We start from the raw sequence: 96,868 nt of genomic DNA, 5'->3' as shown, positions 1-96,868 counted from the left end.
CTTTCGGGCGCGCCATTCCGCTTTCACCACCTGAAACATTCGCTAAGAGTTTGAACGGCAGGGATAAATCCGCCGTTCCAAGTCCATTGTTCCGCGTGTAGTGCAGCGGTCGGAAAACACGAGTTTCAGCGCCGTTCGGCGGTCCTCAAACTTATCGGAAGCCAATAGATTCTCAGGGGTTTCCGACAGATTCGAGTGCCATTCTAAGTGTATGCTCGAAACTATTCGCGCGCGAGTTTCCGTACCTTGTCTTCGTATGCTGCGATCACCGTCGGTACGTTTGACGCGAGAATACGACCTGAGCGACCTGGCGCTCCGTTTTCACCAGCTCGGCACCGAGCGCCTTCAAACGGTATCCGCCGAAAAACTGATCCTTCTTTTCATGCGTGGCACTGGCCCGCTCAACGAACCGCCGCGACCTTTCAGGCAACGTCCCTACACCGCAGAGAGGCTGAGGATCATGTTCCGCAAGCCGTGCATGACAGCGCGAAGGTGTGCAGCAGAGGGCGCTATCGACGGTCTGCAGCTGCCCAACGCACTCGAATACGGCCTGCCGACCACGATCCGTAGCGCGATGATGCGATCCCGTTCGATGCCCGACGACCCTGAATGAGTATGGGATGAAATAAGGGATTCACACACCGGCGCAGCTCTGCCAGAATCCACCCATCGCCGTGTTGAAGCCTGTCCGATGGTTGCCAGTCTCTGGCCGCCAAACGCACCTTTTTTTGCCGGAGAACACCCGTGCTGAACCGCCGTGCCTTGTTCGGCTTGCCGCTCGCCGCCCTGCCAGCACCCGCCTTGTCCGCTGGCAACGAAGCGCGGGAGCGGCCCATCGACGAGGATCGCTATCGTCGCCTCAGCCCGGGCGTGGCCGCCGGACTGTCAGAGCGCTTCATCCAACTCGCGCAGAACCGTTTGGAGGAGATGAAGGAAGGCGGCAGCTATCTCGACTGGCATGGTGTGGTTTCGGCTGCGTTCATCGCCGAGGGCCACGCGCGCCAGCTCTTCGAGATCGCCCGCATCCGCGCGCGCGACACTCTGAAGGACGAGCCGCAATCATGACCGAGGATGAAATTCTCGCGGACTACGCGGCCCTTCGGACGCTCGTCACCAACGTAATCGGGTTCCACGAGCTGGCCGAGAACGACTATCCGAACAACAGCCTCGATCAGCTCAAGGCCAACGCCTACGTCTATGCCGACGGTCACGTTCTGGCTCGGCGCGTGTTCAGCCTCTCTCAACGTCTCGACGAGTGGGGGGAGTATCGCGATATCGCGGATGCCTTGCGTCCGCTGCGTTCCCTTTGCGCGGAAATCTTCGGAGCCAATGCTTGGGTGGACGATGAAGCGGCCCCCGAGGTGGAGCGCTTGATGTGCCACGCCCAAGCCTACTCCAAAGGGGTTGAACTGGCCGTCCGGATCATGCGCGTCCATGACGATCTGAAAGGGAAGGCGTAGACCATGCCGGACCGACCGATGGTGGCTCGACGCGCCATGCTCGCGGGCGCGCTGGCGATGATGACCACACCTGCGCTGCCTGCTCCCTATCACCCGTTGCCGGATGGGCTGACCGTCGCGTTTTTCAGGGAGGCCGCGAGAAAGCTACGGGCAAACGCTCGCGCTTACGAGTTGGGCAAGCGAATCGTCCTGCAAGGCGCCGACCGCTCGTCCTACTACCGTGATCTGAACTATGCCTTTGCAGGCATCTTCGACCGGATGGGCGATTGCCGCGAGCCGTTCGATCTCCTCGAAAAGGAGCTGTACGCGGCCGAGCGCGCGCTCATGAAAAGATACGACTACAGGCCGTGAGTGACGTCATGCCAACGATGGACCGCCGTATTTTTCTGGCTGCTATCGTCGCGGTCGCCGCGATGCCAGCCAGTGCTTCGCCGCCTGCCTTGCAGCCCGTACGCTATCCGCTCGTGCCAGCTTTGCCGCCTTTGGAATTCGACCAACTGACACGGCTGCTCAAGGGCTTCGTGAAATGGAGCGGCGTGGCTAACCATCCCGGTCTGTCGGAGGAACTGAGCGTCCTCTACCAGCACATGGCGGGGCGGCGCTACTGCACGATGTCATGGCCACACTCGGATGCTCCGGAGCGTCTGGCAGCCTTGACTCGCGAATGGCCGAGACTGAAACCCAACATCGATCTGGTCATTGCCGCACGCATTGAGGGCAGAACCGACTGGCCGTGGGACTACTCGCGTGTCCGTTTCGACGGTGATCCGCCCTTGTCCTGAGCTTCCGTTCAAAGCGGCAGTTTCATCCAATTGAGGCGCAGCAGCTCACCCCTTGGTGCAGAGGTGAAGCACAAGCTGTCGCGAACGCTCCACCGGCCAGGCGCGCCGCACCGTCGCAGCACCTTCGCCCGCCCGCGACCCTACCGAATGATCCGCTGCCGCCAGATGCCGAGGACGACGTTCACGGTCGCGATGGCGAGCAGGACCCACATGGTGCCCGCCGTGCCCGCGGTGATCCCTTCCAGCCGGGCCGGGTCGAAGCGGCCGGCCAGGGCCTCGGCGCTGCGGCGGGCCTCGTCCTGGATGGGGGCGAGGGCATGCAGGCCGCCGGCGAAGACGAGGATGCCCGTGGCGGCCTTGATCCAGGCCCAGCGGGCGTTCCTGAAGGCGGGAACGATGGCGATGGACACGAGGCCGGGAACGAGCGTCAGGAAGAAGGACGGGAAGAACACCCAATCGGCGATCAGGCCCATCGCGCCGCGGATCAGGGCATAGCCCGCCAGCGAACTCGTCGGCGGCACGAGGCCTTCCAGAATGAGCAGGCATGCGAGGGAGCCCATGAAGCCGATCGCGCCCATCGTGTGCAGGAATTTGAGCAGCCGCTGCAAGTCGGTCCGGGGAGTGTCACGCTCGATCGGCGAAGGCTAGCACAGGTCCGGCTTGCGGGTCATCGCGGCGGCCGGCGCCCGGCCATTCTGTCGCAGGTTCGCCACCCACCTGCGGGCAGGACCCAGGCGGCGCTTTCTTAACCCGGGGCCAGCATGGTGCGGTCTTCTTGCACGGGAGACTGCACATGACCTGGATGGCCGGACTTCGAAGCCTCGCGACCTTTTGCGCCCTGGCCGCCGGGCTGGTGCAGGCGAGCGCCCAGGCGCCGGTGTCGGGAACGGTCGGCACGGGCATCCGCTACGACTACCTGGAGACCTGGAGCGTCGAGCAGCTCAACCGGATCCTGACGACGGACACGCCGCAGTTCGCGGGGGTTCCGGTCACCTACACCCCGGCCAAGACCGCCGTTCGGCTCTACCGGGTGACCTATCCGTCCGTGGTGCCCGAGCGGGGCAACAAGCCGACGGTGGCCACGGGCCTCGTCGCCGTACCGGACGGCGCCTCCGGCCCGCTTCCGCTGGTTTCGTACCAGCACGGCACCGTCTACGGAAAGCAGCAGGTTCCCTCGTTTCCGGAGCAGTCGCCCGAAACCCAGCTGATGATCGCCCAGTTCGCGGGCCAGGGCTATGCGCTGGTCGGCGCGGACTATTTCGGCCTCGGGGCCTCGGCGGAGCCCGAGGGCTACATGGTGAAGGCGAGCCACCAGCAGGCCACCGCGGACATGCTCGCCGCCGGGCGCAGCGTGCTCGACGCCCTGAAGGTGCCGGCCCGGGAGGTCTTTCTGGCCGGGTGGTCGCAGGGCGGCTTCGTGACCCTGGCGATGCTGGAGCGCCTGGAGAGCACCGGCGTGGAGGTGAAGGCCGCCGCCACGGCGAGCGCGCCCGTCGACATCTTCGTCGCGCTGAACGGCTTTCTGAATTTTCCGCGCAAGATCGACGCGTCCTGGACCGGCACGCTGTTCATCCTGTCGGGCTTCTCGTTCGAGAACTATTACGGCGTGCCCGACCTCGCGCGGTCGCTGATCGCGGACGGCTCCTACGAGATCGCCCGCAAGGCCTACGAGCGCCAGCCCGTCGATCCGGCCGAGGTGCCGACCGACCTCCACAAGCTCCTGAAGCCGGAGTATTTCGACCCGCAGTTCTTCGCCACCTCGACCTACGGGCGGCTCGTGGCCGCGACGCAGGCCTACCGGTGGGTCGTCCGCACGCCGGTGCGCACCTTCTACGGCGAGACGGACGAGGCCATCACCACCGGTCTCGGCCAGCTCACGGCCACCTACCAGCGCGCCATGGGCAACGACAAGGTCGAGGCCGTGTCCACCGGTCCCACCACGCACCGCGGCACCTTCGCCACCGCCGTTCCGCAGTGGAAGCAGTGGTTCGATTCGCTGCGCACGCCCTGACGCCTGGACGCCGCGACAGGCATCCGTCGAGGCCAGTCGGCCGGCACGCCTGAACCGGCGCGCGACGGCTGTCGTAGACAGGGGTAGAAACCGGGGCGGGCGCCGCCGTCCCGAGGCCCCTGGAGGACAGCGCCCATGCCGGTCACGACCTATCTGATCCTCTACGTCATCACGCTCCTGTCCATGCTGCCGCTGGACGTGGCCTGGCTCAGCACCGCCGGCCCGACGATCTACAAGCAGCAGATCGGGCCGCTTCTCCTCGACAAGCCGGCGATGGGGCCCGCGGCGGCGTTCTACCTGCTCTACGGCGGCGGCGTGGTCTTCTTCGCGGTCGCGCCCGCGCTGCGCGACGGCAGCTGGAGCACCGCGCTGCTGTATGGCGCGGTCTTCGGCTTCATGGCCTACGCCACCTACGACCTCAGCAACCTGGCGACGCTGCGCGGCTACACCACCACCATCGCACTCGTCGACCTCGCCTGGGGCACGGTGCTGACCGGCGTGTCAGCCACCGTGGCCTACGCGGTCGCGCGCTACTTCCGCATCGCCTGAGCGGTGGCCGGTCGCAGGCCTTCGCGCTCAGCCACCCCCGCGCTCAGCCGCCCTCCAGCGTCACGGCGAGGCTCCAGCTCCCGGCGGCATCGGCCGGAGCGGTGGCGAGCAGCTGGCGTGCTCCGGGATTGGGTGCGTCGAACTCCGAGCGCGGCGCGCTGATGTCCGGCGCGCCGAGCACGACCGGCGCGCCCTCGAAGCGGACGCGCAGCACCTGGCCGTCCTGGCGCAGGACGGCGGTTCGGTCCTCGAGCGTGATCGCCGCCCTCGTCGTCAAGGCCCAGCGGATCGCCGCGCCGGGCCTCGCGCCGCTGATCTCGTCGCGCAGGCGCACGGCGCGGCCGTCGATCCGCACCGCGCGGGAGGCCCGCTGCACCTGCCCGGGCAGGAACACCGGCGTGAGGTCGATGACGGCCCCGTCCTCGCCGCGCGCGTCCAGGCTCGCCATGCCGGCCGCGTTGTGGAGGCTGCCGCCGATCGTCAGCGTGTTGTGGGCCGCGCTGCCCAGGCGGAACACCTGCCAGCGCGGCGAGGTCTGCTTCATCGACCACAGGTCGATGCCGCGGCTTTCCAGGCTGTTGTAGTCCTGCATGCCGAGGTCCACGGCCCAGCGAATGCCGTCCAGGTCGAGCACGAAGGACCCGGCATCCATATGGCCGTGATTGTGGTTGGCGCCGCCGCCCTTGATGGCGAAGTAGAGCGCCTTGGGATCGTTCCAGGCCGAGCGCCAGATCGCCACCGGCTGCGGTCCCTGGCCGAAGAAGTGGCGCGCCGGTTCGCCGGCTTCCGCCTCGCCCGGCCACCACAGAGCGGCAAGCGGCGCGAAGCGTTCGCCCAGCCCCTGGTTCTGCCGGATCATGGCCCGCTTGGCGGCGATGAGGGTGGGCACGTTCAGCGCGCGCGCCAGGTAGAACAAGGGAGTGGCCAGTTCCTGCCCCTCCCCTCCATCGGCGAAATTGAAGCTCCGGCCGGTGGGTCCGATGGCGTGGGCGTAGAAGGCGGCGCTGCGCGCCAGGCCCGGCGCGCCCATCAGGCCCCAGTCGGTCGCCAGCGCGGAGCGCAGGGCGGCAACCAGCAGCGTCTCGTAGCTCGTCCCGTAGACCCAGTAGGACGGCCCCTCCGGGTAGACCCCGTCCGGCTTGTAGGCCGCCAGCGCCGTGAACGCCTCGGCCTTGCCGGCCGCGAGGACCGCGGCGGCGAGTTCGGGCTCCTCGTCCCCGACCGCCAGCGCACCGAGCACCATGCCGCCGATGCACACCTGGCCCCAGTTGTTCTTCATCCTGAAGGTGGGGTGGCCGTTGCGCACCTGGGCGATCCCCTTGTCGACGATGGCCCGGCGCACGAGCGCGCGCTCGTCGGTGGGGATCTCGCGCCTCAGCCAGTCGTATCCGATGGCCATTCCGGTGGTCATCTCGGCCACGTCGAGGAAATGGGCCGGGTTCCAGTCCGCGAACCCGGCCACCTGCAGCATCTCGCGGCGGGCCCGTTCCAGATAAACCTGGTCTCCGGTGAGGCGGCGCGCGAAGCTCCACAGCAGGACGCGCCGGATGAACTCGCGCGACACGCCGAGCAGGCGACGTCCCTCGAGCTTGCGCTCCAGCGGCGGCAACGCGAGGTCCTTGCGGGCGCGCTCCAGCAGTCGCGTGACCAGCAGGGCGAGGTCCGGGTCCGCTGCCCGCCGGATCTCGAGCTGCCGCCAGTCCGCGGCGGTGACGAGCAGGCGGGGGTCGGGCGGCAGCGCGAGAGGCTGGGCTCGGGCCGCGGCGGGTGCGATGGCGCTCGCCGCCAGGCCGGACAGCACGGTCCGGCGATGCAATGGAAAGCCGCGCGCAGGCTCTTCGGTCATGGTCGCATCCTGGTGTTCGACGGGCGGGCTCCGCGCTCCTCAGCCGGCCGCCCGCGTGCGGTTCCACCACCGCCGCGCCACGGTGCCCAGGAGCGCCAGCCCGAAGCCCCCCATGACAAGCCCGAACAGGGTCGAAATCACGACCAAGGGTAGAGAGGTGACGCCGCCGCCCACCAGGAGCCCCTTGGTCGGGTTCGCAGGATCGTAGGCGACCTCCACGGGGCCGCCGACGCGCAGCGCACGCCAGGCGGCCTGACCGAGGCCGCCCTGTTTCACGATCGTCCGGCCGTCATGCGTGGTGAACCTGTATTTGACCAGGTAGTCGGTGCTGCCGTCGGGGCTGGCGTCGCGAATCCTGTCGAGCGCGACGACCTGCGCCGTCACTCGTTCGCCCGCAGCGAGCAAGGTCGTGTCGCGATGATAGGCCCCTACGCCGCCGACCGCGAAGACGAGGCCGCCGCAGGCGAAAAGTACGCCGAAGATGACCGCGATGCGATTGTCATCGCGGTCCACGGCGGCATCGGGACATGTCTGGCTCACACGGCGCACCTGTTCTTTCTCCAAGCGGAAGCGTTACCGCTAAAACATTCAAGAATCGCAAAAGTGAGGAGCGAAATCACGTCTTCCGCACGGGCGGATGCGGAACGGAATTCACATTTGTCTGTGCCTGCGTCAGGATCCTGTCAGCTTTGATGGGAGGCCGACCGATGCCCGACGCCCCTGCGCTCCGACCCACGCCGGCCCGCCGATGACGCCGGAGGACATCGTGAAGGCCGTGATTGCGCTGCGCGCCGAGAGCGCCGGTGTCATCGAACTCCAGAACCTGATGGAGAAGGCCGACGATTTCGGCATCGACACCGTCGGCCGCGTCATCAACGAAGCCCGGTTCCACGCCGCGTCGCTGGCCTTGGCGCAGCGCGTCTGGAAACTGTCCCACGCCGCCGAAGGACATTGCCCCTACGAAGACTGAGCCGCATGCGGGAAGCCGACCCGCCATCCGCCCGGCCAGTTCAATGCACATGCATGGACCTTGACGATCCATGCAACTGCATTCATAGTGCATGCAAATGCATGCACCCGGGCGCCAAAAGGCCGCCGTCAGGAGACGACCATGTCGCAACCCCTCACGCTGGTGTCGTTCGACCTCTGCCCTTACGTGCAGCGCGCGGCCATCGTTCTCGCCGAGAAAGGCGTGCCGTTCAAGCGGGTCGACGTGGACCTCGCCGACAAGCCAGACTGGTTCCGGGCCATCTCCCCGCTGGGCAAGGTGCCGCTGCTGAAGGTCGGCGGTGAAGTGCTCTTCGAGAGCGCCGTCATCGTCGAATATCTGGAGGAGACCGAAGGCCCTGCCCTCCACCCGGCCGACCCGCTCGCCAAGGCGAAGCATCGCGCCTGGATGTAGTTTGGGTCCTCGATCCTCGCCGACATCTGGATCGTCGAGACCACCAAGGATCCCGCCACCCTCGCCGCCAGGATCGCGCTCCTGCGGGACAAGTTCACGCGCATCGAGGCCGAACTCGGAGACGGGCCGTACTTCGCCGGTGCCAGCTTCAGCATCGTCGATGCCGTGTTCGCGCCGGCCTTCCGGTACTTCGACGTCTTCGACACGATCCGCGACCTCGGCGTGTTCCGCGACCTGCCCAAGGTCCGGGCCTGGCGCGCGGCGCTGGCGAGCCGCCCGTCCGTGCGCGAGGCGGTCGTGCCGGACTATGGCGACCGGCTCCTGCGGTTTCTCGAGCGCCACGACGGGGCCTTGCTGAAGCGCGCGGCCTGAACCGGCCCAGGCGCTCCTCAGCGATGCTGGAGCAGCCGGCCTCGATCCGCGTCGAGCGTCGTCTGCGCGCCGATCACCACGGAGCGGGCATCCGCGCCGTGCCCGATGGGAAGCCCGCCGAGGATGGGCACGTCGAAGCGGGCGAGGTGATCGCGCAACAGCCAGAGTGCGTCGATCGGCCCGTTGGCCGGCGTTCCGTCGATGCGCCCGACGGCGACACCGGCCACGCCGTCGAAATGCCCGCCGCGCACCAGCATGGTGAGACAGCGATCGAAGTGCCCAATGGCGAGGCCCACGGATTCGATGAGCAGCACGGCACCGCGCAGCGACGGCAGGGCCCATCCGGCGGCGGTCGCCAGCATGTCGAGGTTCCCGCCGAGCAACGGCCCCCTCGCGCTTCCGGACGTCGTCAGGTCGGCGCTCGCGACGTCGGGAGAGGCCTCGATCGCGACGGGGGCATCGCTCATCAGCGCATGGCGCAGCGACTGCTCCGAGACGGTGCTCCAGGCCCCGTCCCCATGGCTGGAAAAGGCGCCGTGCACGCCGGCCGCGCCGATCGTCCGCCATGCCTCGAGCAGCAGGATGGTGATGTCGCTGAAGCCGACGATGGGCTTGGGATCCCGCTTCATCGCCTCGACCGGCAGGCGATCGGCGATGCGGTAGGAGCCCTTGCCGCCCCGCGTGGCGAAGACGGCCCGCACCGCCGGGTCGAGGAGCGCCCGCGCGAGGTCGTCCAGTCGATCGCCGTCGGTCCCCGCGAGATAGCCGTGCTTGTCGAACGCATGCGGTGCGACCTCGACCCGAAGACCCCAGGATTCCAGGGCTTCCACGCCGCGGGCGACGCCCGCCGGATCCGGCCGGCTGGCCGGCGAGACGAAGCGGACGAGATCTCCGGCCTTCAGGAAGGGCATCAGGTGCGGTCCAGCATCTTCCGCGTCAAAGGATCGGCTTCCCCGCCAAAAAATGCGTCCAGGGCGGCGTCGAGCAGTGCCATGGTGGCCTCGTCCTCAGCCGCCGCGCGGAACAGGGTCAGGCATGACCTGAACTTCATGTCGTCCGGCTCGCCGAAAATCTCGCGGACCGGCCTGCCGCGATGGGCGAGCAGCATTTCGACATGGCGCCTCAGCCGTGCGCCGAGCACAAGATCGGCGAGGTAGCGCCGGGCCTCGTCGAGATCCGCGATGGCGTAGGACCGCGCCATCGGCGAGTGACCCAGGCCGGCGATCTGCGGAAACACGAACCACATCCAGTGCGTGCGCTTATGGCCGGCACTCAGCTCGGCCTCTACCTGCGCGAGCACGGCGTCCTGAGCGACAACGAAGCAGGCGAGAGCGGGTGGCGACATGGGCGGCCTTCAGTGCAGCGGGCCCGACGGCGAGATCCAGTCGACGGAGAACGAGAGGAGCATGTCGAAGAGAGGCGTCTTGCGGATGAACCGACCCGCGTCGAAGCGCTTCACACCGGCCCGGCGATCGTCCAGCTCCAGGATCCCCAGGCACAGGGCGGGATAAAGCACGCGGGAAAAGAAGGCCCTCTCGGCCTCGTCGGGACGCTGGCCCGGATAGGGCGCGAAGGGAAGCGTGCACAGCGGGGTCAGGACCTGCGTGTCCTGCCAATGCGTGGCGGCGAGGCCCAGGCTCCACAGCGCGACGCCGACATGGTCCTGGGGCCACGGGGCGAACGGCACGCCGTCGAACGTTTCCTGGGGGACTTTCCAGAACGAGGCCTCGGTGAGGGCGGCAAGCAGGGCGCCTGCCCGGCCTTCGTCCAGGAGCCTGGCCCCCGCCTTCGTCGCCACGAGCATGGGCCCGCGCCGGACGAGCAGGCCGGCCTTCATCGCCGTCACCCTGGCCCGGTGAAGAGGGCGAACCTCCCGCTCGTCGATGTACTTGGCGATCCTGCGGTACCCTTCGTTCGAAAAGTCGGGCCAGTCCGTCGAATCGAACGTCGCACTCGCGTCGGCGCGGTTGAGGAAGCCTTTCGGCGTCAGCTTGAGGCCGCCCTTGGCGATGGCGCGTTCCACGAGGAATCGCGCGGCCCGGACCATCGGAACGTCGAGCGCGAGCGCGACGGGAACGTGGCGATACACCGTGAGCCCGCTCGGAGCGGACGGTCCGGATCCGACCAGCAGGCCGATGCTTTCATTCGACAGGAGCTGCCAGAAGGGAGCACCGACGAGGGACGTCGCAGACATTCGAAGCCGTCATCGAGAGCTGACCACGGGCCGCACCATCGCGATCGGCGCGCCGCCCTCGGCGACCACTATGGGCCGGCCGATGCCGTTCCCGCAAATCGCGGTTGGCCGGGCCGCCGCTCAGCGGTTCGCGAGCCAGGCCTCGAAACCCGCGGCCGGGAGGGGGCGGGACATGTAGTAGCCCTGCCCCTCGTCGCAGTTCCAGCTGCGCAGCAGGTCGTAGGCCTCGCTCGTCTCGATGCCCTCGGCAACGACCCGGAATCCCAGCGCATGCGCCATGTCGGTGATGCCGCGAACCAAGAGCCTGCACCGCTCCTCGGTCAGGAGCGGCCGAACGAAGCACTGGTCGATCTTGATCACCTGGGCGGGGAGGCGGGTGAGATAAGTGAGGTTGCTGTAGCCCGTGCCGAAGTCGTCGATGGCGATCTCGATGCCCATGGCCGCGATGTCGGCCAGCGCCTTCTCCACCTGGGCCTCGTGGCTGGCGAAGGCCGTCTCGGTGAACTCGAGCTCGATGTCGGCGGCCGCCACGCCGTGCCGCGACAGCGCCGCGTCGAGGGTTTCCACAAAGCCGGGATGCCGCAGCCGGACCGGCGAGACGTTGAGCGCGGTGCGAAGCCGCAGGCCCGCCTCGCGCCAGGCCGCGACCTGCCTCAGCCCCCGGTCGATGGCCCAGTCCGTCACGTCGTCGATGAGCGCGGTCGCCTCGGCGAGCGGGATGAATTCTCCGGGGGAGACGGCACCGAACTGCGGGTGGGTCCAGCGGATCAGCGCCTCGGCCCCGTCGCACGAGCCCGACGCGAGGCCGATGCGCGGCTGGTAATGGAGGTCGAGCCCCCTGTTCTCGGCAACCGCGACACGCAGGTCGGTCAGGAGGCGGAAGGCACGCTGGTGCGCCTCGTCGGCGGCACGGGAGTAGCGCGCCCAGCCCTCCGGCCGCGCCCGGCTTTCCTGCGCTGCCACCAGCACGGCACGAAGCGCATCGGCGGCGGGACGGTCCTCGGCGGACGGCTCGAGCACGCCGACGCCGGCCCGGGTCGCGATCGGCAGGTCGCGACAGACGATCGGCGCGGCGAAGGCCTTGGCGATCGACGCGGCCAGGATCTCGTCCGCGGCGGCCGAGCCGTCGCCGGCGAAGCAGAAGCTCAGCACGCTCACGTGCCACATCGGCCTGTGGCTGCCCACGACCGAGCGCAGCCGCTCCAACCCGGCGCGCACGAACTCGTCGGCATAGGCCTGGCCCAGCGCACGCAGCATCTCGTTGAAGTGCTTCGCCTCGGCCAGGGTCACCAGGAACAGCGACCGCTGTTTCATCACCAGCGCGCCGTCGGCGAAGTAGCTTTCCCGGTTGGGCAGGAGCGAGACGTGGTCGATCCATTTGACGCTGCGGCATGCCAACAGGTGGTCCGCCGCGATCCCGCACAGATCGTCCAGCGCGCCGCCGGCCGGCGGCACCGTGCCCGCGCCCAGGCGAACGAAGCCGAGATCGCGGCCCTGCGGATCGGTGAGGAGAGCGGAGGGACGGGCGCCGTCGGGCGCCCCCGCCACCACCTCCACCGTGGTCCCGAGCAGGGCGGTGCCCACGCGCGAAAGCCGCGCCAGCGTGGCCTGCGCCGGGGCGACGGCACCCGCCTCCACGCTGACGGGCTCGGCGACGACCCTGTCCGGCCACCCCTGCGGCTTCGCTTTCTGCTGCGGCTGCGACACGACGTCGTGCATCTCCGAAGGAACCTCAACCGTAGGTTAGGCTTGAAGTCGTAACGATGGGCTAAGGCCCAGGCCGACCTGCTGGAGTGGACCCTGTGACGACGTCGATCCCCCGCCGCGACCTGCTGCGAGCTGCTGCCGCCTTCGGCACCCTGCCCCTGCTGGCCGGCTGCGGCAGCGTGGCGGCCTTCAATGCCGTGATCCCCGCCGATGCGCCGGCGGGGCCGGTGACCACGGACGTCGCGTACGGCCCGGATCCGAGGCAAAAGCTGGACATCTACGCCGCCGGAACGGCCGGCCGGAGCCCGACGGCCGTGTTCGTCTATGGCGGGTCCTGGGACAATGGCGACCGCCAGTCCTACAGTTTCGTGGGCCGCGCGCTGGCCGCCCGGGGCATCACGACGCTCGTTCCCGACTATCGCCTGGTGCCCCAGGTGCGCTATCCGGACTTCATCGTCGACGTTGCCTCGGCCCTGCGCTGGGCCGAGGAGAATGCCGCAGCACACGGCGGCGACCCGCGGCAAATCGTCCTGATCGGACATTCGGCGGGGGCCTACAACGCCGTCATGGTGGCCCTGGCGCCCGAGATCCGCGCGGCGGCGGGCTATCGGATGCGCGGCCTGCGCGGCGTCGTGGGCCTGGCCGGCCCCTACGACTTCCTGCCGCTGGACACGGGCGTGACGAAGGCCGCCTTCGGACAATGGCCGAAGCTCGCCGAGACGCAGCCGGTGAACCGCTCGGCGGCAGGCTCACCACCGATGTTCCTGGCCACCGGGGACGCGGACACCACCGTCTATCCCCGCAACACGACCGCCCTCGTCGCCCATCTGCGGCGCGCCGGCAGGCCCGTGGTGGAGAAGATCTATCCCGGGATCGGACATGCCGGGATCCTGACGTCGTTCGCCAAGCCCTTCCGGGACCGTGCCCCCGTCCTCGACGACGTGGTCGCCTTCGTGAAGGCGCCCTCGGTCGCCTAGAGCGCAACGGGGTCGGCGCGTCCCCGATCGACGAGGCGTCCGGAACGACGGCGAAATCCAGGGGTTGGGCGACATGAACTCTCCCGCATCCTGGATGACCCACATCGGAACCTGGCTGGCCAGGCCCACCGCGTTCGTCGTGCTCGGCATCTACGTCGCCGCGTGGGGCGTATTCTCTCATGAGAGCCTGTTCGACTGGCACGCCGTGGCGACGATCGCGACCTGGGCCATGACGCTGTTCATCCAGCGGGCCGAGCACCGCGACACGCAGGCGATCCACGCCAAGCTCGACGAGATCCTGCGCAGCCGGGGCGAGATGAACTCGGATCTCAGCCACGTGGACGAGAAAGAGCCCGAGGACATCGAGAAACTCCGCCACCAGGCGGATCAGTGAGGACGTCCATGGTGCCTGCCCGGATCGCCGCAGCCCTTCTCGCCGCGAACCTGTCCGTCCTGCCCATCGCCGGAGCCGCCACCGCCATGACCGCCTCCACCTTCGACGGTTCGCGCCGCGTCGTCATCATCGCCGCCGAAACGTCCGACGACGAGCGGGTCCGCGAGCAGCGCGCCGCATTGCTGAAACACACGGCGGCCCTGGACGAGCGCGACATGGTGGTCTTCGTGGCCCTTCGCGACGGCGAGGTCGAGCCAATCCACGGTCCGGCTCCGGCCGACATTGGTGACTTCTTGAGCCGCAACCCGCCCGCGAAGGCCGGAGGCTTCGAGGTCCTGCTGGTCGGCAAGGATGGAGGAGTGAAGCTCCGGTCCGACCGCCCGGTGCGCGCCGAAGACCTGTTCGCGCTGATCGACACGATGCCGATGCGCCGCCAGGAGATGACGCGCTAGCCGTCCTCGGCGGCGTCGCCCTGCGACCTTCGCGAGCGGCCAGGCCCATGCTAGGCTGCAGGGGCAGCCAGCCACGCCGTGAGAGGGCACGCCCTTGCGCTCCCTGACAGTCTCGATCAGCCTCGCCACCCTGGCCGCCTCGGCGCTGGTGGCGCTGGCCTGCGGGGTGTCCCTCGATCCGACGCCGTGGACGCTGGACCACCGCGAGTATTCCGACCGCAACGGTCTGCCCGTCCTCAGCCCCGGCAACGACACGCGGATCAACATGCAGCTGCTGATGCTGGCCCGGAAGGACAGCAAGGCGCGTGTTCCCAAGGACGTCGAACCGGAGAGCGAAGGTCCGCTGTTCTCGATCCGGACCTTCGAGGCCGCCTACGAGGACGAGACGGCCGACCGGCCCTGGTCGTCCGCCGACGACGGCACGCGCTGCCAGACCCAGAAGAGCGGCGAGGCAGCCTTCGTGGACGCCGTGAAGGCCGCCACGGGTCTCGCCGAGGCCGAGCGTTCCGCCCTGGTCGAAGCGCGGGCGAAGATCCTGCCGGCCTGCGACAAGGGCGTGCCCAGCATCGCCGCGGCACTGCGCACGCAGCTCGCCCAGCCGTCGGAGGCCGCGCTCGCCTTCGTGAGCTACCTGGCCGGCGCGGAGGCCTTCTATCTCGGAGCCTTCGACGACGCGGCCACGGCCTTCGCCGGGCTGGGAAGCGCCGCCGACCCATGGCTGCGCGAGACGGCCCGCTACATGGCCGGGCGGACGCTGCTGAACAAGGCCCAGGCGGGCGCCTTCGACACCTTCGACATGGTCGGCCAGCCCAAGGTGAGCGACCCGGCGCAACTCGCCCGCGCCGAAGTGGCGTTGAACGACTATCTCACCGCCTATCCCGACGGCCGCTACGCCGCCTCGGCGCGCGGCCTGGTGCGGCGCCTCCACTGGCTGGCTGGCGACACCGCGCGCCTGGCCACCGACTACCAGATGCTGATCGTGGCGGACCCGAGCTGGCGCGGCGGCCTCTCCGCCATCGACGTCACGCACGAAATCGATGCCAAGCTGCTGGCTGGCGTGGACGTGAAGGATCCGACGCCGCTCCTCGGCAGCCCGACCCTGCTGGCCATCCACGCCCTGCGGCGCATGCGCGCCCCGGCGGACGACAAGTCCGATTTCCCGGCATCGGCCCTCGACGCCCAGGCCTCCGCCTTCGCCGGCCAGCCGGCCCTGTTCTCCTTCCTGAAGGCGGCCCGCGCCTACTACGTCGACAAGGACCCCAAGACCGCGCTCGCCTTCCTGGGCCCCCGGACATCGGATCCGGCCCTGCCCTCGGCGGTGGCCTTCAGCCGCGAGGTGCTGCGGGGGCAGGCGCTCCTGGCGGCCGGTCCCACGGAGGCGACCGCCGCCCACTGGCGCGCCTTGCTGCCCGGCGCCACCGAGCCCTGGCAGAAGGAGGCGGTCGAACTCGGCCTCGCGGTCACCTGGGAGCGCCTGGGCACGATCGACAAGGTCTTCCTGCCGGAGACGCGGATCGACTCGCCGCGCATCCGCGCGATCCTGCTGCGGCAGATCGCCGGCCCCATTCTCCTGCGCATGGCGATGGCCGACCCGAAGTCGTCGGCCGACGAGCAGGACCTCGCCCGCGACGTCCTGCTCTACAAGGAGGCGACGCGTGGCCAGTACGCCAACTTCCTGCGCGACTACGACCCGGACGTCCTCTCGCGGGACGGCATGACCCGCGGCAAGGCCTATCTGTGGGACGGCAAGGGCGAAACCTATGTTTGCCCTGACCTGAAGGCCGTCGTCGCCGGCCTCGCCGCCAATCCGCGCTCGCCGTCGGCCCGCCTCTGCCTCGCCGACTTCGTGCGCGTGGCGGGTTTCGACGGGCGCGAGGACGACAAGCCCCCGGCCAACGAGCTGGGCGGCGGCAAGCCCATCTTCCCGGGCGAGCCTTATTCCCGGCTCGAGGTGTACAAGTCGCTGATCGCCGACAGGGCGACGCCGCCGCGCGAACAGGCCTATGCCCTGTTCCGCGCCATCAACTGCTACGCGCCGACCAGCATCAACCATTGCGGCGGGCCCGGCGTCCCGAAGAGCCAGCGCGAAGCCTGGTACAGGACGCTCAAGACGAAACACGGGTCGACGCCTTGGGCCAAGGAACTCAAGTACTACTGGTGAGCCTCTGGCTGGGCCTGCTCGCCGCCCTCCCCCAGCCTGCGCGCGCGGGAGTGGTGCGGGCCCAGGACCACGACGCCTTCTGGCTGTGGGCGGGCGTGAAGCCGCATCCCGCCGTCGCCACGGCGCGCACGCTCTATCTGCTGCAGGGCGAGATCGGCCCCGGCCCTGACGGAACGACCGTCGTGAAGCCGCACGGAGCCGGCCAGCCGGGCCCGCACGCGCAGACCCTCTGGCTGGTCTACCGCGTCCGCTCGCTCGATTTCTCGCCGGAGGTGATGCAGTCGATCGCGCGGCGGCTCGCGCGCTGGAAGGACCAGCCGGGTCCGCTGGCCGGGATCCAGCTCGATTTCGACGCAGGCACGAAGGGTCTCGCGGGCTACGCGACGTTCCTGCGCGGCTTCCGCGCCACCTTGCCTGCCGACTATCGGCTCGGCGTGACGGGGCTCATGGACTGGGCCTCCCAGGGCCGCCCCGAAGACCTCGAGGCTTTGGCGGGGACCGTCGACGAGATCGTCTTCCAGACCTATCGCGGCCGCTTCACCATCCCCGACATCGATGCCTATCTGCGCCGAATCGGGCGACTGACCATCCCCTTCAAGCTGGGGATCGCCGAGGGGGCATGGTGGTCACCTCCCGCGGACCTCGCCTCCAATCCCCAGTTTCGCGGCTACGTGGTCTTCCTCCAGAACGGGTCACGATAGCGAACGAGGCAACTCTGAATGGCACGAAGCGTGCAGGCACTCTGCACCACTGGAGAGCTTGGACCGTGCCGGACAGATCGCCGACCCAACACGACATCGACGGCACGGCGCGGCGGGCCCGGAGCGGGGCATCCGGCGCACGCTGTGGCAGTGGACGCGGCACGCGCCGCCTGTATCTTCGGCGGACCAAGAGCGCCCCTGCATGCTGAACGGCCGGCTCACGCTGCGGAAGGATCGTCGCCATCGGGGCGGCCTCACCGTCCGCTGGGCGTCGTCCAGCCCTGAGCTTGGCCATGGGCGAGGTCCGGCCGGCCTGTCCCCCACCCGACACACACAGCGGAAAGACTATCGATGAAGCTCAAGTCGCATTGGTGGTGGGACCTCTCGTCGCGTGACTTCACCACCCTCGACATGGAGAAGGTCGTCGCCGTCCTCCCCGTGGGGGCCGTGGAGCAGCATGGCCCGCACCTGCCGGTGAAGGTCGATGCCGCGGCCAATGCGGGGATCGTGGAGCGCGCCGTCGGCCTGATGCCCGACGATCTCCCCGTGCTCGTGCTGCCGATGATGCCGGTCGGCAAGTCCAACGAACACAACGCCTATCCCGGCACGCTGAGCCTCTCCCATGAGACTCTCTTCAGGCTCTGGTACGACATCGGCGAGAGCGTCGCGCGGACCGGCTGCCGCAAGCTGATCGTGTTCAATGCCCACGGCGGCCAGCCGCAGGTCATCGACATCCTGTGCCGCGAGCTGAGGGTTCGCCACCGGCTCTTTGCCGTGAACGCGATGTGGTTCGGGATCACCAAGCTCGACGACCTGTTCAGCCACGAGGAGCTCGTGCACGGCATCCACGCCGGCGAGGTCGAGACGAGCGTCATGCTGCATCTGCACGGCGATCTGGTGGACATGTCCCAGGCCGCCGACTTCCGGCCCTTGTCCATGACCATCGAGAAGGAGGGTGGCCTGCTGTCGCCGGAAGGGCGTGTCGGTTTCGGCTGGCAGGCTCAGGACCTGGAGCCCTCGGGCGCCAGCGGCAATGCCGCCGCGGCCGATGCCGAGCGCGGCGCCGTGATCGTCGACCGGGCCGCCCGCGCGCTGGTGCAGCTGTGCACCGAGGTCGCCGCCTATCCGCTGTCGCGCGTCACGCAGCGCACGATCTATTCGGATGGCTGAGCCGCGCGGCCTCCTGCCCGTATCGGGACCCCACGACGCGCCCCTGGTGCTCGCCGACGGCGTGCGCCTGGCGGGCGACCTGTACCGCCCGGACGCACCGGGCCGGTTCCCGGTGCTGCTGATGCGCCAGCCCTATGGCCGGCGGATCGCCTCGACCGTCGTGCTGGCCCATCCCTCATGGTACGCCGCCCACGGCTACATCGTGCTCGTGCAGGACGTGCGCGGGCGCGGCGACAGCGGCGGCACGTTCCGCATCCTGAGCGACGACGTCGACGATGGCGCCGCCAGCCTCGCCTTCGCCGCGGACCTTCCCGGCTCGACGGGCCAGGTGGCGACCTACGGCTTCAGCTACCAGGCCATGACGCAGCTGATGGCTCTCGCCGGCGCCCTGCGCGCGGGCACCAAGCGCCCCGACGCCATGGCGCCGGCGATGGGCGCCTGGTCCGTTCGCGACGACTGGGCCTTCGAGGGCGAGGCGTTTCGCCTGGCGGGCGGCACCGGCTGGGCGGGCCAGATGGGCGCCGAACAGGCGCGCCTGGCCGGGGACCGTCTCGCCCACCACGCGCTCGCGGGCGTGGCCCGCGGGACGCCGTGGACCGAAGAGCAACCCGCCCTGCCCCAGGCCCTGGCCGAACACGGCCGCTACGCTCCCCACTATGAAAAATGGCGGGAGGACGATCGTGGTGCCATGGAGCGCTCGTCGCCCGCCGCCGCATTGGCCGGGCGGGTACCAGCCATTCCCGGGCTGTTCGTCGGCGGCTGGGCCGACTTCATGCTGACGGGAACGCTCGCCATGCACGCGGCGTTCGGCGCGGCCTCGCCGGCCGGGCACCGGATGACCATCGGCCCCTGGGGTCACATCCCCTGGAACGGCGCTCCGGGCGTCCTGTCGTTCGGCCCCCGGGCCAGCACGGGCATCGACACCGAGTCGATCCGGTTCTTCGACCACCACCTCAAGGACCGGGACGCGACCGACCCGCCGGTCCGGCTCTTCGACGTGGGTCTCGGCGAGTTCGTGTCCTACGAGGCCTGGCCCTCGCCCGAGCCGACGGCGTTCCACCTGTCGTCTCGTGGACTTGCCGGCACGACGATCACCGACGGCATGCTGGCTCCCGGCCCGGGCGAAGGCCCTGCCGACGCCGTGGTGCACGATCCCTGGCGCCCCGCGCCGGCGGTCGGCGGCCATCTCGGCACCCCGGGCGGGTTCGCCGACCGGTCCGCCGTCGACGAGCGCACCGACGTCGCGGTCTACACCTCCGCGCCGCTGCCCCGCGACACGCTGCTGGCGGGCCCCGTCTGCGCCGCGCTGCACGTAGGCTGCGACCGCCCGAGCCACGATCTCCACTGCGCACTGTCTTTCCTGCCGCCCCGGCAGGACCGGGCGATCACGCTCACCACCGGAGCGCTTCACCTGAGGGATGCCGGAACGGACGGCGCCCGCGTGGTGCCGATGCGGGCCGTCTGCGCGACCCTGCGCGCCGGCACGCGCCTGCGCCTGTCCGTGCAGGCGGCCGCCTTTCCCGCCTTCCCCGTGAACCCGGGCACGGGCGAGCCGCCGCCGCTGGCGCATCCTGCCCGCGCGCTGGTCACCACCCTCCACATCCGGCACGACGCGAGACACCCCTCGCGCCTCCTGCTTCCCATCGCCGCGTGAGTTGCCGATGACCACACCCCAGACCCCCCATCTCGTCCTCGACGCCCTGACCGCGGTCTACGGCGAGACCCGCGCCGTCGACGCCATCACGCTGGAAGTGGCGCGCGGCGAACTCGTCGCGCTGCTGGGCCCGTCGGGCTGCGGCAAGACCACGACCCTGCGGATGGTGGCCGGCTTCGTCGAGCCGGCCGCGGGGCGTGTCTTCGTGGGCGACGAGGAGGTCACCCGCCTGCCGGCGCACCGGCGCAACATGGGCGTGGTGTTCCAGTCCTATGCTCTCTTTCCGCATCTCACGGTGCTGGAGAACGTCGCCTTCGGATTGCGCATGCGCGACGTCGGGACGGCCGAGCGCCGGCGACGGGCAGGCGAGGCGCTGGAACTCGTCGCGCTCGCTCACCTTCGCGACCGCTATCCCTCCCAGCTCTCGGGCGGTCAGCAGCAGCGGGTCGCGCTGGCGCGCGCGCTGGTGATCGAGCCGCGCGTGCTGCTGCTCGACGAGCCTCTGTCCAATCTCGACGCGCATCTCCGCGCCGAGATGCGCGGCGAGATCCGCCGCCTGCAGCAACGCCTGTCGATCACCACGCTGTTCGTGACGCACGATCAGGAGGAGGCGCTCGCCATGTCCGACCGCGTCGCAGTCATGGACCACGGCCGGCTCGTGGAGATCGGACGGCCCGTGGAGCTCTGCGACGCTCCGCGCGAGCCGTTCACCGCCTCCTTCCTGGGCGCCCGCACCGTCGTCGAAGGGCGCAGCGAGGCGGGCGTGTTCACCGCGCCCGGCCTCACCTGCCAGGGCGCGCCGGCGGGTGCCAGCGCCATCGTGCTGCGGGCGGCGCGGCTGCGCCTTGCCCCGGACGGCCGCGGACCGCTGGCGGTCACGGGCGTGCTCTCCGCCTGCGCCTTCCTCGGCGACACCTACGAGATCGACGTCACCACCGCCGCCGGGCGGGTGCGTGTCCTCGCGCCGTCCGACGCGCCGCCGCCACCGGTCGGCTCCGCTTGCGCCATCGAGGCCCTGCCCGGCGGCTACAGCTTCATCGCCTGAGCAATCCCACCCAAACATCCGACAAGGAGACGACCCATGACGACACTCGACAGGCGCCGCTTCGGCAAGCTCATCCTCGGCGCCGGGCTTGCGGCGCCCTACGGCTTCTCCCGCACCGCCGTGGCCCAGCCCAAGCCCGGCGACGAACTCGTCGTCGGCATCTGGGGCGGCGCGCAGGAGCGCATCGTCAAGCAGTATGTCGAGAAGCCCCTGGTGGAGAAGTTCGGCTGCAAGGTGTCCTACGTGCTGGGCGGGACGCCCGAGCGCCGGTCGCGCGCCTATGCCGAGCGCGGCCGCCCGAGCTTCGACGTGCTGTACCTCAACATCTTCGAGAGCCGGCAGGCCGTGAAGGACGGCGTCACCCAGGCGCCCACCGACGCCGTGCCGCAGTTCGCCAATCTCTTCGACGTGGCCAAGCTCGGCGGCTACGGGGTGGCGCTGAACCCCTGCACGATCGTCTACGACAAGCGCAAGGCGTCCAAGCCGATCACCTCCTGGAAGGACATGTGGAACCCGGAATGGAAGGGCCGCATCGCCTGGCCGTCCTACCCCGGCGCGGAAGGCACGGCAGGTCTCCTGATGGCCGCCAAGATCTTCGGCGGCAGCGAGAAGGCGATCGACGTCGGCTTCGAGAAGATCAAGGAGCTCAAGCCCTTCGCGGCCATCCAGGGGAGCCAGGACCAGCTCTTCCAAATGTTCGACCAGGGCGTCGCCGACCTCTCGATCGAGTTCGGCAGCTTCACGCGCAAGTACGCAGAGACGCGCAACCCCAACATCGAGATCGCCAACCCCGTCGAGGGCCAGGCGGTGGCGATGAACGTCGCCTGCATCACGGTCGGCACCAAGAACCAGAAGCTCGCCGAGGAGTGGATCAACCTGCATCTCAGCGAGCCCTGCATGCTCGCCTACGCCAACGAGATCTACTACTCGCCGACGGTCAAGAACCTGAACATCCCCGATGCGCTGAAGAGCAAGCTCGTGCTGGGCAGCGACGTGGACAAGCTCGTCGACTTCGACTGGGACCTGGTGATCAAGAACCAGCCGGCCTGGACGAACCGCTTCAACCGCGAGATCGCGGGGTGAGCACCTCGCAATCCTCCCTGCCGGCGGCGCTCGCCGCCGGCAAGACCACCTCCGCGCCGGGAGACCTGCGCCGGCTCGCCGGACCGCTCCTCGCCCTGCCGGTGACGGCCTGGCTGCTGCTCGCCTTCGCGGCGCCGTTCGTGACGGTGCTGCTGCTGTCGCTGCACGAGGTCTCCGACCCGTTCGGGGACCTGCTGCAACCGCCATCGCTGGAGCAGTTCAGGACGCTGTTCCAGGACACATTCTACCTGCGCGTCGTGGGCGAGACACTGGCCCTGGCCGCCGGCGTCACGCTGCTGTCGGCGCTGCTCGGCTATCCGCTGGCGCTGTGGCTGGCCAGGTTGCCGGTGCGCTGGCGCCCGCTGGCCTTCGCCGTCATCCTCATTCCGCTGCTCACCAACGTGGTGGTGCGCTCGCTTGGCATCGTGCTGCTGCTGGCGCCCGACGGACTGATCAACCAGGTCCTCGGGCTCGTCGGCCTGCCGCCCTTCAAGGGCATGCTCTACACCCATGGCGCCGTGGCGATCGCGCTGGCGCAGGTCTTCATGCCGTTCATGGTGCTGGCGCTCTACGACGTCCTGCAGGGCACCTCGCCCCGCGTCCACGAAGCGGCCCAGAGCCTCGGCGCCTCGCGCATGACGCGGGTGCTGCTCGTCGACGTGCCGCTGTCCCTGCCGGGCCTGCGCGCCGGTATCGTCATCGTCTTCCTGTTGGCCTCGACCGCCTATGTCTCGGCGACCCTGCTGGGCGGCAAGAAGGTCTTCACCGTCGGCATGCTCGTCTGGCAGGAGGCCCTGCAGAACCTCAACGCGCCGCTCGCCTCCGCCCTGGCTCTGGTGATGACCGCGACGAGCACGCTCTTCGCCGTGATCGTGTTCCTGGTCGTGCGCCGGTTCATGCCGTGGAAAGCGGGACGCCCCGCAGCGGCCATCGCCCTGCCCCGGATCGTCCTGCGCGTCCTCGATGTCGTCGGCCCGATCCTCGGCAAGCTCCTGTTCTGCGGAGCGCTGCTGCTCCTGCTGCTGCCACTCGCCCTCGTCTGCATCCAGAGCTTCAACGACGTTCCTCAGGCCACGGTCGCCGGCTTTCGCGGCTTCACGCTGAAATGGTACGCGGCGGTCCTGTTCGGCGGGGCCTACTGGGGGTCCTTCGTCGTCTCGGTGCAGCTCGCCGTCGTCTCCGCCGCCGTCACCATCGCGCTGGCGATGCCGGCCGCCTTCGCCCTCTCGCGCTACCGATTCCCCGGCCTGACCGGACTGTCAGCCTTCTGGATGCTGCCGCTGTCGCTGCCCCACGTGGCCATCGGCGTCGGCATGCTGCGCCTGCTGCAGGCCTACACGGCGCTGCCGCCCTTCATGGGTCTGGTGGCCGTGCACGTGGTGCTCAGCCTGCCCTTCGCCATCTCGCTGCTGCAGGCCTCCGTGGAGCAGCTCGACAAGGCGCAGGAGGAGGCCGCGGCGAGCCTGGGGGCCAACGGCCTGCGCCGCTTCCTGCTCGTGATCCTGCCGGGGCTCGCACCGGGCCTCGCGGCGACCGGGATCATGAGCTTCCTCCTGTCCTTCGGCGAGGTCACGGTCACGAGCTTCCTCACCACCGCCCGCATGACGACCCTCCCGGTGCGCATCTACGCGGAATCGACCTTCAGCCTCGAGCCGACCGTGCACGCCGTCTCGGCCCTGCTGATCGTCGCCACCGTGCTGATCCTGCTGCTGCTGAACAAGCTGGTGCGCCTGGACCGTCTTTACGCAAGGTAGCGTCGCTGGGTCCGGCGCCTCTCGGCACCTCCAGCCGGCTCACGCCTCTCCACGTCCTGGCCGGGCTTGGCCCGGCAATCCACGAATTCCGCACGGCCCCGGCAAAGTCGTGGATGCCCGGGCCAAGCCCGGGCAGGACGACCGAAAGGTGGGCGCCTACTCGACGAGTCGGCTGCGGTGGAGTGCGAGAGCTCCATAGATGGGAATGCGAACGCCTCAGCCCAGGATCTCTTGCAGCGCCTCGACGAGGCGGTCGCACTGCTCGTCCGTCCCGATCGTGATGCGCAGGTGGTCCGCGATGCGCGGCTTGTTCCAGTGGCGGACGAGGATCGCCCGGCTGCGCAGCTCGCGCGCCAGGTCCGCCCCGGCACGGCCCGGGTGGCGGGCGAAGACGAAGTTGGCGGCCGACGGCACGACGTCGAAGCCCAGCCCCTGCAGCGCCGCCGTCAGCCGCTCGCGGCTGGCGATGACCTGCGCGCGCTTCTGCGCGAACCACGCGTCGTCCTGCCACGAGGCCAGGGCGCCGGCGATCGCCAGGGAGTCGAGCGGATAGGAGTTGAAGCTGTCCTTCACGCGCTCCAGCCCGTCGATCAGCGCCCGCTGCCCCACCGCGAAGCCGACGCGCAGCCCGGCAAGGCCGCGCGACTTCGACAAGGTCTGGACGACCAGGAGGTTTTCGTAGCGCGGCACGAGCGCGATGGCGCTCTCGGCGCCGAAATCGACATAGGCCTCGTCGATGACGACCACCTGGTCGGGATGATCGGCCACCAGCCGTTCGATCTCCGCGAGCGGAAGGGCCCTGCCGGTGGGCGCGTTGGGGTTCGGCACGATGATCGCGCCGCACGGCTGCCGGTAATCCTCGATGCGGACGCCGAAGCCCTCGTCGAGCGCGACAGGCCGCGGCTCGATCCCGAACAGGAGGCAATAGCTCGGGTAGAAGCTGTAGGTGATGTCGGGAAAGAGCAGCGGCCCGTCGTGCTTGAGCAGCGCCTGGAAGGCGTGGGCGAGCACCTCGTCCGAGCCGTTGCCGACGAAGACCATGTCCGGCGCGAGCCCGTGGGTCGCGGCGATGGCCTCGCGCAGCGCCGAGGCGGTGGGATCGGGATAAAGCCGCAGCCGGTCGTCCGTGGCCGCCCTGATGGCGGCGATCGCCTTGGGCGAAGGGCCGTAGGGGCTCTCGTTGGTGTTGAGCTTGATCAGGTTCGCCATTTTCGGCTGCTCCCCCGCGACATAGGGGTGCAGCGTGTGAACGAGCGGGTTCCAGAAGCGGCTCATGGGACGGTCCGGGCACGAGAAAAGTCGACGAGGGCGGCACTAGCACAGGCGGCCCCGTCATGGGTAGGCGGCTCATCCGCCCATGACGCGCAGCAGCACCGGCGTCAGGAAGGCCGTCATGACGCCGTTGAGGGCCATGGCCAGGGCCGCGAAGGTGCCCGCCAGCGGATGCACCTGGAGCGCTCGCGCGGTTCCGATGCCGTGGGCGGCGAGACCGACGGCGAAGCCCCTCGCCCGCCAGTCGCGCAGGCGCAGGGCGTTCATCAGCGGCGTCACGAGCACGGCTCCGGTGATGCCGGTGGCGATGACCACCACTGCGGTCAGCTCGGGCAGGCCGCCGGCCTCCCGCGAGACGCCCATGGCGATGGCCGCCGTGACCGACTTCGGTGCCACGGAGCGCACCAGCACCTCGCTGCCGCCGCACAGAACCGCGATGCCGATGGCACTCGCCACACCCGTGGCCGAACCGACGACCAGCGCGCCGACCAGGGCCCGCAGGTCGCGCCGGATGGCCGCACGGTTGCGGATGATGGGAATGGCGAGAGCCACGGTCGCCGGGCCGAGCAACACGTGCACGAACTGGGCGCCGGAGAAATAGGTGGGATAGCTCGTGCCCGTGGCGAACAGCACGATGCAGACCGTGGCGACCGCCATCAGCACGGGATTGGCGAGGGGATGGCGCCCGGTCGCGGCGGCGATGGCGTCGGCGCCGAGATAGGCGGCCAGGGTGAGCCCGAGCCAGAACAGCGGCGAGGTGGCGAGGTAGACCCACAGATCCTGGACGGCCGGCGAGGTCATGGCTCGCTCCCGTCGGGCCCGGCGGGCCGGGCCAGCCACTGGAACGTCAGGGCCGTCGCGACCAGGGTGATGGCCGTCGACAGCACCAGCACGCCGGCGATCGGCCACCACTCGCGGGCGAGCAGGCCCAGATGCTGGAGAACGCCGACGCCGGCCGGCACGAAGAGCAGGGACAGGTGCTTGAGCAACGCCTCGGCGGTGTCCTCCACGAAGCCGAAGACCGCCGGCCACGCGGCACACAGCGCGACGAGCGCGGTCAGCCCCACCACCGGCCCCGGCACGGGCACGGCCAGCAGCCGCACCGTCGCCTCGCCGAGAAACTGAAGCGCGATCAGGAGCAACAGCGGTCGAAGCATGCCGGACCTCCGCCAGGACGAACAAGCGCCACGGCGCGTCAGGCGCCTCCGAAACGTTCGGTCCGGATGACCGACGCGGACACGCCGAGCTCCAGCAGCGGCTGCGTCACGCCTTCCACGAACCGGTTGGATCCGCAAACGAAAACAGTGCGCGGCGGCATGGAAAGGCGGCCGAGGGCGACCGACAGCAAGGCTGCGTCGAGACGGCCCGCCTGGCCGTACGGATGCGAGACAGCCTCCCGCGACACGGCCACGGACAGAAACACGCCGTCATGCCGCTCCGCCATCGCGGTGAGCTCGGCCAGGAACGGCACGTCCACGAGGTGGCGAGCCCCCACGCAGACGGCCACGGGAACCCTCGCGCCCGCCGCGGCGCGGTGCCGCAGCATGGCGACCAGCGGGACGAGCCCCGAACCTCCTCCCACCAGCAGCAGAGGCCCGCCGTCGGCGGCCGACCAGACGAAGTGCCCGCCGACCGGCCCGCGAATTTCGATCCGGTCCCCGACGGCGGCGCCCTCGTGGAGGTAGGACGACACTTCGCCCTCGGGCAGGAGCTCCACGGCGATCTCGTAGGTGGCGGGGCGCTCCGGCGGGGAGCACAACGAATAGCTTCGCACGGCCGTGTAGCCGTCCGGCGCGGTCAGGCGCAGGTCGACGTGCTGCCCGGCCCGCGACGGCCGCCACAGGTCCGGCTCCAGCACCAGGCGGCGAATGCGCGGCGTCTCGACCGCGATGTCGCGGAGGGTGGCCCCCTGCCAGGCCGTGCGCGACGGCGCGGACACGTCAATCGTCCGAGTAGCGCTCTTCCTGCCAGGGATCGCCCCGCATGTGATAGCCGTGGGTTTCCCAGAACCCCGGCTCGTCCTTCTGCGTGAACTGCAGGGCCTTCAGCCATTTGGCCGACTTCCAGAAATACAGGTGCGGCACGAGCAGCCGCGCGGGGCCGCCATGATCCGGCGTGATCGGCCGGCCCTCGTAGAGCGTGGCGACCATGGCCTTGCCGCCGCCGAGGTCGGCGAAGGGAACATTGGTCGCGTAGTCGTCGAAGGAGTGGGCGAGAACGAACGGCGTCGGCGCCTCGATGCCGGCCGCGGCCAGCACGTCGTCGACCAGCACGCCGGTCCAGGGCGTGTCGAACTTGGACCACGTGGTCACGCAGTGGATGTCGCGCGTCCAGGAGGTCTGGGGCAGCCGGCCGAACTCTTCCCAGGTCCACGAGGCCACCGGCCGCGGCCCGACCTTGAGGGTGAACCGCCATGAGGCGAGGTCGACCTTCGGCGTCGGTCCGGCGGACAGGACGGGGAAGTCGGCCGTCAGCGACTGGCCTGGCGGAAGCCGCGTGGCGTTGTCACGGCCGGATCGACGTCCGACGAAGCCTCGGGTGTCCATGGGGGAGCCCTTTCCTGGCGATCCGGCGGATCCGGACACGCTGTCCCCGTCAGTCTGCACCGGATCGACGGCGTTACAAGCTCAAGCGGAGGCGGCCAGCGCGGGCTGGCGGGGCAAGCGCACCGCAGCGCCACCGGAGAGCTCGGCCATGAGGGCTTGCAGATCGAGGAGGGGCAGGACCTCGCCCCCTCCCGCGCCGATCTCGACGAGGGCATTCATCGACGGCGCGGTGGCGACGTGCCCGACGGCGCGCCGGTCGTGTGGCTGCATCGCCCTCGCCGCCTCGATGCCGTGGAGGACGTCCACGGCGAAGCCGACCGTTCCGGCCTCGCCCGACACCAGGAGCACCCGGGAATGGGCGCCACTGCCCGCACGGGCACCGAGCGCTCGGTCGAGCGCCAGCAGCGGAATGGGCTTGCCGCGATGGTCGAAGAGGCCGATCAGGTGCGGCCTGACGTCGGCGATGGCCGTCACCACCTCCGGATAGGCGATGACTTCCTGAAGTTGCAGGAGCGGCACGGCGGCCCGGGCCCCGGCCGTGAAGACGACGACCTGGTTGCGCGCCACCTGCGCCGCGGCGGCCGCGCCGCTCGCGAGGGGACCGATGCCGCTGAGACGGGCATAGGTATCGACGGACTCGAGATCGCGCAGGCCCTCGGCGCTCAGGACCAGGTGCTGGGTGCCGTGCTTGTCGACGGTCACCCCCTCGAAGCAGGACGGGTCGGCCACGGCCAGCGCCGGCATCGGCAGCACGTCATCGGCAGCCTGGGCCACCATGTCGTGGACGGCGTCGATGCGCAGGCCCACGCGACCGTCGTTTCGACAGCGCAGGATCAGGATCGGGCTTTCGCCCGCGGGCTCCAATGCGCCGAGCCCGAGCAGGCGCAGCGGATCCACGGCGGGGATGCTGCGACCATGGTGGTCGAACACCCCGTGGCACAGTCTGGAGGTCAGCGGCGAAGGCCGGAGCTCGGCGCGCGCCACCGTGGCATCGACCTCCGTCGCCTGCAGCGCGAAGTGGAACGGGCCGGTGCGGAAGAAGAGGCGGGTCACCCGCCGGTCGAAGCTGCGGCCGGTCGTGCGCGTCTCGGCCTCGGCGACCATCGGCAGGCCCGGGATGGCGGCGATGCGGGCCGCGTCGAGCAGCCAGACCGGCTGCGCTTCCCAGGTGAAGGAGTGAGTGTGCAGGGTCGTGCCGACGGGCACGTGGGCCTCCACCGGCGTCAACCGATGCCGGTCGATGGTGGCAATGCCGTTCACGCCGTCCGCGAGGAGGCCGACCAGACGGCCATACTGGCGCAGGATGACGACCACCTCGTCGTGGACGTGGTCCGACCCGAGCCCCAGCGCGGCGCGCAGGTCCAGCACCGGGATGATGACGCCGCGAACGTCGACCGCGCCGACGAGGCCGGCAATGGCCGACGGGACGGCCAGCGTCCGGGCCGGGCGGCGGATCACCTCGCGCACGGCGTCGACCGAGACGGCCAGCATGCAGGGACCCACCCTGAACAGGCCGACGGTCATCGCCGTGACGGCCGGATCGGGACCGGATGGCGCACCCATGCTGCCCGTCATCGGCCGTCGCTCAGCCGGTCTTCGTGCGGCGGGCGGTCAGGTCGTCGATCAGGGCGACGACGCTGCTGGCGACGTCCTTCTGAGCCGTCGTCGACAGCGCGATGCCACGGATCGATTCCGCCGTCTTGCGCACGCTGGACACGATGTGCTCGAAGGCCAGCTTGGCCTCCTGGGAGCGGGTGGTCCCCTGCCCCACGCGAGACGCGCTCTCCTCGATGAGCTTGGCGATGCCGCGCGCCGCCTCGGAACTGCTTTCGGCGAGCTTGCGCACCTCGCCGGCCACGACGGAGAAGCCGACGCCGTGCTCGCCCGCCCGCGCCGCCTCGATCGCCGCATTGAAGGCGAGCAGGTTGGTCTGGCTCGAGATCTCGCCGATCACCTTCACGATGTCGGCGATCTCGTTCGACGACTTCTGGATGAGCTCGATGGCTTCGATGGAGTTGCGCAGCGACTCGTAGCCGAGTTCGGCGTTGGCCTGGGTCTCTGTGGCGAGATCGGTGGCCGAGCCGGCATTGCGGCTGATCTCGGTGATCGAGCCGAAGAGCTGCGAGACGGCGCTCTGCATCTCGTCCGACTTCACCTCGATGCGGTTCTGCAGTTGCACCTGCTCCGTGACGTCACTCGCGTACTTGATCACGCGGACGGCTTCGCCGGCCAGATTGAGGATCGGGCTGTAGGTCGCCTGCAGATGCACCTCGCGCCCGAACTTGCCGACGCGCCGGAAGCGGCCGGCCTTGAACTCGCCCTTGTTGAGGTCGAGCCAGAAGTCGCGGTACTCGAGCGACGTGATGTAGTCGGCATGGCACAGCATGCTGTGGTGCTGCCCGATGACCTCGCGACGCGTGTAGCCCATCACGCGCAGGAAATTCTCGTTCGCCGACAGGATCGTGCCGTCCAGGTCGAACTCGATCACCGCCTGGCCACGGTCCACGGCGTTGACGCGGCTCTCGAACTCGACGTTGCGCAGCTTGGCCGCCGTCACGTCCGAGGCGAACTTGACGATCTTGGACAGCCGTCCCGACGCGTCGTAGACCGGATTGTAGGTGGCCTGGATCCAGATCTCCCGGCCGTCGCGGCCGAAGCGCTTGAATTCGCCGGCCTCGTAGTCGCCGCGGCCCAGACGCTCCCAGAACGCGTGGTACTCGTGCGACTTGGCGAAGGCCGGATCGCAGAACGCGCTGTGATGGCGACCGACGACGTCGGCGCCGGCGTAGCCGAACAGGCGCAGGAAATTGTCGTTGGCACCGAGGACCCGCCCCTGCAGGTCGAACTCGATGACGGCCTGGGCGCGATCGATCGCCTTGACCTTGCCCTCGTATTCGCTCGTCATCGCCTTCACCGACGTGACGTCGGTCGCGAACTTGACGATCTTGCGCACCTGGCCGTCCGGATCGAAGATCGGATTGTAGTGCGCGTGCAGCCAGATTTCCTGGCCGGCCTTGGTGACGCGGCGATACTCGCCGCGGTCGAACTCGCCCCGGGCGAGCTTGCCCCAGAACACGCGATAGGCCGGCGACTGCGCCTCGGCGGGCGTGCACAGCAGGCTGTGATGCTGCCCCACGATTTCCGGAGCCGTGTAGCCCATCAGGCCCAGGAAGTTCGCGTTGGCGTGCAGGATCCGGCCGGCCAGATCGAATTCGACGATGGCCTGCGAGCGGTCGAGCGCGGCCGCCTGCGAGGCCTGCTCGGACGACGCCAGCTTGGCGGCGGTCACGTCGAGCGCGTACTTGACCACCCCCACGACCTTGCCGCCTTCGTCGAAGACGGGGTTGTAGGTCGCGCGGATCCAGATCTCGCGGCCGTCCTTGCCGATGCGCTTGAACTCGCCGTCGTGCGGCCGGCCCTCGGCGAGCGCGGCCCAGAAGGCCGCGTAGTCCTGGGAGGCCCCGTAGCTCTTGTCGCAAAACATCCGGTGATGCCTGCCGACGACGTCATCCCGTCCATACCCCGTGAGGGCAAGGAAGTTGTCGTTCACCTCCAGGATCGTGCCCCGGGGGTCGAAAGTGATGGTGGAGAAGGTGCGGTCGATGGCGTCGAGCCTGGCCTGGCGGGAAAACTCGGCGAGGGACGAAGACAATCCGTCTGATGCTGAAAATGTATTGCTGCTCATCGGCTCTCTCTCGCGGCGCATGCCACTCCAGGTCGCAGACACGAATGGCAGCACGATGAGAATGCGCGTCAAATCTTAACAGAGGTCTGCGCGTGGTCTGCACAACTGACACTTGCGACAGGAAATCTGCCGCGCGTTACAAAACAGCAATTCCACAGCAACGAATGTAAAAACAAGCATTTGCCGGCCATCCGGCTGGAACGAGGTGCGGCGTTCGAGCGACACCGTCTCGTGACTTGCGCCAGAGGTGAGGGCCGCACGAGTCCGGATCGTTAACGCGCGGTTCGTCCCGGCACAGAAAAAAGACCGGAAAGCGAAGCGCGTCTCCGGTCTTGCTCGTCGGACTCCTGATTTCGGGCGAAGTCCGTCAGATCGGCAGCCCCTTCAGCTTGGCCACGGCGATCATGACGCCGCGAATTTCGGCCAGGCCCTTGAGGCGGCCGATGGCCGAGTAGCCCGGGAAGCTGCCCTTGCCGATGTCGTCGAGCAACTCATGGCCATGGTCGGGCCGGAACGGCAGGCGCCAGTTCTCCTCGCCGGCCGCCTTGCGACGGGCCTGCTCGTTCAGGAGCGCCTCGACCACCGCCACCATGTCCGTGTCGCCGGTCAGGTGATCGGCCTCCATGAAGGACCCGTCCGGATCCTTCGCCACGTTGCGCAGGTGCACGAAATGGATGCGGCTGGCGAAATCCCGCGCGATGGCCGGCGGGTCGTTGGCGCGCCCGGCACCGAGCGAGCCCGTGCACAGCGTGATGCCGTTGGCCCGGCTGTCGACGGCCTTCATGACGAAGGCGAGGTCGTCCGCGTTGGAGACGATGCGCGGAAGCCCCATGAGGGACCGCGGCGGGTCGTCCGGATGGACCGCCATGCGGATCCCGACCTCTTCGGCCGTGGGGATGACCTCGCGCAGGAAGCGGGCGTAGTTCTGGCGCAGCGCATCGCGGTCGATGCCGGCGTAGCGTGCGAGTTGCTGGCGCAGGCCGGGAATGTCGTAGCGGTCGAAGGCACCGGGAAGCCCCGCCATGATCGTCGACAGCAGGCGACGGCGATCCTCTTCCGTCGATTGTTTGTACCAGGCCTCCGCCTTGGCCAGCACCGCCGGCTCCACCTCGTCCTTCGCGCCCGGGCGTTCCAGCATGAAGCAGTCGAAGGCCGCGTATTCATGGGCGTTGAAGCGAAGCGCCCGGCCGCCACCAGGCAGCACGTGGAAGAGCTCCGTGCGGGTCCAATCGACGACCGGCATGAAGTTGTAGCAGATCGTCTTGACGCCGCAGGCGGCGAGGTTGCGCATCGACTGGCGATAGTTGTCGAACAGCGCGGTGAGATCGCCCTCCCCGACCTTGATGCGCTCGTGGATCGGCAGGCTTTCCACCACGCTCCAGCGCAGCCCCAGGGACGGGTCGGCGCCGATCTGAGCCTTGCGCTTCTCGATCTCGTCGATCGACCACACCACACCGTACGGGATGTGGTGGAGCGCGGTCACGACGCCGCTCGCACCCGCCTGGCGGATGGCATGCAGCGGAACCACGTCGTCCGGGCCGAACCAGCGCCATGTCTGTTCCAAGGGTGTCTCCTCGATCCGTGTCTTCACGCAGGGCTGACGTGCGACACGATTGTTTGGGGTGCCGCGACCATCCCGTCAACAGGGTCCGGGGGTGCCCGGCAGCCTTGCGCCCGAGGGAGACCGGGCAGACCCACCGGACACCGGAAGGCTTGCGGCCGGCGGCCAGCGGGCTAGGGTCAGGCCCGCGCAGTCGGGCCCGGCGCGGGTCAGGCCATGCGACACGACGAAGGGAAGGCCCGCGATGCTCAGGTTCGGCTTCAGCACGATCGGTTGCCCCGACTACACCGTCGAGCAGGTGATCGATGCGGCCCGGAGCCTGGGTTACGCCGGCGTCGAGATCCGGTTCCTGCGCGGCACGGTCGATCTCGCCGGCCTCGAGGAGTTCTCGGCGGCCCGCATCGGCGAGACGCGCCGGCGCTTCGAGGATGCGGGGGTCGCCGTGGTGGCGATCAATACCGGCGTGCGCATGGTGTCGCTCGACGCGGCGCACCGCCAGGTCCAGCGCGATGCCGCCCGCAGGCAGATCGAGATGGCCGCGGCGCTCGGCGCGCCATACCTCCGGCTGTTCGGAGGGCCCATTCCCGCCGGCCAGGACCGGGAGCGCACGCTGGACGCGATCGCCGCGGGACTCGGTGAGATCGCGGACGAAAGCGCCCGCGGCGGCGTCACCAGCCTGATCGAGACGCATGACGACTTCTGCCGATCCGACAGCGTGCTGGATCTCTACCGGCGGGGCGCCAGCGAGCGGCTCGGCGTCCTGTGGGACACGCTGCACAGCTATCGGTGGGGAGAAAGCGCCGACGAAATGTTCGGTTGCCTGGGCCGCCGGATCAAGCTGGTGCACGTCAAGGACGCGGTCACCGCGACCCGCAGCGGTTTCGACTTCGCGCTGACGGGCGAAGGCACCGTCCCGATCGCCTCCTTCCTCGACGTCCTCGAGGCCGCCGGCTACGACGGCTTCGTCGATTTCGAGTGGGAGAAGGGCTGGCACCCCGAGATCCCCGGGCCTGAGATCGCGCTCCCGCACTTCGCCCGTTACGTCGCGAGCAAGGTTCGCGGGTCCTGAGCCCTGCACGAGGACAGGACGGCGGCCTCGCCCGGATTCACGAATTCTCGAAACGACTGGACTTAAGGTCGTCGCGGGACGATGAACCGGGGGACGGACGACCGCGATGCAACGCTTCAACTCCAGGATCGGCAGGCGAGCCTTGCTCGTGGGCAGCGCCGCGCTGGTCGCGGGCGGCCCGCCGGCCATGGCCGCGGCCGCGACCGGCGCCGTTCTCGTCCACGGCAAGCAGGATGGGCCGGCAGGCTCGCTGAGCAGCGTCGGCGCGAAGCTTTCCGCGGCGGGTCTCGCCGTGGAGGCGCCCACCATGCCGTGGGCCCGGGGCCGCTACCTGTCCGGAAACTGGGCGGAGGCCATGGGCCTGATCGCCGGAGCCGTGAAGAGCCTGCAGGGGCGGGGCGCGACCAGCGTGATCCTCGTGGGGCACAGCATGGGCTGCCCGGCCATCCTCTCCTTCGCCTCTCGCGCCTCCATGCCGTTGGCCGGGCTGGCTCTCACCGCGCCGGGGCACAACCCCACCTTCTTCTACGAATCGGGCCTGACGCGCGAGAGCGTCGACCGGGCCCGCGCCCTGGTGAAGGCCGGCAAGGGAGCCGAAGCCGGCACGTTCGCCGACAGCAACCAGGGCTCGACCTCGTCGGTCACCCTGTCTGCGGCCGACTACCTGTCGTTCCTCGACCCGATGGGACCGGCCGTGATGGGCCGGTACGTCGGCTCCATCAAGGTTCCGGTGCTCCTGGCCGTCGGCACCTCGGACGGCGGCGCGATGGGCTTTGCCAAGCAGTTCGGCCGGGCGCTGCTGAAGGGACCGAAGTCGCGCTACGTCGAGGTCGCCGCCGGCCACGGCGGGACGCCGGGACAGGCCGCCGACGCCATTGCCGAGTGGGCCAAATCCCTGTGAGCGGGGGTACCCTGCGGCAGCGTTGACGGGGCGTTTCGGAACGTGCCGTTTCGGGACACCTCACGGTCGGAATCGGCTCGTTCTTTCAACGCTCTAGGATCACGATCCTTTTCTGACATTTTGCTGACAGGACACGTCAGCAGTGTGCCCTTTTGTGACCGGTAGCGTCTCAACCATGGGGAGTGAATACCTCCGGTGAGCGGACCGGGTCACGCCCTTCCCGAACGTACCAGGTCTGATCTTCCCCAGATCCGACCCGGTGGCATCGGCAACAACAATGGCCCGAAGCGTTCGCGTGACCGATGGCGGTCGGGATCGCGAGCACGACCTTCGGGCAGGCGCGCTGACGTGTGCGACCAGTTCTGCGCAGCCCGACGGGGCAGGCAGGCGATTTCCGGCACCGGCTCCAAGGCGGGGAACCGCCTGGGCCGGTGTTTCATTTGGGGCCGGGCTTCAGCAGGGCGTTGCATCGCGCCCCAATACCGGCGACGCTCCAGGGCCGACCGTTCTCCGGAGCAGGACACGCCATGGCCTCGCCGCCCCCCGCCCACACCTCCACCGTTGCCCAGGCCTCCACCGTTGCCATCGTCGGGTCGGGCCTGATCGGCCGGGCCTGGGCCGCCATCTTCGCGCGGGCGGGATGGACAGTCAGGCTGTCCGATCCGCATGCCCCGACCCTGGAAGCCGCGCCTCGCCTGGTGCGAGACGAACTCCTCTCGCTGGCCCGCCACGGCCTCGCGGAAGAACCCGAGCAGGCCGCCGCACGGGTCTCGGCCGCCCCATCCCTGGCCGCAGCCCTGGACGGTGCAAATTTTGTTCAGGAAAACGGTCCGGAGACGATCGAGGCCAAACTGGCCATCTTCGCCGAGCTCGACAGGCTGGCGGCGCCCGACGCGATCCTCTCCTCGTCGACCTCGGCGATCGTGCCCTCCCGCTTCACCGAAGGGCTCGCCGGCCGGGCCCGCTGCCTGGTGTCGCATCCGGTCAATCCGCCCCATCTCGTGCCCATCGTCGAGCTGTGCGGGGCGCCCTGGACGGCCCCGGAGACGATGGAGCGCGCGCGTGCGGTGTTCGAGGCGATAGGCCAGGTCCCCATCACGGTGCGGCGCGAAGTCGACGGCTTCATTCTCAACAGGCTGCAGGGCGCCCTGCTGGCCGAGGCCTTCCGCCTGGTGGGCGAAGGCTACGTCTCGGCGCAGGACCTGGACCACACGATCAAGAACGGGCTGGGCTTGCGCTGGTCGTTCATGGGCCCGTTCGAGACGGTCGAGCTCAACGCGCCCGGCGGCTTCGCCGACTACTGCACCCGCTACACGGGCTTCTACAAGCGGCTCGCGGCGCAGTCCGCGGGGCCGGAGGCCTATGAGAGCCCCAACATCGACAAGGTGATGGCGGCGTGGCCGCATCCGGGCGATCGCGAGCGGATCGATCGCCTCACGGCCTGGCGCAACGAGCGCCTCGCCGCGCTGGCGGCCCACAAGAAGGCCCAGCGCGGCGACGGCTGAACGGGCTCAGGCGAGCTCGAAGCGGATCGGATGGGCGCCCTTCCACAGGCAGCCCTTGCCGAGCGGCACGAGGTTTTCGAGGCCTTCGGTGATCGTCAGGAAGTGGTTGCCGGCGAGCTGGCCGACCTTCGACGCGAAATGCACGCCGCCGTACGCGAGCAGGATCTCCGTCTCGCTGATGCCGCCCGGATAGAGAATGAACTGGCCCGGCGCCGGGAAGCTCGTGTGGTTCTCGTAGGTGACGCCGAAATCATAGTCGCCGAGCGGGATCCACACGCCCTCGCCGCTCCAGCGCACGTGCACGACCTGGCTTTCGAACGGCAGCCGCTCCAGGAAGGCCTTGCAGGTCTTCGGCGCGGCCTCTTCCTCGAGCTTGCCCATGAAGGTGTACGGGCCTGCGATGATGCGGATCTTCGTCATGTCGTCCTCTGTCGTCTGGAGCATGCTGGGAAAGGATGGAAGCCGGCCTCTCGCAGGAACCCTGCGATCGGCCGTGGATCTGGAGCGTCACCGCGGGACTTGGCCGATCTTGCAGGCTTCCGTCAACTGGACAAGGCAGTCGAACGGAGACACCTTGCCCGCAAGATACCGCAACGGAGGACCGCGCCATGACCCCTGAGGAAAAGATCGTCCAGCTCGGGCTCGCGCTGCCCCCCTCCCCGTCGCCGCTGGCGAACTACGTGCCCTACCGGCTCGTCGGCAACGTCCTGTACCTTTCGGGCCAGGGTCCGCGCCGGGCGGACGGTTCGATGAGCAAGGGCCGGCTCGGCCGCGACATGACCGTCGAGGTCGCCTACGAGGAAGCCAGGATCACCGGGCTCAACCTTCTGGCGGTGGCGAAATCGGCCCTCGGGGAGCTTTCGCGCATCGAGGCGGTGGTGAAGCTGCTCGGAATGGTCAACGCCGAACCGGACTTCGGCGACCATCCCAAGGTCATCAACGGCTGCTCGGACCTGTTCGTCGCGGTGCTCGGCGAAGCCGGCCGCCACGCCCGCTCGGCCGTGGGCATGGGGTCCCTGCCCAACGGCATCCCGGTCGAGATCGAGGCGATCATGCTGGTGAAGTGAGGGGATGGACGGCGCCTCAGCGGCGCCGCTCCGGCTTCAGGTCGATCAGGGGTGTGCCGTCGAGGCAATCGAGCCCCCGCACCAGGACCACGGAACCCTCGATGCCCACCAGCCGGGCGATCGAGGTCCCGATCGGATTGGGTCGCACCGGTGAGCGCAGCGAGAACGTCCCGCGCAGGAGGCCGTCCTTCTTGCGGCGCTGCACGAGGAGATCGCGCCGCGACCGGTGCAGCCAGTAGAACACCTCCAAGGTCTCGTGCGCGTCGAGACCCACGAGCGCCCGCTCCCACGGCGGCGCCAGCTCCAGCCGGCAGATCGGCCCGTCCGGATCCCCCTGCCGCGGACAGGCGCTGCGATCGGTCCACGGCGTCCGAATGCGTCCGATGAACACGAGCGCCGCATCGCCGGGCTCCGGAAGCCCTTCTGCGACGACCTCGCCCTCCCTGATCTCGTTCATGTCCGACATGCCGCCGCCTCCGCAGGTCGCAGCGTCGCTCCGCACGCGGAGCAGATCAAGGACGCACCGCATGGCACAGCGCAGGATGGGCCGATGACGACCACGCGTTCCGACGCAGGCCGCGCGATCCTGGCCGGCAGCATGGCCAGCGCCCTGGTGATGGTGGCGGGCACGATCCTGGGCACCGCACGGGTCCTGCTCGTCGCTCCGCGCCTCGGCGACACCGCCGCGACGCTCCTGGAACTGCCGGTGATCCTGGCCGCGGGATGGTTCGCCTGCGGCATCGCGGCGCGCCGACACGGCGTCGGTCCCGACACCGCGTCCCGCATCCTCATGGGCGCCGCCGCACTCGCCGTGCTCGTCGCTCTGGAGGCGCTTTTGGCCTTCGTCGTCGCGGGCACCTCGCCCGCGAGCTTTCTGGGCGGCTACCGCGAGACCGCCGCGCGCATCGGCCTTGCCGCGCAGGTGCTCTACGCGACGTTTCCCGTGCTGCAGGCGAAGCTCAGACCACCGCCTCGATGAGGAACGGACCGCGTCCGGCGAGGCCGCGGCGAAGAAGGTCGGCGAGGTCCTCCGCCGTCTCCGCCCGACCACCGTCGACGCCGAGGCCCTTGGCCACGCCGACGAAGTCGATGTCCGGCCGGTCGAGGCTCAGCATGCGGCCCGCCATCTCGCCGACATTGTTGATGCCGACGCCGCGCATCTCGTGCTGCAGGATCCCGTAGGCGCGGTTGGAGACGATGATCGTCACCACGTCGAGCGACTCGCGCGCCTGGGTCCACAGACCCTGGATCGTGTACATGGCGCTGCCGTCGGCCTGCACGGCCACCACCTTGCGGTCCGGGCAGGCGACCGCCGCCCCCACCGCCATGGGCACGCCGAGGCCGATCGCCCCGCCGGTGAGCTGGATGTAGTCGTGCGGCGGCGCGCCCACGGTCCCGGCGTGGATGGCCGCGCTCGCCGTGATCGCCTCGTCGCAGATGATCGCGTTCTCCGGCAACAGCGCCCCGACGACCTGGCCGATGACCTCGGCCGACAGTCGGCCGGAGGGCAGCCCCTGCGGCTTCTGGTCCGGCCCGACCACCGCGCCGCCCGGCCCGGCGCCGAGCGCCGAGGCGAGATCCGCAAGCGCGGCGGCGACGTCGTCCCCGGCGGTGGCCAGGGTCGCGACCTCGGCATCGTCGCGCAGGAGCTTCCCGCTCTTGCCGGGATAGGCGAAGAAGCCGACCGGCACCGTAGCACCCGCCAGCACGAGCAGGTCCGTGTCGCGCATCATCGCCATGCCCATGTCGATGGGATAGGGGATGCGCGGCAGCGTCACGCGGCCCTGGCCGCGCTGCATGCGCGGGTTGGAGCCCGGCGCCAGCACGCGCAGCCCCGCGATGGTCCCGAGCCTGCCGGCGGCCGCCAGCCCGACCTCCCGCAGCCCACCCTGGCTGACGAGCACGTCCACGCGCCCACCGCGCGCGAGCACCTTGCGGGCCGCCATGGCCACCGTTTCGATCGTCTGCGACGCGACCTTCAGCGGCGCGATCCGCGCCTGGCGCCCGCGCGCCGGCGGCTCGGTCACGTCCGTCCACGCCGCATCACCAGGCAGGATCAGCGTGGCCACGCCCGGCAAGGTCACCGCCGCGCGCCAGGCCTCGGCGGTCGCGGCCGCGACGTCGCCCGGTCCTTCGATCCGGCGGACGAAATGGGACATGGGCCGCGCCAGGCTCTCGATGTCGCTCGTCAGCGGCGCGTCGTTGGCGAGGTGCCAGGAGGCATGGTCGCCGACCACGTTGACGACGGGCGTCCTCGCGCGGCGCGCGTTGTGGAGATTGGCGAGGCCGTTGGCCAGGCCCGGCCCAAGGTGCAGCAGCGTGGCGGCGGGCTTGTCGGCCATGCGGGCATAGCCGTCGGCGGCACCGGTCACCACGCCCTCGAACAGTCCGAGCACGCACCGCATCTCGCGCTTGCGGTCGAGTGCCGCGACGAAATGCATCTCGGACGTACCGGGATTGGCGAAGCAGACGTCCACGCCGTGGTCGAGCAGCGTGTCGCAGAGGATATCGGCACCGTTCATGGCATTCTCCGGGAAGCGCGCGATGAAGGGGATCCTTCACGCTGCTGTCAATCGTCCTGGCGGGGCGGCGCGGCCGTGCACGCAGGACAGGCTTGCGTTAAGCTGCCCACCCGACAGTGGTCCAGGCTCGCCGGGCACGCCATCAAAATGCCCCGGGCGCAGAGGACGATCGCCGATCCCATGACACAGCTGTCCCCCCCGTCTTCCGTCGCCCTTGGTCCCGCCTTCGCCCATGTGGGCAACTGGATCTTCGACCTCGACAACACCCTCTATCCCTCGCACTCGCAGCTCTGGCCGCAGGTGGACGCGCGCATCACGCTGTTCCTGCAGGAGATGTTCGGGATCGACGGGCTGTCGGCGCGCGCGCTGCAGAAGTACTATTACCAGCGCTACGGCACGACGCTGAAGGGCCTGATGGACGAGCACGCCATCGACGCGCACGCCTTCCTCGATTTCGCCCACGAGATCGATCTCTCCTTGCTCGATCCCAATCCGCGCCTCGGTAAGGCCATCGAGGCCCTGCCCGGCCGCAAGCTCATCCTGACCAACGGATCGCGCCGCCATGCCGAGAACGTCGCCGGCAAGCTCGGCATCATCGGGCATTTCGAGGAGATCTTCGACATCGTGGCCGCCGACTTCGTGCCCAAGCCCGAGGCCCGCACCTACGATCGCTTCCTCGAGAAGCACGGCGTCGACCCGAAGGCCTCGGCCATGTTCGAAGACCTCGCCAAGAACCTCGTCGTCCCGTCGGCGCTCGGCATGAAGACCGTGCTGGTGCTGCCGCACGACCACGACCCGTTCCGGGAGGCGGACGAGCAGGCGGCGGTGCAGGCGCCCTACATCGACTTCTCCACGACCGACCTGGCCAGTTTCCTCGAGGCGATCATCCAGGCCAGGGCGACAGAGTGACGGCGACAGAGTGACGGCGACCGAATGATGCAGCCCCGGCGGCGGCGGGACACTGCTCCGCCCCGCGGGCGCTCGCCAAGGCGGGCGGCCTCGGCTAGGGTCCCGACCCCGGTGCCCTGCCGAGCCTCGCGATGACCGACCCTGCCGCTGCCTTCTCCCTGCACCCCCAGCTCGCCGCCGACACGATCCCCGTGGGCGACCTGCTGCTGTCCCGGGTGCTGCTGATGAACAACACCCGCTTTCCCTGGATCCTGCTGGTGCCACGCCGGCCAGCCATCCGCGAGACGATCGATCTCGCCGAGCCCGAGCAGGCGATCCTGTGGCGGGAGATCTCGGCCGCATCCGTCGTGATGCGCGATCTGTTCCGGGCCGAGAAGCTCAACGTCTGCGCCATCGGCAACATGGTGCCGCAGTTGCACGTCCACGTGGTCGCGCGCTTCGCAACCGACGAGGCCTGGCCGAAGCCGGTCTTCGGCTTCGCACCGGCCCTGCCCTATGCCGAGACGGCCGGCAGGGAACTCGCCCGGCGGATCGCAGCCGGCCTCGGCGGCTTGTAGGGAGACACGGCATGGTCCGGATCGTTCACGGCGAGCGCTCGACGACGCTCGGCTATTCCATCAACGGCCTGGACCGCCTGGCCGAGCACCGCGACGATGCCGCGCGCATGGCCGGGCTCAGGGCGTCGCCCCTGGCGCGGACCCTGGTGATCGCCGGGGACGTGCCCCTGCTTCACCGCAACGGCGAGGCGCTCGATCCCCTGTTCCGCCTCGACGAGGTGGAAGCCCAGGGCGTGATCCGCGAATCCGCCTTCCTTGGCCTCGACGAGGACGGGCCCGATGGCAGCGTTCCGATCTTCGCCTGCGTGCTCGACGCCCCGGCGGCGGATTCGGACCAGGGCGGCGACATCGTGCGCATCGACCTGCGGACGCTCGCGGTCCAGGGCATGCTGCCACCCGAGCGGCTCGGCTGGCTGGCCCAGGGCAAGAGCCTGCTCTTCTGGCACCAGCGCCACCGCTTCTGCTCCCATTGCGGCCAGCCGACCGCGGCCAAGGCGGAGGGATGGCGCCGCGAGTGCGCCGCCTGCGGTGCCCAGCACTTCCCGCGCACCGACCCGGTGGCGATCATGCTCGCCGTCCGCGGCGACCGCTGCGTGCTCGGCCGCCAGGCCCGGTTCGTGGCCAAGTCCTACTCGTGCCTCGCCGGCTTCATCGAGCCCGGTGAAACGATCGAGGACGCCGTGCGGCGGGAACTCTTCGAGGAAGCGGGAGTGGCCACGGGCAAGGTGCGCTACCTCGCCTCGCAGCCCTGGCCCTTCCCGGCCTCGCTGATGATCGGCTGCATCGCCGAGGCGACCGACGACAAGCTCACGGTCGACAACAACGAGCTGGAGGACGCCCGCTGGTTCTCGCGGGAGGAGGTTCGCCAGATGCTCGACCGCACCCACCCCAACGGCCTGATCTGCCCGCCCCCCATCGCCATCGCCAACGGCATCATGCGCGCCTGGGCCTTCGAGGGCGAGGAACCCTGAGCACGGCAGCGCCTGTTCAGACAGCTCACCTATCGCCGTCGCGACCACCCCTCACCCGTCCTGCCCGGGCTTGGCCCGGGCACCCACGACTTTGCCGGGGCCGTCCTGAAGTCGTGGATGGCCGGGCCAAGCCCGGCCAGGACGCGGAGAGGAAAGAAAAAGAACCGGGAAAATCCCTACTCCGCCGCCGCCTGGCTCTCGGCCCGGTACGGATGCGCCGGGTAGACGCCCAGCATGCGGACCTCCTTGGAGAAGAAGGCGAGCTCCTCGAGCGCCAGCTTCAACCCCCGGTCCTCGGGATGGCCGTCGACGTCCGCCAGGAACTGGGTCGCCGAGAACTCGCCGTCGACCATGTAGCTCTCGAGCTTGGTCATGTTGACGCCGTTCGTGGCGAAGCCGCCCATGGCCTTGTAGAGGGCCGCGGGAACGTTGCGGACGCGGAACAGGAACGTGGTCACGGTGGGCCCGTTGCCGGCCGGGGCCCACTTGGGCGTCTTCGACAGGACCACGAAGCGCGTGGTGTTGTGGGTCTCGTCCTCGACGTCCTGGGCGAGCGTGTCCAGGCCATAGATGTCGGCGGCGAGGCTGGTTGCCAGCGAGGCGCGGCTGGGGTCGTTCCAGTCACGGACTTCGCGGGCCGAGCCCGCCGTGTCGCCGGTGATGATCGGCTTCAGCCCGAGCTTGCGGATGATCTTGCGGCACTGCCCCAGCGCATGCACGTGGCTGTAGACCGACTTGATCGTCGCCAGCGAGGCGCCCTTGATGCACAGCAGCTGGAAGTGGATCGGCAGGAAGTACTCGCCGATGATGTGCAGGCCCGAGGCCGGCAGGAAATGATGGATGTCGGCCACGCGGCCCGCGATCGAGTTCTCGATCGGGATCATTCCGAGCCCGGCCGCCCCTTCGCGGATGGCGGCGAAGGCGTCCTCGAAGGTCGCGCAGGGCAGCGGCTCCCAGTCCGGGTAGACGTCGCGGCACGCGATGTGGGAGTTCGCGCCGGGCTCGCCCTGGTAGGCGATCACCTTCTTGGTCTGGGGCATCGCAGTCAGTGTCCTTTGGTGCGACCGGCCAGGATGGCCCGGGCCCGGTCGAGGTCATGCGGCGTGTCGACGCCCAGGGGGACGTCGTTGACGAGGGCCACGTCGATGCGCATGCCATCCTCCACCGCGCGCAGCTGCTCCAGGCGCTCGCGCCGTTCCAGAACGGAGGGCGGGAGCGACACGAAGCGGGTGAGTGCGCGACGGCGGTAGGCATACAGGCCGATGTGGTGATAGAGCGGCCCGGCACCGAACGGGGCGGTGGCGCGGGTGAAATAAAGGGCGCGGAGCTGGTTCGGCAGCGTCGGGGACCCGACGATCTTGACCACGTTGGGGTCCGTCTTTTCCTCCTCGCGCGTGATCTCGACGCCCAGCGTCGCGATGTCCACGGCGGGGTTGGAAAGGGGAAGGATCGAGGCCTGGATCGCGGCGGGATCGATGGTCGGCAGGTCGCCCTGCACGTTCACCAGCACGTCGTGCCGCCCCTCGGGATCGAAGGTCTCCAGCGCCTCGAAGATCCGGTCCGAACCGGACGGGTGGTCCGAGCGGGTCATCACGGCGATGCCGCCGACGGCCTCGATGGCGCGCACGATCCCCGGCTCGTCGGTCGCCACGACCACGGGGCCGAGGCCGGCCTCGACGGCACGGCGCCAGACGTGGACGATCATGGGCTCGCCGAGGATGTCGGCGAGCGGCTTGCCCGGGAGCCTGGTGGAGGCCATGCGGGCGGGAACGAGAACGACCGGATCGGACATGGACGACGGATCCTCGCGTGCGGATGGGGCAGCGTCACAAAGTATCAAGCGCGAGCGCGCTTATACGAGTTGCCAAAGGCGCGTCAAAGCGGGTAATCATCCGCCGCCCGGCGGTGTCGCCCGCGGGATCGTGCCCCTTTTGGGGTTGCGGACCCGCATTTTGGCCCACGAGACGCGACGCGGCAGGCACGGGGGTCGGAGAGACGCATGTTCGGGATGGATTCCTTCGAGTTCAACAAGATTGCCGGGGCAGTGCTCGGGAGCTGCCTGTTCCTGATGGGGCTCGGCATCGTCGCCGACGTGATCTTCGCTTCTCCGGCCAAGATCGTGGCCGGCTACGCGCTTCCCTCCGCCGAGGAGAAGCCGGCTGCCTCCGCGGCCCCCGCCGCGGCCGCCGAGCCGCTCCCGGTCCTGCTGGCCAAGGCCGACCCGGCGAAGGGCCAGGCCCAGGCCAAGGTCTGCACGTCCTGCCATGCCCTGGAAAAGGGCGGACCGAACAAGATCGGCCCCGGCCTTTGGGGCGTGATTGGCCACAAGGTCGGCAGCCACGAGGGCTTCAACTACTCGGCCGCCTTCAAGGAGCGCTCCGCCAAGGGCGAAACCTGGACGTTCGAGACCCTGAACAAGTTCATCGAGAACCCGAAGGGCTACATTTCGGGAACGGCCATGGGCTTCGCCGGCCTGAAGGAGGCCGACAAGCGGGCCGACCTGCTCGCCTATCTGCGCACGCTGTCGGACAGCCCCGCCGAGCTGCCGAAGCCCTGACGGGCGCACGATCCAGCGAACCGATTGCGAAGGCCGGGCCAAGTCCCGGCCTTTTGTTTTTCACGGCCTCGATCCGGCCGCGTGACAACTGGCGGGCAGGCGAAAAAGCGACATAATCCCCACCACACTGCGCGTCGCGTTGCCCCGGAGGAAGACCGAATGACCATGCGCCGCCTGATCCTCGTCGCCGGCCTCCTGTGCGCCTCGCTCGTCGCGGTGCACCGCCCCGCCGACGCCCAGTCGACCGACGGCTGGCGCAACGGGGTCTCGCTGATGGGGGAACCGAAATACAAGGACGGCTTCAAGCGCTTCGACTACGTCAATCCCGACGCGCCGAAGGGCGGCACCGCCCGCCTGGCCGCCCAGGGCGGCTTCGACAACTTCAACATGGCCGTGGCCGGCGTGAAGGGGCAGCTCCAGGGCGGCGTCGCCCTCGTCTACGAACAGCTGACACAGCAGGCCTTCGACGAGGTCTCCACCGCCTACGGTCTGCTCGCCGAGGCTCTGAAATACCCCGACGACTTCTCCTCGGTGACCTACAGGCTCAGGGCCGAGGCCCGTTGGCAGGACGGCAAGCCGGTGACGCCGGAGGACGTGATTTTCTCCTTCGACGCGTTCAAGGCGAACAGCCCGATGTACGCGTTCTACTACCAGCACGTCACGAAGGCGGAGAAGACCGGGGAGCACGAGGTCACGTTCACCTTCGACCAGCCCGGCAACCGCGAGCTCCCGCAGATCGTGGGCCAGCTGACGATCCTGCCGAAGCACTGGTGGGAGGGCACCACGCCCGACGGCAAGAAGCGCAACATCTCCCAGACCACGCTGGAGCCGCCGATGGGCTCCGGGCCCTACCGGCTGAAGAGCTTCGACGCCCAGCGCAACGCCGTCTACGAGCGGGTGAAGGACTATTGGGGCAAGGAGCTGCCGGTGCGGGTCGGCACCAACAATTTCGACGAGATCCGCTTCGAGTATTTCCGCGACTCCACCGTGCTGCTGGAGGCCTTCAAGGGCGACCAGTACGACTTCCGGGTGGAGAACAGCGCCAAGAATTGGGCCACGGGCTACGACTTCCCCGCCGCGAAGGACGGACGCGTCGTCCGCGAAGAGTTTTCCGAGCGCGCCACCGGCCGCATGCAGGCCTTCGCGTTCAATCTTCGCCGCGCCAAGTTCCAGGACCAGCGGGTCAGGCGCGCCTTCAACCTGGCCTTCGACTTCGAGGAGATGAACAAGCAGATCTTCTTCGGCCAGTACCAGCGCATCACGAGTTTCTTCGACGGCACGGAACTGGCCTCTTCGGCTCTGCCGCAGGGCCGCGAGAAGGACATCCTGGAGGGACTGCGCGGCAAGATCCCCGAGAGCGTCTTCACAACGCCCTACACGAACCCCGTGGGCGGCAACCCGAACGCCGTGCGCGACAACCTGCGCGAGGCCGACCGTCTCCTGAAGGAGGCCGGCTGGGAGATCCGGGGCAACAAGCGCGTCAACGCCAAGACCGGCGAGGCCATGACGGTCGAGTTCCTGGCCTACGACCCGACCTCGGAGCGCTACGTGCTGTTCTACAAGCCGTCGCTCGAACGCCTCGGCATCGGCGTGTCGCTGCGCGTCGTCGATCCCTCGCAGTACGAGAACCGGATGCGGGACTTCGACTTCGACATCACCACCGACCTGTGGGCGCAGTCCCTGTCGCCGGGCAACGAGCAGCGGGACTTCTGGGGATCGAAGGCCGCCGACCGGCCGGGCTCGCGCAACACGCTCGGCATCAAGGACCCGGCCATCGACGCCCTGATCGACCAGATCATCTTCGCCAAGAACCGCGAGGACCTCGTCGCGGCCACGCGCGCCCTCGACCGGGTGCTGCTGGCCCACGACTACGTCGTGCCGCAGTGGACCTACAACTTCACCCGCACGGCCCGCTGGAACCGCTTCGGACGGCCAGATCCCATGCCGAAATACGGCGCGCCCCTCTTCACCGAACTATGGTGGTGGGACGCCGAGAAGGCGAAGAAGACGGGAGCGGGCAAGTGAGCGGCGGACGGCCTGGCCTGCCGGTCGATCGCCGCACGCTGCTGCGCGCGGGCACCTTCATCGGTGCGGCCGCGGCGATGCCCACCATTCTGGCCCGCCATGCCGCCGCCGCCGACCCCGGCTGGTCGCATGGGCTCTCGACCTTCGGCGAGCTGAAATACCCGGCCGACGCCAAGCGGTTCGACTATGTCGACCCGGACGCCCCGAAGGCGGGCGCGGTCCTGCTGCAGATCTCTTCGACGACCGGCAACCAGGCCTTCGACACCTTCAACACGCTGAACATCTACGTCCTGAAAGGCGACGGCGCGGCGGGGATGGGCGCGACGTTCGACTCGCTGATGGCCCGCGCCCTCGACGAGCCGGACGCGCTCTACGGCCTGCTGGCCGAAGCGGTGAAGGCCGGCGCCGACGGCCTGTCGCACACCTGGCGGCTGCGGCCGGAGGCGCGGTTCCACGACGGCAGCCCCGTCACGGCCGACGACGTGGCCTTCTCGCTCATGCTGCTCAAGGAGAAGGGCCACCCCACCTACGCGCAGCTGCTGCGCCAGGTCGCGGGCGCGGAGGCACTCGACCCGCGGACGGTCACGGTGCGCTACGAGAAGGGCCGCTCGCGCGACCTGCCGCTCGCCGTCGCCTCGATGCCGGTGTTCTCGAAAGCCTACTACACGGCCAAGTCCTTCCAGGAGGCGACGCTGGAGCCCCCGCTGGGCTCCGGCCCCTACAAGGTGTCGCGCTTCGAGCAGGGCCGCTTCGTCGAGTTCGCCCGCGTGCCGGACTACTGGGGCCGCGCTCTCCCGGTCGCCGTGGGAACGAACAACTTCGAGCGCGTGCGCTACGAGTATTTCCGCGACCGGCAGGTGGCGCTCGAAGGCTTCAAGGCCGGCGTCATCACGTTCCGGGAGGAGTTCACGTCCCGCGACTGGGCCAATTCCTATGACTTCCCGGCCGTGAAGGATGGCCGGGTGAAGCGCGACACGATCCCGGACCAGACGCCGTCGGGCACCCAGGGATGGTACTTCAACACGCGCAGGGAACAGTTCTCCGACCGCCGGATCCGCGACGCGCTGGGCCTCCTGTTCGACTTCGAGTGGACCAACACGAACATCATGTTCGGCTCCTACGTGCGCACGGCCTCGTTCTTCGAGAACTCGGAGATGAAGGCCGTCGGCGCGCCGTCGCCGGAGGAGCTGAAGCTCCTTGAGCCCTTCCGCGGCAAGGTTCCTGACGAGGTGTTCGGCGAGCCGGTGCCTCCCCCGAAGGCCGATGGCAGCGGGCAGGACCGCGCCATGCTGCGCCGCGCCGACGCGCTGCTGCGCGAGGCGGGATGCAAGCGCGACGGCAACGTGCTGAGACTGCCTTCGGGCAAGCCGTTCGAGATCGAGTTCCTCGACTCCAACGGGGCGCTGCAGCCCCACACCGGCTCGCTGCTGAAGAACCTGAAGCTGGTCGGGATCGAGGCCCGCTACCGCATCGTCGATCCCGCGCAGTACCAGCGGCGCGTCGACTCCTACGACTTCGACATCATCACCCGCCGGACCAGCATGGGGTCCACGCCCGGCGAGGGGCTGAGGGTGATGTTCGGCTCCCAGTCGGCCAAGATCGACGGCTCCTCGAACATCGCGGGCATCCAGGACCCCGCCGTCGACGCGATGATCGAGGCCGCGCTCGCCGCCGACACCCGCACCGAGCTGACCGTGGCCTGCCGGGCGCTGGACCGGGTGCTGCGCGCGGGGCGCTACTGGATCCCCATGTGGTACAAGGCCGAGCACTGGCTGGCCTATTGGGACATGTTCGGTCGCCCGGCGACGAAGCCCCGCTACGACAGGGGCGCGCCGGGCACTTGGTGGTATGACGAGGCGAAGGCCAAGCGAATCGGAAAGGCTTGATGCTCTCCTATATTGCCCGGCGCGTGCTCCTGATGATCCCGACCCTGCTCGGGATCATGCTGATCTCCTTCATTATCGTGCAGTTCGCCCCGGGCGGTCCGGTCGAACGGGTGCTGGCCCAATTGCAGGGCAACGACACCTCCGCCACGTCCCGTATTTCCGGCGGCGGCGGCGATTTCGCCGGCGGGCAACAGGTGCAGCCGGGCGGCGGCGGAGCGGAGACGACCTCCAAATACCGCGGGGCCCAGGGTCTCGACCCCGCCTTCATCAAGCAGCTCGAGGCGCAGTTCGGGTTCGACAAGCCGCCGGCCGAACGCTTCGTGATGATGATGTGGAACTACATCCGCTTCGACTTCGGCAAGAGCTATTTCCGCGACACGTCGATCCTGCAGCTGATCAAGGAAAAGCTCTGGGTTTCGATTCCCCTCGGCCTGTCGATGACGTTCCTGTCCTACATGATCTCGATCCCGCTCGGGATCCGCAAGGCGATCAAGGACGGGTCGAGCTTCGACACCTGGACCTCCGCCATCGTCATCGTCGGCTATGCGATTCCGGGCTTCCTGTTCGCGATCCTGCTGATCGTGCTGTTCGGGCAGGGATCCTCGTTCTTCCCGTTCTTTCCGCTCAGGGGCCTCTATTCCGACAACCTGAGCCAGATGCCCTGGTACATGGTCCCCATCGACCTTCTGTACCACATCACCTTGCCGCTCCTGTCGATGATGCTGGGCGCCTTCGCCACGTCCACGCTGCTGACCAAGAACTCGTTCCTCGACGAGATCCGCAAGCAATATGTCCTCACCGCGCGCATGAAGGGCCTTACGGACCGGCAGGTGCTCTACGGTCACGTCTTTCGCAACGCGATGCTGATCGTGATCGCCGGCTTCCCGGGGGCCTTCATCCACGCGTTCTTCACGGGCTCGCTGCTCATCGAGACCGTCTTCTCGCTCGACGGCCTTGGGCTGCTCTCCTACGAGTCGATCGTCAACCGCGACTACGCCGTCGTGTTCGCCACACTCTACATCTTCTCGCTGCTCGGTCTCGTGGTGAACCTGGTCTCGGACCTCGCCTATACCTGGGTCGATCCGCGGATCGACTTCGAGACGCGGGAGGTCTGAGTGACGACCGTGCTCGAACGTTCCGCCGCCCCCGTCGCGCCCCGGCTCGCGCCGCCGCTGCCGCGCAAGGGCCTGTTCCGGCTCTCGCCGATCAACGAGCGCCGCCTCGCCAATTTTCGGGCCAACCGGCGCGGCCACTGGTCTTTCTGGATCTTCCTCGTCCTCTTCGTCCTGTGCCTGTGCGCGGAGTTCATCGCCAACGATCGCCCGATCGTCGTCCGCTACAAGGGAGAGACGCTCTTTCCCGTGTTCGTGAATTATCCCGAGGAGAAGTTCGGCGGCTTTCTCGCCCAGACCGACTACCGCGACCCGGTGATCGAGAAGGAGATCGCGGAGAATGGCTGGGCGATCTGGCCACCGATCCGCTTCGGCTCCAACACCATCAACCTGGACCTGCCGACGGCCGCCCCGTCTCCCCCGACATGGATGCTCAAGGACGAGGTCTGCAAGCCCATCGCGGAGCGCAAGGGCGTGACCGGCTGCCGCGGCCTGGAATGGAATTGGCTCGGGACCGACGACGGCGGCCGCGACGTGCTCGCCCGCATCATCTACGGCTTCCGCATCTCGGTGCTGTTCGGCCTGCTGCTGGCCGGCGTCTCCTCCGTGATCGGCATCCTGGCGGGCGCGGTGCAGGGCTATTTCGGCGGCAAGATCGACCTCTATTTCCAGCGCGTCATCGAGATCTGGTCGGCGATACCGTCGCTCTATCTCCTGATGATCCTGTCGAATTTCTTCCCGCCCTCGTTCTTCACCCTGCTCGGCATCCTGCTCCTGTTCTCGTGGGTGGCGCTGGTGCACGTGGTCCGGGCCGAGTTCCTGCGGGCCAGGAACTTCGACTATGTCAGGGCCGCGCGCGCGCTGGGTCTCACCGACAGCAAGATCATGGTCAAGCACGTGCTTCCCAACGCCATGGTCGCCACCATGACCTTCCTGCCGTTCATCCTGAACGGCTCGATCACGACCCTCACCTCGCTCGACTTCCTGGGCTTTGGGCTGCCGCCGGGCTCGCCGTCCCTGGGCGAGTTGCTCCTTCAGGGCAAGAGCAACGTCTCGGCTCCGTGGCTGGGTCTCACCGGCTTCACGGTCATCGCCGTGATGCTGTCGCTGCTCATCTTCATCGGCGAGGCCGTGCGCGACGCGTTCGACCCCCGCAAGACGTTCGCGTGAGAACGGGGTATTGTCCGTCCGCGGAGGATCGAAGCCATGAACAAGATTGTCCTTGAAGGCTACCCCGTCGATCGTCTGCCTGAAGACATTCAGCGACAGATCGTCGACGCCAACAGCGTACGGTTGATCGTTGAGACCAGCGTGGATCCCACACACCGGCTTCAAGCAAATTTGGAAGATATATTTGCAGCTCGTCAGCCACCTTACCTGAGCGCCGACGAAATCATGGAAGAAATTCACAAAGGCCGATATGAAAATTCATGATCACGAAGCCCTATTTTGATTCAAATGTTTTCATTGAATTGATGGAAGGCGCCGAATTTCTTTCCTTTCCGCTTCGGTCACTGATGGTCCGCTTGCGGCGGCGGGGAATACCGGTCGTCTCGAGCGAGTTGGTGCTGGCGGAGGTTCTGGTTCCAGCACGCGCGCGCGGCGGGCCGAGCCTGCACAGGAGCTACCTCGACCTCCTTGTCTTCAGCGGAGCGGTGGAGTTGCACCCTATTTCCCGTACACTCCTCTATTCTGTGGCGAACTATCGCGCGATAACGGGAGCCAAGGTGCCTGACGCCATTCACGTCGTGACAGCCGTCCAGTGTGGTTGTCCGGTCATTCTGACACGGGACGATCGCATGAAGCTGCCCGATGGCTTGACGCGCATTCGGTCTGACGATCCCGACATCGCGACGATTCTGGACGCCTATCTGCAATGACCTCCCCTCTCCTCTCCGTCCAGGATCTTTCGGTCGCCTTCCGCCAGGGCGGCAGGGAGACGCTCGCGGTCGATCATGTCTCCTTCGACGTCGCGCCGGGCGAGACCTTGGCGCTCGTCGGGGAATCGGGATCGGGCAAGTCGGTCAGCGCGCTGTCCGTGCTGAAACTGCTCAACTATCCGCCGGCATCTCACCCGTCGGGGCGTGTCCTGTTCAAGGGCCAGGACCTGCTGCAGGCCTCCGAGGACGATCTGCGCAAGGTCCGCGGGAACGCCATCACCATGGTGTTCCAGGAGCCGATGACGTCGCTGAACCCGCTGCATCCGATCGAGAAGCAGATCGGCGAGATCCTCGACCTGCACAAGGGACTGTCCGGCGAAGCGGCGCGCAAGCGCACCCTCGAACTCCTCACCCAGGTCGGCATCCGCGACCCCGAAGGTCGGCTCGGCGCCTATCCGCACGAGCTTTCGGGCGGCCAGCGCCAGCGCGTGATGATCGCCATGGCGCTCGCCAACGAGCCGGACCTGCTCATCGCGGACGAACCGACCACGGCCCTCGACGTCACCGTGCAGGCGCAGATCCTGAAGCTGCTCGCCGAACTCAAGACCCGGCGCGGCATGGCCATGCTGTTCATCACCCACGACCTCGGCATCGTGCGCAAGATCGCCGACCGGGTCTGCGTGATGACACAGGGCAAGATCGTCGAGCAGGGACCCGTCGAGGAGGTGTTCCAGCGGCCGCAGCATGCCTATACGCGCAAGCTGCTCGCCGCCGAGCCGAAAGGCCATCCCGAGCCGCCACGCGACGATGCCCCCGTCATCGTCAGCACGGAGGACCTCAAGGTCTGGTTCCCGATCCGCAAGGGCTTCCTCAAGAAGGTCGTCGGGCACGTGAAGGCCGTCGACGGGATCTCGCTCGCCATCCGCGAGGGAGAAACGGTCGGCGTGGTGGGTGAATCCGGCTCCGGCAAGACGACGCTGGGGCTCGCGATGCTGCGCCTGATCGGGTCGCAGGGTCCCATCGTCTATCTCGGCCGCCGGCTCGACGGTCTCGGCTCGGGCGAGATGCGCCCCTTGCGCCGGGACCTCCAGATCGTCTTCCAGGATCCGTACGGCTCGCTGTCGCCGCGCATGTCGATCGCCGACATCGTGGGCGAGGGTCTGACCGTCCAGGGCCGCGATCTCGGCGAGGAGGACCGGCGCGAGGTCGTGGCGCAGGCGCTGATCGACGTCGGTCTCGATCCGTCGGCCATGGACCGCTACCCGCACGAGTTCTCGGGCGGCCAGCGCCAGCGGATCGCCATTGCCCGCGCCATGGCGCTAAAGCCGAAATTCGTCGTGCTGGACGAGCCGACATCGGCCCTGGACATGTCCGTGCAGGCGCAGATCGTGGATCTCCTGCGCGACCTGCAGCGCAAGCACGACCTCGCCTACATGTTCATCAGCCACGATCTGCGGGTCGTCCGTGCCCTGTCCAACCACGTCGTCGTCATGCAGAATGGACGCGTGGTCGAGCAGGGCCCCGCCACGGAGGTTTTCGCCGCGCCGAAGACCGACTACACAAGGGCCCTGTTCGCCGCAGCCTTCCGGCTGGAGACGGCCGAAACCGGCATCGTCAGGGACTAGCGGTCCCTGGAGCAGGCTGCGAAACAGACGTGGACCATGCTCCGTTTCCAAGGAATGCGAAGCACGGTCCGAGGCCCCAGAAACGAGAGAGGCACGCCGTGGTCCTGACTGAACGCGACATCCGCAATGTGTCCGACATCCTGGCGGAGGCCGCGCGCAGCGAGATCCTGCCCCGGTTCCGACAGCTCGGCGAAGGCGACATCCGGACCAAGAGCTCGGCGATCGACCTCGTCACGGACGCCGACGTTCAGGCCGAGAAGGTCATCGAGGCCGGTTTGAAGCGCCTGTTCCCCTCCGCGGCCGTCGTCGGCGAGGAGGGCGTCGCTGCCGATCCCGGCAAGCTCGACCTGCTGAAGACCGCCGATCTCGCCTTCCTGGTCGACCCCGTCGACGGGACGGCCAACTTTGCCGCTGGCCTTCCCCTCTTTGCCGTCATGGCGGCGGCCATCGTGAAGGGCGAGGTCGCGGCGACGGTCATCCTCGATCCGCTCGGCGCCATGTGTTCCTATGCCCTGCGCGGCGAAGGCGCCTGGTGGGAGGGCGCCGACGGCAAGCGCAACGACATGCGCGTCGCCGCGCCGCTGGCGGCCAAGGACATGGTGGGCACCACCTCCTGGCATTGGTCGCCGGAGCCGCAGCGCTCGCTGCTCGCCACCAATCTGAGCCGCGTCAGGATGGCGCTGTGCTACCGCTGCGCCGCCCATGAATACCGGCTGGTCGCCTCCGGCCACACGCATTACGCGCTGTTCAGCAAGCTCATGCCCTGGGACCATGCGCCGGGCTGGCTCCTGCACCGGGAGGCCGGCGGCTACTCGGCCCGCTACGACGGCAGCCCATGGCTCCCGACGCATCTCGACGGCGGCCTGATCCTGGCACCGGACGAGGCGAGCTGGCAGGACCTGCGCCACGCCCTGCTCTCCGAGCACGCTCCGGCATGACACGCGCCTTTCTCATCGTCATGGATTCCGTCGGCTGCGGCGGAGCGGCCGATGCCGCCGCCTACGGGGACGCCGGCGCCGACACGCTGGGTCACATCGCCGCCGCCTGCGCCCGCGGCGAGGGCGACAGGGCCGGCCTGCGGCAGGGCCGGCTGGCCCTGCCGGCCATGACCGCGCTCGGCCTGGTCCAGGCCATGCAGGGCTCGACCGGCCGTCCACCCGCAGGGCTCGAGCCCGCCGCCCGTCCCACGGGGCAATGGGGCCATGCCGTCGAGATCTCGAAGGGCAAGGACACCATTTCCGGGCATTGGGAGATTTCCGGCGCTCCGGCCCCCTTCGCCTTCGGCTATTTCCCCGACACCCGCCCCGCCTTTCCCCCGGACCTGACGGCGGCCATCGTCGCGGAGGGCGGCGTTCCCGGCATCCTGGGCGATTGCCATGCCTCGGGCACCGCCATCCTCGACGAATTGGGCGCCGAGCACGTGCGCACGGGCAAGCCCATCTGCTACACCTCGGTCGACAGCGTTCTGCAGATCGCCGCGCACGAGGAGAGTTTCGGCCTGGAGCGGCTCTACGCGCTCTGCAAGGTCGTGCGCCGGCTGGTCGATCCGCTGGGGATCGGCCGCGTGATCGCCCGGCCGTTCCTGGGCGATGCCACCACCGGGTTCGTGCGAACCGGCAACCGCAAGGACTTCGCGATCCCGCCGCCCGCCGACACGATCCTCGACCGGGCCGGGGCCGCCGGCCGCGACGTGGTGACGGTCGGCAAGATCGGCGACATCTTCTTCCATCGCGCCACCGGCCGCGAGGTGAAGCAGCCGGGCAACATGGCCCTGTTCGACCGCATGCTCGAGGAAGTCCCGCGGCTCGCCGATGGCGGTCTGCTCTTCGCCAATTTCGTGGACTTCGACACCGACTTCGGCCACCGCCGCGACGTGCCGGGATACGCGGCCGCGCTGGAGGCCTTCGATTCCCGCCTGCCGGAGTTCCAGGCGCTGCTGCAGCCCGGCGACTTGGCCATTCTCACGGCCGATCACGGCAACGATCCGACCTGGGGCGGGACGGACCACACGCGCGAGCATGTGCCGCTCCTGGCCTTCGGCCCGCAGGTCGTCGCGAGGGACCTGGGACGCCGCGACACCTATGCCGACATCGGCGAGACGGTGGCTGAGCACTTGGGTCTGCCGGGGCGATCGCCGGGGCGGAGCTGGCTTTGAGCGGCGGCCTTCGCCCGGCGCCTTCCACGACTTGAGAAAATGCTCTAATCAGCGCGGCAACGTCCAACCTCGCTGCACGGGAACGCCATGTCGCACGCCTCGCTCGCCGCCACCATCGAAGCCGCCTGGGAAGCACGGGCCGACATCGGCGCGTCCACGAAGGGCGAGGTCCGCGAGGCCGTCGAGGAGGCGCTGCGCCTGCTCGATGCCGGCAAGGCGCGCGTCGCCGAGAAGGGTGACGCGGGCTGGACCGTCAACCAGTGGCTGAAGAAGGCCGTGCTGCTGTCGTTCCGCCTCAACGACAACGTGCTGATCGGCAACGGCCCGGGCAATGCGTCCTGGTGGGACAAGGTGCCCTCCAAGTTCGACGGGTGGGGCGAGGCCGAATTCCGCGGGGCCGGCTTCCGCGCCGTTCCGAACTGCACCGTCCGCCGAGGCGCCTACGTGGCCCCTGGCGTGGTGCTGATGCCCTCCTTCGTCAACATCGGCGCCTATGTGGACAGCGGCACCATGGTCGACACCTGGGCGACGGTGGGCTCCTGCGCGCAGATCGGCAAGAACGTGCACCTGTCCGGGGGCGTCGGCATCGGCGGCGTGCTCGAGCCGCTGCAGGCCGGCCCGACCATCATCGAGGACAACTGCTTCGTCGGCGCCCGTTCGGAAGTCGTCGAGGGCGTCGTGGTCGGCGAGGGCTCGGTGATTTCCATGGGCGTGTTCATCGGCGCCTCCACGAAGGTCGTCGACCGCGCCACCGGCGAGGTCCATATCGGCAAGGTCCCGCCCTATTCCGTCGTGGTCTCCGGCAGCCTGCCCGGCAAGCCCCTGCCGAACGGCAACGGCGAGCCCGGGCCGTCGCTCTATTGCGCGGTCATCGTCAAGAAGGTCGACGCGCAGACCCGCTCGAAGACCAGCATCAACGAACTGCTGCGGGACTGATCCGTTGGAGGCGATCGTCCGGCGGCTCGAACCGGCGGACGTCACCGCCTACCGGACCGTTCGCCTGGCGGGCCTCGCGGATTCGCCCTTCGCGTTCGGAAGCTCCTGGGACGAGGAGTCCGTCCAGCCGGACGCCTTCTTCCTGGCGCGGATCGAAGAGCCGGTTCCCGCCGCGGTGTTCGGCGCCTTCGTTGGTGGAACCATGGCGGGCACCGCCCGCTTCACGGTCGAGAGCGGGATCCGCCGGCGCCATGTCGGCTGGATGACCGGGGTCGCGGTCCTGCCTGCCTACCGGCGGCAGGGCCTGGCGTCGGCGCTCGTGAGCCATGTCGTCCGCCATGCGCGCCCCCACTGCAAGGTGCTGCGAGCCGCGGTCGCCGTCGCCAACCCGGGCGCCCATGCGATCTATGTCCGGGCCGGGTTCGTGCCCTATGGCATGGAGCCCCGCGCCCTGTTCTCGGACGGAACCTACTACGACGAGGTCCTGCTGACCCGGGACATGGACCTTCCCCCCGATGGGGCGGGTTGAGGGCGGCTTCTTTCCGAGGTCCGCTGGCCGCAATCACATTTGGTTGAGCCGGTAGGGCACCCCTCGACTAAAGTCTAACGCATGGCATTGTAGTGCAGTGCAACATGCGAGGCACTGCCATGCTGACAGCGGATGAGATCGGCCGCGCCATTTCCGGGTCCCTCAAGCTCCTGAACCGCGATGCCGAGGGCTACGAAGGCTTCGAAGTCTCGGTCCCGGCCTTCTGGCGATCCTTCGCGGCCGTCGTTCTCACCGCACCCGCTTTCGTGACCGCGCTGGCCTTCGACCGCATGCAGCTCGGATTGCCCGCCGAGGCCGGACTGTTCGCCGACGGGTGGGTCGTGGCACGCGAGGCGCTGGTGGCGGGGCTCGCATGGATGGTCTTCCCGCTCGCGATGATCTGGGTCGTCCGCCGCCTGGGGCTCGGATCCCGCTATGTCGGTTACATCATCGCCTACAATTGGTCGGCCGTGATCAGCACGGCGATCTTCGCGTTGCCGACCGCTCTGTATGTGCTGGGGCTCGCGACCTACGGCCTGTCGATCCTCTACGCCGTCGCCTTCGGCGTCATCGTGGCCCAGTACCGCTGGTTCCTGGCCAAGACCTCGCTGGGCATTTCGGGCGGCCTCGCCGCCCTGATCGTCATGGCCGACTTCGGCATCAACGGGCTGATCGGCGCGGCCGTCGGGATCGCGTGACGACCGGAAGGGTCACACGCTCCGAGCAGGCCGCGAAGCGGCCGTGCCGACGCACGCCCGGTTTGGTCGTTCGCCTCAATACCCGGAAGCAGCGCCGGCCGGCTTGCGGTTGTCGTTCGCGCCGTAGAGCGCGCCCGGATCCATCTTCCCGCCCACCATCGAGTCGCTCGTCGAGGCCTGCTGGCCGGCGCTGACCAGCGGGATCGGCTTCTCGGGCGCGAGCAGGATCACCTCGGCCGCGCCCCAGGGCGCCTGCTGGGTGAGGGAGTAGCCCATGTCGGTCAGCGCCTTCCTGGTGTCGGCCGAAATGGCGAAGGGCTCCACATAGACGGTGTCCGGCAGCCACTGGTGGTGGAAGCGGGGAGCGTCGACGGCCTCCTGGGCATTCATGCCGTGATCGATCACGTTCATCGCCGTCTCGAGCGTGATGGTGATGATGCGCGACCCGCCGGGGCTGCCGAGCACCATGAAGGTCTTGCCGTCGCGGCTGATGATGGTGGGGCTCATCGAGCTCAGCGGCCGCTTGCCCGGGGCAATGGCGTTCGTCTTGCCCTGCACCAGGCCGAACAGGTTGGCCACGCCAGGCTTCGTCGTGAAGTCGTCCATCTCGTCGTTGAGGAAGAAGCCCGTGTCGCCGGCGATGACCTTCGCGCCGAAGAGCGCATTGATCGTGTAGGTGACGGAGACTGCGTTTCCGGCACTGTCGGTGACGGAATAGTGCGTGGTCTGCGTGCCCTCGTGCGGTTCGACGCCCGGCTGGACTTCCTTGGACGTCGAGGCTTTGCCGGGGGTGATCTTGGCCCGGATCGCCGCCGCGTAGTCCTTGGACAGCAGCTTGTCGAGCGGGTTCTTCACGAACTCGGGGTCGCCGAGCTGGAAGTTGCGGTCCACATAGGCGTGCCGCATAGCCTCGGTCATGACATTGATCGTGGCCGCCGAATTGAAGCCCATCTGGCCGATCGGGTACCCCTCGACGATGTTCAGAATCTGGCAGATCGTCGTGCCGCCCGAGCTCGGCGGCGGAGACGACGTCACCGTGAAGCCGCGATAGGTGCAGCGCACGGGCTCGGTCTCGGTGACGTGGTAGGTCTCGAAGTCCTTCTTCGTCAGGATCCCGCCATTGGCCGCGCTCGCGGCCGCGACCTTGTCGGCGATGGCGCCCTTGTAGAAGGCGTCGGGGCCTCCCGCCGAGATCGCCTTCAGCGTCGCCGCGAGGTCCTTCTGCACGAGCCGCTCGCCCGGCTTGAAGGGCTTGCCGTTGTTGAGGAAGATCGAAGCCACGTTGGGCTGGGTGGCGAACGACTTCACCGACGTGTCGAGGATGTCCACGTCGCCGGCCACCAGCACGAAGCCCTCTTCGGCGAGCTTGATCGCCGGCTCCATCACCGACGCGCGCGACATGGTGCCATAGCGCGTCAGCATGGTCTCGAGGCCGAGCACGGAGCCGGGCACGCCGACCGAGAGATAGCCTTCCAGGCTCGCCTTCGGGATGATCTCGCCCTTGGCGTCGAGATACATCGTCTCCGTGGCGGCGAGGGGTGCCTTCTCGCGGAAGTTGATGAAGGTGTCCTTGCCGTTGGCGAGATGGATCGTCGCGAAGCCGCCCCCGCCGATGTTGCCGCAGCACGGATGGGTCACGGCGAGCGCGTAGCCCACCGCCACCGCCGCGTCGATCGCGTTGCCGCCCTTCTTCAGGATCTCCGCGCCCACCGCCGAGGCCAGGTGCTGGGAGGTCACCACCATGCCCTTCTCGCCTCGGGTCGGGGCCGGCGAGACGGCGAGCGCCTGGCTGGCGGACAAGGCCAGCGTGCTGGCGAGGAAGGCGGGCAGCAGTCTCATGGGGATCCTCCGATTTGCCGCCATCCTAGGAAGCCGGACGGGGCAGCACAATCGGCCCCGGATCACGGTGTCTCGACGGGGGACCGCAAGGAGCCTGGACGCGCCCCTCAGAGCGCGGTGCGCTGCCGCAGGGCCGCCGCGAGCGTGCCCTCGTCCAGGTACTCGAGTTCGCCGCCGACCGGCACGCCGTGCGCCAGGCGCGTCACGGAGACACCGTGCGGCGTCAGGAGGTCGGTCACGTAATGGGCCGTCGTCTGGCCGTCGACCGTGGCGTTCAGCGCGAGGATCACTTCCTTCACGCCGCCCCCGGCCACGCGCGCGACGAGCCGATCGAGGTTGAGGTCCTTCGGGCCGACGCCGTCGAGGGCGGACAGGGTGCCGCCGAGCACGTGGTAGCGCGCCTTGATCACCTGGGCACGCTCCAGCGCCCAGAGGTCCGACACGTCCTCGACGACCACGAGGATCGTCTCCTCGCGGCGCGGATCGGCGCAGACCGCGCAAGGGTCCGCTGTGTCCACGTTGCCGCAGGTTCCGCACACGACGATGCGTTCGGCCGCCACGCGCATCGCCTCGCCCAGCGGCGCGAGAAGCTGCTCGCGCTTCTTGATGAGATGCAGCGCGGCACGGCGGGCCGAGCGGGGTCCGAGCCCCGGCAGCTTGGCCAGGAGCTGGATCAGGCGCTCGATCTCGGGACCGGTGACGGAGGCCATGGCGGAAGGATCAGAACAGCTTCATCCCGGGCGGGATCGGCAGCCCGGCCGTCAGCGCCGACATCTTCTCCTGCATGGTGCGCTCGCCGCGCGTGCGGGCGTCGTTGAGGGCGGCCACGAGCAGGTCCTCGAGGATTTCCTTGTCCTCGGGCTTCATCAGGCTCTCGTCGATCGCGACGCTCTTCACGGCGCCCTTGGCGGTCGCGACGACCTTCACCATGCCGCCGCCAGCGGCACCCTCGACCTCGGTGCGTTCCATCTCGTCCTGCAGGGCAGTCATCTTGGACTGCATCTCCTGCACCTTCTTCATCATGCCCATGATGTCTTTCACGGCGTCACTCCCAGGCCATGGATGTCAGCGGTCGTCGAAACCCTCGAGGTCGAGACCTTCGAAGTCGTAGCCGTCGTCGTCGATCGGCGGTTCGGCTGGAACGTCCGAGCCGGTCTCCGGCGCGTCGCCGGCCGTCTCCTCGGCAATGTCGCGCACGGCGACGATTTCGGCGCCGGGAAAGCGCGCCAGCACGGCCCGCACCAGGGGATCGGCGCGGATGCCGGTGAGCCGCTCGGCCGCCTCGGCGTCCTGCTTTTCCCGCAGCGTCTGCTGCCCGGGATCCGACGACAGCGCGACGATCCAGCGCCGCCCGGTCCACTCCTGCAAGCGCTTGGACAGCTCGGAGGCCAGCGTCGGCGACGCACCCGGTTCCGCGGCGAATTCCAGTCTCCCGTCCTCGAAGCGCACGAGACGAACGTCCCGCTCCAGCGCGATGCGGATCGCGATGTCCCGCTTCTCGCCGGCGAGGGCCACGAGATCCTCGAACCTGGCGAGCCGGATCCCGGGTGCCGCGTCCTGGGCCGGCCGCGGGGCGGGCGCCGGTTCGGCGCGCGAGGCCACCGAAAGCGTGGCGCCGCCGCCACTCACGGCACGGGCGCCTCCGCCGCCTCCGCCACCCGAGGGAGCCGGCGAACCGCCCGCCACCGCGCCTCCGGACGCCAGCGCCTTCAGCGCCTCGTCCGGCGTCGGGAGGTCGGCCGCAAAGGTCAGCCTGATCAGGACCATCTCGGCCGCCGCGATGGGCCGCGGCGAGGCCTGCACCTCGCCGATGCCACGGCTCAGCATCTGCCAGGCGCGCGACAGGATGCGCATGGGCAGGACCGTGAACTCCCGCCCGCGCGTCCGCTCCACCTCGGTGACGGCCGAGTCGCGGTTGCCGTCGGGCACGACCTTGAGGCGGGTGACGAGGTGCACGAACTCGGCGAGGTCGGTGAGGACGACGACGGGGTCGGCTCCCGAATCGTACTGATCGCGCAGTTCCCGCAGCGCCGTCGCGGCGTCGCCCTTCATCACGGCTTCGAACAGGTCGATCACGCGCGCCCGGTCGGCGAGCCCGAGCATCGACCGCACGGTATCGACGTCGATCCGGCCCGCGCCATGGGCGATCGCCTGGTCGAGCAGCGAGAGCGAGTCGCGCGCGGACCCCTCCGCCGCGCGGGCGATGAGCGCGAGCGCCTCCGCCTCGATCGACACGCCCTCCTTCTCGCAGATGCGGCCGAGGTGGCCGATGAGCGTGGAAGCCTCGATCCGGCGCAGGTCGAAGCGTTGGCAGCGCGACAGGATCGTCACCGGGACCTTGCGGATCTCGGTGGTGGCGAAAACGAACTTGGCGTGGGGCGGCGGCTCCTCGAGCGTCTTCAGGAAGGCGTTGAACGCCTTCTCCGAGAGCATGTGGACCTCGTCGATGATGTAGACCTTGTAGCGGGCCGAGGCCGGCGCGTAGCGCACGCCGTCGGTGATCTGCTTCACGTCGTCGATGCCGGTGTGGGACGCCGCGTCCATCTCCAGCACGTCGACATGGCGCGATTCCATGATGGCGCGGCAATGCACGCCCTCGACCGGCATGTCGACGGTGGGTCCGCCCGAGCCGTCAGGCATCAGGTAGTTGAGGCCCCGGGCCAGGATGCGGGCCGTCGTCGTCTTGCCCACTCCGCGGACCCCGGTGAGGATCCAGGCCTGCGGGATACGGCCCGACTGGAACGCGTTGCGCAGCGTGCGCACCATCGCGTCCTGGCCGATCAGGTCCTCGAAGGTCTGCGGACGGTACTTGCGCGCCAGCACCCGGTAGCCGCCGGCGGGCTGGGCCGCGGGAAGGCCCGGGAACAGGGCCTGCGCACCGTCATCGCTGTGGGGAAGGCTGTCGTCGCTCATCGGGCCCTGCTTGCAGGCCCGGATCCGGGCCGGGGTCCGGCCGAAGCCGGGCGGCGCGGTGGGAGGCTGGACAGAGACCCGCCCGATCTCGTTAGGGCTGCTTCCTTCCGGACCTGACCCGGTTGGCGAGTGGAACGTCCACCGCCAACCTCCCGGGCCCTATATCGTGCATCGGGACGGGAATGACAAGCCGGACCGGCACGCCGTCGCTGCTTCCTCATGATCCGAACCGCTTCGCCGCGGCTCCGTGCAGACGCCGGAGCTCGGCGATGTCCAGGCCCAGCGGCAGGCCGTCCTGCACGCGCCAGCGCCCGGCCACCATGACCCGGTCCGCGCGATGGGCGCCGCACAGCGCCAGCGCGGCCAGGGGATCGTGCGCGCCGGAGAAGCGCAGGTCGTCGAGCGTGAAGAACGCCAGGTCGGCCTGCAGCCCCGGGGCGATGCGCCCGATGTCGGAGCGTCCGAGGCACCGCGCGGAGCCCTCCGTCGCCCAGCGGAAGGCGTCGTGATGCGTCACGGCGGAGGCCGATCCGTAGTGCAGCCGGTTCACCATCACCGCGTGGCGCACGCCCTCCATGAGGTTGGAGCTGTCGTTGGACGCCGATCCGTCGACGCCGAGGCCGACCGGGGCGCCGGCCGCCTCGAGTTCGCGTGTCTTGCAGAAGCCGGAGGCCAGCACCGCGTTCGAGGTCGGGCAATGGCACACGCCGACGCCGTGGCCGCCGAGCGTGCCGCACTCGTCGCAGGTGAAGTGGATGCCGTGGGCGAGCCAGGTGCGTGGCCCGAGCCAGCCCACCTCCTCGAGAAGCTCGAGCGGCCGGCAGCCGTAGACCGACTGGCAGAAGGCGTCCTCGTCCTTCGTCTCGGCGAGATGGGTGTGCAGCCGCGCGTCGTGGCGCTCGGCGAGCCGGGCGCTTTCCGCCATCAGGCGCTTGGTGACGGAGAAGGGCGAGCACGGCGCCAGCGCCACCTGGATCATCGCGCCCTCGGAGCGGTCGTGGTAGCGCCCCAGCAGCCGCTCGCTGTCGGAGAGGATCGTGTCCTCGTCCTGGACGACGCTGTCGGGCGGCAGTCCGCCGTCCTTCTGCGACAGGTTCATCGAGCCGCGGGTCACGGTCATGCGCACGCCCAGCGCGAGCGCTTCCTCGACCTCGATGTCGATGGCGTCCTCGAGCCCGGCCGGGAACAGGTAATGGTGGTCGGCCGCCGTGGTGCAGCCGGACAGCAGCAATTCGACCAGGGCGAGGCGCACGCTCAGGCGGAACGTCTCGGGGTCGAGACAAGCCCAGATCGGGTAGAGCGCCTGGAGCCAGGGAAACAGCTCCTTGTTGATGGCCTGGGGATGGGCCCGCGTCAGGGTCTGGTAGAAATGGTGGTGCGTGTTGACGAGCCCTGGCAGCACAACGTGGCGCGAGGCGTCGAAGATCTCGTCCACCGGATCGCGCGGCGCGGCCCCCGCCCGCACCAGTTCGGCGATCCGGCCGTCCTCGACGACGAGACCCCCGCCGGCATCGGTGGCGAGGATGGCGAGCGGTGTCTTGATCCAGAGGCGCATCAGTCGGGTGTCCGATCGGGGTCCTGGCCGGGGTAGCACGTTTCATTCCGCCGCGGCGGGGCGCCCGAGCGGGTTGGGCATCAGGTCGTCCGGTGCGGCCACGGGGTCCTTCGCGGCAACCGGCGCGTTGCCGGCCTCGAACTCCATCGCCTCGATGCGTTCACCCCGCTTCAGGATCTTGTCGGCGGACGTGACGATGCCGGAGACGTCCTCGCCCACCTGCCGGAAGTGGCCGTCGAGCTTGCCCACGCGGTCGCGCAGCCGCCGTACGTCGTCGACGAGGCGCGTCACCTCGGCCTGAATCACGTGCGCCTGCTCCCGCATCCTGGCATCGCGCACGATCGCCTGCATGACCTGGATCGCCATGGTGAGGAGAGCCGGCGACACGATGAGCACCCGGGACCTGTGCGCCTTCTGCACGACGTCCTCGAAATGCTCCTGCAGGTCGGCGAACAGCGACTCGGCGGGGACGAACAGGATGGCGATGTCCTGGGTCTCGCCGGCGAGGAGGTATTTCTCGGCGACGTCCTTCACATGGGCGGACACGTCGCCACGCACCCGCGCCATGGCGGACCGGCGGGCCTCTTCTCCCTGCGCCTCGCGAAACGCCGTGAAGCCCTCCAGCGGGAACTTGGCGTCGACCACCAGCGGCCGCTCGTCGCCCGGCAGATGGATGATGCAGTCCGGCCTGCGCCCGTTCGACAGGGTCGCCTGGAACGCGTAGGCGCCCGGCGGGAGCGCGTCGCGCACGATCGCCTCCATCCGACCCTGCCCGAAGGCGCCGCGCGCCTGCTTGTTTGACAGCACGTCCTTCAGCGTCAGCACCTCGCCGGTGAGGTCGCTGAGCCGCTTCTGCGCGGCATCGATGACGGCCAGGCGCTCGTTGAGCTTCGACAGGTTCTCGGTCGTCTGCTGCACGTTCTGGGTCAGGCCTTCGCCGACGCGCCGCTGCAGCACGTCCAGCCGCTCGGCGAGCAGGCGCACCAGGTCGGCCTGGCGGTTGCCGAAGACCTCGCCGATGGTCTGCATGCGGCCGGTCATTTCGGACTGGATGCGGCCGAGCTCGGCCATCTTGTCGTCGATCTCGCGCTGGCGTTCCGCCATCAGCGCGGCCTCGGCGGCCCGCTCGCGCGCGCCGCGGGCGACACGCCCCGCGGTCACCATCCCGAGCAGCACCAGCAGGGCGAGCAGGCCCAGCATGGTCCACGCGAGGGTGACGGGAACCCCGCCGACGACGAGAAGCACCTTGTCCATCGCCGCACTGTACCGACGATTCGAACGCGACGCGAGAACGGACCCGGAACAATTTGACCCGCGCGCGGCGAGCCAGTATTGGCACCGGCATGACGATCCGACCCATCATCATCCTGCCCGATCCCAAGCTGCGCCTCGTCTCCGAGACCGTCCCGAAGGTGACGCCGGAGATCCGCGCCCTGATCGACGACATGTTCGCGACCATGTACGACGCGCCGGGCATCGGGCTCGCGGCGATCCAGGTCGGCGTCCCGCAGCGGGTCGTCACGATCGACGTCGCCAAGGCCGAGGAGCCCAAGACGCCGATCGCCTTGATCAACCCCGAGATCGTGTGGAGTTCGCCCGAGCTGTCGGTCTACGAGGAAGGCTGCCTGTCCATCCCCGAATACTACGAGGAGGTGGAGCGGCCGGCGAAGGTGCGCGTGCGGTTCACGGACCGCGAGGGCGCCGCATGCGAGATCGAGGCGGACGGCCTGCTGGCGACATGCCTGCAGCACGAGATCGACCACCTGCACGGCAAGCTCTTCATCGACCACATCTCCAAGCTCAAGCGCGACCGCGTGGTGAAGAAGTTCGCCAAGGCAGCCAAGCGCGAGCACGAACTCTGACACGCGGCGGGCTCTTGCCCCCGCAAAGGAGCCCGGCATGACGCTGCGCGTCGTCTTCATGGGCACGCCCGACTTCGCCGTGCCGACGCTCTCGGAGATCGTCGGCCAGGGTCACGAGGTGGTGGCCGCCTACACGCGCGCGCCGGCCCGCGCCGGCCGCGGCATGGCCGAGCGCCCCTCGCCCGTCCACGCGGCGGCGCAGGGGTTCGGCATCCCGGTGCTGACGCCTGCCACCCTGCGCAGCGCGGACGCCGCGGAGGCCTTCGCGGCGCACCAGGCGGACGTCGCTGTGGTCGTCGCCTACGGCATGATCCTGCCCGAGCCGATCCTCGCCGCCCCCGACCTCGGCTGCCTCAACCTCCACGCCTCACTCCTGCCCCGCTGGCGCGGCGCCGCGCCGATCCAGCGCGCGGTGATCGCGGGCGATGCCGAGACCGGCGTCGCCGTCATGCAGATGGAGAAGGGTCTCGACACCGGCCCCGTGGCCATGGTCGAGCGCGTGGCGATCGGCCCGGATCTCACGGCGGGCGAACTGCACGACAAGCTCGCCACCATCGGGGCCGACCTCATGGTCCGGGCGCTCCCTGCGCTATCGCGCGGCGGGCTCGTCTTCACGCCGCAGCCGGCGGAGGGCGTGACCTATGCGGCCAAGATCACCAACGAGGAAGCCCTGGTCGACTGGTCGCGGCCGGCCGGCGCCGTGCACGACCTGGTGCGCGGGCTGTCGCCGTTCCCGGGGGCCTTCACGACCATCGACCTCGGCAAGGGCCCCGAGCGCCTGAAGGTGCTGCGCACGGCACGCGCCCAGGGCCGGGGCGAACCGGGTACCACGCTCGACGGCCAGCTTACGGTCGCCTGCGGCGACGGCGCGGTGCGGTTGCTCCAGGTGCAGCGCAGCGGCGGCAAGCCGATGCCGGCCTCGGACTTCCTGCGCGGCGTGCCCGTCCCGCCCGGCACGAGGCTCGGCTGATGCCGCGCTACAAGCTCGTCGTCGAGTATGACGGGACGCCCTTCTTCGGGTGGCAGTACCAGGCGACCGGCATCACCGTGCAGGGCGTCATCGAGGAGGCGATCCTGGCCTTTTCCGGCGAGACCGCGCGGATCCAGGGCGCCGGCCGCACCGACACGGGCGTCCATGCCACGGGCCAGGTGGCGCATGTGGACCTGGCGCGCGATTGGCCGACGGACACGGTGCGCGACGCGATCAACGCCCACGCCAAGCCCCATCCGGTCGCGATCCTGTCCGCCACCCTGGTGGGCGATGACTTCAACGCCCGGATGTCGGCGCGCAAGCGCCACTACATCTATCGCATCGTCAACCGCCGGGCCCCGCTCGCGCTCGACGCGAACCGCGCCTGGTCGGTGAAGTGGGGGCTCGACGCCGCCCTGATGCACGAGGCCGCGCAGGTGCTCGTCGGCAAGCACGACTTCACCACCTTCCGCGCCGCCGAATGCCAGGCGGCCAGCCCCGTGAAGACCCTCGACCGGTTCGACGTGGAGCGGATCGGCGACGACATCCGCGTCCATGCCTCGGCCCGGTCCTTCCTGCACCACCAGGTCCGCTCCATGGTGGGTTGCCTGCAACTCGTCGGCTCCGGCCGCTGGACGGTCGGCGACCTGCGCGACGCGCTCGAAGCCCGCGACCGCACCCGCTGCGGCCCCCTTGCCCCGCCGAGTGGGCTCTACCTCACGGGCGTCGACTACGCCTGAGCGTGGAGCGCCTCGCGGCCGCGTTCCGACCTTCGGTTTGCAAGCCCTGCCCCGGGCCGCTCAGCACCCCAGCGCGTCCGCCAACTCTGAAAATCTGTCGAACACCAGGTCGTGGATCGGGTTGGGCTTGGGGTCGGGTGGCCCGGCGGGCCCCCATTCGTCCGGACGGCGGATGAAGGCGGTCCGGTAGCCGGCCTTCTTGGCGGCATCCAGGTCGAAGTTGTGGCAGGCGACCATGAGGAGCTCGGAGGGCTCGAACTGAAGCCACCTCGCGCAGGTCGCGTAGGCGCGCTGGTCGGACTTGTAGATGCCGATCATCTCGCACGACACGACCATGTCCCAGGCGAAGCCGTTGCGCCGCGACACGTCCAGGATCAGGCGCACGGGCAGCAGCGTGAACGACACGCAGGGCAGCCGCGCGCGCAGGCGAGCCAGCGCGGGCAGGAAATCCGGCCAGCATGCGGCGCGGTGCCAGGCCGCGGCGATGTCGTCGCGGTCGTCCGGGGTGAAGGCGTCCAGGCCGTGGATCTCGGCGACGACGTCGACCATCCGGCGATGCACGTCGTCCATGGTGAAGCTCGGCTGCACCTGGCCGACGATGCGCTTCATGGTGCCCCGGCGATGGTCGTTGACCACCGTGTGCCAGTCCCGTGCGAGCCCGTGCTTTTCCCCGGCCCGGGCGAAGGCATCGTGCAGGGCCGCGTGCCAGTCCAGCACCGTTCCGCCGGTGTCGAAAGTGAGAGCCTTGATCGAGGACAGCCACTCCGCCATGCGCTCCACTCCCGTCTGTTGCGGACACTGTAGTGCGAGACGGCGCGCAGACAATGCGGGCCGCACGACAAGCTGGAGCGCGGGCGCCGCAAAGCACAAGCCGTTGGCAAGGTGCTTGCATTTTCGGCAGCTCACTGCCCGATTTGAATGCAAGAAAGGGGCTCCGATGCCTTCGCTCTCGCCCTGCGCCACGATCACCCCGCACACGGAGAAGGCACAGAGAGGTGATTTAATAGGCATTTTGCACAGGATGCGATCAGTCGCGCCCGTGGCACTTGCCCTTCTCCTCGGCACCATGGCGCCGGCCCATGCAGCCGGTCCGGACACGCAAGGCCACGTCGCCTGGCTGCTCACCGCATCGGCACTCGTCCTGTTCATGACCCTGCCCGGCCTTGCCCTCTTCTACGGCGGGCTGGTGCAGGCCAAGAACCTGCTGTCCGTGATGATGCAGTGCTTCGCCATCTGCTGCGTCGCCTCGCTCCTTTGGATCGCGTTCGGCTACAGTCTCGCCTTCGACGGGGCGGCGCCGCTGCTCGGCGGCCTTGGAAAGCTGTTCCTGTCGCGCATGACCGACGACTACGGGACCACCCACATTCCCGAGAACGTCTTCGCGCTCTTCCAGATGACCTTCGCCGTCATCACACCGGCCCTGATCGTCGGTGCCTTCGTGGAGCGGGTGAACTTCGCCTTCGTGGTGGCCTTCTCGGCGCTCTGGCTGGTTCTCGTCTACGTCCCGGTGGCGCACTGGATGTGGGGCGGCGGCTGGCTCTCCGCCCTCGGCGCCCTGGACTTCGCGGGCGGCATCGTCGTCCACACCACGGCGGGCGTGTCCGCGCTGCTGCTGGCCATCCGCATCGGCCGGCGCAAGGGCTTCCCGCAGCACATGACCCCGCCGCACAGCCCCGGACTGACCATGGCCGGGGCCGGCATGCTGTGGGTCGGCTGGTTCGGCTTCAACGGCGGAAGCGCGCTGGCGGCCGACGGCTCGGCCGCGTCCGCCATCATCGCCACCCACGCCGCGGCCGCCGCGGGAGCCGCGACATGGATCGCGGCGGAATGGTTCAAGATCGGCAAGCCCACCTCCATCGGCATCGCCACCGGCTGCGTGGCGGGGCTCGCCACCATCACGCCCATGGCCGGCTATGCCGGCCCGGGCGCGGCCATCGCGGTCGGCGTTCTGGGGGCGACCGTCTGCTTCGCGGCGACGCTTTTCGTGAAGCAGCGCTTGTCCATCGACGACAGCCTCGACGTCTTCGCGGTGCACGGGGTCGGCGGCATGCTCGGCAGCCTCCTTCTGCCCATCCTGGCCAGCAAAGCCCTGGGTGGCACCTTCGAGGGACCCGTGTTCGCCGGGCTCGGCGTCCAGGCGCTGGCGGTCGCGGTCACGGCGGCCTGGTCGCTGGCGGTCACCGAGGGGCTCTGCCGGCTCCTGGCACCGGTCACCCCGCTGCGGGTGGGCGCGGAGGAGGAGTTCGACGGCCTCGACCTCGCGACGCATGGCGAGCGCGCCTACGAGCACGCCTGACGCCTCGACCGGACGCTGACGTGCGCAACTCCGCCCAGGGCCGACCAAGGCCCCGGGCATGCTCCGTTTGCTCGCAATTCGGTTTGAGGTGCGCCCATCGACGGCTGAGGTTGCCGCTTGCGGCCTCGCGGACCGGGCTTATAAGAAGCAGGGAGGCCCGCGAAGCGGCCGCGACGGACACGCGAGGAGACGACCATGGCGCAGGGCGCGATCTACCCCGATCTCGAAGGCAAGGTGGTCATCATCACCGGCGGCGGCAGCGGGATCGGTGAGTCCATCGTCCAGCACTTCGCCAGGCAGAAGGCCAAGGTCGGGTTCCTCGACATCAACGCTGAGGCCTCGAAAAAGGTCGTCGCCGACTGCGCCGCGGCCGGCACGCCGGTCGCCTTCGAACAGTGCGACCTGACCAAGGTCGATGACCTGCGCGCAGCCATCGGCCGGCTCCGCGCCGCCGTGGGCCCCGTCGACATCCTCATCAACAACGCCGCCCACGACGAGCGCCACAAGGCTGAGGACGTCACCGAAGCCTACTGGGACGGCCGCATCGCGGTGAACCTGAAGCACCAGTTCTTCTGCGCGCAGGCCGTGCTCGAGGACATGAAGGCGAAGAAATCCGGCGTCATCATCAACTTCGGCTCGACCTCGTGGATGATCGGCCAGGGCGGCATGGCCGCCTACACCGCCGCCAAGTCCGCCGTCCTCGGCCTGACGCGCTCGCTCGCCCGTGACTTCGGCCCCTACAACATCCGCTGCAACGTCATCGCGCCGGGCTGGATCATGACGCAGCGGCAGATCGACCTCTGGCTGACCCCCGACAGCGAGAAGGAGCTGATGCAGCGCCAGTGCCTGAAGCGCAAGCTCGTGCCGGCCGACATCGCGAAGTTCACGGTTTTCCTCGCGTCCGAGGAAGCAGGGGCCTGCACAAATCAGCAGTACGTCGTGGACGGCGGCTGGGTGTAGGCTGCCCGCCCGCGAGACGGCAGCAGAGGAAGACACATGGCCGACCCCCGGATGATCGCCGTCGACTGGGGCACGACGCGCCTGCGTGCCTGGCTGGTGGACGCCGACGGCGCGATCCTCGACCAGACGGCGGCGGACGACGGCATCGCCTCCGTGAAGCCGGGCGACTTCCCGTCGACCCTGCGCCGGCACGTGGGCGGCTGGCTCGCCAGGAACCCGGGCCTCCCGGTGATGATGGCCGGCATGGTCGGCAGCAGGAACGGCTGGAGCGAGGTGCCCTACGCCGGTTGCCCGGCCGGTGCGGCGGAACTCGCCGCAGGCATGCTCCGGTTCGACCTCGGCGAGGGATCGCGCGCCGCCATCGTGCCCGGCCTGATGAGCCGCGACGCTGCCGGGCTTCCCGACGTCATGCGCGGGGAAGAGACCAAGCTCATGGGCTGCGGCGTGACGGACGGCACCGTCGTCATGCCGGGCACGCACTCCAAGTGGGCCCGCATGAGCGGCGGCCGCATCGCGAGCTTCACGAGCTACATGACCGGCGACGTCTTCGGCGCGGTGAAGGACCACACCATGGCCGGCAAGCTCGCCGAGGCCCCGGCCGACGAGGCCGGCTTCGCGCGCGGGCTGGCCACCGCCCGTGCCGGGGGCGGGCTCACGCACAAGCTCTTCTCGGCGCGCACCCTCGTGCTCGCCGGCGAACTGCCGGGGCGCCAGGTCGAGCCCTATCTCTCGGGCCTTCTCATCGGCGAGGAGGTGGCGGCGGGCCTTGCCGCCCATCCCGGGACCAGCGAGGTCGCCCTCGTCGCCGACGGCGTGTTCGAACGGGCCTACGGACAGGCCTTCGCCGACAACGGGATCGCCGTGAGGGTGCTGGCGCCCGACGAGGTCTTCATCCGCGGCCTCCTCGCGATCGTCCACGCGGCGGCATGACCGCGCGAACGTCCCGCAGCCTTGCCCGTTCTCCATCCGGTCCACACTCCGGGAGATCGCCATGACCGACAGTTCCGCCACCCTGGGGGCCTTCGAAGCGGCCTTCGCCCGCTGCCCGCTGATCGCGATCCTCAGGGGCCTGAAGCCCGACGAGGCGCTCGCGGTCGGGGAGGCACTCGTGGGCGCGGGCATCGGCGTTCTCGAGGTCCCCCTCAATTCGCCCGAGCCCTTCGACAGCATCGGCCATTTGTCGCGGGCGCTGGCCGGGCGCGCCGTCGTCGGCGCCGGCACCGTGCTGAAGCCCGCCGACGTCGACAGGCTGGCCGAGGTCGGGGGCACGCTCGTGGTCTCGCCGAACTGCAGCCCCGACGTGATCCGGCGCACGAAAGCCCTCGGGCTCGTCTCGGCCCCCGGCGTGATGACGCCGACCGAGGCCTTCACCGCCCTCGATGCCGGCGCGGACGTGCTGAAGCTGTTCCCGGGCGAGTTGGTCGGCCCCGCGGGCGCCAAGGCCATGGCCGCGGTTCTCCCCAAGGGCGTGCGGATCGTGATGGTGGGCGGCGTGACGGCGGATGGCCTCGGCGCCTATAAAGGAGGGCCGGTGGCCGGGTTCGGCATCGGCTCCGCCCTGTTCAGCCCCGGCGTCACCGCCGAGGAGGTCGAGCGGCGGGCCCGGAAGTTCGTCGCGGCCTGGGCAGCCGCCCAGGCGGGGTGAGCATGATCGTCGTCTTCGGCTCGGTGAACGTCGATTTCGTGACCCGCGTGGCGCGGATTCCACGGCCGGGGGAGACCGTGCTCGGCCCCGGCTACGCCGTGATCCCCGGCGGCAAGGGAGCCAACCAGGCGCTCGCCGCGCGCCGGGCGGGCGCGGACGTCCGCCTGGTCGGCGCGGTCGGGCGCGATCCCTTCGCCGACATCGGCCTCTCGCTGCTCCTGTCCGACGGCGTCGACTGCGGCGCGGTCGCGCGCGTGGCGGCCCCGACCGGCGCAGCCTTCATCAGCGTCAGCGACGATGCCGAGAACGCGATCGTGGTCGCGGCCGGCGCCAATGCCGCGGTCGTGGCGTCGCAGCTCGACGGCGTGGCCCTGTCGGCAGCGGACACGCTTCTGCTCCAGCGCGAGGTCCCCGAGGCCGAAGCGATCGAGGCGGCCCGCCGCGCCAAGGCGGCCGGCGCACGGGTGATCCTCAACGCGGCTCCGGCGGGCGCCCTGCCGGCCGAATTCCTGCCGCTCCTCGACATCCTCATCGTCAACGAGCATGAGGCGACGATCGTCGCAGGCGCACTCGGGCATTCCGGCGAGCCCGATGACCTCGCACGGATCATCGATGCCGAGCATGGGGTCGCCACCATCGTCACGCTCGGCGGCCACGGCGCGGTCGGCTGGACCGGCGGGATCAGGCGCCGCGCGCCGGCGCTGAAGGTCGAGCCCGTGGACACGACCGCCGCCGGCGACAGCTTCTGCGGAGCCTTCGCCGCCGCTCTCGACCAGGGCCTCGGCTTCACCACGGCCCTGGCGCGCGGCGCGGCCGCCGGGAGCCTGGCGTGCACGGTGGCCGGCGCCCAGCCCAGCATTCCCCGCAAGGCCGCCATCGACGCCGCCATGGCCGACTTCGTCGCCTGATCCTTACCGAAGCGCTGACAGGATCGCTCGGAGGCGGCGTATCGGCGGCACGGGCAAGCAATCGGCGCGCGCTATCATGGCGCGTCACTCCGATGGGGGTCCGCACATGATCAAGATCCTCGCGGCGGCCGGACTGCTGGTCGGCGCCAGCTACGTCGCCATCTCCGTGGCCAAGAGCCAGTTGCCACCCTCGCAGGCCAGGCCGGCGGCCGAGACGACCTCGAACGCGCTGCCCGCCCCCGTCTCCGCCAACGCCAGCGGCACGGTCGTGCTGAAGGCCGACGCCCGCGGCCATTTCAGCGCTGACCTGCAGATCAACGGCGGGCGCGTGCCCATGATGGTCGACACCGGCGCGTCCATCATCGCGCTGACCCACGAGGACGCCCAGCGTGCCGGCGTCTTCCCCAACCCGGCCGACTTCCGCATCCCGGTCAGTACCGCCAATGGCAGCATCGGCGCGGCGCCGGTGAAGCTGAGGGAGGTCCGGCTGGACCGCATCGTCGTCAGGGACGTGGATGCCGTCGTCCTGCCCGCCGGAAAGCTCCGCACCAGTCTCCTGGGAATGTCCTTCCTCCAGCGGCTTTCGGGGTTCAATGTCGCCAGCAACACGCTGGTCATGCGTCAGTAGAATTTAGCGCAACCCGCCCAAATCAATTGGGCAGACTTCTTTCGACGCGATTCACTTCCGCCTGCTACACGGTTGCACCTCTCCTGCCAGGCTGGCAGGGTTCACCCATCCAACTCCAAGACACGGCGAGCCATGTTCCCAAAGCCTGTTGCCAATCTCGTTCCCAACACCTTCGCCTACGAGACCCAGCCGCTCGTGAAGCCCACGGGCTTCCGCGAATACGACGCACGCTGGCTCTTCGAGAAGGAGCTGAACCTGATGGGCGTGCAGGCGCTCGGCCTGGGGCTCGGCACGCTCATCCGCGAAATGGGCATCAAGCCGGAGGTCGTCACCGGACACGACTTCCGCGGCTATTCCGCCTCCATCAAGATCGCCCTCACGAGCGGCCTGATGGCCGCCGGCTGCACGGTGCACGACATCGGGCTCGCCCTGTCGCCCATGGCCTACTTCGCCCAGTTCGCGCTCGACGTGCCCTGTGTGGCGATGGTGACCGCCTCCCATAACGACAACGGCTGGACCGGTGTGAAGATGGGCGCGCAGCGCCCGGTGACCTTCGGACCGCAGGAGATGGGCCGGCTGAAGGAGATCGTGCTGTCGGGCGCCTTCAAGCAGGTGGACGGCGGCGCCTATCGGTTCGTCGAGAACTTCGCCGATCGCTACATCGCCGACCTGACCACGCGCGCGCCGATCAAGCGCAAGCTCAAGGTCATCGCGGCGTGCGGCAACGGCACCGCCGGAGCCTTCGCTCCGGACATCCTGCGTCGGCTCGGCGTGGACGTCATCCCCATGGACTGCGAGCTGGACCACACCTTCCCCCGCTACAACCCGAACCCGGAAGACATGGAGATGCTCCACGCCATGGCCCATGCCGTGAAGGAGCACGGGGCGGATCTGGCGCTCGGCTTCGACGGCGACGGGGACCGCTGCGGCGTGGTGGACGAGGAGGGGCACGAGATCTTCGCCGACAAGATCGGCGTCATGCTGGCCCGCGACCTGTCCGCCCTCCATCCAGGCGCCCAGTTCGTCGTCGACGTGAAGTCGACCGGCCTCTTCGCGGCCGATCCCGTGCTCATGAAGAACGGGGCCAAGACGGACTACTGGAAGACCGGCCACTCCTACATCAAGCGCCGGGTTCAGGACCTGAAGGCGCTGGCGGGCTTCGAGAAGTCCGGCCACTTCTTCTTCAACACCCCGGTGGGACGCGGCTACGACGACGGCCTCGTCACCGCCATCGCGGTCCTCGACATGCTGGACCGCAACCCCGACAAGTCGATGGCCGATCTCTACCGCGATCTGCCGACCACGTTCGGCACGCCGACCATGTCGCCGCACTGCGCCGACGAGGTGAAGTACGACGTGATCGAACGGGTGACGCGCCGCTTCAACGAGATGCGCTCGGCCGGGCAGGACGTGGCCGGACGGCCCATCACCGACATCGTCACCGTGAACGGCGTCCGCGTGACGACCGACGACGGGACCTGGGGCCTCGTTCGCGCCTCGTCGAACAAGCCCGAGCTCGTCGTCGTCGTCGAGAGCCCCGTCTCGGAAGGCCGCATGCGCGAAATGTTCAAGGCGGTCGACGGCGTACTGCGCGAGAACACCGAGGTCGGCGCCTACAACCAGTCGATCTGATCAACCCGAGAGGGGCCGGCGCGGTCATGCGCCGGTCTCGCCCCGGGGCGTCTGGCCTCGGGCGACCGGGCGGTGGCCGGGACGAGAGGGTTCCCTTGAGCCCCGCGCCGGCACGCCTCCCCGGGCTGGCCCGCGGCGCCACTGCGTTTGCTGGTGCCGACCTGAAGTCGTGCGCGGGAGGGCTACGCCCGGCCCCCACGGTTGAACGGCTGATGCGGGCTGGACGGCCGTTTGCTCTCGAACGAGCGCGCCTTCAGGTGCAGGGACCCGTCGTCGGGTTGGGAATGCCGCTGTTGGCGAGGTCGGAGCGCGCGACGTAGGTGGACAGGCGCGGGCGCATGTAGAGCCGCTCGCTCAGATTGAACGAGCCGGTGAAGACGTAGCCGATGACGGGCTTGTAGGGGTACTGCACCTCGGCGATCACCACGGACGTGCCGGTGTCGGTCCGAAGTCCCTCGGGAAGCTGGCTGGTGTCGAGCACCGTCCCGCGCGTGTAGGCCGTCCAGTTGTTCTGGTAGCTCCAGCACACCGAGGCCTTGTTCGGAACCTTGGGATCGGCCGAGCCGGACGACGAGATCGCCACGCTGGTGATGCGGATCTTGGCCGGGCTCGTCGACATCGGCGCCATCACCGAGCTCGCGGCCGCCACGATGCCGGTCATGTCGGCGGCGGTCAGCGTCGAGGACTGCGTCGTCAGGTCGCCCAGGGTGCGCGCGAGGAGCACGATGCGGCGGTCGGCCGTCAGCGCCTGCGTCAGCTCGATGGAGCCCATGTAAAGCGTCAGCATCACGGGCAGCAGAAGTGCGAACTCGACTGCGGCGACGCCTTCCTCCCCGCGCCGGAAGCGGCGCAGGCTGAAACGGGACGGCGTGTTCGGCTGGTGTGTCATACGCGGACCGTCAGTTGTAGGGCTCGTTCTTGAAGGCGGCCGAAGCCATGATGAGCAGCTTGGACCCGGAGAGGTTCGCCATCGTGTTGCTGATCATCGAGGGCACGACGAGCTTGTATTCGAGCGCCGCACGGACGACGACGATCTGGTTGGGACCGCCGGGCGAGTAGCCGAAGCCGCTGGAATCCAATCCGCCGTTCTTGATCGGCGCCGGCGGAACGCTGGCCGCCGCGAAGCTGGCGAAGGACTGGACGTCGACCTTGAGGTCGTTGGGGCAATTGAAAAAGGCCTTCACGTTCTTGCAGACCTCGTTCTTGAAGTCCTGCGCCGTGAACGAGCCCTTCTGGGCCTGCCCCGTCATGATCTTGCGGCTGGCTTCGGTCACCGCGGTCTGGAGCACCTGGCTGGTCATGTGGACCATCGAGGTCTCGAAGATCGCGAAGACGAGGCTCAGGAACGGCAAGGCGAGCATCGCGAATTCGACGGCCGTCGAGCCACGGCCGTCCCGCCTGAAGGCGCCCAGGCAGCGCCGCCACCCGTTTCGACGCGCTCCCGCCGGATGCGTCTTGCGGTCGGAGGTCATTCAATCTCTCCTGCAGCATGCGGTCGTGAACGGCACGAGGCCGCCCTTGATCAAGCCACACACTGAGGCAGGAGATCTTTCGTTTTCCTCTTTCGACAAGTAACGGTCGAAGGGACCTCTTGTCAGGCTTAATGCAACCTGAGCAATCGAAACGGATAAACGGGCGTCTGATTTGGACTTCGTTAACTGAAAACGCGCGGCCGTGCGAGGCCCCTCCCCGAGGCCTTGCGGCGTCGAGGCTGGCCGATGGAGCGTTACTTCGCCAGGCCGTTGCGGCTGGTCGTCTGGCCGGAGACGCTCTCGAAGTGCCGCTGGACGTCGCCGAGGCTCAGGGTCGGCTGGCAGCGCGGCGTGCAGGAGTAGGATTCCCGCTCCAGGCCCCGCTGCACGAGGATGATGCCGTCGGTGGCCGCCTCGACCTGGATGATCGACTCGCCGAGCACCGCGCCGGAGGAATCCTGGGCGATCAGGTTGGTCGTGCCGTAGGCTTTCCCGGTCACGACCATCGAGCCGTTCTTCTGCACGGCGACGTCGGCGATCATCGGGTTGCCGATCACGATCGTGGTCGTCTTCGGCGGCATCTTCAGGATCTGGGCGTGATCGGTCCGCACCGTGATGGTGGCGGGCGTCTGCGCGGATGCAGGTTCGGCTGCTGCCGCCATGACGAGCACGGCGACGCACACCGCGATCCACCCCGTCCGCTTGGCGCACGAATCTAACATCGGTTGAACCCTGCCCGATTACATCTCCCGGCATGCTGAAGCGGAATGGTGAACAATCGCTTAAGTTGAAGATTCCGAGCCCTTTGGTCTCCACCCGGCAACAGCTCGGGTGTTGCTGTTCATACAATGCCTCGAGGTTGCATTTTTGCTTTTGACTCAATTTGCGGGTTAACGGCCCCGCAACGGGTGCTCCGTAGTTTCACGCTCGACGGTTCGGACGGCGGCATCGCCGCAGTTGAACGTCGATCACCGGAGCACCGGCCGGAGCATGGCGATGGCGACACTTCTCTTCCGCTTCGCAACGGACAAGACGGCGATCAGCAAGGTCGAATACGGCTTCGTGGCCGCGACGATCGCGCTGGGCCTGATCGGCGCCCTGGCCACGCTGAAGACCACCCTGCCCGCCTCCACCACCAGCGTGCCGGTGACGGCCCGCCCGGCCCACTGAGCCGCGCGCCGGAGCCGACCGTGACGGAAGTCCTGATCCTGCTGCTGTTCCCCGCGCTGATGGCCTACGCGGCCTCCAGCGACCTCGTCTCCATGACGATATCGAACAAGGTCTCGCTGATTCTCGTGGCGGGCTTCTTCGCCGTGGCGCTCGCCCTGGCGATGCCGTTCACCGCCATGGCCGTGCACCTGGGCTCGGGCGCGCTCGTGCTCGTCATCACCTTCGGCATGTTCGCGGCCGGGTGGATCGGCGGCGGCGATGCCAAGCTGGCGGCCGCGACCGCCCTGTGGCTCGGGTGGGATTCGCTGATGGAGTACGGAATCGCCGCCTCCATCTTCGGTGGCGTCCTGACGCTCGGCCTCCTGCAGTTCCGCGCCATGCCCCTGCCGCGCTTTGCCGCAGGCGTGGGCTGGCTCGAGCACCTGCACCATCCCAAGACCGGGATCCCCTATGGAATTGCGCTCGCGGCGGCGGGCCTCGCCATCTACCCCAGCAGCCCCCTGTGGCGGCTCGCGACGGGCGGGTGACGACACTTATTGCGAGTACCTACCGATTGGTTTCTCTCGTTGCGCGAATTGACAACGGAAATTTAACCATAACTCCACGATCCTCCCGCCTGTATTCCGGATGGTGCACCCGCAACCTGAACGGCTTGGACAGGCGTCATGAACACGGCCCGTATTCTCGTCCTCGGCGCAGCCCTCACCGCAGGTGGCATTGCCGCCTATCTGGCGTCAGGCACGCCTGAGCAGCCGGCGCCCGTTCAGGTCGTCCAGCAGCAATCCCTCAAGACGGCCGATGTCCTGGTCGCCGCGAACGAGATCCCGCTCGGCGCGACGGTCACCGAAAAGGACCTCAAGTGGCAGACCTGGCCGCAGGACGGCGCCGCCGGGATGGTCACCAAGGCCGAGCAGGGCAACGCCCTGAAGGACTACACCGGCACGATCGCCCGCATGCCCCTGATCGCCGGCGAGCCCGTGCGCAAGGAGAAGCTGGTCAAGGCCGAGCAGGGTGGCGTGATGTCCGCGCTCCTGCCCTCCGGCTCGCGCGCCCTCGCCATCACCATCGACAACCGCGGCGCCAACACGGCCGGCGGCTTCATCCTGCCCAACGACCGCGTCGACGTGATTCGCATCTACCGCGACGAGGCGGCCACCAAGGTACAGGGCAACGACGTGATGGTCAGCGAGACGCTGCTGCGCAACGTCCGCGTCCTGGCGATCGGCCAGAACATCCAGGAGCGCAACGGCGAGAAGGTCGTCGTCGGCGAAACGGCGACCCTGGAACTCGATCCCCGCCAGGTGGAGACGGTCATCCTCGCGCAGCGCCTGGGCCAGCTCTCGCTGTCCCTGCGCAGCCTGCAGGACGCCGGCAAGCCCGACACCGCGGTCACCAGCACCGACGACACGAACCTCACGGTCGTCCGGTACGGCACCGCCTCCCAGCGCTGAAACGGACCCGGACCGGCAACGGAACCATGATCATGCTTCAAGGACAGCGCCTCGCCTCAAGGCTCCTCCGGACCACCGGACAGCGCGCGCGCCTCGCCGCCCTCCTGCTCCTGGCCTCGGTGGCCGGCGCCTCGGCGCAGACGCCGATCCCGACCAACATCATGGTCACGGCCTCCGACGCCGCCCAGGCCCGACGCGTGGAGCTGGGCATCGGCAAGTCGATCATCGTCGACCTGCCGCGGGACGCGAAGGAGGTCTTCGTCGCCAACCCCAAGGTGGCGAACGCCATCGTGCGCTCGACCCGCAAGATCTTCATCATCGGCCAGGCCGACGGCCAGACCAACGTGATGGTGATGGATGCCGAAGGCCGGCAGATCGCCAACATCGACATCAACATCGGGCGCGACCTGAACCTCCTGCGCCGCACGCTGAAGGCCGCCATTCCCTCGAGCCAGATCAACGTGGTGCCGGTGGGCGACACGATCGTCCTGACGGGCGAGGTCGCCGCCGCCGGCGACGCGCTCCAGGCCCTCGACATCGCCAAGGGCTTCGTCTCGACGAGCGCCGTCGGCGGCGCCGCGGTCACCGGCCAGGTGATCAACTCGCTGACGGTGAAGGGCAAGGACCAGGTGATGCTGCGGGTGACCGTGGCCGAGATCCAGCGCGTCGTGCTCAAGCAGCTCGGCGTGAACCTGTCCGGCCAGTGGCAGATCGGCAACCTCGCCGGGGCGCTGGCCACCGACACGCCGCTCACGCTGCAGCGCCAGGCCATCGCCGCGACGTCGATCACCGGCAGCCTCGGCTCGCCGACGACGCCCAACCTGACCCTCAAGGCGGCCGAGCGCGCCGGCGTCATGCGCACGCTGGCCGAACCCACCCTCACCGCGATTTCGGGTGAGAGCGCCAAGTTCACCGCGGGTGGCGACATCCCGGTGCCCGCCGGTGAGTCGTGCACGACGACCGTGCTCGGCCAGACCCAGTGCACGGTGTCGATCTCTTACCGGCCGATCGGCGTGGCGCTGAACTTCACCCCGATCGTGCTGTCGGAAGGCCGCATCAGCCTGCATGTCTCCACCGAGGTCATCGACCTCGACTACGACAACTCGCTGCGCGCCCAGGCATCGAACGCCCCGGCCTTCAAGACCCGCAAGATGGAGACGACCGTCGAGCTCCCCTCGGGCGGCTCGCTGATGTCGGCCGGCCTGATGCAGCAGTCGAACGGCCAGGTGATCAACGGCCTCCCCGGCCTGATGAACCTGCCCATCCTCGGCGCGCTCTTCCGCTCCCGCGACTACCAGCGCCAGGAGACGGAACTCCTGATCATGGTGACCCCCTACATCGCCAAGGCTTCGCCTCAGGCGGCGCTGCCGCGGCCCGACGACGGCTACGCCGACGCCAGCGACCCGCAGTCGCTCCTCATCGGCCAGCTCAACCGCCTCTATGGCGCCAATGGCGCCGCCCCGGCCAAGTCCTACAAGGGCCGCGCCGGCTTCGTGATCGACTGAACGCCGTGGAAGGGACGACCATGCACCCGACACATCCGACTGGTTCGAGGACGCGCCTGTCGCGCACGACCGGCGCCCTCGCCCTGGCGGCCCTGGCCCTCGGCCTCGCCGGCTGCCAGTCGGACGGCCTCGTGACAGGCACCGTGTACCCCAACGACTATCGCCTGCGTCATCCCATCGCGCTGGCCAACGACACCACCACGCTGGACCTGTTCGTCGGCCGCAATGCCGGCGGGCTCGATCCGCGGCAGGCCCGCGACCTGCGGCAGTTCCTGGCCGACTACCAGGCCAACGGCCGCGGCGCCATGACGGTGCTGGTGCCCCGCACCGGCGGCCGCGGCGACCATCGCGGCGCTTCGGCGGTCCGCGCCACGCTGATCGCCTACGGCATCTCCGGACGCATGCTGCACGTCGTGCCCTACGACGTCGCGGTCGAGGAGCCCATCGCCTCGCCGGTCCGGCTGAGCTTCGTCAAGCTGCAGGCCAAGGTGCTCGGCGAGTGCGGCGACTTCACCCAGGATCTGGCGGGCCTGAACATCCGCTACGAGAACTGGCAGAACAAGCCGCATCCGAACTCCGGCTGCGCCTACCAGACGGCGATCGCCGCCCAGATCGAGGACCCGCTGGACCTGCAGCGGCCGCGCGCGGTCGATCGGCCGGACGTCCTGCGCCGGATGAAGGTGTTCGACGACATCCGCAAGGGCCAGGATCCGTCGACCCAGTGGAAGACGGGCTCCGCATCGGTGCAGTCGTCGGCCTCGGGCAGCGGCGGGAGTGGTGGACAATGACGATGGAAGCCGACGCTCCGGGTGATCGCGTGAGCGGAGCAGCCCCCCATATCGGCCCGGTGCCGCGGATCGCCATCCAGGCCTTCTGCGAGACCCCTGACGTCGCTTCCGTGATCGAGGCGGCTTCCGCGGACCGGCGGATGAACAAGGCGCACCTGAAGGTGCAGATGGGCGGGGCGAGCGCCGCCGTCGAGCTCTACAAGTCCGCGCCCACGCCCAACGTGATCGTGCTCGAGTTCGCGGCCGGCGACGGTCCGCAGCTCGTGGGCGCGCTCGAGCAGCTCGCCGAGTCGTGCGACTCCGGTACCAAGGTGGTCATCATCGGCCACATGAACGACATCGGGCTCTACCGCGAGCTGATCCGCCGCGGCGTGAGCGACTATCTCATCACGCCCATGGACACGCTGCGCTTCATCGGCGCGATCTCCGAGCTCTACAACGCGCCGGGCGCCGAGCCCGTCGGCCGGACGGTCGCGGTGACCGGGCTGAAGGGCGGCGTGGGGGCCTCCACCGTCGCCCACAACGTCGCCTGGGGCATCGCCCGCACGCTCAACATCTCCACCGTCATCGCCGACATGGACCTCGGCTTCGGGACGGCCGGCCTCGACTTCAACCAGGACCCGCCGCAGGGCATCGCCGAGGCCGTGTTCTCGCCGGACCGCCTGGACAGCAACTTCCTCGACCGGCTCCTTTCGAAGTGCTCGGAGACGCTGAGCCTGCTCGCGGCACCCGCGACGCTGGACCGGCTCTACGATTTCCAGGAGACGAGCTTCGACGCCGTCATCGACATCCTGCGGGCCTCGACGCCGTGCATCGTGCTCGACGTCCCCCACGTCTGGACGGCCTGGTCGCGGCGCATGCTGATCGGAGCCGACGACATCGTGCTCGTCGCCGCGCCGGACCTGGCCAACCTGCGCAACGCCAAGAGCATGATGGACGTGCTGCGCGCCTCGCGCCCGAACGATCGCAGGCCCCGGCTGGTGATCAACATGGCGGGGGTGCCCAAGCGCCCGGAAATCTCGGTCCAGGACTTCGCCAAGGCCATCGACTGCCAGCCCGACGCCGTCATCCCGTTCGACCCCGCGCTGTTCGGAACGGCGGCCAACAACGGGCAGATGATCGCCGAGGTGCAGCCCAACGGGAAGATCAACGAAGCCTTCCTCGACCTCGCCCGCATGCTGGCGGGCCGGACGGAGCTCAAGAAGTCGCGCGGCTCGCTGCTCGCGCCCCTTCTCGACCGTTTCGCCCGCAAGCGTGCCTGATGCCCGGGGGCATGCCGTGCAGCGCCGGACGCCGGCGCCGTGCGGATCATGCGCCCACCCATGAAACGAGAGACGGCGGCGTTCGGGTCGAGACGCGGCTTGCTCTAACGAACCGGTAATCGACCTGGTTCAGAGTGCGGACGATCCATGTTCGGGAAGCGTTCACAGTTCGGCACGACGCCCGCCTCCGGCGCCCCGGCTCCGGCCCCCGTGGCCGCGCCGACGCCGCAGCGCGCCCCCGATCCGGCGCCGCTGCCCTCCATCACGTCGCCATCCGCCGCCATGGCCGCCGCGGCGGCTCCGAAGGCACCGGCCGCGCCTCGCGCCAAGTCCGAGGACTACTACCAGACCAAGAGCACGATCTTCGGTGCGCTGATCGAGGCCATCGACCTGTCGCAGCTTTCCAAGCTCGACAGCGAGGCGGCGCGCGAGGAAATCCGCGACATCGTCAACGAGATCATCGCGCTCAAGAACCTCGTGATGTCGATCTCCGAGCAGGAAGAGCTGCTCGACGACATCTGCAACGACGTCCTGGGCTACGGGCCGCTGGAGCCGCTGCTCGCCCGCGACGACATCGCCGACATCATGGTCAACGGTCCGTCGCGGACCTACATCGAAGTCAGCGGCAAGATCCAGCTCACCAACATCCGCTTCCGCGACAGCGCGCAGCTGATGAACATCTGCCAGCGCATCGTCAGCCAGGTGGGTCGCCGCGTCGACGAGGCCTCGCCGATCTGCGACGCCCGCCTGCCCGACGGATCCCGCGTCAACGTCATTGCCCCGCCGCTGGCCATCGATGGCGCCGCGCTCACCATTCGTAAGTTCAAGAAGGACAAGCTGACGCTCGAGCAGCTCGTCAAGTTCAGCTCGATCTCGCCCGAGGGCGCGGACATCCTGAAGATCGCGGGGCGGGTGCGCTGCAACATCGTCGTGTCCGGCGGCACGGGCTCGGGCAAGACGACGCTGCTCAACTGCCTGACCCGCTACATCGAGGACGACGAGCGCATCATCACCTGCGAGGACGCGGCCGAACTGCAGCTGCAGCAGCCGCACACCGTGCGCCTGGAAACGCGCCCGCCCAACCTCGAGGGTCAGGGCGCGATCACCATGCGCGACCTCGTCAAGAACTGCCTGCGCATGCGTCCCGAGCGGATCATCGTGGGCGAGGTGCGCGGACCCGAGGCCTTCGACCTGCTGCAGGCGATGAACACGGGTCACGACGGATCGATGGGCACGCTGCACGCCAACTCGCCGCGCGAGGCCCTGAGCCGTATCGAATCCATGATCACCATGGGCGGCTACTCGCTGCCCTCCAAGACCATCCGCGAGATGATCGTGTCGTCGGTGGACGTGATCGTGCAGGCCGCCCGCCTGCGCGACGGCTCGCGCCGCATCACGCACATCACCGAGGTGATCGGGATGGAAGGCGACACCATCATCACCCAGGATCTCGTGGTCTACCGGATCACGGGAGAGGACGCGAACGGCCGCCTGATCGGCAAGCACCAGTCCACGGGCATCGGCCGGCCGAAGATGTGGGAGCGCGCGCGCTACTACAACGAGGAGCGGCGCCTGGCGGCGGCGCTGGACGCGATGGAGGTGGCCGATGAAGCCCGGACAGGCTGATCCCGCGCGACCGGTTCGCGGACACGGAGTGTCGCGATGGAGATGAGCCAGCTCGCCATCGGCGCCTTGGCGGCCCTCGCCGTGGGCGGAGTGGCCTATGCCCTCGCCTATCCCCTGCTGTCGAGCGGAGCGCGCGGCGAACAGCGCCAGAAGGCCCTCATCGGGTCGAACCCGCGCAACTCGGCCGCCCGCCAGGCCGCGACCAGCCAGGCCAACCGGCGCGACAAGATCGCCACGAGCCTCAAGGAACTCGAGACGCGGCAGCGCGAGATCAGCAAGCTGACGCTGGAAAAGCGGATCAGCCAGGCCGGTCTCGACTGGGACAAGCGCAAGTTCTTCGTGATCAGCGCCGTCATGGGCCTGGTCACCGGCGTCCTGGCCTTCGTGGGCACGGGCAATCCCATGGTGGGCGGCCTCGGGCTCTTCGTCGGCACGCTGGGCCTGCCGCGCTTCATGCTCAGCTACCTGCGCAAGAAGCGCATCGCCAAGTTTCTCAACGAACTGCCGAACGCCATGGACGTCATCGTCCGCGGCATCCGCAGCGGCCTTCCCCTGAACGACTGCCTGCGCATGATCGCGTCGGAAGCGGTCGAGCCGCTGCGCAGCGAGTTCAGGACGGTGATGGAGGCCACGACGATCGGTGTCCCGATCGGCGAGGCCATCATGAAGCTCTACGAGCGCGTGCCGGTGCCCGAGGCGAACTTCTTCGCCATCGTGATCAACATCCAGCAGAAGTCGGGCGGCAACCTCTCCGAGGTGCTCGGCAACCTGTCCAAGGTGATCCGCGACCGCAAGCGCATGAAGGGCAAGATCTCGGCGATGAGCATGGAGGCCAAGGCCTCCGCCGCGATCATCGGCTCCCTGCCGATCGTCGTGGGCGTGCTCGTCTACGGCACCAGCCCGAAATACATCGAGCTCCTGTGGACAACCCTCCACGGCAAGATCTGGCTCGGCATCGCGGCGGGCATGATGATCCTGGGCACGCTGGTGATGCGCAAGATGATCAACTTCGACATCTGAGGGCCGCCCGGTGTTCACCACGATCGCTCTCAAGCTCACCGATCCGCAGTTCATGGCGATGATGCTGGCCGCCGTGGCGGCCGCCGTCACCGTGCTGGCCGTCGCGGCGCCCCTGCTCTCGGGCGACCAGCTGAACAAGCGCATGCGCGCCGTCGCGCTCGAACGCGACCAGATCAGGGCCCGCGAGCGCGAGCGCCTCAACCGCCAGGGACAGGAAACCAGGCCCTCGCTGCGCCAGCAGCCCAAGGCCTACATGAAGCAGATCGTCGATCAGTTTCAGCTCGGCAAATGGCTGGGCACGGACGACGCGCGGTCGCAGCTGATGATGGCGGGCTATCGCGGCCCGCAGGCCGAGATCGGCTTCCTGTTCTTCCGGCTCATCATGCCGATCATCACCTTCACGGCGGCGGCGATCTGGGCCTTCTTCTTCTGGGAGACGACCCTGCCGACCGTGGTCCGCGGCGGCGTGGCCCTGGCCGGCGCCTTCATCGGCATCAAGGCGCCCGAAATCTTCCTGCGCAACCAGATCGGCAAGCGCCAGCAGTCCATGCGGCTCGCCTTTCCCGACGCGCTCGACCTGCTGCTGATCTGCGTCGAATCCGGCATGTCGATCGAGCAGGCCTTCCGCCGCGTGGCCCAGGAGATCGGCACCCAGTCGATCCCGCTCGCCGAGGAACTGTCCCTCGTGACGGCCGAACTGAGCTTCCTGCAGGAACGCCGCCAGGCCTACGAGAACTTCGCCTTGCGCACGGGACTTGAGACGGTGAAGAGCGTCACCACGGCCCTCATGCAGGCAGAACGCTACGGTACGCCGCTCGGCCACGCCCTGCGCGTGCTGGCCCAGGAGGGCCGTGACGAACGCATGAACGCGGCCGAGAAGAAGGCCGCGGCCCTGCCGCCGAAGCTCACGGTGCCGATGATCCTGTTCTTCCTGCCGGTGCTGCTGATCGTCATCATCGTGCCGGCGGTCATCCAGGTCTTCGAGTGGAACTGACCCGGCTACGCCGGGCCCGCATCCGCATTCTTCCGGACACCACGACCGCTTGTCCTCGCGAATGACGCGCGGCACCTTGATCCTTGCAGTTTCCCCCGCTGCCGCCACCGCCGATCAACGGCGCGGCGCGCTCACATCGCGGAGGAAATCATGTCGTCTCTCACATCCGCCGAATGGCAGGGCCTGGCCGCCACGCTCGTCGGCACGCCCATCCTGATCGTGGCCATCGAAAAGACCATGGCGTCGGTCGTCGGGGGGGATCTCGGAATTCTGCTCGGCAGCGTCGTCGGCGCCGTGGCGTTCGGCCTGGTGCCGATCATCGCCGCGCGCACGCTGGGGCGGGCGGCTCCGATCACGGAACTTCGCCCGCTGCGCGGCTGACCGGAGGCGCCTGACGGCGCCTCGACGGGCGGGTGCTCAGTTGCCCGCGGGCTCTTCCGTCTCGACCGGCTGGGCCGCCTGGGCCACGGGACGCCCCGTGTTGCGGGACGCGGTGGCACGGGCCGGGGTCTTGTCGCGGGTCGACGTCGCACGGGCGTCGGCGGCGCGGATCTTCGACCACGTGTCCGACTGCCCCACCATCTGGCGCACGGCGGCGATCGACTGGGCGGCCTCGACCGGCGGCAGGTCTCGCCGCGCGATGGATTCGGCCTCCCCGAACTTGCCCTGCAGGCCCAGGACCAGCGCGAGGTTCTGCCGCACGCGGCTGTCCGCGCCGGGCTGCTCGTTGGCGCGGCGCAGCGTGGCCTCGGCCTGGGGAAGCTGGCGGGCCAGCGCGTAGGACAGGCCGAGATTGGACATCACGCCCGGGTCGTTCGGCTGGATCTTCAGGGCCGCGTTGTAGAGCTGCTGGGCGCCGGCATGGTCGCCGAGCTGGTCGGCGACGGCCCCCTGTGCGGACAGGATGCGCCAGTCCGGACGCTCCGGCGTGTGGGCGCGCGACAGCACTTCCTGGGCCTGCTTGAAGTTCCCGACCTCCACGAGCGCCTTACCGTAGGCGGCGAGGATCTCCGTGTCCTTCGGCGACTTGATGGCCGCGGCCTCCAGCACGGCCACGGCCTGCTGGCGCTGGTCGAGCATGCGCAGGGCCCGCGCGTAGTTGAGAGAGACCGTCTTTTCGCCAGGCTTTTCGTCATAGCGGCGGCCCCATTCATCGGCGGCCGCCCGCCACGCGTCGGGGTTGTTTCCGAGCGAGGCCTTGTTGATCGAACCGGTGACGTCCTCGCCCCCCTTGCGCAGGCAACCGCCCGCCGACAGCCCGATGAGGGCCACCGCGCACAGGAGCGCGATGCGGCGGAGCATGGGGTGCCTGGGAGTGCTATGGGGCGTTGCGGCGATCATCGGTCGCTCCCGTCTTGCGTGTGGCTTCGTCCCATCAATGAACGGTTAACCCTAACGCTCCGTTAAGGCCCGTCCCGATCCGGGCCAGATGCGCCCGCCGGCCCGCGACACGGACCCGCAAAGCCGGCACACTCGGCCGTCGAATCGGCGGGAGGCGACGCATGGGGGGGACTTGGGCGAATCTGATCGGCTCGTTCGGGGTCGGCGTCTTCGCACTCACGGGAGCGCTGGTGGCGGCCCGCAAGGGCATGGATCCGTTCGGCTTCGCCCTTCTGGCCACCGTGACCGGCATTGGCGGCGGCAGCATCCGCGACGTGCTCCTGGGCCAGCCGGTCTTCTGGATCGTTGATCCCACCGACGTCATCGTCTGCACGACCGTCGGTCTCCTCACCTATGCGGCCGGCATGCGTGTCGTGGGGCTCATGGCGGCACTGCGGCCGCGCCGGCTGCTGCTGTGGGCCGACGCACTCGGACTGGCGATCTTTGCCGTCACCGGCACGCAGAAGGCGTTCTGGTTCAACGCCCATCCGGTGACCGCCATCGTGCTCGGCACGCTGACCGCCAGCTTCGGGGGCATCATCCGCGACATCCTGGCCGACGAGCCGCCGATGGTGCTGCACCGGGAGATCTACGTCACGGCCGCGGCGGCCGGCGCCACCGCATTCGCGCTGGCGCTCCTCGCCGGGCTCGGACCGTCCCTGTCGGGCCTGATCGGCTTCGCGACGGGCTTTGGCCTGCGCGCGCTGGCCATCCTGCGCGACTGGTCGCTGCCGCCGTTCAAGCCGCGGACGGAGTGAGCCTCAGGCCGACAGCACCTGCTTGGACGACACGGTCGAATCCGCGTTGAGCTTGTAGACGAGCGGCACGCCCGTCTCGAGTTCCATGGTCGGGATCGTGTCCGGCGTCAGCCGGTCGAGGACCATCACCAGCGCGCGCAGCGAATTGCCGTGGGCGGCGACCACCACGCGCTCGCCGCGCAGCACCCGCGGCAGGATCTCCTGGCAGTAATAGGGGAGCACGCGGGCGACCGTGTCCTTCAGGCTCTCGCCGCCGGGCGGCGGCACGTCGTAGGACCGGCGCCAGACATGCACCTGCTCCTCGCCCCAGCGGGCGCGGGCGTCGTCCTTGTTCAGGCCGGAAAGGTCGCCGTAGTCGCGCTCGTTCAGGGCCTGCTCGCGGATGGTCTGCAGGTCGGACTGGCCGAGTTCGCCGAGCAGCAGGCTGCAGGTGTGCTGGGCCCGGGTGAGGGCCGAGGTGAAGGCGACGTCGAAGCCGAGGCCGAGAGCCTTGAGGCGCTGGCCGGCCGCCTTGGCTTCGGCGATGCCCTTCTCGGTCAGGTCCGGATCCTTCCAGCCGGTGAACAGGTTCTTGAGGTTCCAGTCGCTCTGGCCGTGGCGCACGAGCACGAGAAGGCGGTCCATCGGGTGACTCCGGTCGGTGGCGGGAAGGGACGATCAGGCTTCGGACAGGCCGAGCACGTCGTCCATCGAATAGAGGCCGGGCTTGCGTCCGCGGGCCCACAGGGCCGCCGACACCGCGCCCCGGGCGAACAGGCCGCGATCCTCAGCGACGTGCTGGAACACGATGCGCTCGTGCGGCCCGGCGAAGACGACGCTGTGGTCGCCGACGACGGTTCCGCCCCGCAGGGCGGCGAAGCCGATAGCACCGGGTTTGCGGGCGCCCGTGATCCCGTCGCGGCCTCGTTCCGAGTTGGCCTTGAGGTCGATGCCGCGGCCCTCGGCCGCCGCCTGGCCGAGCATCAGCGCCGTGCCGGAGGGAGCGTCGACCTTCATGCGGTGGTGCATCTCGACGACCTCGACGTCGAAGTCCGTCCCGAGCGCCTTGGCGGCCCGGCGCACCAGCGAGGCCAGGAGGTTGACGCCCAGGCTCATGTTGCCCGAGCGGACGATCACCGCATGACGGGCCGCCGCCTCGAGCTTGGCGAGGTGCTCGTCCTCCATGCCCGTCGTGCCGACCACGTGGACGATGCGCGCCTGGGCGGCCAGCGCCGCGAACGCCACGGTGGCCGCGGGCGCGGTGAAGTCCAGCACGCCATGGGCCTTCGCGAAGACGGGAAGCGGATCGTCGACGATCTTGACCCGCGTTTCGCCGATGCCGGCGAGGAGACCGGCATCCTGGCCGAGCGCGATGGAGCCTTCCTGCTCGATCGCACCTGCGAGTGTCGCACCGGGGGTCTCGTGGATGGTCTTGATGAGCATCCGCCCCATGCGTCCGGCGGCACCCACAACGACCAGGCGCATCTCGGTCATCGGCGATCTCCTTGTCAGCCGGATATACTCCGCCGATCCGGCCAACGGAAGCACCCGCGGCCGGACTTTCGGCCCAGGCGCGGCGTCAGGCCGGCTGCGGACCGTCGTAGCCCTCGATGATCAGCAGGTCGCCGACGGACGCGTCGACACGCTTGGCCTTGGCGGCCTGGTAGCCCGACGAGTGATAGCAGGCGACCGCCGTCTCGTAGTCCTTGAACTCGATCACGACGTTGCGGGCGCGGGCCGAGCCTTCCGCCACCTCGTAGCGACCGCCGCGCACGAGGAACCGCGCACCGAACTCGGCGAACGGCGCGGCATTCGCCTCGCGATACTTGTCGTAGGCCTGCGGATCGGACACGTCGACGCGGGCGATCCAGTATCCCTTCGGCTTGCTCACGGCTGTTCTCCCTCGAAGGCCTCGACGACCACGAACTCGCCCACGGCCCCGCCGGCGCGGTGCTTCTTCGCCGCCTGGTATTCGGGCGAGTTGAAATAGACCTTGGCCTGCTCGTAGCTCTCGAATTCGAGAATGACGTTGCGCGCCCGCGCCTCGCCCTCCAGCGCCTCCGCCTTGCCGCCGCGGGCCAGGATGCGGGCGCCGTACTTGCGCATCGCCTGGAACGCGCCCTTGGCGTATTCGGCGTAGCTGTCCGGATCGTTCACGGTGACCCTGGCGATGATGTAGGCCTTGGGCATGGTCGTCCTCCCCTGCTGCACGGCGGGAGACAACCTCATCGGCCGGGGCGGGTCAACCGACCGGGCGAGATCCGCGATCAGGCCGCGGATCGGAAGCGCGCGGGGGTCGCGAGGACGAACTGGCCGGCCAGCGCCTCCAGGCGACCCGTTTCCTCCTCCGTCGAGCGAATGGCGGCGTGGGTCTCCTCGACCAGGGTCGCGTTCTGGTGGGCGACGTCGCCCAGCCGGGCGACGGTGTCGTTGAGCCCTTCGACGCTCGCGGCCTGCTCGGTGGACGCGGCCGCGATGGTCGTGACGATGGTCGTCACGTCCGACACCGCGGTGAAGATGGCCCCCAGCTGCTGGGACGTCTCCTCCACCAGGGACACGCCGTTCGTGATCTCGCTCTGGGCCTTGTCGATGAGCTGCTTGATCTCCTGCGAGGCCTCGGCGGCGCGCTGCGCCAGCGTGCGAACCTCGGAGGCGACGACCGCGAAGCCGCGGCCGACCTCCCCCGCCCTGGCCGCCTCGACGGCGGCATTGAGCGCCAGCAGGTTGGTCTGGAACGCGATGCCGTCGATCAGGTCGACGATGTCAGAGATCCGGGCGGAGGATGCGCTGATGCGATGCATGGCGGCCCGGGCGGAGTCCAGCACCTCCCCGCCTTGCCGCGCCTGGACTTCGGCGGCCTTCACCACCTCGGCCGCCTGACCGGCGCGCACCGCGTTGTCACGGATCCCGGTCGTGAACTCGGTCAGGGCCTTGCAGGTCCCTTCCACCGTGTGCGCCTGGTCCGCCGTGCGCTCGGAGAGGTCGTGAATGCCGTGCGCGATCTCGCCGGTTGCCGCGCGGACCGCCATCGCCGACGTGGCGAGGCGGCTCAGCGCGTCGGCGAGCTTGTCGCCGAGACTGTTGGTCCCCGACTTCAGGGCGTCGAAGGCCCCGCGATACGTGCCCAGCACCCGCACCGTGAGGTCGCCGTTCGTGAGGGTGGTCAGGACCATGAGGGTCTCGCTGAGCCCGTCGTCGATCGTCTGCATCAGGTGGTTCAGGCGGCCGGACATCTCCTTGACGTCGCTCTCCGCGATTCCGTCCGGGTCGATGCGGTGGGAGAAGTCGCCCCGGCTGGCGGCATCGATGACCAGGCCGATCTTCTCGGTCATCTGTTCCATCACGCGGCGGCGTTCCTCCGCCGCCTCCATCTCGCGCCGCATGCGGGTCTGCTGTTCGAAGCCGCGGGTCTCGATGGCAGAGCGGAACACGGCAATGGCATTGGCCATGATGCCGATCTCGTCTTTCCGGTCCACGGAGGGGATGGCGATCGTCGTGTCGCCGCCCGACAGCCGCTGCATCGCCGCCGCGATCGCGCGCAGCGGCCCCAGGACCGACCTGTTGACGAGGAAGAACAGCGTGAACGCGGCCAGAATGGACACGACGAGGCCCGCCGCGGCCAGCCTGTCGGCGAGGCGGCGGGAGGATGTCGACTCGTCCTGAGCCTCTCGCGCCTCGTTCTCCAGAACGTCGCCGGCCTCGTCCATCGCCTTGGCGAGGGCCTCGAAGCGACGATCGAACTCGTTCATCTCGGCCAGCGCGGCGAGGCGATCCAGGAAGGCCAGGCGCACGATCCGGACGGACTGGTCGATGTACTCCCGCAGCGGCTTGTCGAGGGCGGCCAGGGTCGCCTGCGCCGCGCCGGATCCGGCCACCTTCTTGGCGCCGGCGATGCTGGCCAGGAACTGGGCCGCGTGCTCGGCCGTCTCCTTCACCGTGTCCTGCGCCGGGTCTCCCAGGGAGGAGCGGTGCAACGCCGCGTAAACGTCGCCGCGCAAGGAGTCGTGCAGCATGTCGCCGATCGTGTGCTGCCGGATCGCCACCGCAGTATCGGCGATGTGATCGATGGCCGACCCGAGCCGCGCCGAACTGTGGAAGCCAAAAGCCGCGACCGATCCCGCCAAAGCGGCCATCAGCACGCAAAAAACAATAAAGCGCGACTTGAGGCTGGACATGACAAAGCTCTTTTCGGAAAATGATCGATGGTTATGATGCCTCCACAACCGTTACGAAACGTATAAAAGCTTGAAGAGCTAGATTACAACCAAAGACATCCCATCATTGCTGTATATCAAGAACGATGCTCTCTACTGTCGCTTTAGGATCCTGCGATTGCGTGATCGGACGGCCGATGACGAGCCGATCGGCCCCCGCTTCGATGGCGCGGCGCGGCGTCATCACCCGCTTCTGATCGCCGACGTCGCTGCCGGCGGGCCGGATGCCGGGCGTCACCAGATCGAGCCCTCCTCCCACGAGCGCCCGCATCGCGGTCGCCTCCTCGGGTGACAGCACGATGCCTCCCACGCCGATCTCCGCGGCCTGCAGGGCGCGGCGGCGCACGAGGTCGGCCACGCCGACGGCATAGCCCGCCTCGGCGAGATCGGCATCGTTGTTGGAGGTCAGCACGGTGACGGCGAGAACCTTGAGGCCGGAACCCGCCGAGCCCTCCAGCGCCGCCCGCATCGTGTGGGGGAAGGCATGGACCGTCAGGTAGGTCGCGCCCACGTCGGCCACGCGCTCCGTGGCGCGGGCGACGGTGTTGGGAATGTCATGCAGCTTGAGGTCGAGGAAGACCTTCTTGCCGGACCGGACGAGGTCCCTGGCGAAGTCGATCCCGCCCGCATAGGCGAGCTCGAGCCCGACCTTGTAGAAGGTCACGCTGTCGCCGAGCCGCTCCACCATGGCGGCGGCCTCCCCGACGGACGGCAGGTCCAGGGCGACGATGATGCGGTCGCGGGCAGCGATGGCGGGCATGAGCGTGTCCTTCCGGCGTTGAGGTCGCCGCTGTGGAACACGCGAGGGCCGTTCGTGTCAAAGGCGCCGTTCGCCCGAACGCCGGCCCGGATCCCCGGTCGACTTGCGCCGGAGATCGCGGTCGGCCGCGATGTGGATGTCGGGGCTCGACTCCATGTGCTCGGCGATGCGCCGGAGCACGCGCAAGGTCTCGTCGAGCCGCACCTCGCGCCGCATGCGCAGGCTGTGCTCGGCGAGATCGCGCCGAACCCGGTCGCCCGTGCGGCGCAGGTCGTCGCGGACCTTGTCCGTGCGTTCCGTCCACTCGTTGCGCACCCGGGCCGCCGCTTCGCGCCATTCCTCGCGAACCCGGTCGATCAGGTCCCCACGCCAGGCCGGCAAGGCCGGAACGCGGCCGCTGCCGTCGGCCCGGTAGGTCCACACGCGCGCCGGCGGAATGTTGCGCCACACGGGCGCCGACAGCTCCGCCGTGAAGCCGCCGGCCTCGCGAGGCACGGGCGACAGCAGCCCATAGGTGAACTGGACGAAGGGCGCCCCCGGCTGCATGAGGGCCAGGGCGTCCGCCAGCAGGCGCACCCGCTCGTCCTCGGGCCGATTCAGCAGGGGAAGACTGGAGACGACGGCTGCGGCCGGCCGGGCGAGCTCCCCCGCCAGCGTCGTGCGCAGCGCGTAGGCATCGCCGCGGATGACGGTCGCCCGGGGGAAGCGCTCGCGCAGCAACGCCACGAAATCGGGATCGAACTCCACCAGGACGAGCCGGGATTCGTCCACGCCATACGCGACGAGCGCTTCCGTGACGGGGCCCGTCCCCGGCCCCAGCTCGACCACCGGACCGTCGCGGTCGAGGTCGATGGCGGTGGCCATGGCCTTGGCCAAGGCAGGTCCGGAGGGCGCGATGGCGCCGGCGGCGCGAGGATTGTCGAGCCAGCTGCGCAGGAACCGCGCCTCGTCCTGGAGGCGCTCGCCGAAGTTCACCCCGTCCTTGCGGTGACGCGGCGGGGGTCCGGAACGAGGGGACGACGACGGTGTACGACGGGACGACACGACGCCTCCTGTCCATCAGCACAGGCGATCAAGGTGGGGACGGGAGGCCGCGAGGTCAACCGTCCCGTGGCGCGACGGCCACTCCCGATGCCTCGGGCTACTCGTTGCCGCCGGCGAAGAAGTCCCGCACCTTCGTGAAGAAGCCGGCACTTTCGGGCTGCGTGTCCTTCGAGCTCTCGCGCTCGAACTCGCGCAGAAGCTCGCGCTGGCGCGTGCTCAGCTGCTGCGGGGTCTCCACCACGATCTGGATGTAGAGGTCGCCATGCTCGCGCGCCCGAAGGACGGGCATGCCGCGGCCGCGGATCCGGATCTGCTTGCCGGTCTGCGTCCCCTCCGGGACCTTCACGGCGCATTCCTGGCCGTCGAGCACGGGCACGGTGAGGTCGCCGCCGAGCGCGGCCGTCACCATGCTCACGGGCACGCGGCAGAACAGGTCCGCCCCGTCGCGCTGCAGGAACGGATGCGGCTTGATCGACAGGAAGATGTACAGGTCACCCGAGGGCCCGCCGCGCAGGCCGGCCTCGCCTTCGCCCGCGAGCCGGATGCGCGTGCCGTCCTCGACGCCCGCCGGGATGTTGACCGAGAGGGTGCGCTCGCGCGTGACGCGGCCGGCGCCGCCGCAGTTGCGGCAGGGGTCGTCGATGGTTTCGCCGCGGCCGTGGCAGGTCGGGCACGTCCGCTCGATCGAGAAGAAGCCCTGGCTCGCGCGCACGCGGCCGTGGCCGGCGCAGGTGGCGCAGGTCTTGGGCTTGGAGCCTGGCTTGGCGCCCGAGCCGGAGCAGGCCTCGCAGGCGATGGAGGTCGGCACCTTCAGCGTCGCGGTCTTGCCGGCATAGGCCTCCTCGAGCGTGATCTCGAGGTTGTAGCGCAGGTCCGAGCCGCGCTCGCGGCCGTTGGTGCCGCGTCCGCCGCCCCGGCGGCCCGACATCTCGCCGAACAGGTCCTCGAAGATGTCGGCCATCGACGAGGCGAAATCGTTGCCGAAGCCCGGCCCACCGCCCATGCCGCCGTTCTCGAAGGCGGCGTGCCCGAACCGGTCGTAGGCGGCGCGCTTCTGCGGGTCGGAGAGCGTCTGGTAGGCCTCGTTGAGCTCCTTGAACTTGGCCTCGGCCGCCTTGTCCCCCGGGTTCTTGTCCGGGTGATGCTTCATGGCGAGCTTGCGGAACGCCGACTTCATCTCGGCTTCCGTCGCGGTGCGGCTCACGCCCAGGAGTTCGTAGTAGTCGGCCTTGGCCATGGGCGTTGTGCTCAGGGGATCGCGGGTGAGTCGGGATCCGGCAGGGATGCCAGGATCGGTTCCAGCATATCAAGCAGCGGCTTCAGGTTCGTCGTGGCCGTCTCCCAGACGATGCGCATGTGCAACTTTTCATAGCCATGTGCAATCCGATCACGCATGTGCGCCATCTCGAGCCAGGGGATGTCCGGGTGCAGTTCCGTCAGGGCGCGGTGGGACGTCAGCAATCGCCGGGCATTTTCGCCGATGACGACGATGCACATCGAAACGGCGTGCTGCGTCCGCATGCTCTCGAGGAACTGCTCTTCGGAATACCCCTCGACGAACGAAATCGCGTGGCGTGCGGCGTCCATCATCAATTCGATGGGAACCCCGGGATCACGGTCCGTCATAGGGGCTGAGCCTCGGAAAGCACCCGCGTCCGAATGCGGCGATGCAATCCATCGGCCAGAACGACGTCGACCTCACAGCCCAGAAGACGTTCCAATTCGATCTGCAGGCCGCCGAGATCGAACAGGGACAGTCCAGGCAGTGGATCGACCAGGAGATCGAGGTCGCTGGCCTCGGTGTCCTGCCCGCGC

Annotated in this window: 99 protein-coding genes, 1 other RNA gene and 2 pseudogenes (1 of these 102 only partly in view); 60 read left to right on the top strand and 42 right to left on the bottom strand. The window is 69.0% G+C overall.

What is annotated here, in order from left to right:
• Window positions 1–744 precede the first annotated feature (744 nt).
• From Q0Q47_RS04125 to Q0Q47_RS04110, 4 genes are read left to right on the top strand one after another with little or no spacing between them, the layout of a single operon-like run.
• A complete protein-coding gene (locus tag Q0Q47_RS04125; protein WP_293854765.1) occupies window positions 745–1,065 on the top strand; it encodes a hypothetical protein in 321 nt (106 codons plus the stop codon).
• Window positions 1,062–1,460 carry a hypothetical protein gene (locus Q0Q47_RS04120; RefSeq protein WP_293854762.1) on the top strand — a complete coding sequence of 133 codons (399 nt, stop codon included), beginning with the start codon at window positions 1,062–1,064 and terminating at the stop codon, window positions 1,458–1,460. Before Q0Q47_RS04125 ends, Q0Q47_RS04120 begins: the two co-directional genes overlap by 4 nt.
• Before the next feature lie 3 nt (window positions 1,461–1,463).
• The gene (locus Q0Q47_RS04115) at window positions 1,464–1,811 is read left to right on the top strand and encodes a hypothetical protein (protein WP_293854760.1); all 348 of its coding nucleotides are present in this window, start codon (window positions 1,464–1,466) and stop codon (window positions 1,809–1,811) included.
• Entirely contained in the window at window positions 1,808–2,242 is a 435-nt protein-coding gene (locus Q0Q47_RS04110) for a hypothetical protein (protein ID WP_293854757.1), read from the top strand. The genes Q0Q47_RS04115 and Q0Q47_RS04110 overlap by 4 nt, the downstream gene beginning before the upstream one ends.
• Window positions 2,243–2,382: 140 nt before the next feature.
• Here Q0Q47_RS04110 and Q0Q47_RS04105 read toward each other — a convergent pair whose 3' ends face one another.
• A complete protein-coding gene (locus Q0Q47_RS04105) occupies window positions 2,383–2,850 on the bottom strand; it encodes a hypothetical protein (protein ID WP_293854754.1) in 468 nt (155 codons plus the stop codon).
• A gap of 194 nt (window positions 2,851–3,044) precedes the next feature.
• On the opposite strand from Q0Q47_RS04105, the gene Q0Q47_RS04100 reads away from it, so the two are divergent.
• On the top strand, window positions 3,045–4,253 hold the full coding sequence (locus tag Q0Q47_RS04100; protein ID WP_293854798.1) for a S9 family peptidase: 1,209 nt from the start codon (window positions 3,045–3,047) through the stop codon (window positions 4,251–4,253).
• Window positions 4,254–4,388: 135 nt separating this feature from the next.
• Window positions 4,389–4,802 carry a DUF2177 family protein gene (locus tag Q0Q47_RS04095; RefSeq protein ID WP_293854751.1) on the top strand — a complete coding sequence of 138 codons (414 nt, stop codon included), beginning with the start codon at window positions 4,389–4,391 and terminating at the stop codon, window positions 4,800–4,802.
• A 43-nt stretch (window positions 4,803–4,845) separates the two neighbouring features.
• Here the strand turns inward: Q0Q47_RS04095 and Q0Q47_RS04090 are convergent, their stop codons facing one another.
• Entirely contained in the window at window positions 4,846–6,648 is a 1,803-nt protein-coding gene (locus tag Q0Q47_RS04090) for a heparinase II/III family protein (protein ID WP_293854748.1), read from the bottom strand.
• Window positions 6,649–6,687: 39 nt separating this feature from the next.
• Window positions 6,688–7,161: a DUF3592 domain-containing protein gene (locus Q0Q47_RS04085; RefSeq protein WP_293854746.1), complete on the bottom strand. Its 474-nt coding sequence runs from the start codon at window positions 7,159–7,161 to the stop codon at window positions 6,688–6,690.
• Between the two features lie 253 nt (window positions 7,162–7,414).
• On the opposite strand from Q0Q47_RS04085, the gene Q0Q47_RS04080 reads away from it, so the two are divergent.
• Both Q0Q47_RS04080 and Q0Q47_RS04075 read left to right on the top strand, forming a co-directional pair.
• A complete protein-coding gene (locus Q0Q47_RS04080; RefSeq protein WP_293854743.1) occupies window positions 7,415–7,618 on the top strand; it encodes a hypothetical protein in 204 nt (67 codons plus the stop codon).
• Window positions 7,619–7,759: 141 nt separating this feature from the next.
• Window positions 7,760–8,422, top strand: a pseudogene (locus tag Q0Q47_RS04075) (glutathione S-transferase family protein).
• A 17-nt stretch (window positions 8,423–8,439) separates the two neighbouring features.
• On the opposite strand, the gene Q0Q47_RS04070 reads toward Q0Q47_RS04075, so the two are convergent.
• From Q0Q47_RS04070 to Q0Q47_RS04055, 4 genes are all read right to left on the bottom strand, one after another.
• A complete protein-coding gene (locus Q0Q47_RS04070; RefSeq protein ID WP_293854740.1) occupies window positions 8,440–9,333 on the bottom strand; it encodes an LD-carboxypeptidase in 894 nt (297 codons plus the stop codon).
• Window positions 9,333–9,767, bottom strand: coding sequence for a DUF1810 domain-containing protein (locus Q0Q47_RS04065; RefSeq protein WP_293854738.1), 435 nt, complete (start codon window positions 9,765–9,767; stop codon window positions 9,333–9,335). The genes Q0Q47_RS04070 and Q0Q47_RS04065 overlap by 1 nt, the downstream gene beginning before the upstream one ends.
• Before the next feature lie 9 nt (window positions 9,768–9,776).
• Window positions 9,777–10,616, bottom strand: a complete 840-nt coding sequence (locus tag Q0Q47_RS04060) for a hypothetical protein (protein ID WP_293854735.1) — start codon at window positions 10,614–10,616, stop codon at window positions 9,777–9,779.
• Window positions 10,617–10,736: 120 nt separating this feature from the next.
• Entirely contained in the window at window positions 10,737–12,335 is a 1,599-nt protein-coding gene (locus Q0Q47_RS04055) for a bifunctional diguanylate cyclase/phosphodiesterase (protein WP_293854732.1), read from the bottom strand.
• An 83-nt stretch (window positions 12,336–12,418) separates the two neighbouring features.
• On the opposite strand from Q0Q47_RS04055, the gene Q0Q47_RS04050 reads away from it, so the two are divergent.
• From Q0Q47_RS04050 to Q0Q47_RS04005, 10 genes are all read left to right on the top strand, one after another.
• Window positions 12,419–13,300 (top strand): alpha/beta hydrolase, encoded by an 882-nt coding sequence (locus Q0Q47_RS04050; protein WP_293854729.1) that lies wholly within the window; start codon window positions 12,419–12,421, stop codon window positions 13,298–13,300.
• 73 nt (window positions 13,301–13,373) lie between these two features.
• Window positions 13,374–13,694, top strand: a complete 321-nt coding sequence (locus tag Q0Q47_RS04045; protein ID WP_293854727.1) for a low affinity iron permease family protein — start codon at window positions 13,374–13,376, stop codon at window positions 13,692–13,694.
• Between the two features lie 8 nt (window positions 13,695–13,702).
• Window positions 13,703–14,146, top strand: coding sequence for a DUF4174 domain-containing protein (locus Q0Q47_RS04040; RefSeq protein ID WP_293854724.1), 444 nt, complete (start codon window positions 13,703–13,705; stop codon window positions 14,144–14,146).
• Window positions 14,147–14,240: 94 nt separating this feature from the next.
• Window positions 14,241–16,307 carry a hypothetical protein gene (locus Q0Q47_RS04035; RefSeq protein ID WP_293854722.1) on the top strand — a complete coding sequence of 689 codons (2,067 nt, stop codon included), beginning with the start codon at window positions 14,241–14,243 and terminating at the stop codon, window positions 16,305–16,307.
• Window positions 16,304–17,008: a DUF3142 domain-containing protein gene (locus tag Q0Q47_RS04030; protein ID WP_293854718.1), complete on the top strand. Its 705-nt coding sequence runs from the start codon at window positions 16,304–16,306 to the stop codon at window positions 17,006–17,008. The genes Q0Q47_RS04035 and Q0Q47_RS04030 overlap by 4 nt, the downstream gene beginning before the upstream one ends.
• A 351-nt stretch (window positions 17,009–17,359) precedes the next feature.
• A complete protein-coding gene (locus Q0Q47_RS04025) occupies window positions 17,360–18,178 on the top strand; it encodes a creatininase family protein (protein ID WP_293854715.1) in 819 nt (272 codons plus the stop codon).
• Window positions 18,171–19,832, top strand: coding sequence for a CocE/NonD family hydrolase (locus Q0Q47_RS04020; protein ID WP_293854713.1), 1,662 nt, complete (start codon window positions 18,171–18,173; stop codon window positions 19,830–19,832). Before Q0Q47_RS04025 ends, Q0Q47_RS04020 begins: the two co-directional genes overlap by 8 nt.
• A gap of 7 nt (window positions 19,833–19,839) precedes the next feature.
• Window positions 19,840–20,877, top strand: coding sequence for an ABC transporter ATP-binding protein (locus tag Q0Q47_RS04015; protein WP_293854710.1), 1,038 nt, complete (start codon window positions 19,840–19,842; stop codon window positions 20,875–20,877).
• A gap of 36 nt (window positions 20,878–20,913) precedes the next feature.
• Window positions 20,914–21,960 (top strand): extracellular solute-binding protein, encoded by a 1,047-nt coding sequence (locus tag Q0Q47_RS04010; RefSeq protein ID WP_293854707.1) that lies wholly within the window; start codon window positions 20,914–20,916, stop codon window positions 21,958–21,960.
• The gene (locus Q0Q47_RS04005) at window positions 21,957–23,714 is read left to right on the top strand and encodes an ABC transporter permease subunit (protein WP_293854705.1); all 1,758 of its coding nucleotides are present in this window, start codon (window positions 21,957–21,959) and stop codon (window positions 23,712–23,714) included. Before Q0Q47_RS04010 ends, Q0Q47_RS04005 begins: the two co-directional genes overlap by 4 nt.
• A 216-nt stretch (window positions 23,715–23,930) precedes the next feature.
• Here the strand turns inward: Q0Q47_RS04005 and hisC are convergent, their stop codons facing one another.
• The 8 genes from hisC to uxuA all read right to left on the bottom strand — a co-directional run bounded on the left by hisC (window position 23,931) and on the right by uxuA (window position 32,781).
• A complete protein-coding gene (hisC, locus tag Q0Q47_RS04000) occupies window positions 23,931–24,989 on the bottom strand; it encodes a histidinol-phosphate transaminase (protein ID WP_293854702.1) in 1,059 nt (352 codons plus the stop codon).
• 72 nt (window positions 24,990–25,061) lie between these two features.
• On the bottom strand, window positions 25,062–25,787 hold the full coding sequence (locus Q0Q47_RS03995) for an LrgB family protein (protein ID WP_293854700.1): 726 nt from the start codon (window positions 25,785–25,787) through the stop codon (window positions 25,062–25,064).
• Window positions 25,784–26,143: a CidA/LrgA family protein gene (locus Q0Q47_RS03990; RefSeq protein ID WP_293854696.1), complete on the bottom strand. Its 360-nt coding sequence runs from the start codon at window positions 26,141–26,143 to the stop codon at window positions 25,784–25,786. Before Q0Q47_RS03990 ends, Q0Q47_RS03995 begins: the two co-directional genes overlap by 4 nt.
• Window positions 26,144–26,181: 38 nt before the next feature.
• On the bottom strand, window positions 26,182–26,925 hold the full coding sequence (locus Q0Q47_RS03985) for an FAD-binding oxidoreductase (protein ID WP_367278203.1): 744 nt from the start codon (window positions 26,923–26,925) through the stop codon (window positions 26,182–26,184).
• A 1-nt stretch (window position 26,926) separates the two neighbouring features.
• Window positions 26,927–27,532 (bottom strand): sulfite oxidase-like oxidoreductase, encoded by a 606-nt coding sequence (locus Q0Q47_RS03980; RefSeq protein WP_293854693.1) that lies wholly within the window; start codon window positions 27,530–27,532, stop codon window positions 26,927–26,929.
• 81 nt (window positions 27,533–27,613) lie between these two features.
• Window positions 27,614–29,095: a chemotaxis protein CheW gene (locus Q0Q47_RS03975; protein ID WP_293854690.1), complete on the bottom strand. Its 1,482-nt coding sequence runs from the start codon at window positions 29,093–29,095 to the stop codon at window positions 27,614–27,616.
• A 22-nt stretch (window positions 29,096–29,117) separates the two neighbouring features.
• Window positions 29,118–31,184: a PAS domain-containing methyl-accepting chemotaxis protein gene (locus Q0Q47_RS03970; RefSeq protein ID WP_293854688.1), complete on the bottom strand. Its 2,067-nt coding sequence runs from the start codon at window positions 31,182–31,184 to the stop codon at window positions 29,118–29,120.
• A gap of 400 nt (window positions 31,185–31,584) precedes the next feature.
• Window positions 31,585–32,781, bottom strand: coding sequence for a mannonate dehydratase (gene uxuA / locus Q0Q47_RS03965; RefSeq protein ID WP_293854685.1), 1,197 nt, complete (start codon window positions 32,779–32,781; stop codon window positions 31,585–31,587).
• A gap of 241 nt (window positions 32,782–33,022) precedes the next feature.
• Between uxuA and Q0Q47_RS03960 the strand changes: the two genes are divergently transcribed.
• The 3 genes from Q0Q47_RS03960 to Q0Q47_RS03950 all read left to right on the top strand — a co-directional run bounded on the left by Q0Q47_RS03960 (window position 33,023) and on the right by Q0Q47_RS03950 (window position 36,253).
• Complete coding sequence (locus Q0Q47_RS03960; protein WP_293854682.1) at window positions 33,023–33,847, top strand: sugar phosphate isomerase/epimerase; 825 nt, start codon at window positions 33,023–33,025, stop codon at window positions 33,845–33,847.
• 106 nt (window positions 33,848–33,953) lie between these two features.
• The gene (locus Q0Q47_RS03955; RefSeq protein ID WP_293854680.1) at window positions 33,954–34,748 is read left to right on the top strand and encodes an alpha/beta hydrolase; all 795 of its coding nucleotides are present in this window, start codon (window positions 33,954–33,956) and stop codon (window positions 34,746–34,748) included.
• 527 nt (window positions 34,749–35,275) lie between these two features.
• Window positions 35,276–36,253 (top strand): 3-hydroxyacyl-CoA dehydrogenase, encoded by a 978-nt coding sequence (locus tag Q0Q47_RS03950; RefSeq protein ID WP_293854677.1) that lies wholly within the window; start codon window positions 35,276–35,278, stop codon window positions 36,251–36,253.
• 6 nt (window positions 36,254–36,259) lie between these two features.
• On the opposite strand, the gene Q0Q47_RS03945 is transcribed toward Q0Q47_RS03950, so the two are convergent.
• On the bottom strand, window positions 36,260–36,673 hold the full coding sequence (locus Q0Q47_RS03945) for a DUF3830 family protein (RefSeq protein WP_293854675.1): 414 nt from the start codon (window positions 36,671–36,673) through the stop codon (window positions 36,260–36,262).
• 188 nt (window positions 36,674–36,861) lie between these two features.
• On the opposite strand from Q0Q47_RS03945, the gene Q0Q47_RS03940 reads away from it, so the two are divergent.
• Entirely contained in the window at window positions 36,862–37,320 is a 459-nt protein-coding gene (locus Q0Q47_RS03940) for a RidA family protein (RefSeq protein WP_293854672.1), read from the top strand.
• Window positions 37,321–37,336: 16 nt separating this feature from the next.
• On the opposite strand, the gene Q0Q47_RS03935 is transcribed toward Q0Q47_RS03940, so the two are convergent.
• Window positions 37,337–37,786 (bottom strand): SAM-dependent methyltransferase, encoded by a 450-nt coding sequence (locus Q0Q47_RS03935; protein WP_293854669.1) that lies wholly within the window; start codon window positions 37,784–37,786, stop codon window positions 37,337–37,339.
• 84 nt (window positions 37,787–37,870) lie between these two features.
• Between Q0Q47_RS03935 and Q0Q47_RS03930 the strand changes: the two genes are divergently transcribed.
• A complete protein-coding gene (locus tag Q0Q47_RS03930) occupies window positions 37,871–38,299 on the top strand; it encodes a hypothetical protein (RefSeq protein WP_293854665.1) in 429 nt (142 codons plus the stop codon).
• On the opposite strand, the gene Q0Q47_RS03925 is transcribed toward Q0Q47_RS03930, so the two are convergent.
• The gene (locus Q0Q47_RS03925) at window positions 38,280–39,842 is read right to left on the bottom strand and encodes an acetolactate synthase large subunit (protein ID WP_293854663.1); all 1,563 of its coding nucleotides are present in this window, start codon (window positions 39,840–39,842) and stop codon (window positions 38,280–38,282) included. The genes Q0Q47_RS03930 and Q0Q47_RS03925 overlap by 20 nt on opposite strands.
• Before the next feature lie 180 nt (window positions 39,843–40,022).
• Here Q0Q47_RS03925 and Q0Q47_RS03920 point away from each other — a divergent pair, with 180 nt between their 5' ends.
• From Q0Q47_RS03920 to nudC, 3 genes are all read left to right on the top strand, one after another.
• Window positions 40,023–40,751: a pyrimidine 5'-nucleotidase gene (locus tag Q0Q47_RS03920; RefSeq protein WP_293854660.1), complete on the top strand. Its 729-nt coding sequence runs from the start codon at window positions 40,023–40,025 to the stop codon at window positions 40,749–40,751.
• Between the two features lie 131 nt (window positions 40,752–40,882).
• Window positions 40,883–41,308: an HIT domain-containing protein gene (locus Q0Q47_RS03915; RefSeq protein WP_293854657.1), complete on the top strand. Its 426-nt coding sequence runs from the start codon at window positions 40,883–40,885 to the stop codon at window positions 41,306–41,308.
• Window positions 41,309–41,319: 11 nt separating this feature from the next.
• Window positions 41,320–42,279, top strand: coding sequence for an NAD(+) diphosphatase (nudC, locus tag Q0Q47_RS03910; RefSeq protein WP_293854655.1), 960 nt, complete (start codon window positions 41,320–41,322; stop codon window positions 42,277–42,279).
• A gap of 176 nt (window positions 42,280–42,455) precedes the next feature.
• On the opposite strand, the gene Q0Q47_RS03905 is transcribed toward nudC, so the two are convergent.
• Both Q0Q47_RS03905 and Q0Q47_RS03900 read right to left on the bottom strand, forming a co-directional pair.
• On the bottom strand, window positions 42,456–43,319 hold the full coding sequence (locus Q0Q47_RS03905; protein WP_293854652.1) for a prephenate dehydratase: 864 nt from the start codon (window positions 43,317–43,319) through the stop codon (window positions 42,456–42,458).
• Window positions 43,320–43,324: 5 nt separating this feature from the next.
• A complete protein-coding gene (locus Q0Q47_RS03900) occupies window positions 43,325–44,071 on the bottom strand; it encodes a 3-deoxy-manno-octulosonate cytidylyltransferase (RefSeq protein WP_293854649.1) in 747 nt (248 codons plus the stop codon).
• Between the two features lie 207 nt (window positions 44,072–44,278).
• Between Q0Q47_RS03900 and Q0Q47_RS03895 the strand changes: the two genes are divergently transcribed.
• The 13 genes from Q0Q47_RS03895 (at window position 44,279) to Q0Q47_RS03835 (ending at window position 57,682) form a co-directional block, all read left to right on the top strand.
• Window positions 44,279–44,836 carry a cytochrome c family protein gene (locus Q0Q47_RS03895; RefSeq protein ID WP_293854645.1) on the top strand — a complete coding sequence of 186 codons (558 nt, stop codon included), beginning with the start codon at window positions 44,279–44,281 and terminating at the stop codon, window positions 44,834–44,836.
• A gap of 159 nt (window positions 44,837–44,995) precedes the next feature.
• Window positions 44,996–46,861, top strand: coding sequence for an extracellular solute-binding protein (locus Q0Q47_RS03890; RefSeq protein ID WP_293854642.1), 1,866 nt, complete (start codon window positions 44,996–44,998; stop codon window positions 46,859–46,861).
• A gap of 77 nt (window positions 46,862–46,938) precedes the next feature.
• A complete protein-coding gene (locus tag Q0Q47_RS03885; RefSeq protein ID WP_293854793.1) occupies window positions 46,939–48,747 on the top strand; it encodes an extracellular solute-binding protein in 1,809 nt (602 codons plus the stop codon).
• On the top strand, window positions 48,747–49,862 hold the full coding sequence (locus tag Q0Q47_RS03880; RefSeq protein WP_293854639.1) for a microcin C ABC transporter permease YejB: 1,116 nt from the start codon (window positions 48,747–48,749) through the stop codon (window positions 49,860–49,862). The genes Q0Q47_RS03885 and Q0Q47_RS03880 overlap by 1 nt, the downstream gene beginning before the upstream one ends.
• 57 nt (window positions 49,863–49,919) lie before the next feature.
• The gene (locus Q0Q47_RS03875) at window positions 49,920–51,029 is read left to right on the top strand and encodes an ABC transporter permease (protein ID WP_293854791.1); all 1,110 of its coding nucleotides are present in this window, start codon (window positions 49,920–49,922) and stop codon (window positions 51,027–51,029) included.
• 36 nt (window positions 51,030–51,065) lie between these two features.
• Window positions 51,066–51,293 carry a hypothetical protein gene (locus Q0Q47_RS03870; RefSeq protein ID WP_293854637.1) on the top strand — a complete coding sequence of 76 codons (228 nt, stop codon included), beginning with the start codon at window positions 51,066–51,068 and terminating at the stop codon, window positions 51,291–51,293.
• Window positions 51,290–51,739 (top strand): type II toxin-antitoxin system VapC family toxin, encoded by a 450-nt coding sequence (locus Q0Q47_RS03865; protein ID WP_293854634.1) that lies wholly within the window; start codon window positions 51,290–51,292, stop codon window positions 51,737–51,739. The genes Q0Q47_RS03870 and Q0Q47_RS03865 overlap by 4 nt, the downstream gene beginning before the upstream one ends.
• Window positions 51,736–53,364 (top strand): ABC transporter ATP-binding protein, encoded by a 1,629-nt coding sequence (locus tag Q0Q47_RS03860; RefSeq protein ID WP_293854631.1) that lies wholly within the window; start codon window positions 51,736–51,738, stop codon window positions 53,362–53,364. Before Q0Q47_RS03865 ends, Q0Q47_RS03860 begins: the two co-directional genes overlap by 4 nt.
• A 98-nt stretch (window positions 53,365–53,462) precedes the next feature.
• Window positions 53,463–54,302 (top strand): inositol monophosphatase family protein, encoded by an 840-nt coding sequence (locus tag Q0Q47_RS03855; protein ID WP_293854628.1) that lies wholly within the window; start codon window positions 53,463–53,465, stop codon window positions 54,300–54,302.
• Window positions 54,299–55,519: a phosphopentomutase gene (locus Q0Q47_RS03850; protein ID WP_293854625.1), complete on the top strand. Its 1,221-nt coding sequence runs from the start codon at window positions 54,299–54,301 to the stop codon at window positions 55,517–55,519. Before Q0Q47_RS03855 ends, Q0Q47_RS03850 begins: the two co-directional genes overlap by 4 nt.
• An 87-nt stretch (window positions 55,520–55,606) precedes the next feature.
• Window positions 55,607–56,455 (top strand): 2,3,4,5-tetrahydropyridine-2,6-dicarboxylate N-succinyltransferase, encoded by an 849-nt coding sequence (gene dapD, locus Q0Q47_RS03845; protein WP_293854623.1) that lies wholly within the window; start codon window positions 55,607–55,609, stop codon window positions 56,453–56,455.
• Between the two features lie 4 nt (window positions 56,456–56,459).
• Window positions 56,460–56,984, top strand: a complete 525-nt coding sequence (locus Q0Q47_RS03840) for a GNAT family N-acetyltransferase (RefSeq protein ID WP_293854620.1) — start codon at window positions 56,460–56,462, stop codon at window positions 56,982–56,984.
• Window positions 56,985–57,103: 119 nt separating this feature from the next.
• Window positions 57,104–57,682: a hypothetical protein gene (locus Q0Q47_RS03835; RefSeq protein WP_293854618.1), complete on the top strand. Its 579-nt coding sequence runs from the start codon at window positions 57,104–57,106 to the stop codon at window positions 57,680–57,682.
• 75 nt (window positions 57,683–57,757) lie between these two features.
• Here the strand turns inward: Q0Q47_RS03835 and ggt are convergent, their stop codons facing one another.
• The 7 genes from ggt to Q0Q47_RS03800 all read right to left on the bottom strand — a co-directional run bounded on the left by ggt (window position 57,758) and on the right by Q0Q47_RS03800 (window position 65,243).
• On the bottom strand, window positions 57,758–59,521 hold the full coding sequence (gene ggt, locus Q0Q47_RS03830) for a gamma-glutamyltransferase (protein ID WP_293854615.1): 1,764 nt from the start codon (window positions 59,519–59,521) through the stop codon (window positions 57,758–57,760).
• A gap of 107 nt (window positions 59,522–59,628) precedes the next feature.
• Window positions 59,629–60,231 (bottom strand): recombination mediator RecR, encoded by a 603-nt coding sequence (gene recR / locus Q0Q47_RS03825; RefSeq protein WP_293854613.1) that lies wholly within the window; start codon window positions 60,229–60,231, stop codon window positions 59,629–59,631.
• A gap of 10 nt (window positions 60,232–60,241) precedes the next feature.
• Window positions 60,242–60,562, bottom strand: coding sequence for a YbaB/EbfC family nucleoid-associated protein (locus Q0Q47_RS03820; RefSeq protein WP_293854610.1), 321 nt, complete (start codon window positions 60,560–60,562; stop codon window positions 60,242–60,244).
• Window positions 60,563–60,586: 24 nt separating this feature from the next.
• The gene (locus tag Q0Q47_RS03815) at window positions 60,587–62,434 is read right to left on the bottom strand and encodes a DNA polymerase III subunit gamma/tau (protein WP_293854607.1); all 1,848 of its coding nucleotides are present in this window, start codon (window positions 62,432–62,434) and stop codon (window positions 60,587–60,589) included.
• Window positions 62,435–62,491: 57 nt separating this feature from the next.
• An RNA gene (gene ffs / locus Q0Q47_RS03810) (signal recognition particle sRNA small type) lies at window positions 62,492–62,588 on the bottom strand.
• A 63-nt stretch (window positions 62,589–62,651) separates the two neighbouring features.
• Window positions 62,652–63,989 carry an 8-oxoguanine deaminase gene (locus Q0Q47_RS03805; RefSeq protein ID WP_293854605.1) on the bottom strand — a complete coding sequence of 446 codons (1,338 nt, stop codon included), beginning with the start codon at window positions 63,987–63,989 and terminating at the stop codon, window positions 62,652–62,654.
• Between the two features lie 42 nt (window positions 63,990–64,031).
• Entirely contained in the window at window positions 64,032–65,243 is a 1,212-nt protein-coding gene (locus tag Q0Q47_RS03800; protein WP_293854602.1) for a DNA recombination protein RmuC, read from the bottom strand.
• An 89-nt stretch (window positions 65,244–65,332) separates the two neighbouring features.
• Here Q0Q47_RS03800 and def point away from each other — a divergent pair, with 89 nt between their 5' ends.
• The 3 genes from def to truA are packed head-to-tail and all read left to right on the top strand — an operon-like array spanning window position 65,333 to window position 67,561.
• Entirely contained in the window at window positions 65,333–65,851 is a 519-nt protein-coding gene (def, locus tag Q0Q47_RS03795; RefSeq protein ID WP_293854600.1) for a peptide deformylase, read from the top strand.
• A 37-nt stretch (window positions 65,852–65,888) separates the two neighbouring features.
• Complete coding sequence (fmt, locus tag Q0Q47_RS03790) at window positions 65,889–66,821, top strand: methionyl-tRNA formyltransferase (protein ID WP_293854597.1); 933 nt, start codon at window positions 65,889–65,891, stop codon at window positions 66,819–66,821.
• Window positions 66,821–67,561: a tRNA pseudouridine(38-40) synthase TruA gene (gene truA, locus Q0Q47_RS03785; protein WP_293854594.1), complete on the top strand. Its 741-nt coding sequence runs from the start codon at window positions 66,821–66,823 to the stop codon at window positions 67,559–67,561. Before fmt ends, truA begins: the two co-directional genes overlap by 1 nt.
• A 60-nt stretch (window positions 67,562–67,621) precedes the next feature.
• Here truA and Q0Q47_RS03780 read toward each other — a convergent pair whose 3' ends face one another.
• On the bottom strand, window positions 67,622–68,332 hold the full coding sequence (locus Q0Q47_RS03780; RefSeq protein ID WP_293854592.1) for an HAD family hydrolase: 711 nt from the start codon (window positions 68,330–68,332) through the stop codon (window positions 67,622–67,624).
• Between the two features lie 268 nt (window positions 68,333–68,600).
• On the opposite strand from Q0Q47_RS03780, the gene Q0Q47_RS03775 reads away from it, so the two are divergent.
• The 7 genes from Q0Q47_RS03775 to Q0Q47_RS03745 all read left to right on the top strand — a co-directional run bounded on the left by Q0Q47_RS03775 (window position 68,601) and on the right by Q0Q47_RS03745 (window position 75,630).
• Window positions 68,601–69,857 (top strand): ammonium transporter, encoded by a 1,257-nt coding sequence (locus Q0Q47_RS03775; protein WP_293854588.1) that lies wholly within the window; start codon window positions 68,601–68,603, stop codon window positions 69,855–69,857.
• A 195-nt stretch (window positions 69,858–70,052) separates the two neighbouring features.
• Entirely contained in the window at window positions 70,053–70,817 is a 765-nt protein-coding gene (locus Q0Q47_RS03770; protein WP_293854585.1) for an SDR family NAD(P)-dependent oxidoreductase, read from the top strand.
• A gap of 36 nt (window positions 70,818–70,853) precedes the next feature.
• Window positions 70,854–71,747, top strand: a complete 894-nt coding sequence (locus Q0Q47_RS03765) for a 2-dehydro-3-deoxygalactonokinase (protein WP_293854582.1) — start codon at window positions 70,854–70,856, stop codon at window positions 71,745–71,747.
• A gap of 61 nt (window positions 71,748–71,808) precedes the next feature.
• The gene (locus tag Q0Q47_RS03760) at window positions 71,809–72,462 is read left to right on the top strand and encodes a 2-dehydro-3-deoxy-6-phosphogalactonate aldolase (RefSeq protein ID WP_293854579.1); all 654 of its coding nucleotides are present in this window, start codon (window positions 71,809–71,811) and stop codon (window positions 72,460–72,462) included.
• Between the two features lie 2 nt (window positions 72,463–72,464).
• Window positions 72,465–73,370, top strand: coding sequence for a ribokinase (locus Q0Q47_RS03755; RefSeq protein WP_293854576.1), 906 nt, complete (start codon window positions 72,465–72,467; stop codon window positions 73,368–73,370).
• A gap of 106 nt (window positions 73,371–73,476) precedes the next feature.
• Window positions 73,477–73,998, top strand: a complete 522-nt coding sequence (locus Q0Q47_RS03750; protein WP_293854574.1) for a TIGR02281 family clan AA aspartic protease — start codon at window positions 73,477–73,479, stop codon at window positions 73,996–73,998.
• 132 nt (window positions 73,999–74,130) lie between these two features.
• Window positions 74,131–75,630 (top strand): phosphomannomutase/phosphoglucomutase, encoded by a 1,500-nt coding sequence (locus Q0Q47_RS03745; RefSeq protein ID WP_293854571.1) that lies wholly within the window; start codon window positions 74,131–74,133, stop codon window positions 75,628–75,630.
• A 253-nt stretch (window positions 75,631–75,883) separates the two neighbouring features.
• Here the strand turns inward: Q0Q47_RS03745 and Q0Q47_RS03740 are convergent, their stop codons facing one another.
• From Q0Q47_RS03740 to Q0Q47_RS03730, 3 genes are all read right to left on the bottom strand, one after another.
• Window positions 75,884–76,519, bottom strand: a complete 636-nt coding sequence (locus Q0Q47_RS03740; protein ID WP_293854568.1) for a TadE/TadG family type IV pilus assembly protein — start codon at window positions 76,517–76,519, stop codon at window positions 75,884–75,886.
• Window positions 76,520–76,529: 10 nt separating this feature from the next.
• Window positions 76,530–77,102, bottom strand: a complete 573-nt coding sequence (locus Q0Q47_RS03735; protein ID WP_293854565.1) for a TadE/TadG family type IV pilus assembly protein — start codon at window positions 77,100–77,102, stop codon at window positions 76,530–76,532.
• A 254-nt stretch (window positions 77,103–77,356) separates the two neighbouring features.
• Window positions 77,357–77,824: a pilus assembly protein N-terminal domain-containing protein gene (locus tag Q0Q47_RS03730; protein ID WP_293854563.1), complete on the bottom strand. Its 468-nt coding sequence runs from the start codon at window positions 77,822–77,824 to the stop codon at window positions 77,357–77,359.
• A 274-nt stretch (window positions 77,825–78,098) separates the two neighbouring features.
• Here Q0Q47_RS03730 and Q0Q47_RS03725 point away from each other — a divergent pair, with 274 nt between their 5' ends.
• The 10 genes from Q0Q47_RS03725 (at window position 78,099) to Q0Q47_RS03680 (ending at window position 87,299) form a co-directional block, all read left to right on the top strand.
• Window positions 78,099–78,272: a Flp family type IVb pilin gene (locus Q0Q47_RS03725; RefSeq protein WP_293854560.1), complete on the top strand. Its 174-nt coding sequence runs from the start codon at window positions 78,099–78,101 to the stop codon at window positions 78,270–78,272.
• 20 nt (window positions 78,273–78,292) lie between these two features.
• On the top strand, window positions 78,293–78,799 hold the full coding sequence (locus Q0Q47_RS03720) for a prepilin peptidase (RefSeq protein WP_293854557.1): 507 nt from the start codon (window positions 78,293–78,295) through the stop codon (window positions 78,797–78,799).
• 138 nt (window positions 78,800–78,937) lie between these two features.
• Complete coding sequence (gene cpaB, locus Q0Q47_RS03715) at window positions 78,938–79,723, top strand: Flp pilus assembly protein CpaB (RefSeq protein WP_293854555.1); 786 nt, start codon at window positions 78,938–78,940, stop codon at window positions 79,721–79,723.
• Between the two features lie 32 nt (window positions 79,724–79,755).
• Window positions 79,756–81,228 carry a type II and III secretion system protein family protein gene (locus Q0Q47_RS03710; protein WP_293854553.1) on the top strand — a complete coding sequence of 491 codons (1,473 nt, stop codon included), beginning with the start codon at window positions 79,756–79,758 and terminating at the stop codon, window positions 81,226–81,228.
• A 20-nt stretch (window positions 81,229–81,248) separates the two neighbouring features.
• Window positions 81,249–82,016 (top strand): CpaD family pilus assembly protein, encoded by a 768-nt coding sequence (locus Q0Q47_RS03705; RefSeq protein WP_293854550.1) that lies wholly within the window; start codon window positions 81,249–81,251, stop codon window positions 82,014–82,016.
• A 2-nt stretch (window positions 82,017–82,018) separates the two neighbouring features.
• Window positions 82,019–83,278 carry a CtpF protein gene (locus Q0Q47_RS03700; protein WP_293854788.1) on the top strand — a complete coding sequence of 420 codons (1,260 nt, stop codon included), beginning with the start codon at window positions 82,019–82,021 and terminating at the stop codon, window positions 83,276–83,278.
• 147 nt (window positions 83,279–83,425) lie between these two features.
• On the top strand, window positions 83,426–84,904 hold the full coding sequence (locus tag Q0Q47_RS03695) for a CpaF family protein (RefSeq protein ID WP_293854547.1): 1,479 nt from the start codon (window positions 83,426–83,428) through the stop codon (window positions 84,902–84,904).
• A 36-nt stretch (window positions 84,905–84,940) separates the two neighbouring features.
• On the top strand, window positions 84,941–85,924 hold the full coding sequence (locus Q0Q47_RS03690) for a type II secretion system F family protein (RefSeq protein WP_293854545.1): 984 nt from the start codon (window positions 84,941–84,943) through the stop codon (window positions 85,922–85,924).
• A gap of 52 nt (window positions 85,925–85,976) precedes the next feature.
• The gene (locus Q0Q47_RS03685) at window positions 85,977–86,918 is read left to right on the top strand and encodes a type II secretion system F family protein (protein ID WP_293854786.1); all 942 of its coding nucleotides are present in this window, start codon (window positions 85,977–85,979) and stop codon (window positions 86,916–86,918) included.
• Window positions 86,919–87,068: 150 nt separating this feature from the next.
• Entirely contained in the window at window positions 87,069–87,299 is a 231-nt protein-coding gene (locus Q0Q47_RS03680; protein ID WP_293854542.1) for a hypothetical protein, read from the top strand.
• Between the two features lie 36 nt (window positions 87,300–87,335).
• Here Q0Q47_RS03680 and Q0Q47_RS03675 read toward each other — a convergent pair whose 3' ends face one another.
• Entirely contained in the window at window positions 87,336–88,220 is an 885-nt protein-coding gene (locus tag Q0Q47_RS03675; protein WP_293854540.1) for a tetratricopeptide repeat protein, read from the bottom strand.
• Window positions 88,221–88,420: 200 nt separating this feature from the next.
• On the opposite strand from Q0Q47_RS03675, the gene Q0Q47_RS03670 reads away from it, so the two are divergent.
• Window positions 88,421–89,056: a trimeric intracellular cation channel family protein gene (locus Q0Q47_RS03670; RefSeq protein ID WP_293854537.1), complete on the top strand. Its 636-nt coding sequence runs from the start codon at window positions 88,421–88,423 to the stop codon at window positions 89,054–89,056.
• 3 nt (window positions 89,057–89,059) lie between these two features.
• Here Q0Q47_RS03670 and Q0Q47_RS03665 read toward each other — a convergent pair whose 3' ends face one another.
• The 10 genes and pseudogenes from Q0Q47_RS03665 to Q0Q47_RS03620 all read right to left on the bottom strand — a co-directional run.
• Complete coding sequence (locus Q0Q47_RS03665; RefSeq protein WP_293854535.1) at window positions 89,060–89,680, bottom strand: 2,3-bisphosphoglycerate-dependent phosphoglycerate mutase; 621 nt, start codon at window positions 89,678–89,680, stop codon at window positions 89,060–89,062.
• 33 nt (window positions 89,681–89,713) lie between these two features.
• Complete coding sequence (dapB, locus tag Q0Q47_RS03660) at window positions 89,714–90,520, bottom strand: 4-hydroxy-tetrahydrodipicolinate reductase (RefSeq protein ID WP_293854783.1); 807 nt, start codon at window positions 90,518–90,520, stop codon at window positions 89,714–89,716.
• Window positions 90,521–90,614: 94 nt separating this feature from the next.
• Window positions 90,615–90,926: a DUF1330 domain-containing protein gene (locus tag Q0Q47_RS03655; RefSeq protein WP_293854532.1), complete on the bottom strand. Its 312-nt coding sequence runs from the start codon at window positions 90,924–90,926 to the stop codon at window positions 90,615–90,617.
• Complete coding sequence (locus tag Q0Q47_RS03650; protein ID WP_293854530.1) at window positions 90,923–91,225, bottom strand: DUF1330 domain-containing protein; 303 nt, start codon at window positions 91,223–91,225, stop codon at window positions 90,923–90,925. Before Q0Q47_RS03650 ends, Q0Q47_RS03655 begins: the two co-directional genes overlap by 4 nt.
• 77 nt (window positions 91,226–91,302) lie before the next feature.
• Window positions 91,303–93,210, bottom strand: a complete 1,908-nt coding sequence (locus tag Q0Q47_RS03645; protein WP_293854527.1) for a methyl-accepting chemotaxis protein — start codon at window positions 93,208–93,210, stop codon at window positions 91,303–91,305.
• Between the two features lie 103 nt (window positions 93,211–93,313).
• Window positions 93,314–94,009: an orotidine-5'-phosphate decarboxylase gene (pyrF, locus tag Q0Q47_RS03640; RefSeq protein ID WP_293854524.1), complete on the bottom strand. Its 696-nt coding sequence runs from the start codon at window positions 94,007–94,009 to the stop codon at window positions 93,314–93,316.
• Between the two features lie 408 nt (window positions 94,010–94,417).
• Window positions 94,418–94,984: pseudogene (locus Q0Q47_RS03635) on the bottom strand (class I SAM-dependent methyltransferase); the annotation flags it as partial.
• 166 nt (window positions 94,985–95,150) lie between these two features.
• On the bottom strand, window positions 95,151–96,290 hold the full coding sequence (gene dnaJ, locus Q0Q47_RS03630; RefSeq protein WP_293854521.1) for a molecular chaperone DnaJ: 1,140 nt from the start codon (window positions 96,288–96,290) through the stop codon (window positions 95,151–95,153).
• Window positions 96,291–96,301: 11 nt separating this feature from the next.
• Window positions 96,302–96,679 carry a HepT-like ribonuclease domain-containing protein gene (locus tag Q0Q47_RS03625; protein WP_293854518.1) on the bottom strand — a complete coding sequence of 126 codons (378 nt, stop codon included), beginning with the start codon at window positions 96,677–96,679 and terminating at the stop codon, window positions 96,302–96,304.
• A protein-coding gene (locus tag Q0Q47_RS03620) for a nucleotidyltransferase family protein (protein WP_293854515.1) crosses the window boundary here: on the bottom strand, window positions 96,676–96,868 show its 3' portion. Its footprint extends 98 nt past the window's final position; 193 of the gene's 291 nt are visible here — the last part of the coding sequence; its start codon lies beyond the right edge, outside the window; it ends in the stop codon at window positions 96,676–96,678. Before Q0Q47_RS03620 ends, Q0Q47_RS03625 begins: the two co-directional genes overlap by 4 nt.

Origin of the sequence: uncultured Alsobacter sp. (assembly GCF_945952055.1) — a bacterium.
GTDB lineage: Bacteria > Pseudomonadota > Alphaproteobacteria > Rhizobiales > Beijerinckiaceae > Alsobacter.
The sequence above is the reverse complement of the archived record's forward strand: the minus strand, read 5'-3'. Positions and strand labels throughout refer to the sequence as shown.

Excerpts from the sequence above, each read along its gene's own strand:
- Q0Q47_RS04120 (WP_293854762.1), top strand. The coding sequence starts at position 1,062 with ATGACCGAGGATGAAATTCTCGCGGACTACGCGGCCCTTCGGACGCTC.
- Q0Q47_RS04115 (WP_293854760.1), top strand. The coding sequence starts at position 1,464 with ATGCCGGACCGACCGATGGTGGCTCGACGCGCCATGCTCGCGGGCGCG.
- Q0Q47_RS04100 (WP_293854798.1), top strand. The coding sequence starts at position 3,045 with ATGGCCGGACTTCGAAGCCTCGCGACCTTTTGCGCCCTGGCCGCCGGG.
- Q0Q47_RS04095 (WP_293854751.1), top strand. The coding sequence starts at position 4,389 with ATGCCGGTCACGACCTATCTGATCCTCTACGTCATCACGCTCCTGTCC.
- Q0Q47_RS04090 (WP_293854748.1), bottom strand. The coding sequence starts at position 6,648 with ATGACCGAAGAGCCTGCGCGCGGCTTTCCATTGCATCGCCGGACCGTG.
- Q0Q47_RS04070 (WP_293854740.1), bottom strand. The coding sequence starts at position 9,333 with ATGCCCTTCCTGAAGGCCGGAGATCTCGTCCGCTTCGTCTCGCCGGCC.
- Q0Q47_RS04065 (WP_293854738.1), bottom strand. The coding sequence starts at position 9,767 with ATGTCGCCACCCGCTCTCGCCTGCTTCGTTGTCGCTCAGGACGCCGTG.
- Q0Q47_RS04060 (WP_293854735.1), bottom strand. The coding sequence starts at position 10,616 with ATGTCTGCGACGTCCCTCGTCGGTGCTCCCTTCTGGCAGCTCCTGTCG.
- Q0Q47_RS04055 (WP_293854732.1), bottom strand. The coding sequence starts at position 12,335 with ATGCACGACGTCGTGTCGCAGCCGCAGCAGAAAGCGAAGCCGCAGGGG.
- Q0Q47_RS04045 (WP_293854727.1), top strand. The coding sequence starts at position 13,374 with ATGAACTCTCCCGCATCCTGGATGACCCACATCGGAACCTGGCTGGCC.
- Q0Q47_RS04040 (WP_293854724.1), top strand. The coding sequence starts at position 13,703 with ATGGTGCCTGCCCGGATCGCCGCAGCCCTTCTCGCCGCGAACCTGTCC.
- Q0Q47_RS04025 (WP_293854715.1), top strand. The coding sequence starts at position 17,360 with ATGAAGCTCAAGTCGCATTGGTGGTGGGACCTCTCGTCGCGTGACTTC.
- Q0Q47_RS04020 (WP_293854713.1), top strand. The coding sequence starts at position 18,171 with ATGGCTGAGCCGCGCGGCCTCCTGCCCGTATCGGGACCCCACGACGCG.
- Q0Q47_RS04015 (WP_293854710.1), top strand. The coding sequence starts at position 19,840 with ATGACCACACCCCAGACCCCCCATCTCGTCCTCGACGCCCTGACCGCG.
- Q0Q47_RS04010 (WP_293854707.1), top strand. The coding sequence starts at position 20,914 with ATGACGACACTCGACAGGCGCCGCTTCGGCAAGCTCATCCTCGGCGCC.
- hisC (WP_293854702.1), bottom strand. The coding sequence starts at position 24,989 with ATGAGCCGCTTCTGGAACCCGCTCGTTCACACGCTGCACCCCTATGTC.
- Q0Q47_RS03995 (WP_293854700.1), bottom strand. The coding sequence starts at position 25,787 with ATGACCTCGCCGGCCGTCCAGGATCTGTGGGTCTACCTCGCCACCTCG.
- Q0Q47_RS03990 (WP_293854696.1), bottom strand. The coding sequence starts at position 26,143 with ATGCTTCGACCGCTGTTGCTCCTGATCGCGCTTCAGTTTCTCGGCGAG.
- Q0Q47_RS03980 (WP_293854693.1), bottom strand. The coding sequence starts at position 27,532 with ATGGACACCCGAGGCTTCGTCGGACGTCGATCCGGCCGTGACAACGCC.
- Q0Q47_RS03975 (WP_293854690.1), bottom strand. The coding sequence starts at position 29,095 with ATGGGTGCGCCATCCGGTCCCGATCCGGCCGTCACGGCGATGACCGTC.
- Q0Q47_RS03960 (WP_293854682.1), top strand. The coding sequence starts at position 33,023 with ATGCTCAGGTTCGGCTTCAGCACGATCGGTTGCCCCGACTACACCGTC.
- Q0Q47_RS03955 (WP_293854680.1), top strand. The coding sequence starts at position 33,954 with ATGCAACGCTTCAACTCCAGGATCGGCAGGCGAGCCTTGCTCGTGGGC.
- Q0Q47_RS03950 (WP_293854677.1), top strand. The coding sequence starts at position 35,276 with ATGGCCTCGCCGCCCCCCGCCCACACCTCCACCGTTGCCCAGGCCTCC.
- Q0Q47_RS03945 (WP_293854675.1), bottom strand. The coding sequence starts at position 36,673 with ATGACGAAGATCCGCATCATCGCAGGCCCGTACACCTTCATGGGCAAG.
- Q0Q47_RS03940 (WP_293854672.1), top strand. The coding sequence starts at position 36,862 with ATGACCCCTGAGGAAAAGATCGTCCAGCTCGGGCTCGCGCTGCCCCCC.
- Q0Q47_RS03935 (WP_293854669.1), bottom strand. The coding sequence starts at position 37,786 with ATGTCGGACATGAACGAGATCAGGGAGGGCGAGGTCGTCGCAGAAGGG.
- Q0Q47_RS03930 (WP_293854665.1), top strand. The coding sequence starts at position 37,871 with ATGACGACCACGCGTTCCGACGCAGGCCGCGCGATCCTGGCCGGCAGC.
- Q0Q47_RS03925 (WP_293854663.1), bottom strand. The coding sequence starts at position 39,842 with ATGAACGGTGCCGATATCCTCTGCGACACGCTGCTCGACCACGGCGTG.
- Q0Q47_RS03920 (WP_293854660.1), top strand. The coding sequence starts at position 40,023 with ATGACACAGCTGTCCCCCCCGTCTTCCGTCGCCCTTGGTCCCGCCTTC.
- Q0Q47_RS03915 (WP_293854657.1), top strand. The coding sequence starts at position 40,883 with ATGACCGACCCTGCCGCTGCCTTCTCCCTGCACCCCCAGCTCGCCGCC.
- nudC (WP_293854655.1), top strand. The coding sequence starts at position 41,320 with ATGGTCCGGATCGTTCACGGCGAGCGCTCGACGACGCTCGGCTATTCC.
- Q0Q47_RS03905 (WP_293854652.1), bottom strand. The coding sequence starts at position 43,319 with ATGCCCCAGACCAAGAAGGTGATCGCCTACCAGGGCGAGCCCGGCGCG.
- Q0Q47_RS03900 (WP_293854649.1), bottom strand. The coding sequence starts at position 44,071 with ATGTCCGATCCGGTCGTTCTCGTTCCCGCCCGCATGGCCTCCACCAGG.
- Q0Q47_RS03895 (WP_293854645.1), top strand. The coding sequence starts at position 44,279 with ATGTTCGGGATGGATTCCTTCGAGTTCAACAAGATTGCCGGGGCAGTG.
- Q0Q47_RS03890 (WP_293854642.1), top strand. The coding sequence starts at position 44,996 with ATGACCATGCGCCGCCTGATCCTCGTCGCCGGCCTCCTGTGCGCCTCG.
- Q0Q47_RS03885 (WP_293854793.1), top strand. The coding sequence starts at position 46,939 with ATGCCCACCATTCTGGCCCGCCATGCCGCCGCCGCCGACCCCGGCTGG.
- Q0Q47_RS03880 (WP_293854639.1), top strand. The coding sequence starts at position 48,747 with ATGCTCTCCTATATTGCCCGGCGCGTGCTCCTGATGATCCCGACCCTG.
- Q0Q47_RS03870 (WP_293854637.1), top strand. The coding sequence starts at position 51,066 with ATGAACAAGATTGTCCTTGAAGGCTACCCCGTCGATCGTCTGCCTGAA.
- Q0Q47_RS03865 (WP_293854634.1), top strand. The coding sequence starts at position 51,290 with ATGATCACGAAGCCCTATTTTGATTCAAATGTTTTCATTGAATTGATG.
- Q0Q47_RS03860 (WP_293854631.1), top strand. The coding sequence starts at position 51,736 with ATGACCTCCCCTCTCCTCTCCGTCCAGGATCTTTCGGTCGCCTTCCGC.
- Q0Q47_RS03850 (WP_293854625.1), top strand. The coding sequence starts at position 54,299 with ATGACACGCGCCTTTCTCATCGTCATGGATTCCGTCGGCTGCGGCGGA.
- dapD (WP_293854623.1), top strand. The coding sequence starts at position 55,607 with ATGTCGCACGCCTCGCTCGCCGCCACCATCGAAGCCGCCTGGGAAGCA.
- Q0Q47_RS03835 (WP_293854618.1), top strand. The coding sequence starts at position 57,104 with ATGCTGACAGCGGATGAGATCGGCCGCGCCATTTCCGGGTCCCTCAAG.
- ggt (WP_293854615.1), bottom strand. The coding sequence starts at position 59,521 with ATGAGACTGCTGCCCGCCTTCCTCGCCAGCACGCTGGCCTTGTCCGCC.
- recR (WP_293854613.1), bottom strand. The coding sequence starts at position 60,231 with ATGGCCTCCGTCACCGGTCCCGAGATCGAGCGCCTGATCCAGCTCCTG.
- Q0Q47_RS03815 (WP_293854607.1), bottom strand. The coding sequence starts at position 62,434 with ATGAGCGACGACAGCCTTCCCCACAGCGATGACGGTGCGCAGGCCCTG.
- Q0Q47_RS03805 (WP_293854605.1), bottom strand. The coding sequence starts at position 63,989 with ATGCGCCTCTGGATCAAGACACCGCTCGCCATCCTCGCCACCGATGCC.
- Q0Q47_RS03800 (WP_293854602.1), bottom strand. The coding sequence starts at position 65,243 with ATGGACAAGGTGCTTCTCGTCGTCGGCGGGGTTCCCGTCACCCTCGCG.
- def (WP_293854600.1), top strand. The coding sequence starts at position 65,333 with ATGACGATCCGACCCATCATCATCCTGCCCGATCCCAAGCTGCGCCTC.
- fmt (WP_293854597.1), top strand. The coding sequence starts at position 65,889 with ATGACGCTGCGCGTCGTCTTCATGGGCACGCCCGACTTCGCCGTGCCG.
- truA (WP_293854594.1), top strand. The coding sequence starts at position 66,821 with ATGCCGCGCTACAAGCTCGTCGTCGAGTATGACGGGACGCCCTTCTTC.
- Q0Q47_RS03780 (WP_293854592.1), bottom strand. The coding sequence starts at position 68,332 with ATGGCGGAGTGGCTGTCCTCGATCAAGGCTCTCACTTTCGACACCGGC.
- Q0Q47_RS03770 (WP_293854585.1), top strand. The coding sequence starts at position 70,053 with ATGGCGCAGGGCGCGATCTACCCCGATCTCGAAGGCAAGGTGGTCATC.
- Q0Q47_RS03765 (WP_293854582.1), top strand. The coding sequence starts at position 70,854 with ATGGCCGACCCCCGGATGATCGCCGTCGACTGGGGCACGACGCGCCTG.
- Q0Q47_RS03760 (WP_293854579.1), top strand. The coding sequence starts at position 71,809 with ATGACCGACAGTTCCGCCACCCTGGGGGCCTTCGAAGCGGCCTTCGCC.
- Q0Q47_RS03755 (WP_293854576.1), top strand. The coding sequence starts at position 72,465 with ATGATCGTCGTCTTCGGCTCGGTGAACGTCGATTTCGTGACCCGCGTG.
- Q0Q47_RS03750 (WP_293854574.1), top strand. The coding sequence starts at position 73,477 with ATGATCAAGATCCTCGCGGCGGCCGGACTGCTGGTCGGCGCCAGCTAC.
- Q0Q47_RS03745 (WP_293854571.1), top strand. The coding sequence starts at position 74,131 with ATGTTCCCAAAGCCTGTTGCCAATCTCGTTCCCAACACCTTCGCCTAC.
- Q0Q47_RS03740 (WP_293854568.1), bottom strand. The coding sequence starts at position 76,519 with ATGACACACCAGCCGAACACGCCGTCCCGTTTCAGCCTGCGCCGCTTC.
- Q0Q47_RS03735 (WP_293854565.1), bottom strand. The coding sequence starts at position 77,102 with ATGACCTCCGACCGCAAGACGCATCCGGCGGGAGCGCGTCGAAACGGG.
- Q0Q47_RS03730 (WP_293854563.1), bottom strand. The coding sequence starts at position 77,824 with ATGTTAGATTCGTGCGCCAAGCGGACGGGGTGGATCGCGGTGTGCGTC.
- Q0Q47_RS03725 (WP_293854560.1), top strand. The coding sequence starts at position 78,099 with ATGGCGACACTTCTCTTCCGCTTCGCAACGGACAAGACGGCGATCAGC.
- cpaB (WP_293854555.1), top strand. The coding sequence starts at position 78,938 with ATGAACACGGCCCGTATTCTCGTCCTCGGCGCAGCCCTCACCGCAGGT.
- Q0Q47_RS03710 (WP_293854553.1), top strand. The coding sequence starts at position 79,756 with ATGCTTCAAGGACAGCGCCTCGCCTCAAGGCTCCTCCGGACCACCGGA.
- Q0Q47_RS03705 (WP_293854550.1), top strand. The coding sequence starts at position 81,249 with ATGCACCCGACACATCCGACTGGTTCGAGGACGCGCCTGTCGCGCACG.
- Q0Q47_RS03700 (WP_293854788.1), top strand. The coding sequence starts at position 82,019 with ATGGAAGCCGACGCTCCGGGTGATCGCGTGAGCGGAGCAGCCCCCCAT.
- Q0Q47_RS03695 (WP_293854547.1), top strand. The coding sequence starts at position 83,426 with ATGTTCGGGAAGCGTTCACAGTTCGGCACGACGCCCGCCTCCGGCGCC.
- Q0Q47_RS03690 (WP_293854545.1), top strand. The coding sequence starts at position 84,941 with ATGGAGATGAGCCAGCTCGCCATCGGCGCCTTGGCGGCCCTCGCCGTG.
- Q0Q47_RS03685 (WP_293854786.1), top strand. The coding sequence starts at position 85,977 with ATGGCGATGATGCTGGCCGCCGTGGCGGCCGCCGTCACCGTGCTGGCC.
- Q0Q47_RS03680 (WP_293854542.1), top strand. The coding sequence starts at position 87,069 with ATGTCGTCTCTCACATCCGCCGAATGGCAGGGCCTGGCCGCCACGCTC.
- Q0Q47_RS03675 (WP_293854540.1), bottom strand. The coding sequence starts at position 88,220 with ATGCTCCGCCGCATCGCGCTCCTGTGCGCGGTGGCCCTCATCGGGCTG.
- Q0Q47_RS03670 (WP_293854537.1), top strand. The coding sequence starts at position 88,421 with ATGGGGGGGACTTGGGCGAATCTGATCGGCTCGTTCGGGGTCGGCGTC.
- Q0Q47_RS03665 (WP_293854535.1), bottom strand. The coding sequence starts at position 89,680 with ATGGACCGCCTTCTCGTGCTCGTGCGCCACGGCCAGAGCGACTGGAAC.
- dapB (WP_293854783.1), bottom strand. The coding sequence starts at position 90,520 with ATGCGCCTGGTCGTTGTGGGTGCCGCCGGACGCATGGGGCGGATGCTC.
- Q0Q47_RS03650 (WP_293854530.1), bottom strand. The coding sequence starts at position 91,225 with ATGCCCAAGGCCTACATCATCGCCAGGGTCACCGTGAACGATCCGGAC.
- Q0Q47_RS03645 (WP_293854527.1), bottom strand. The coding sequence starts at position 93,210 with ATGTCCAGCCTCAAGTCGCGCTTTATTGTTTTTTGCGTGCTGATGGCC.
- pyrF (WP_293854524.1), bottom strand. The coding sequence starts at position 94,009 with ATGCCCGCCATCGCTGCCCGCGACCGCATCATCGTCGCCCTGGACCTG.
- dnaJ (WP_293854521.1), bottom strand. The coding sequence starts at position 96,290 with ATGGCCAAGGCCGACTACTACGAACTCCTGGGCGTGAGCCGCACCGCG.
- Q0Q47_RS03625 (WP_293854518.1), bottom strand. The coding sequence starts at position 96,679 with ATGACGGACCGTGATCCCGGGGTTCCCATCGAATTGATGATGGACGCC.